The 112,089-nt window shown below is 66.6% G+C and carries 111 protein-coding genes (1 of these 111 cut by a window edge); 48 read left to right on the top strand and 63 right to left on the bottom strand.

Going from position 1 to position 112,089, the window contains the following annotated elements; translation table 11 throughout:
* Positions 1–3 precede the first annotated feature (3 nt).
* Positions 4–762 carry an HAD family hydrolase gene (locus LOC60_RS12355; protein WP_230025539.1) on the bottom strand — a complete coding sequence of 253 codons (759 nt, stop codon included), beginning with the start codon at positions 760–762 and terminating at the stop codon, positions 4–6.
* A 2-nt stretch (positions 763–764) separates the two neighbouring features.
* A complete protein-coding gene (locus LOC60_RS12350) occupies positions 765–2,288 on the bottom strand; it encodes a mannitol dehydrogenase family protein (protein WP_230025537.1) in 1,524 nt (507 codons plus the stop codon).
* Between the two features lie 253 nt (positions 2,289–2,541).
* On the opposite strand from LOC60_RS12350, the gene LOC60_RS12345 reads away from it, so the two are divergent.
* The 6 genes from LOC60_RS12345 to LOC60_RS12320 all read left to right on the top strand — a co-directional run bounded on the left by LOC60_RS12345 (position 2,542) and on the right by LOC60_RS12320 (position 9,275).
* Complete coding sequence (locus tag LOC60_RS12345) at positions 2,542–3,162, top strand: (2Fe-2S)-binding protein (protein ID WP_230025535.1); 621 nt, start codon at positions 2,542–2,544, stop codon at positions 3,160–3,162.
* Positions 3,159–4,229 carry an FAD binding domain-containing protein gene (locus tag LOC60_RS12340; protein WP_230025533.1) on the top strand — a complete coding sequence of 357 codons (1,071 nt, stop codon included), beginning with the start codon at positions 3,159–3,161 and terminating at the stop codon, positions 4,227–4,229. The genes LOC60_RS12345 and LOC60_RS12340 overlap by 4 nt, the downstream gene beginning before the upstream one ends.
* A gap of 2 nt (positions 4,230–4,231) precedes the next feature.
* Entirely contained in the window at positions 4,232–6,316 is a 2,085-nt protein-coding gene (locus LOC60_RS12335) for a xanthine dehydrogenase family protein molybdopterin-binding subunit (protein WP_230025531.1), read from the top strand.
* Between the two features lie 178 nt (positions 6,317–6,494).
* The gene (locus LOC60_RS12330; protein ID WP_230025529.1) at positions 6,495–7,367 is read left to right on the top strand and encodes a hypothetical protein; all 873 of its coding nucleotides are present in this window, start codon (positions 6,495–6,497) and stop codon (positions 7,365–7,367) included.
* A gap of 24 nt (positions 7,368–7,391) precedes the next feature.
* A complete protein-coding gene (locus LOC60_RS12325; RefSeq protein WP_230025527.1) occupies positions 7,392–7,997 on the top strand; it encodes a DUF3592 domain-containing protein in 606 nt (201 codons plus the stop codon).
* Positions 7,998–8,117: 120 nt separating this feature from the next.
* Positions 8,118–9,275, top strand: a complete 1,158-nt coding sequence (locus LOC60_RS12320; RefSeq protein WP_230025526.1) for an alpha-hydroxy-acid oxidizing protein — start codon at positions 8,118–8,120, stop codon at positions 9,273–9,275.
* A gap of 38 nt (positions 9,276–9,313) precedes the next feature.
* On the opposite strand, the gene LOC60_RS12315 is transcribed toward LOC60_RS12320, so the two are convergent.
* Positions 9,314–9,940 (bottom strand): TetR/AcrR family transcriptional regulator, encoded by a 627-nt coding sequence (locus LOC60_RS12315; RefSeq protein WP_230025524.1) that lies wholly within the window; start codon positions 9,938–9,940, stop codon positions 9,314–9,316.
* Between the two features lie 314 nt (positions 9,941–10,254).
* Positions 10,255–11,070, bottom strand: coding sequence for a DUF1295 domain-containing protein (locus LOC60_RS12310; protein ID WP_230025522.1), 816 nt, complete (start codon positions 11,068–11,070; stop codon positions 10,255–10,257).
* 255 nt (positions 11,071–11,325) lie between these two features.
* Here LOC60_RS12310 and LOC60_RS12305 point away from each other — a divergent pair, with 255 nt between their 5' ends.
* On the top strand, positions 11,326–11,856 hold the full coding sequence (locus tag LOC60_RS12305) for a GNAT family N-acetyltransferase (protein WP_230025520.1): 531 nt from the start codon (positions 11,326–11,328) through the stop codon (positions 11,854–11,856).
* 12 nt (positions 11,857–11,868) lie between these two features.
* On the opposite strand, the gene LOC60_RS12300 is transcribed toward LOC60_RS12305, so the two are convergent.
* Both LOC60_RS12300 and LOC60_RS12295 read right to left on the bottom strand, forming a co-directional pair.
* Positions 11,869–13,347, bottom strand: a complete 1,479-nt coding sequence (locus LOC60_RS12300; protein ID WP_230025518.1) for a sensor histidine kinase — start codon at positions 13,345–13,347, stop codon at positions 11,869–11,871.
* A 59-nt stretch (positions 13,348–13,406) separates the two neighbouring features.
* Entirely contained in the window at positions 13,407–14,156 is a 750-nt protein-coding gene (locus LOC60_RS12295) for a response regulator transcription factor (RefSeq protein ID WP_230025517.1), read from the bottom strand.
* 191 nt (positions 14,157–14,347) lie between these two features.
* Here LOC60_RS12295 and LOC60_RS12290 point away from each other — a divergent pair, with 191 nt between their 5' ends.
* From LOC60_RS12290 to LOC60_RS12275, 5 genes are all read left to right on the top strand, one after another.
* Entirely contained in the window at positions 14,348–15,187 is an 840-nt protein-coding gene (locus LOC60_RS12290; protein ID WP_230025515.1) for a formate/nitrite transporter family protein, read from the top strand.
* A gap of 291 nt (positions 15,188–15,478) precedes the next feature.
* The gene (locus LOC60_RS12285) at positions 15,479–15,985 is read left to right on the top strand and encodes a CarD family transcriptional regulator (RefSeq protein ID WP_230025513.1); all 507 of its coding nucleotides are present in this window, start codon (positions 15,479–15,481) and stop codon (positions 15,983–15,985) included.
* A 248-nt stretch (positions 15,986–16,233) separates the two neighbouring features.
* The gene (locus LOC60_RS16215) at positions 16,234–16,356 is read left to right on the top strand and encodes a hypothetical protein (protein WP_269440198.1); all 123 of its coding nucleotides are present in this window, start codon (positions 16,234–16,236) and stop codon (positions 16,354–16,356) included.
* A gap of 188 nt (positions 16,357–16,544) precedes the next feature.
* The gene (locus LOC60_RS12280) at positions 16,545–17,906 is read left to right on the top strand and encodes a hemolysin family protein (protein WP_230025511.1); all 1,362 of its coding nucleotides are present in this window, start codon (positions 16,545–16,547) and stop codon (positions 17,904–17,906) included.
* Entirely contained in the window at positions 17,899–18,939 is a 1,041-nt protein-coding gene (locus tag LOC60_RS12275) for a hemolysin family protein (RefSeq protein ID WP_230025509.1), read from the top strand. The genes LOC60_RS12280 and LOC60_RS12275 overlap by 8 nt, the downstream gene beginning before the upstream one ends.
* A 17-nt stretch (positions 18,940–18,956) precedes the next feature.
* On the opposite strand, the gene LOC60_RS12270 is transcribed toward LOC60_RS12275, so the two are convergent.
* The 4 genes from LOC60_RS12270 to LOC60_RS12255 all read right to left on the bottom strand — a co-directional run bounded on the left by LOC60_RS12270 (position 18,957) and on the right by LOC60_RS12255 (position 22,959).
* The gene (locus LOC60_RS12270) at positions 18,957–19,550 is read right to left on the bottom strand and encodes a J-domain-containing protein (protein ID WP_230025507.1); all 594 of its coding nucleotides are present in this window, start codon (positions 19,548–19,550) and stop codon (positions 18,957–18,959) included.
* Between the two features lie 74 nt (positions 19,551–19,624).
* On the bottom strand, positions 19,625–20,200 hold the full coding sequence (locus tag LOC60_RS12265) for a hypothetical protein (protein ID WP_230025505.1): 576 nt from the start codon (positions 20,198–20,200) through the stop codon (positions 19,625–19,627).
* Between the two features lie 16 nt (positions 20,201–20,216).
* Entirely contained in the window at positions 20,217–21,362 is a 1,146-nt protein-coding gene (locus LOC60_RS12260; RefSeq protein ID WP_230025503.1) for a zinc-dependent alcohol dehydrogenase, read from the bottom strand.
* A gap of 61 nt (positions 21,363–21,423) precedes the next feature.
* Positions 21,424–22,959 carry an ATP-binding protein gene (locus LOC60_RS12255; RefSeq protein WP_230025501.1) on the bottom strand — a complete coding sequence of 512 codons (1,536 nt, stop codon included), beginning with the start codon at positions 22,957–22,959 and terminating at the stop codon, positions 21,424–21,426.
* Positions 22,960–23,336: 377 nt separating this feature from the next.
* Between LOC60_RS12255 and LOC60_RS12250 the strand changes: the two genes are divergently transcribed.
* Both LOC60_RS12250 and LOC60_RS12245 read left to right on the top strand, forming a co-directional pair.
* A complete protein-coding gene (locus tag LOC60_RS12250; protein WP_230025499.1) occupies positions 23,337–24,287 on the top strand; it encodes a lantibiotic dehydratase C-terminal domain-containing protein in 951 nt (316 codons plus the stop codon).
* A 64-nt stretch (positions 24,288–24,351) separates the two neighbouring features.
* Positions 24,352–25,083: a GAF and ANTAR domain-containing protein gene (locus tag LOC60_RS12245; RefSeq protein ID WP_230025497.1), complete on the top strand. Its 732-nt coding sequence runs from the start codon at positions 24,352–24,354 to the stop codon at positions 25,081–25,083.
* A 21-nt stretch (positions 25,084–25,104) separates the two neighbouring features.
* Here LOC60_RS12245 and LOC60_RS12240 read toward each other — a convergent pair whose 3' ends face one another.
* The 3 genes from LOC60_RS12240 to pstS form a co-directional block, all read right to left on the bottom strand.
* Positions 25,105–26,583, bottom strand: coding sequence for a mannitol dehydrogenase family protein (locus LOC60_RS12240; RefSeq protein WP_230025495.1), 1,479 nt, complete (start codon positions 26,581–26,583; stop codon positions 25,105–25,107).
* A gap of 87 nt (positions 26,584–26,670) precedes the next feature.
* Positions 26,671–26,871, bottom strand: coding sequence for a hypothetical protein (locus tag LOC60_RS12235; RefSeq protein ID WP_230025493.1), 201 nt, complete (start codon positions 26,869–26,871; stop codon positions 26,671–26,673).
* A 126-nt stretch (positions 26,872–26,997) separates the two neighbouring features.
* The gene (pstS, locus tag LOC60_RS12230; RefSeq protein WP_230025491.1) at positions 26,998–28,113 is read right to left on the bottom strand and encodes a phosphate ABC transporter substrate-binding protein PstS; all 1,116 of its coding nucleotides are present in this window, start codon (positions 28,111–28,113) and stop codon (positions 26,998–27,000) included.
* A gap of 227 nt (positions 28,114–28,340) precedes the next feature.
* Between pstS and LOC60_RS12225 the strand changes: the two genes are divergently transcribed.
* A complete protein-coding gene (locus LOC60_RS12225; RefSeq protein WP_230025489.1) occupies positions 28,341–28,721 on the top strand; it encodes a DUF1304 domain-containing protein in 381 nt (126 codons plus the stop codon).
* Between the two features lie 15 nt (positions 28,722–28,736).
* Here LOC60_RS12225 and LOC60_RS12220 read toward each other — a convergent pair whose 3' ends face one another.
* From LOC60_RS12220 to LOC60_RS12205, 4 genes are read right to left on the bottom strand one after another with little or no spacing between them, the layout of a single operon-like run.
* On the bottom strand, positions 28,737–29,639 hold the full coding sequence (locus tag LOC60_RS12220) for a DNA-3-methyladenine glycosylase family protein (protein ID WP_230025486.1): 903 nt from the start codon (positions 29,637–29,639) through the stop codon (positions 28,737–28,739).
* Positions 29,636–30,319 carry an alpha-ketoglutarate-dependent dioxygenase AlkB family protein gene (locus LOC60_RS12215; protein WP_230025484.1) on the bottom strand — a complete coding sequence of 228 codons (684 nt, stop codon included), beginning with the start codon at positions 30,317–30,319 and terminating at the stop codon, positions 29,636–29,638. The genes LOC60_RS12220 and LOC60_RS12215 overlap by 4 nt, the downstream gene beginning before the upstream one ends.
* Positions 30,316–30,963: a methylated-DNA--[protein]-cysteine S-methyltransferase gene (locus LOC60_RS12210; RefSeq protein WP_230025482.1), complete on the bottom strand. Its 648-nt coding sequence runs from the start codon at positions 30,961–30,963 to the stop codon at positions 30,316–30,318. Before LOC60_RS12210 ends, LOC60_RS12215 begins: the two co-directional genes overlap by 4 nt.
* The gene (locus tag LOC60_RS12205) at positions 30,950–31,429 is read right to left on the bottom strand and encodes an RNA polymerase sigma factor (RefSeq protein WP_442860412.1); all 480 of its coding nucleotides are present in this window, start codon (positions 31,427–31,429) and stop codon (positions 30,950–30,952) included. The genes LOC60_RS12210 and LOC60_RS12205 overlap by 14 nt, the downstream gene beginning before the upstream one ends.
* 115 nt (positions 31,430–31,544) lie before the next feature.
* On the opposite strand from LOC60_RS12205, the gene LOC60_RS12200 reads away from it, so the two are divergent.
* Positions 31,545–33,086 (top strand): long-chain-fatty-acid--CoA ligase, encoded by a 1,542-nt coding sequence (locus tag LOC60_RS12200; RefSeq protein ID WP_230025478.1) that lies wholly within the window; start codon positions 31,545–31,547, stop codon positions 33,084–33,086.
* A gap of 158 nt (positions 33,087–33,244) precedes the next feature.
* Here the strand turns inward: LOC60_RS12200 and LOC60_RS12195 are convergent, their stop codons facing one another.
* A complete protein-coding gene (locus LOC60_RS12195) occupies positions 33,245–34,219 on the bottom strand; it encodes an EamA family transporter (RefSeq protein ID WP_230025477.1) in 975 nt (324 codons plus the stop codon).
* A 324-nt stretch (positions 34,220–34,543) separates the two neighbouring features.
* On the opposite strand from LOC60_RS12195, the gene LOC60_RS12190 reads away from it, so the two are divergent.
* The 5 genes from LOC60_RS12190 (at position 34,544) to LOC60_RS12170 (ending at position 38,635) form a co-directional block, all read left to right on the top strand.
* The gene (locus tag LOC60_RS12190; protein ID WP_230025475.1) at positions 34,544–35,908 is read left to right on the top strand and encodes an LPXTG cell wall anchor domain-containing protein; all 1,365 of its coding nucleotides are present in this window, start codon (positions 34,544–34,546) and stop codon (positions 35,906–35,908) included.
* A gap of 117 nt (positions 35,909–36,025) precedes the next feature.
* Positions 36,026–36,244 carry a hypothetical protein gene (locus LOC60_RS12185; protein ID WP_230025473.1) on the top strand — a complete coding sequence of 73 codons (219 nt, stop codon included), beginning with the start codon at positions 36,026–36,028 and terminating at the stop codon, positions 36,242–36,244.
* Between the two features lie 52 nt (positions 36,245–36,296).
* Positions 36,297–36,626: a hypothetical protein gene (locus tag LOC60_RS12180; RefSeq protein ID WP_230025471.1), complete on the top strand. Its 330-nt coding sequence runs from the start codon at positions 36,297–36,299 to the stop codon at positions 36,624–36,626.
* A 102-nt stretch (positions 36,627–36,728) separates the two neighbouring features.
* Positions 36,729–37,526 carry a sigma-70 family RNA polymerase sigma factor gene (locus LOC60_RS12175; protein ID WP_230025469.1) on the top strand — a complete coding sequence of 266 codons (798 nt, stop codon included), beginning with the start codon at positions 36,729–36,731 and terminating at the stop codon, positions 37,524–37,526.
* 65 nt (positions 37,527–37,591) lie between these two features.
* Positions 37,592–38,635 (top strand): S66 family peptidase, encoded by a 1,044-nt coding sequence (locus LOC60_RS12170; protein ID WP_230025466.1) that lies wholly within the window; start codon positions 37,592–37,594, stop codon positions 38,633–38,635.
* Here LOC60_RS12170 and LOC60_RS12165 read toward each other — a convergent pair.
* On the bottom strand, positions 38,632–39,570 hold the full coding sequence (locus LOC60_RS12165; protein ID WP_230025464.1) for a glycosyltransferase family 9 protein: 939 nt from the start codon (positions 39,568–39,570) through the stop codon (positions 38,632–38,634). The genes LOC60_RS12170 and LOC60_RS12165 overlap by 4 nt on opposite strands.
* Before the next feature lie 138 nt (positions 39,571–39,708).
* Between LOC60_RS12165 and LOC60_RS12160 the strand changes: the two genes are divergently transcribed.
* The 7 genes from LOC60_RS12160 to LOC60_RS12130 are packed head-to-tail and all read left to right on the top strand — an operon-like array spanning position 39,709 to position 46,409.
* Entirely contained in the window at positions 39,709–40,242 is a 534-nt protein-coding gene (locus tag LOC60_RS12160) for a D-glycero-alpha-D-manno-heptose-1,7-bisphosphate 7-phosphatase (RefSeq protein ID WP_230025462.1), read from the top strand.
* On the top strand, positions 40,239–41,300 hold the full coding sequence (locus LOC60_RS12155) for a glycosyltransferase family 9 protein (protein ID WP_230025460.1): 1,062 nt from the start codon (positions 40,239–40,241) through the stop codon (positions 41,298–41,300). The genes LOC60_RS12160 and LOC60_RS12155 overlap by 4 nt, the downstream gene beginning before the upstream one ends.
* Positions 41,297–42,325, top strand: coding sequence for a glycosyltransferase (locus LOC60_RS12150; protein ID WP_230025458.1), 1,029 nt, complete (start codon positions 41,297–41,299; stop codon positions 42,323–42,325). Before LOC60_RS12155 ends, LOC60_RS12150 begins: the two co-directional genes overlap by 4 nt.
* Positions 42,322–43,578, top strand: a complete 1,257-nt coding sequence (locus tag LOC60_RS12145) for a glycosyltransferase (RefSeq protein ID WP_230025456.1) — start codon at positions 42,322–42,324, stop codon at positions 43,576–43,578. The genes LOC60_RS12150 and LOC60_RS12145 overlap by 4 nt, the downstream gene beginning before the upstream one ends.
* Positions 43,575–44,201 (top strand): D-sedoheptulose-7-phosphate isomerase, encoded by a 627-nt coding sequence (locus tag LOC60_RS12140; protein ID WP_230025454.1) that lies wholly within the window; start codon positions 43,575–43,577, stop codon positions 44,199–44,201. The genes LOC60_RS12145 and LOC60_RS12140 overlap by 4 nt, the downstream gene beginning before the upstream one ends.
* Positions 44,198–45,562, top strand: coding sequence for a D-glycero-beta-D-manno-heptose 1-phosphate adenylyltransferase (gene rfaE2, locus LOC60_RS12135; RefSeq protein WP_230025452.1), 1,365 nt, complete (start codon positions 44,198–44,200; stop codon positions 45,560–45,562). Before LOC60_RS12140 ends, rfaE2 (LOC60_RS12135) begins: the two co-directional genes overlap by 4 nt.
* A 55-nt stretch (positions 45,563–45,617) precedes the next feature.
* Positions 45,618–46,409: an SDR family oxidoreductase gene (locus LOC60_RS12130; RefSeq protein ID WP_230025450.1), complete on the top strand. Its 792-nt coding sequence runs from the start codon at positions 45,618–45,620 to the stop codon at positions 46,407–46,409.
* Positions 46,410–46,447: 38 nt separating this feature from the next.
* On the opposite strand, the gene LOC60_RS12125 is transcribed toward LOC60_RS12130, so the two are convergent.
* The 4 genes from LOC60_RS12125 to gap form a co-directional block, all read right to left on the bottom strand.
* Positions 46,448–46,741 carry a helix-turn-helix domain-containing protein gene (locus LOC60_RS12125; protein ID WP_230025448.1) on the bottom strand — a complete coding sequence of 98 codons (294 nt, stop codon included), beginning with the start codon at positions 46,739–46,741 and terminating at the stop codon, positions 46,448–46,450.
* On the bottom strand, positions 46,741–47,232 hold the full coding sequence (locus LOC60_RS12120; RefSeq protein ID WP_230025446.1) for a DUF2975 domain-containing protein: 492 nt from the start codon (positions 47,230–47,232) through the stop codon (positions 46,741–46,743). Before LOC60_RS12120 ends, LOC60_RS12125 begins: the two co-directional genes overlap by 1 nt.
* Before the next feature lie 95 nt (positions 47,233–47,327).
* Positions 47,328–47,537, bottom strand: coding sequence for a hypothetical protein (locus tag LOC60_RS12115; protein WP_230025444.1), 210 nt, complete (start codon positions 47,535–47,537; stop codon positions 47,328–47,330).
* A gap of 95 nt (positions 47,538–47,632) precedes the next feature.
* Positions 47,633–48,640, bottom strand: coding sequence for a type I glyceraldehyde-3-phosphate dehydrogenase (gap, locus tag LOC60_RS12110; protein ID WP_230025442.1), 1,008 nt, complete (start codon positions 48,638–48,640; stop codon positions 47,633–47,635).
* 96 nt (positions 48,641–48,736) lie between these two features.
* On the opposite strand from gap, the gene LOC60_RS12105 reads away from it, so the two are divergent.
* Positions 48,737–49,942, top strand: a complete 1,206-nt coding sequence (locus LOC60_RS12105; RefSeq protein ID WP_230025440.1) for an ROK family protein — start codon at positions 48,737–48,739, stop codon at positions 49,940–49,942.
* A gap of 2 nt (positions 49,943–49,944) precedes the next feature.
* On the opposite strand, the gene LOC60_RS12100 is transcribed toward LOC60_RS12105, so the two are convergent.
* The 3 genes from LOC60_RS12100 to LOC60_RS12090 form a co-directional block, all read right to left on the bottom strand.
* Positions 49,945–50,355 carry a VOC family protein gene (locus tag LOC60_RS12100; RefSeq protein ID WP_230025438.1) on the bottom strand — a complete coding sequence of 137 codons (411 nt, stop codon included), beginning with the start codon at positions 50,353–50,355 and terminating at the stop codon, positions 49,945–49,947.
* Positions 50,356–50,360: 5 nt separating this feature from the next.
* On the bottom strand, positions 50,361–50,843 hold the full coding sequence (locus LOC60_RS12095; protein WP_230025436.1) for a helix-turn-helix transcriptional regulator: 483 nt from the start codon (positions 50,841–50,843) through the stop codon (positions 50,361–50,363).
* 156 nt (positions 50,844–50,999) lie between these two features.
* Positions 51,000–51,569: a hypothetical protein gene (locus LOC60_RS12090; protein ID WP_230025435.1), complete on the bottom strand. Its 570-nt coding sequence runs from the start codon at positions 51,567–51,569 to the stop codon at positions 51,000–51,002.
* Between the two features lie 265 nt (positions 51,570–51,834).
* Between LOC60_RS12090 and LOC60_RS12085 the strand changes: the two genes are divergently transcribed.
* A complete protein-coding gene (locus LOC60_RS12085) occupies positions 51,835–53,340 on the top strand; it encodes an acyl-CoA synthetase (protein WP_230025433.1) in 1,506 nt (501 codons plus the stop codon).
* A gap of 52 nt (positions 53,341–53,392) precedes the next feature.
* The gene (locus tag LOC60_RS12080) at positions 53,393–54,730 is read left to right on the top strand and encodes an MFS transporter (protein ID WP_230025431.1); all 1,338 of its coding nucleotides are present in this window, start codon (positions 53,393–53,395) and stop codon (positions 54,728–54,730) included.
* A 72-nt stretch (positions 54,731–54,802) separates the two neighbouring features.
* Here LOC60_RS12080 and LOC60_RS12075 read toward each other — a convergent pair whose 3' ends face one another.
* On the bottom strand, positions 54,803–55,261 hold the full coding sequence (locus tag LOC60_RS12075; protein ID WP_230025429.1) for a MarR family winged helix-turn-helix transcriptional regulator: 459 nt from the start codon (positions 55,259–55,261) through the stop codon (positions 54,803–54,805).
* A 181-nt stretch (positions 55,262–55,442) separates the two neighbouring features.
* On the opposite strand from LOC60_RS12075, the gene LOC60_RS12070 reads away from it, so the two are divergent.
* Genes LOC60_RS12070 through LOC60_RS12055 form a run of 4 tightly spaced genes read left to right on the top strand, consistent with a single transcriptional unit; the run spans position 55,443 to position 59,041 of the window.
* Positions 55,443–56,387, top strand: a complete 945-nt coding sequence (locus LOC60_RS12070; RefSeq protein WP_230025427.1) for an SDR family NAD(P)-dependent oxidoreductase — start codon at positions 55,443–55,445, stop codon at positions 56,385–56,387.
* Between the two features lie 14 nt (positions 56,388–56,401).
* Positions 56,402–57,331, top strand: coding sequence for an amidohydrolase family protein (locus tag LOC60_RS12065; RefSeq protein ID WP_230025425.1), 930 nt, complete (start codon positions 56,402–56,404; stop codon positions 57,329–57,331).
* The gene (locus LOC60_RS12060) at positions 57,328–58,524 is read left to right on the top strand and encodes an acyl-CoA dehydrogenase family protein (RefSeq protein ID WP_230025423.1); all 1,197 of its coding nucleotides are present in this window, start codon (positions 57,328–57,330) and stop codon (positions 58,522–58,524) included. Before LOC60_RS12065 ends, LOC60_RS12060 begins: the two co-directional genes overlap by 4 nt.
* Positions 58,525–58,564: 40 nt before the next feature.
* Positions 58,565–59,041: a MaoC family dehydratase gene (locus LOC60_RS12055; RefSeq protein ID WP_230025421.1), complete on the top strand. Its 477-nt coding sequence runs from the start codon at positions 58,565–58,567 to the stop codon at positions 59,039–59,041.
* A gap of 47 nt (positions 59,042–59,088) precedes the next feature.
* Here the strand turns inward: LOC60_RS12055 and LOC60_RS12050 are convergent, their stop codons facing one another.
* The 6 genes from LOC60_RS12050 to LOC60_RS12025 form a co-directional block, all read right to left on the bottom strand.
* The gene (locus LOC60_RS12050; protein ID WP_230025419.1) at positions 59,089–59,316 is read right to left on the bottom strand and encodes a hexameric tyrosine-coordinated heme protein; all 228 of its coding nucleotides are present in this window, start codon (positions 59,314–59,316) and stop codon (positions 59,089–59,091) included.
* A 153-nt stretch (positions 59,317–59,469) separates the two neighbouring features.
* A complete protein-coding gene (locus LOC60_RS12045; protein ID WP_230025417.1) occupies positions 59,470–60,252 on the bottom strand; it encodes an ABC transporter permease in 783 nt (260 codons plus the stop codon).
* Positions 60,252–61,073, bottom strand: coding sequence for an ABC transporter permease (locus LOC60_RS12040; protein ID WP_230025415.1), 822 nt, complete (start codon positions 61,071–61,073; stop codon positions 60,252–60,254). The genes LOC60_RS12045 and LOC60_RS12040 overlap by 1 nt, the downstream gene beginning before the upstream one ends.
* On the bottom strand, positions 61,070–61,921 hold the full coding sequence (locus LOC60_RS12035) for an ABC transporter ATP-binding protein (protein ID WP_230025413.1): 852 nt from the start codon (positions 61,919–61,921) through the stop codon (positions 61,070–61,072). The genes LOC60_RS12040 and LOC60_RS12035 overlap by 4 nt, the downstream gene beginning before the upstream one ends.
* Positions 61,922–62,983 carry an ABC transporter substrate-binding protein gene (locus LOC60_RS12030; RefSeq protein WP_230025411.1) on the bottom strand — a complete coding sequence of 354 codons (1,062 nt, stop codon included), beginning with the start codon at positions 62,981–62,983 and terminating at the stop codon, positions 61,922–61,924. It abuts the gene before it with no gap.
* A gap of 150 nt (positions 62,984–63,133) precedes the next feature.
* Positions 63,134–64,288, bottom strand: coding sequence for a glycosyltransferase family 9 protein (locus tag LOC60_RS12025; RefSeq protein WP_230025409.1), 1,155 nt, complete (start codon positions 64,286–64,288; stop codon positions 63,134–63,136).
* A 289-nt stretch (positions 64,289–64,577) separates the two neighbouring features.
* Here LOC60_RS12025 and LOC60_RS12020 point away from each other — a divergent pair, with 289 nt between their 5' ends.
* From LOC60_RS12020 to LOC60_RS12005, 4 genes are read left to right on the top strand one after another with little or no spacing between them, the layout of a single operon-like run.
* Positions 64,578–66,041, top strand: a complete 1,464-nt coding sequence (locus tag LOC60_RS12020; RefSeq protein WP_230025407.1) for an aldehyde dehydrogenase family protein — start codon at positions 64,578–64,580, stop codon at positions 66,039–66,041.
* Complete coding sequence (gene rfaE2, locus LOC60_RS12015; protein ID WP_230025405.1) at positions 66,038–67,618, top strand: D-glycero-beta-D-manno-heptose 1-phosphate adenylyltransferase; 1,581 nt, start codon at positions 66,038–66,040, stop codon at positions 67,616–67,618. Before LOC60_RS12020 ends, rfaE2 (LOC60_RS12015) begins: the two co-directional genes overlap by 4 nt.
* Entirely contained in the window at positions 67,615–68,529 is a 915-nt protein-coding gene (locus LOC60_RS12010; RefSeq protein ID WP_230025404.1) for a glycosyltransferase, read from the top strand. Before rfaE2 (LOC60_RS12015) ends, LOC60_RS12010 begins: the two co-directional genes overlap by 4 nt.
* A complete protein-coding gene (locus tag LOC60_RS12005) occupies positions 68,522–68,713 on the top strand; it encodes a DUF2795 domain-containing protein (RefSeq protein WP_230025402.1) in 192 nt (63 codons plus the stop codon). Before LOC60_RS12010 ends, LOC60_RS12005 begins: the two co-directional genes overlap by 8 nt.
* Before the next feature lie 7 nt (positions 68,714–68,720).
* Here the strand turns inward: LOC60_RS12005 and LOC60_RS12000 are convergent, their stop codons facing one another.
* The 5 genes from LOC60_RS12000 to LOC60_RS11980 form a co-directional block, all read right to left on the bottom strand.
* Complete coding sequence (locus LOC60_RS12000; protein WP_230025400.1) at positions 68,721–69,086, bottom strand: hypothetical protein; 366 nt, start codon at positions 69,084–69,086, stop codon at positions 68,721–68,723.
* 76 nt (positions 69,087–69,162) lie between these two features.
* Positions 69,163–69,717 carry a hypothetical protein gene (locus LOC60_RS11995; RefSeq protein WP_230025399.1) on the bottom strand — a complete coding sequence of 185 codons (555 nt, stop codon included), beginning with the start codon at positions 69,715–69,717 and terminating at the stop codon, positions 69,163–69,165.
* A gap of 60 nt (positions 69,718–69,777) precedes the next feature.
* Positions 69,778–71,136 carry an MATE family efflux transporter gene (locus LOC60_RS11990; RefSeq protein WP_230025398.1) on the bottom strand — a complete coding sequence of 453 codons (1,359 nt, stop codon included), beginning with the start codon at positions 71,134–71,136 and terminating at the stop codon, positions 69,778–69,780.
* A gap of 106 nt (positions 71,137–71,242) precedes the next feature.
* On the bottom strand, positions 71,243–72,520 hold the full coding sequence (locus tag LOC60_RS11985; protein ID WP_230025397.1) for an MFS transporter: 1,278 nt from the start codon (positions 72,518–72,520) through the stop codon (positions 71,243–71,245).
* Positions 72,517–73,422 carry a DUF4031 domain-containing protein gene (locus LOC60_RS11980; protein ID WP_230025619.1) on the bottom strand — a complete coding sequence of 302 codons (906 nt, stop codon included), beginning with the start codon at positions 73,420–73,422 and terminating at the stop codon, positions 72,517–72,519. The genes LOC60_RS11985 and LOC60_RS11980 overlap by 4 nt, the downstream gene beginning before the upstream one ends.
* Before the next feature lie 176 nt (positions 73,423–73,598).
* Between LOC60_RS11980 and LOC60_RS11975 the strand changes: the two genes are divergently transcribed.
* Both LOC60_RS11975 and LOC60_RS11970 read left to right on the top strand, forming a co-directional pair.
* Positions 73,599–74,711 (top strand): WD40/YVTN/BNR-like repeat-containing protein, encoded by a 1,113-nt coding sequence (locus LOC60_RS11975; protein WP_230025618.1) that lies wholly within the window; start codon positions 73,599–73,601, stop codon positions 74,709–74,711.
* Positions 74,689–75,039 (top strand): MoaD/ThiS family protein, encoded by a 351-nt coding sequence (locus tag LOC60_RS11970; RefSeq protein WP_230025396.1) that lies wholly within the window; start codon positions 74,689–74,691, stop codon positions 75,037–75,039. The genes LOC60_RS11975 and LOC60_RS11970 overlap by 23 nt, the downstream gene beginning before the upstream one ends.
* Positions 75,040–75,180: 141 nt before the next feature.
* Here LOC60_RS11970 and LOC60_RS11965 read toward each other — a convergent pair whose 3' ends face one another.
* Entirely contained in the window at positions 75,181–75,975 is a 795-nt protein-coding gene (locus LOC60_RS11965) for a LysM peptidoglycan-binding domain-containing protein (protein ID WP_230025395.1), read from the bottom strand.
* Between the two features lie 671 nt (positions 75,976–76,646).
* Here LOC60_RS11965 and LOC60_RS11960 point away from each other — a divergent pair.
* Entirely contained in the window at positions 76,647–78,644 is a 1,998-nt protein-coding gene (locus LOC60_RS11960; protein ID WP_230025393.1) for an APC family permease, read from the top strand.
* 27 nt (positions 78,645–78,671) lie between these two features.
* On the opposite strand, the gene LOC60_RS11955 is transcribed toward LOC60_RS11960, so the two are convergent.
* From LOC60_RS11955 to LOC60_RS11890, 14 genes are all read right to left on the bottom strand, one after another.
* Complete coding sequence (locus tag LOC60_RS11955) at positions 78,672–79,292, bottom strand: cell division protein CrgA (protein WP_230025392.1); 621 nt, start codon at positions 79,290–79,292, stop codon at positions 78,672–78,674.
* Positions 79,293–79,367: 75 nt separating this feature from the next.
* Positions 79,368–80,750 carry a replicative DNA helicase gene (dnaB, locus tag LOC60_RS11950; protein ID WP_229951200.1) on the bottom strand — a complete coding sequence of 461 codons (1,383 nt, stop codon included), beginning with the start codon at positions 80,748–80,750 and terminating at the stop codon, positions 79,368–79,370.
* A gap of 573 nt (positions 80,751–81,323) precedes the next feature.
* Entirely contained in the window at positions 81,324–81,773 is a 450-nt protein-coding gene (gene rplI, locus LOC60_RS11945; protein ID WP_230025391.1) for a 50S ribosomal protein L9, read from the bottom strand.
* Positions 81,774–81,791: 18 nt separating this feature from the next.
* A complete protein-coding gene (rpsR, locus tag LOC60_RS11940; RefSeq protein WP_005273147.1) occupies positions 81,792–82,031 on the bottom strand; it encodes a 30S ribosomal protein S18 in 240 nt (79 codons plus the stop codon).
* 149 nt (positions 82,032–82,180) lie between these two features.
* Positions 82,181–82,747 carry a single-stranded DNA-binding protein gene (locus LOC60_RS11935; RefSeq protein ID WP_230025390.1) on the bottom strand — a complete coding sequence of 189 codons (567 nt, stop codon included), beginning with the start codon at positions 82,745–82,747 and terminating at the stop codon, positions 82,181–82,183.
* 34 nt (positions 82,748–82,781) lie between these two features.
* Positions 82,782–83,132 (bottom strand): 30S ribosomal protein S6, encoded by a 351-nt coding sequence (rpsF, locus tag LOC60_RS11930; RefSeq protein WP_227920298.1) that lies wholly within the window; start codon positions 83,130–83,132, stop codon positions 82,782–82,784.
* Positions 83,133–83,365: 233 nt separating this feature from the next.
* Positions 83,366–84,646 carry a M18 family aminopeptidase gene (locus LOC60_RS11925; protein ID WP_230025389.1) on the bottom strand — a complete coding sequence of 427 codons (1,281 nt, stop codon included), beginning with the start codon at positions 84,644–84,646 and terminating at the stop codon, positions 83,366–83,368.
* A gap of 168 nt (positions 84,647–84,814) precedes the next feature.
* Positions 84,815–85,819, bottom strand: a complete 1,005-nt coding sequence (locus tag LOC60_RS11920; RefSeq protein WP_230025388.1) for an ABC transporter permease subunit — start codon at positions 85,817–85,819, stop codon at positions 84,815–84,817.
* A 4-nt stretch (positions 85,820–85,823) separates the two neighbouring features.
* The gene (locus LOC60_RS11915; RefSeq protein ID WP_230025386.1) at positions 85,824–86,777 is read right to left on the bottom strand and encodes an ABC transporter ATP-binding protein; all 954 of its coding nucleotides are present in this window, start codon (positions 86,775–86,777) and stop codon (positions 85,824–85,826) included.
* A gap of 103 nt (positions 86,778–86,880) precedes the next feature.
* A complete protein-coding gene (locus LOC60_RS11910; protein ID WP_230025385.1) occupies positions 86,881–87,822 on the bottom strand; it encodes an ABC transporter ATP-binding protein in 942 nt (313 codons plus the stop codon).
* Positions 87,823–87,844: 22 nt separating this feature from the next.
* Positions 87,845–88,687 carry an ABC transporter permease gene (locus LOC60_RS11905; RefSeq protein ID WP_230025384.1) on the bottom strand — a complete coding sequence of 281 codons (843 nt, stop codon included), beginning with the start codon at positions 88,685–88,687 and terminating at the stop codon, positions 87,845–87,847.
* Positions 88,684–89,691: an ATP-binding cassette domain-containing protein gene (locus tag LOC60_RS11900; protein WP_230025383.1), complete on the bottom strand. Its 1,008-nt coding sequence runs from the start codon at positions 89,689–89,691 to the stop codon at positions 88,684–88,686. The genes LOC60_RS11905 and LOC60_RS11900 overlap by 4 nt, the downstream gene beginning before the upstream one ends.
* Before the next feature lie 66 nt (positions 89,692–89,757).
* Positions 89,758–90,948 (bottom strand): MFS transporter, encoded by a 1,191-nt coding sequence (locus LOC60_RS11895; protein WP_230025382.1) that lies wholly within the window; start codon positions 90,946–90,948, stop codon positions 89,758–89,760.
* Between the two features lie 14 nt (positions 90,949–90,962).
* The gene (locus LOC60_RS11890; protein WP_230025381.1) at positions 90,963–92,645 is read right to left on the bottom strand and encodes an ABC-F family ATP-binding cassette domain-containing protein; all 1,683 of its coding nucleotides are present in this window, start codon (positions 92,643–92,645) and stop codon (positions 90,963–90,965) included.
* Positions 92,646–92,746: 101 nt separating this feature from the next.
* On the opposite strand from LOC60_RS11890, the gene LOC60_RS11885 reads away from it, so the two are divergent.
* Entirely contained in the window at positions 92,747–93,067 is a 321-nt protein-coding gene (locus tag LOC60_RS11885) for a putative quinol monooxygenase (protein ID WP_230025617.1), read from the top strand.
* Between the two features lie 84 nt (positions 93,068–93,151).
* Here LOC60_RS11885 and LOC60_RS11880 read toward each other — a convergent pair whose 3' ends face one another.
* The 5 genes from LOC60_RS11880 to LOC60_RS11860 all read right to left on the bottom strand — a co-directional run bounded on the left by LOC60_RS11880 (position 93,152) and on the right by LOC60_RS11860 (position 99,781).
* Positions 93,152–94,348 (bottom strand): hypothetical protein, encoded by a 1,197-nt coding sequence (locus LOC60_RS11880; protein ID WP_230025379.1) that lies wholly within the window; start codon positions 94,346–94,348, stop codon positions 93,152–93,154.
* A 116-nt stretch (positions 94,349–94,464) separates the two neighbouring features.
* Positions 94,465–95,622, bottom strand: a complete 1,158-nt coding sequence (locus LOC60_RS11875) for a hypothetical protein (RefSeq protein ID WP_230025378.1) — start codon at positions 95,620–95,622, stop codon at positions 94,465–94,467.
* A 156-nt stretch (positions 95,623–95,778) separates the two neighbouring features.
* Positions 95,779–97,233: a phytoene desaturase family protein gene (locus LOC60_RS11870; RefSeq protein ID WP_230025377.1), complete on the bottom strand. Its 1,455-nt coding sequence runs from the start codon at positions 97,231–97,233 to the stop codon at positions 95,779–95,781.
* The gene (locus LOC60_RS11865) at positions 97,233–98,324 is read right to left on the bottom strand and encodes a lipid II:glycine glycyltransferase FemX (protein ID WP_230025376.1); all 1,092 of its coding nucleotides are present in this window, start codon (positions 98,322–98,324) and stop codon (positions 97,233–97,235) included. Before LOC60_RS11865 ends, LOC60_RS11870 begins: the two co-directional genes overlap by 1 nt.
* Positions 98,321–99,781, bottom strand: coding sequence for a glycosyltransferase family 87 protein (locus LOC60_RS11860; RefSeq protein WP_230025375.1), 1,461 nt, complete (start codon positions 99,779–99,781; stop codon positions 98,321–98,323). The genes LOC60_RS11865 and LOC60_RS11860 overlap by 4 nt, the downstream gene beginning before the upstream one ends.
* A gap of 176 nt (positions 99,782–99,957) precedes the next feature.
* On the opposite strand from LOC60_RS11860, the gene LOC60_RS11855 reads away from it, so the two are divergent.
* Complete coding sequence (locus LOC60_RS11855) at positions 99,958–101,043, top strand: inositol-3-phosphate synthase (RefSeq protein ID WP_230025373.1); 1,086 nt, start codon at positions 99,958–99,960, stop codon at positions 101,041–101,043.
* 69 nt (positions 101,044–101,112) lie between these two features.
* Here the strand turns inward: LOC60_RS11855 and LOC60_RS11850 are convergent, their stop codons facing one another.
* The 5 genes from LOC60_RS11850 to LOC60_RS11835 all read right to left on the bottom strand — a co-directional run bounded on the left by LOC60_RS11850 (position 101,113) and on the right by LOC60_RS11835 (position 107,458).
* The gene (locus LOC60_RS11850) at positions 101,113–102,798 is read right to left on the bottom strand and encodes a formate--tetrahydrofolate ligase (protein ID WP_230025372.1); all 1,686 of its coding nucleotides are present in this window, start codon (positions 102,796–102,798) and stop codon (positions 101,113–101,115) included.
* 115 nt (positions 102,799–102,913) lie between these two features.
* Positions 102,914–104,158 carry a D-inositol-3-phosphate glycosyltransferase gene (mshA, locus tag LOC60_RS11845; protein ID WP_230025371.1) on the bottom strand — a complete coding sequence of 415 codons (1,245 nt, stop codon included), beginning with the start codon at positions 104,156–104,158 and terminating at the stop codon, positions 102,914–102,916.
* A gap of 173 nt (positions 104,159–104,331) precedes the next feature.
* Positions 104,332–104,454 carry a hypothetical protein gene (locus LOC60_RS16210; RefSeq protein WP_269440197.1) on the bottom strand — a complete coding sequence of 41 codons (123 nt, stop codon included), beginning with the start codon at positions 104,452–104,454 and terminating at the stop codon, positions 104,332–104,334.
* Positions 104,455–105,278: 824 nt separating this feature from the next.
* A complete protein-coding gene (locus LOC60_RS11840) occupies positions 105,279–105,935 on the bottom strand; it encodes a histidine phosphatase family protein (RefSeq protein WP_230025370.1) in 657 nt (218 codons plus the stop codon).
* Entirely contained in the window at positions 105,932–107,458 is a 1,527-nt protein-coding gene (locus tag LOC60_RS11835; RefSeq protein ID WP_230025369.1) for a CCA tRNA nucleotidyltransferase, read from the bottom strand. Before LOC60_RS11835 ends, LOC60_RS11840 begins: the two co-directional genes overlap by 4 nt.
* Before the next feature lie 143 nt (positions 107,459–107,601).
* Here LOC60_RS11835 and LOC60_RS11830 point away from each other — a divergent pair, with 143 nt between their 5' ends.
* From LOC60_RS11830 to trxB, 4 genes are all read left to right on the top strand, one after another.
* Positions 107,602–108,132, top strand: a complete 531-nt coding sequence (locus LOC60_RS11830; RefSeq protein WP_230025368.1) for an NUDIX hydrolase — start codon at positions 107,602–107,604, stop codon at positions 108,130–108,132.
* 60 nt (positions 108,133–108,192) lie between these two features.
* Positions 108,193–109,854 (top strand): murein biosynthesis integral membrane protein MurJ, encoded by a 1,662-nt coding sequence (gene murJ, locus LOC60_RS11825; RefSeq protein WP_269440196.1) that lies wholly within the window; start codon positions 108,193–108,195, stop codon positions 109,852–109,854.
* 165 nt (positions 109,855–110,019) lie between these two features.
* On the top strand, positions 110,020–111,531 hold the full coding sequence (locus tag LOC60_RS11820; protein WP_230025365.1) for an ABC transporter substrate-binding protein: 1,512 nt from the start codon (positions 110,020–110,022) through the stop codon (positions 111,529–111,531).
* 178 nt (positions 111,532–111,709) lie between these two features.
* Positions 111,710–112,089 carry the start of a thioredoxin-disulfide reductase gene (gene trxB, locus LOC60_RS11815; protein ID WP_230025364.1) on the top strand. 664 nt of this gene lie beyond the right edge of the window, so only the first 380 of its 1,044 coding nucleotides appear in the window; its start codon is at positions 111,710–111,712; its stop codon lies off the right edge, out of view.

Raw genomic sequence — 112,089 nt, 5'->3', positions numbered from 1 at the left:
CCCTTAGCCGCGCAGCAGCGGAAGCAGTTCGGGCCAGGAGCTGATGACGGCGACGACGCCGGCCTCCTCCAGTTCACGGCGACGCTGTTCGCGTTCGGCCGGCGCCACAAAGCGGAGGTTTCCAATGACCTGGCAGCCGGCAGCAACCGCGGACTGGGCACCGGGCAGCGAGTCCTCGATGGCCAGGGTTTCCCCGGCGGTAAGTCCCAGTTCCTTGATGGCCTGCAGGTACACGGCGGGATCCGGCTTACTCACCGGCGTCGGGAGGGAGTCCTCGGCACTGAAGACCCGCTCCGGCGCGAAGAACTGTTCCAGATCCGTTGCCTCAAAGCACTTCTGCAGCCGCGACAGGGCGCTGGAGGAGACTACTGCCAGTCCGTAACTCTCGGCCAGCGAGCCCAGGACCTGGACGACGTCGGTGTCCGGTTCCAGCCGCTTGTTCAGGTAGTCACTGACCACCCGCTTCTCCTCGGCAATCCATCGCTCGAGGTCCTCCTGGCTGAGCTCGTGCTGCGGCTTGGCCCACTGGCCGGTTCCCGCGGAGAGTTCCTTCGCCAGCGTGCGGAAGTTCTTTCCCGTGGTGGCCAGGCGCAGCTGCTCGGAGTCGAAGCGCTCGTCGATGCCCAGCTCGGCGGCGAGCTCATTGGTAACCCCCACGGAGGCTTCGAAGGCTATCTCCTCGGACGGAAACAGGTTTCCGTCCGCGTCGCACAGGATGGTGGTCACTGCTGCGGGATTAAAGGTCTTGGTCTGTTCGGACATGCTTAGTTCCTTTCGGCTTTCAGGCTCTGTTCAATCATCTCGCGCGGTCCGCGGGCACGTAGTCCGTCCAGGGCCTCCTGCAGTTCGGCAACAAACTCCGGGTTGCCGCCCAGATCGCCGAAGATCGCTTCATCCGCAACGAACGCAGTGACGTCCTTGTTGGCAGCCAGGGGGCGCAGGTCCGCCAGGAGCGCGTCCTGGACATCGATCGGATCTCCGTTGAGGTCCTCGCCGCCGAGGAACTCGATCCAGCCGGCAACGGTGAGGACCAGCAGGCGGTGTTCGCGGCCGGCGGCAAGGGCTTCCCGCAGGGAGGGCAGGACGTAGGAGGGCATCTTGGTGGAGCTGCGGCGGGCCAGCCGTTCCAGCTGGTCACTGATCTCGGGGTTGGAGAAACGGCTGATGAGCGTCTCCCGGTAGTCCGCCAGGTCCATTCCGGGCACATCCGGCAGGAGCGGGATGATTTCACCCATCAGCCCGCGGACGTACGCACGGACGTCGTCGTCGCGCATTGCTTCGTCACTGCTGCTGTGGCCCAGCAGCGAGCCGAAGTAGCCCAGGCCGCAGTGGCTGCCGTTCAGGAGCCGGGTCTTCATCAGCTCGAAGGGTTCGACGTCCTGCACCAGTTGGGCGCCGACCTGGTCCAGCGGAGGACGCTCGTTGCAGAACTTATCTTCGATGATCCACTGCCGGAACGGTTCGGTCAGAACGGGCCAGCCGTCCTCGACGCCGAACTCCTCCGCGATGTCGTCCCGGTCCTCGGGGGACGTGGCCGGGGTGATGCGGTCCACCATGCTGGAGGGGAAGCTGACGTTTTCCTCGATCCAATCCGCCAGGTCCGGTTCCTGCAGCCGCGCGAAGGACACCACGGCGGTGCGGGTGGTCCTGCCGTTCTCCTGGACGTTGTCGCAGGACAGGATGGTGAACGGTTTGATGCCGGCCGCGCGGCGCCGCCGCAGCCCTTCCACGAGGTAGCCGAAGACGGTTTCGGGCGGCCCGTCGCCCTGCAGGTCGCGGGCGATTTCCTCGTCCTCAGCCAGGAACTCCCCGGTGTGCGCGTCAACGTGGTAGCTCGTGCCGGTGACGGTGAGCGTCACCAGGCGGGTGCTCTCGGCAGCAAGCGCGGTGAGTACGGCTTCCGGATCTTCGGGTGCGTACAGGTACTCAACAATGGAACCGACAATCCTGGCGTGGTGGTGGTCTTCGCCCCGCTCTACGACGGTGTAGAGGTTGTCCTGGTTTGCAAGCACTTCCTTCATCTCGCGGCGGTGCAGGCCGACGCCGATGATCCCCCAGTCCTGGCTGAGCCCCTTGGCTGCAATCTGGTCGAAGTAGACGGCCTGGTGGGCGCGGTGGAATCCGCCGACACCGAAGTGGACGACGCCGGCGCGCAGCTTTTCGGGGTCATACGACGGCACCTCCACTGCGTCGCTTTGCAGCGGCAAGGTTGCCACGGCCAGCGGCAACCCACCGGTGGCCGGACCGTTTGCGGATTCGTTGGGCGTTTCCCGTGTTGCGTCAGTCATTCTTCTTTTCCTTGATCGTCACGTCCGTCATATGGACCGGATTCCCCCTGCAGAAGACGCAGAAAAAGGACCCAAAAGCGGTGGAACTGGGTGCTTCCAACCAGGATCTTGCCTACGGCCCGCTTCTGAACCCGTCCTTCTAAATTATAAGGGTGCTGATAATCGCAAATTGGCCGCAGCGTTGGTTGTCTTCACCACATCTCCTCCGGTAAGTTGCCAGAACAAACCGCGAGGGAGAGGTGGTCCACATCTCATGGAGGCCCGAATAACCCTGCAGGTGGACGGCGAACCACGCAGCCTGACGGTGGATACCCGCACCACGGTCCTGGACGCACTGCGGGACCAGTTGGGCGTCACGAGCCCCAAGAAGGGCTGCGACCACGGCCAATGCGGCGCCTGCACGGTCCTCCTGGACGGGCGCCGCGCGAATTCCTGCCTCGCCCTTGCCGTGGCCCACGACGGCGCCGAGGTCATTACGTCCGAGGGCCTGGCCGGCGGCACGCCCGACGGCGAACTGCACCCGGTCCAGCGCGCGTTCCTGGAACAGGACGGGTTCCAATGCGGTTACTGCACCCCCGGACAGGTCTGTTCCGCCGCCGGCATCATCGAGGAAGCCGCCGCCGGGCACCCATCCACGGCCACGGAGGATCTGCAGGCCGAAGGCGGCATAGACCTCACCGATGCTGAAATCCGCGAGCGCATGAGTGGAAACCTGTGCCGCTGCGGGGCGTATGTGAACATTGTTGCCGCCGTCCGGCAGGCCGCCGAAACAGCCGCGGCACGGCGGGACGGAGCAGCCAACCCGGAGGTTCCGGTAGTGACGGACTCGCCCACCGCTGAATCGATGCCCGAGCACCCGGAGGAACGCGCATGATTCCGTTCGACTATCACCGCGCCGAGGACGCCGCGTCGGCCGTCGCCTTGGTGAGCGGCACCCCTGGGGCCGCCTTCCTGGCCGGGGGCACCAACCTGGTGGACCGGATGAAGCTCGGCGTCGCCCAACCCACCCTGCTGGTGGACATCTCCCGGCTGCCGCTGGACACAGTGGACGTACAGGAGGACGGGCGGGTTCGGATCGGTACGAATGTGCGCAACGCGGACCTGGCAGCCAACACGGTCATCCGCAGCCGCTACCCTGCACTGTCCCAGGCACTGCTGGCCGGAGCCTCCGGCCAGTTGCGGAACCTGGCCACCACCGGCGGAAACCTGCTCCAGCGCACCCGCTGCGTGTACTTCCAGAACCCCACCACGCCCTGTAACAAGCGGGAGCCCGGTACCGGCTGCTCGGCGGTGGAGGGCTACACCCGGTACCACGCCATCCTCGGTGCCTCCGAGGACTGCGTCGCCACCCATCCGTCGGATATGGCGGTGGCGCTGGCCGCCCTGGATGCCGCCGTCGTCGTCATGGGTCCCGCAGGCGAACGCGTACTCCCCGTGTCAGATTTGCACCGGCTGCCCGGCAACGAACCGCAGAAGGACACGGTGCTTGACCACGGTGAGCTGATCACCGCCGTTGAACTCCCGCCGGCACCGGCCCGTTCCGCGTACCGCAAGGTCCGCGACCGTGCGGCCTACGCCTTCGCCCTGGTTTCCGTGGCCGCGGCACTCGAACTGGACGACGACGACGCCGCCGTCCCGGTGATCCGGGACGTACGGATAGCGCTGGGGGGAGTGGCGCACAAGCCCTGGCGGGCCCTCCAAGCCGAAGCGGTGCTCCGCGGGGCTGCAGCCACAGAGGACAATTTTCGGTCCGCCGCGGATGCCGAGCTAAGGCACGCCGAGACGCTCAACGGGAATGGCTTCAAAGTGCCCATGGTCCGGAACACCCTGGCCGCAGTGCTGCGGGATCTGACCGGCACCGCCGGGCCGGACGCCAGTGCACCGGGGACGGACCATCCGGAAGGGCCGTCAGGACCGGATGACGCAGGCTGGGAGAAGTGACCATGAGCAAGCTGATGCCCGCTTCCGCCATCGGTACTCCGTTTGAACGTCTCGACGGTGAACTGAAGGTCCGGGGCACCGCCCCGTATGCCTACGAACAGCCGGTGGAGAACCCCGTCCACCTCTACCCCGTACTTTCCACCATTGCCCGCGGCCGGGTGGAGCGGGTGGAAACCGCAGAAGCGGAGGCCCTCGACGGGGTCCTGACCATCCTTACGGCGGAGACCACTCCGCGGCTGGCAGACAGCTCGGACCGGGAATTGGCGGTCCTGCAGGACACCAGCGTGGGCTACCGGGGGCAAATAGTGGCCGCAGTACTGGCCGAGACTCCGGAAACCGCCCGGGAGGCAGCCGCTGCGGTGCAGGTGACTTACACGGAGGAACCGTTCACCGCCCAGCTGCACGGAGACGATCCTGCGCTGTACGCCCCCGAGGAGCTGAATGCAGGCACCCCGACGGACAGCAGCCAGGGCGATTTTGACGGCGCCTTTGACACGGCCGCGCTGCGGATCGACGCGACGTATTCCACTCCGCCCGAACACAACAACCCGCTGGAGCCGCACGTCACGGTGGCGCAGTGGGACGGGACTGTCATGACCCTCTGGGACTCCACGCAGGGCGTCCACGCCGTCAGGGGCACGCTGGCGCAGGTGCTGGGTCTTGAAGAGGAGCAGGTCCGCGTCATCGCCCCGCACGTGGGCGGCGGCTTCGGCTCCAAAGGTATGCCGCACGTTCAGGTGGTGATGGCTGCCCTGGCCGCTCAGGTCACGGACGGCCGGCCGGTGAAGTTCCCGGTCAGCCGGCAGCAGATGTACACCCTGACCAGCCACCGAACCCCCACCATCCAGCATGTCCGGCTGGGTGCGGCCGACGACGGACGGCTCACCGCCATGTCGCTGGACATCCTGGAACACACCTCCCGGATCAAGGAGTTCGCCGAGCAGACCCCGGCACCGTTCCGGATGATGTACGCCTCCCCCAACCGGCGGACCACCACGCGGCTGACACCGCTGGACATTCCAGTGCCGTCCTGGATGCGGGCCCCCGGCGAATGCCCGGGCATGTTCGGACCCGAGGTGGCCATGGATGAGCTGGCGGCGGCGGCCGGCCTGGATCCGATCGAGCTGCGCCGGCGCAACGAACCGGAGGTGGACCCGGAAACCGGCAATCCGTTCTCCAGCCGGCATTTGCTGGAATGCTTCGACCTCGGCGCAGAGCGCTTTGGCTGGGAGAACCGGGTGGCCCGCCCACGCTCCGTTCAGGAGGACGGCTGGCTGGTGGGGATGGGAACCGCCAGCGCCGTGTATCCCTTTATGCGCCAGCCCGCGAACACGGCGCGGATCCGGTACGAGCAGGACGGCGTCTACTCGGTGCAGATCGGTGCCTCTGACATCGGCACCGGCAGCTGGACCGCCCTGACGCAGATCGCCGCCGATGCCCTGCGGGTGCCGGTGGACCGGATCCGGCTGGGCATCGGTGACACCCGGTTCCCGACCGCCAGTGTGGCCGGCGGGTCCTCGGGGACGGCCAGCTGGGGCGGCACCATCATTGCCGCCGCCCGCGCCTTCCGGGAGGATCACGGCGAGCATCCCTCCCCCGGGGCCCAGACGGAAGCGCAGCCACCGGAAGACCCGGAGGCTGCGGACCTTGCCCTGTATTCCTTCGGTGCGCATTTCGCCGAGGTCCGGATCCACGCGGATACCGGGGAGATCCGGGTCCCCCGGATGCTAGGGGTGTTTTCGGCCGGCCGCATCATCAACCCGCGCACGGCCCGGTCCCAGTTCCTCGGCGCCATGACCATGGGCCTGGGCATGGCGCTGCACGAGCAGGGGGTTCTGGATCCCCGGTTCGGGATCTTCGTGAACTCCGACCTTGCGGAATACCACATCCCCACCAACGCGGACGTGCTGGACATGGAGGCGCTGTGGATCGAGGACCGTGACGAGCATGCCGGCCCGCTGGGCGCCCGCGGCATCGGAGAAATAGGGATCGTGGGCAGCCCTGCGGCCATTGCCAATGCCGCCTACAACGCCTCCGGCACCCGAATCCGGGACCTGCCGCTGACGCCGGACAAGTTCCTCACCTGACACGGCTCCCCTCCTAACAAACTGACCCCTGTAACTAGACCCTTATCTACTGTTATGTCATCCCCGGCAAACACGCCGGGACACCCGGCGGTTTAGGTCCCGGCCGGTATTCCCGGCCTATACTGGCGCTTCCGCGCCGGGGACCGGTGTGGTGTTCCGATTGGGGGGAATCGTGATCATGGGTATTTCAACCGGCCCGCGCCCGGCTTTTGCGGCGGCAGGTTTGGCTTTACTGGTAACCGTCCTTTCCGGCTGCGGAAACGGCCCGGCCGACACCGGTGCCGGCAGCTCCACCCCCTCCAGCTCGCCGTCGGCGTCCCCCGCCGGGAAACCTGCGGAGAAGCCTTCCCCCAAGGCGAAGACCACCGCGTCGCCAACACCAACGAAGAGCCCAACAACGACGTCGTCCGCTTCCGCTGCGAAGGGGCTGGCCGTCAAGGGCACCGTAGAGACGGCACACGGAACCTACCTGCAGATCTCGCTTGCCGATGACGATCCTGCGTGGACCCTCGATCCGGCCGCGGTGGAACCGAAGCTGTTCTCCCTCTACTCCCAGGCGCAAATCGAGGAAGCCCACCGGAACAACCTCGCGTTTATGGTCGAGGAAGGGCTCGACTCCCCGCTTAACGGGGGTGCGTGGGCACCCCAGGAGTGGTGGGACGCCAACGGGCATCGGATTGCCCCGGAACTCCAAGGCATGGCCCGGAACAGCTTGGAAGACGGGGCGCCCTTTGGCGGAATTGTCCTGCAGAGCACCTTCCACCAGGAGCGTTACGGCGATTCCTACCGGTACATCTACGAACCGGACCGGTCACGCTTCACGGTGCTGGAGGTCGAAGTCCTCGATGTCTGGCTGGCCGACGACGGCAAGAGCATCGTGACCGAGATTTCCGTGGATGCTGAAATGGAAGTGGCGCCCGGGGCGGGCGAACCGGGCACCGATACACAGATTGTCTCTGCGTCCATGACGCTTTGTTCCAGGCCCGGCGAAAGCGCGGGCGAATGGCTGATCACGGACTGGCGCAACCAGTTCCAGGTCACCGCGGGTTAAGCCGCGGCAAACGGGGGAATAACCATGAAAATCACTACGGGTTCCGGTGTAAAAGAAAAACTTCCCGGTGAGGGATGCAACAAGTGTTCCGGGCCTTGTTCCCACAAAGCAACAAAGCCTGTGGCAGGTGCCGGAAGCGTAATAGCCGTTTGGATTTTTGGAATCGCACTTCTGAGCCTTGGCCTCATAGGAGGAGTATTAGGGTTCGCCGAAGCGCATGGACATCAACGTTTGCTGTCAAAGGGTACCCAAACGGTTGCTACCGTGACGGATGCATACTTCGGTTCGTGTAGAAAGCGTAAAACATGTGCCTTTCCGGAGCTCACCTACACGTCTGAAAGTGGCGAGAAATACACTATTCAAGGGCCGCCGAAGAGATATCGGGTAAAATCCGACGGCCCCGAGGCCGCTTTTGCCGAAAACATGTACGGCACCGAGTTCACAGTGTTTTATGATCCTTCCGATCCAACTAGGGCAGTTGTAGAGGGACAAGAAAGTGGATACGGGGTATTACTCTTCACATTACTTCCCATCGGCTTTGGCGGATTTATCATCTATGTCATGGCCAATGTGGCGATTCAAAAGCGCAGGCTCGCAAGACGCCAAGAAATAGATTCTGCCCGGCCGTAAATGCGGAACCGGTGGATCCGGGCTGCCGCGGGTCGGCAGGATGTCCCGCCCCAGCAGGGGTAGCATCCGGGGCAAAGCGGAAATCCGGCAAAGCGGCCGGAAAGAAAAGGCGGAGCTTCCATGAGCACGAACTACGGCGATTATCAGCTTGGTATCTACCTGAACGGCGCACGCGGAGCCCTGCCGGAGCTGCCCATGAGCTTCGCCGCCATGGAGGAACTGGCCCGCAGCCGGATGGATCCGCGGATCCTGGGTTACGTGGCAGGCGGTGCGGGAAATGAGCACACCCAACGCGCCAACGTGGCCGCGTTCGAGCGGCTGGGCATCATGCCGCGCATGCTGGTGGGTGCTGCCCAGCGCAACATGGGTATTGATCTGCTCGGGCACCGGGTGCCTTCTCCCCTGTTCTTCGCGCCCGTCGGAGTGCTGGGCGCAGTGGCCGACGACGGCGACCTGGCCACTGCTGCCGCTTCCGCGGAGCTGGGCATCCCCATGGTGGCGTCCACCCTCTCGCAGGCCCCGCTTGAACAGGTGCGGACGGCAGCCGGGGACACCCCGGGCTTCTTCCAGCTCTATCCTCCGACGGACCGGGAACTGGCTGAGTCCCTGGTGCACCGCGCCGAAGCAGCCGGCTACTCGGGCATCGTCATCACCTTGGATACATGGGTGAACGGCTGGCGGCCCCGGGATCTCAGCGCCGCCTACCTGCCGATGCTGTCGGGTCAGTGCCTGGCCAACTACCTGACCGATGACCGGTTCCGCAAGCTCCTGGCTGAGCAGGGATCAACCGATCCTGCGGCCGCAGTAATGCTGTGGGCCTCGCTGTTCGGCAACCCCACCATGACCTGGGACGATCTGGCCTGGTTCCGCTCCCTGACCTCCCTGCCCATCATGCTCAAGGGCATCTGCTCCCCCGAGGACACCCGGCGCGCGCTCGACGGCGGCATGGACGGAATCTACTGCTCCAACCACGGCGGACGGCAGGCCAACGGCGGCATCCCGGCAATCGACTGCCTGCCCGGCGTCGTCGAGGCCGCCGACGGCGCCCCCGTGCTCTTCGACTCCGGCGTACGGTCCGGCGTGGACGCCCTCCGCGCGCTGGCCCTGGGCGCGACGGCGGTGGGCATCGGCCGGCCTTATGTCTACGGCCTCGCGGCGGGCGGGCAGGCCGGGATCACCCACGTCATGCGCAGCCTGCTCGCGGAAGCGGACCTGACCATGGCGGTCAACGGCTATCCGGATCTGGAGTCGCTGCGGGGGTCCCTGCACCGGCTCTAGGCCTGCGGACCGGCGGGAAGAACTCCGCGGGCGGCGCCTTAGGCCTCCGGCAAGCCGTCCCTCGGCCACCAGCACGGGAGCAGGTAACGCAGCGAGGCCAGCCGGGCCTCGACGTCGTCGTCGTCGCTGACCACCCACTGTTCGAACCAGTAGGCATAGGCGCCGCCCAGGAAAGCGGCGGTAGCGTCCAGGTCCAGGGCCGGCGGCACGTTGTGGGCCTGCCAGACATGCAGTGCCAGGAGAATCCGCACGTTCAGCTGGTCGGCGAGGATCCCGAGGAAGGTCTCGGTGTGGAACAGCGCCCGGTAGACCCGCTGCTCGGCCTTGGTGTGCTGCAGGATCTGCCGGATGGACTCGACGTACAGGTCACCAATCTCCGCGACCGTTCGACCGGTGCCGCGTTGATCCAGCTCCACCGTGCCCAGCCGGTCCACGACGCCGGCGTACACCGACCCTGCGAAGTCGAAAATGTTGCGGTGGTGGCCGTAGAAGGTGGTGCGGTGCACTCCGGCCTGCCGGCAGAGCGCAGCCACGCTGATCTCCGCCAGTTCGTGGTCCCGAAGCAGCTCCCACAGGCCTGCCTCGAGCGCGTCCCGGGTGCGCGTTATCCGCGGCTCGTCCGACGGTGAGTGCCGTTGCGGCTTGGGGCGGTGCAGTCCGGGCATGGGACTTATCTTCTCAGATACACGGAAGGGCCCCGCCGAAGCGAAGCCCTTCCGTGCCGCGGCGCTGGGGGACGCCGCAAGCTTTTTGGATATAGCCGGCCCAGTGGTTCGCCAGGAACGCCGGTTCGTTTCTATCCTGCCCTATTCAACACCTGTAGAAGAGCTTCCCATTCCCGAAACCGTCGAATGTGACCGAGGTGACAGCTGCCGGCGCGGATCGGTGTCCGGCGACTCGCTCCGCCGCACAGGATCCCACCCTTTGGTGCTCCTGTGACTGCTGGGACAGGAGGCAGCTTCCTCCCCTGCCTTCCCGCCTAGCGGGCGTGCTTTGACCCCAGCCGCGGGGGAAGCGGAATGATGGCTGAGGTTCGACGCCGATACCTGGCGTACTCGGGATAGCGTGCCTGGGAAATGCTCTCAGTGAAGGCGGTGGACCCGGCGAAGAGCAGGGTCAACAGGACCGGTCCGGCGAGGGTCCAGTGCAGCCAGGCACCCGAGGCAATGACCGCGAACCCATAGAAGAGCCACCACTGAAGCTGTTCAAAGAAGAAGTTCGGATGGCGCGAGTACCGGAACAGTCCCGTCCGGAGAAAGTTCGCCGACGGAATTCGTCCAGCGGTCCGCAGGGCCTTTTTCCATTGCTGGAAGTTCCACTGCTGCTGGTCCGCCAGTGTTTCCCCGGCCAATGCGGCCAGGAAGAGGATGGCCAGGAGCCAGTCCCACCCGGTGGGCGGTGCGGGGTGTTGGTAGGCGGTCAGCACCGGCAGGGTAATCATCCAGATAACGAAGTTCTGGTAGCCGCTGATGAACAGCAGGTTGAAGGCCTGGAACTGCCAAGGCTTCAACCGACGCTTCAGGATGCCCCAGCGGTAGTCCTCGCCGCCGGGGGCGTACCCGCCCTTGCGTGCGAAGTTGAACGTCAGCCGGACACCCCACAGCGTGACCAGGACAGCCATCAGCGTTACCCGGGGGTCGCCGTTGGACGCGGCTGCGAAGACCCACAGGTAGGCCACAGGCAGCAGGGACCAGACGCGGTCCGTCCACGAGTATTCCCGGGTGAGCAGGGACAGCACCCAGGTTCCGACGCAGGCAACGACGAATATCTCCAAACACACGCGAACCGGGTCCATCCTCGGAGGATACGGTCCGTTTCCTGTCTGCGGGAGTCTGCTTAGCCCAGCAGGCGGTGCTCATACGCGAAGGCCACCATCGAAGGCGCCCCAGGTACGCGTGTAATTCAGGAATTGAGTCATGGCCCCGAAGCTATCCCGCCCCCCAACGACTTTTAGATGAAACGGCAGTCTTTCATCCCCGGGGCTGGTAATCCTGCCCATTTGGTTGAATCCCTATAAACCCACCAAACTGAACAGCCTTAGAATTCCCCCATGGCAACCCTGATTACCCCTGATGTCCGTTTCCGGAACAGCTGGCTGGCCGCGGCCGAAGAATTCAACGGCGAATGGATGGACGGTTCCGGTGTCTACGGGGACACCTCGAAAGAGCGCATTGACACGGAAATTGCCGGGGAGTTCCCCGGTTTCGTCGATGGTCTGGTTCAGCAGCGGCTCCCGGATACACCGCGACAGGAGGGCTTCGTTCCCTGCACCTATCTCTGGCTCGTGGACGGTGATGAATTCCTGGGTTCGCTTGCCATCCGGCACACCCTGAATGATTTCCTGTTCGAGCAGGGTGGCCACATTGGTTACAGCGTCCGGCCTTCCGCACGCCGGCGGGGGCATGCCACGCGTGCGCTTCAGAACGCCCTGCCGGTTGCCCGTGGGCTAGGCATTGCACGGGTGCTGATCACCTGTGCCGAGGACAACGCCGGCTCCCGCGCCGTGATCGAGAAAAACGGCGGTGTCTTTGAGGACAGCAGGGACGGGAAGCGGCGGTACTGGATCGAGCCGGCCCAATAACTACGCGGGGGTTCAGACCGCCACCGCACCAGCCAGCGGCAGTACCACAGTGAAACGGGTGCGGCCGGGTTTACTCTCGACCTCAATCGTTCCGCCGTTGACCGTAACCAGGGCGGAAACAATGGCCAGGCCGAGTCCGGTGCTGCCCGTGTTGCCGGTACGGGCCGAATCGGCTTTGCTGAACCGCGAGAACAGTGAATCGATGAAGTCCGGGTCGATCCCCTGGCCGTCATCCGTCACGGTCAGGGTAGTCCAGGCCGCCCCCGCCTGCAGCCCGATCTCCACCCGTGTAGCCGGTGCAGTGTGCTTGTGGGCGTTGGAAAGCAGATTGATGAGCACCTGCCGCAGCTCGGACTCGACGGCCGAGACAACCACCGGTTCATCAGGCAGCATCAGCGTCCACCCGTACTCCGGTGCGGAGACCTGCGCGTCACTGACTGCCTCCACGATCAGCTCCGTGAGGTCGACGTCGGCCCGCTCGCCGCGCTGCCCCTCGTCCAGCCGTGCCAGCAGCAGCAGGTCTTCAACCAGCGCCGACATCCGCTTGGACTCGCTGTCCACCCGCTCCAGCGCGGAGCGGCCCGGCGGGCTGACCTGTTCGCTGAGCAGGACCAGTTCGGCATAGCCGCGGATTGAAGTCAGCGGCGTACGCAGCTCATGGCTGGCATCGGCCACGAACTGCCGAACCTTCATTTCGCTTGCCTGCCGGGCCCGGAGTGCGTTGGTGACGTGATCGATCATGCCGTTCAGGGCCAGCCCCACTGTCCCGACTTCGGACCCGGGCCGCGCTGCCGCAGCCGGCACGCGAACGGGAATTTCCACTTCCCCGGAGGCCAGCGGAAGCTTCGACACCGAGGTTGCGACGGCGGCGAGTTGGTCCAGCGGGCGCAGGGAACGTCGGATGATGACCGTACCCGCGACCCCGGTGACGAGCAGGCCCGCGAGGGACAGGACGACCATGGTGAGATCCAGCGAGGCCAGGGTACTGTCCCGCTGCGCCGTTGAAAGCCCAGTCACCAGCACCCCGTCCGCCGGGCCGGCAGGCGACACAAACGCGTCCACGCGGTAGCGGCCGCCGGACAAATCGATGTGCTCGGGCCCGCGGTCCGGGTCCACCTCGGCCAGCAATTCCAGATCCGGCCCGCTTACGGGCACTGCAATGCCGTCTTCAAGCACCAGCGTGGATCTGCGGAGCGAACCGTCTTCAAAATGGGCAGTGAGGGAGCCGGGACGCTGACCGTACTCGCTGCCGTTCCCGCGCGGCCCGGCCCCGTTGTCCGTACCGGCGCGGCCCGGGGCCGGCTGGCCTTCGCCCTGGTTGTCCCCCGCAGCGGCACCGGGCCGGAACCCGGCCCTCCCGGCGGCACGCTCCAGGCCGTCGTCGAGCACTCCCGTGAGATACCGGCTCATGGCGACATGGCTGAAAAGGCCGAGGGCCGCGCAGGTGGCAGTGAGGAGGGCGAGGGTGGCGAGAATAAGCTTGGTGCGCAAAGGATGGCTGCGCAGTCCGGGTTGTCCCGCAGAGGCTCCTGCGCGCGTTTCTGCTCCGCTCACGGGGCCACCGGTTTGAGCACGTAGCCGGCGCCCCGGACCGTGTGGATCATGGGTGCGCGGCCGACGTCAATCTTCTTCCGAAGATAGGAAATGTACAGTTCGACAATGTTTGCCTGGCCGCCGAAATCGTAATTCCAGACGTTGATCAGGATCTGGGCTTTGCTCAACACCCGCTTGGGATTCTCCATGAGATACCGCAGCAGCTCCCACTGGGTATTGGTGAGGGCAATTTCCTCCCCGCCCCTGGTGACATCACGGGTTTCAAGGTTCATTACGAGGTCGCCAACCACCAGTTCCGCGGAGCCGGGCGCCGCGGCGCCGGACCGCTGCACGAGCCGGTGCAGGCGGAGCAGCAGTTCCTCCATGCTGAACGGCTTGGTGACGTAGTCATCCCCGCCGGCGGCAAGCCCCGAGATGCGGTCCTGCAATGCGTCCTTGGCGGTCAGGAACAAGGCAGGGACCTGCGGTGAAAAGGACCGGATCTTCCGCAGGGATTCCAGCCCGTCGACCCCGGGCATCATCACGTCGAGTACAAGGACGTCGGGCCGGAATTCGCGGGCAGCGGCAATCGCGCCGAGCCCGTCACCCGCCGTAACGACGTTCCAGCCCAGCATCCGCAGGCCCATGCTCACCAGCTCCGCGAGGCTCCTCTCGTCATCCACCACCAATGCCCGGATGGGGCTGCCGTCCGGGTGCGCGAGGCGCGGAAGATCCCCGCTGGGGAACTGGGACGAAGCGTCTGCCATGGATGCGTCCTTTGGCTCTGGTGCCGGTGGCTGGCTCAAGCGTAAGCGTAAAGCGCCATTTTGCACCCCGGCATTTTCCCCTGCTGTCCCCGGTCCGTGCGGCAGCTTTGCGGATTCGGGACCTGTTCCGGCCCGCGGCCGATCTATGGTTTAAGTCCCGCCCGGAACACCCGGCAGTACGGAAGGACGCCATGAGCGAGGAACGCCGCAGCGAAATCGGAGAAACCGACGCACCGGTCGAGGACGAGCTTCAGGAATCGTTCGACAACACGGTAACCGAAGGCGCAGAACGGCTGCACCGCACCTTCCGGAACATCCTGGTGACCGGGGTGTTCGGCGGCATGGAGGTTGGCCTGGGGGTGATGGCCTATCTGGCCGTGATGCACGAAACCGGAGACCATCTACTGGCGGGCCTGGCGTTCAGCGTCGGCCTGATTGCCCTTTTCCTGGCCCACAGTGAGTTGTTCACGGAGAACTTCCTGATGCCTGTTGCCGCCGTCGCTGCCAAAGAAGGCAGCATCAAATCTCTGGCGAAGCTCTGGGGCGGAACCCTGCTCGCCAATCTGGCCGGCGGCTGGATCTTTATGTGGATTGTGATGGTGGCGTTTCCGCAGTGGGCCCCAACGGTCGCAACCTCGGCATCGCACTTTACCGAGGCGCCCTTTTCGCTCCAGACCGTCGCGCTGGCGGTCCTGGGCGGCAGCACCATCACCCTGATGAGCCGCATGCAGCAGGGGACAGATTCGGACCCGGCGAAGATCGTGGCGACCGTGATCGGCGGTTTCCTCCTCGCGGGGCTGCAGCTTTTCCACTCGATCCTGGATTCGCTGCTGATCTTCGGCGCCATCCTTTCCGGGGCGGACATCACGTACCTCGAATGGCTGGGCTGGTTCGGCTACACCCTGCTCTTTAACATGCTCGGCGGGCTGGTGCTTGTTACGGCACTGAGGCTGGTGCGCACCAAGGAGCTCGTGGCGCGGCGGCGCAGGGAGGCGCCCGACGACCCCGACGCCGCCCGGAAGGACTCCTGAAGCGGGCCGGTGCGGTGGGATTGGCCACTGCCGGGCGGTGGCAAGAGGGGGCACTTGCGCAGGGAGGATAAGCTGGCCTGACAGCGTGGGGACCGTGGACCGGACAGTGATTGGCTAATCCGTCAACCTCCCAAGCAGTATCTGCACCCCTCGCCTGGAAATTGACTCCTTCTCTATTGCCCGCCCGCCCGGCCGTCACCCTTCGTTAGTGACCGGCATGGTCAGGTCCAAGCGGTCTCGGGAGCCCGCTTCCGAAGCATGCTCGGAACCAATGAACAGAGGGACGTCATTTTGAATTTCACCGTCGGACAGACCTTGGTGTACCCGCACCACGGCGCCGTTACCGTGACCGATATTTCACCCATGACCGTCAAGGGGGTGGAGCGGGAAACCCTGACCTTCCGCGTCCACGCAACTGAGTTGACGATCAAGCTCCCGGCGGACAACGCCGAAGACGTAGGGGTACGCGCCGTCATTGACGACGACGGCGTGCAGGCCGTCTTTGCGGTGCTGCGCGGGCCGGTGGGGATGGAACCGGACAACTGGTCCCGCCGGTTCAAGGCCAACGAAGGCAAGATGGCCACCGGTGAGCTGCGCCTGATCGCCGAAGTGGTCCGCGACCTGTGGTGCCGGGAACAGACCCATCCGCTGTCCACCGGAGAGAAGCGGATGCTGCTGAAGGCCCGGCAGCTGCTGGTCTCGGAACTTGCCCTCGCCCGTTCCTCGTCCGCAGAGGACGCCGGCGAGCTGCTCGATTCCGTCCTGATGGAAACCGTGAAGGAGCTGGCCACCAGCTAGTTGCGGCCTCCGCCCCCCGCTTCCCCGCCTCCCCGCTTCCCGTGCCCCACAATGGGGGCCGGAAGGGCGGGGAGGCTCCGGAGCCGCCCGTTTTGGATCAGGGCGGGGAGGCGTTGTATCAAGGAAAGTAGGACGGTTTTTGCCTCCCGCGAGGCCATCCGCTGCGGATTAAGAGAACTTCGAGGGCCTTGATGCATGGGCCCGGAAAGGCGCCCGTGAACTTTCCCTGCACTTGTTTCTGCCAGCCCGTGCCAGGCACCGGCCGGCTGGGGATTGAAATCTATGACCCGTTCTGTCTGGTGCGCCAGCACCGGGTGGCGGCCTCCACCAACCATGAGCCGACGTATGGCTACGACCAGGGCAGCTGGTAGCCGACTCGATGCGGATACCGGCTGCTTCCTGAGACAAACCTTGGAATGGCCAACGGATGAATCCTGTATTATTTCTTGGACTATGGATGACCCTCCCTCACATAAACCCATGCCCCTCCCCGTCCTGACCGACCTGCAGACTGTGTTTACCCCGGCTGCATCGGCTATCGCGAGAGAGGGGCAGCCCCATGTATGAATGGCTCATGGTCGGCGTGGGTTTACTCCTTACCGTCGGCACCGGACTGTTTGTCGCCTCCGAATTCGCGCTCGTCAATCTGGACCGTGCGGACCTTGAGGCCCGCCGCGACAAGGGCGAGAAACGCCTCAATCCCACCATCAACGCGCTGAAGATCACTTCCACGCATCTTTCCAGCGCCCAGCTCGGCATTACCCTGACCACCCTGCTGACCGGGTACACCTTTGAGCCGGCAATCAGTTCCCTGATGCGTTCCCCGCTGACCGCCCTGGGCCTTCCCGAGGGGCTCGTGCCGGGGATCGGCGCCGTCGTCGGTATTTTCCTCGCCACCGTCTTCTCGATGATCATCGGCGAGCTGGTTCCCAAGAACTTTGCCATGGCCCTCCCGCTGGCAACCGCGAAGCTGGTAGTACCCTTCCAGAGCCTCTTCACCACGGTGTTCAAGCCCGTGATCCTGATGTTCAACAACACGGCCAACGCCATCATCCGGTCCTTCGGCATCGAACCCAAGGAAGAACTATCGGGCGCCCGCAGCGCCGAAGAACTCAGCTCGCTGGTCCGACGCTCGGCACTCGAAGGAGTGCTGGACCTGGACCATGCAGTATTGCTGAACCGGACGCTGCGCTTTGCCGAGCATTCCGCGGCAGACGTTATGACTCCCCGCGTGCGTATGCGGACCGTCCACGAGTCCGACAGTGCCGAACAGGTGGTCGCGGTTGCCACGGCAACCGGCTATTCCCGTTTCCCCGTGATCGGGCGCGATTCGGACGACGTTCTGGGCGTGCTGCACCTCAAGCAGGCCTTCGCCGTTCCGCTGGCTGCCCGGGGAACGGTTACCGCCGCCGAGCTGATGGTGGAACCGCTGCACGTGCCCGAGTCCATGGGCGTGGACACCCTGCTCGGACTGCTGCGGGCCCAGGGCCTGCAGGTGGCGATTGTGTCCGACGAGCACGGCGGCACCGCCGGCATCGTCACCCTCGAAGACCTCGTGGAGGAAATCGTCGGCGAACTTGAGGATGAACACGACCGCGCACGCGTCGGCGTCGTCCGCACCGGCCGCGCCATCACGTTCGACGCCGCGCTGCGGCCCGATGAGCTCCTGGACCGCACCGGGGTCGAGGTTCCGGACGGCGAGGAATACGACACCATCGCCGGTTTTGTCACGGACGTGCTGGACCGCCTGCCGGAACTGGGCGACGAAGTGGACATCGAGGGCGGCACGCTCCGCGTGGAGCGGGTGGTCCGAAACCACATCGAACGGCTGCGCTTCACCCCCTCGGGCTCATTGGAGACCCCGGTAAGCGCCCATGACCGCATTGTTGACTCGCTGACCAAGGAACTGACCCATGAGTGAATACCTGCCCGGAATCATCTGGCTCGTAGTTCTGCTGGCGGTCAACGCATTCTTCGTCGGCGCCGAATTCGCGGTTATCTCCGCCCGCCGGTCGCAGATCGAGCCGAAGGCCGAAGCCGGAAGCAAGGCCGCGAAAACCACCCTGTGGGCCATGGAGCACGCCACTCTGATGCTGGCCACCAGCCAGCTCGGCATCACCGTCTGCTCCCTGGTCATCCTGAATGTCTCGGAACCGGCCATCCACCATCTGCTGGAGATCCCGCTGGGCCTGACGCCGTTGTCCGCAGACGCCATCGGGATTATCGCGTTTGTTGTTGCACTGCTCCTGGTGACGTTCCTGCACGTGGTGGTGGGCGAAATGGTGCCGAAGAACATTTCCTTCTCCGTGCCCACCCGCGCGGCGCTGCTGCTCGCTCCGCCGCTGGTGATGGTGTCCCGCATTGTCCGCCCGGTCATCTGGACCCTGAACGGCATTGCGAACGGTGTCCTGCGCCTGTTCCGGGTGGAACCGAAGGACGAAGCCACCAGCGCCTACACCCTGGACGAGGTCGCGAACATCGTGGAGCAGTCCACGCGCGACGGGGTGCTCTCCGACCGCAGCGGCACCCTGACTGCTGCGTTCGAATTCACGGAGAAGACCGTGGCCGACGTCGAGGTTCCGATCAGCCAGATGGTGCTGCTGCCCGAGACCGCGACCCCCGCGGACCTGCAGCAGGCCGTGGACGTCCACGGTTACTCGCGCTACATCCTCACCAACGACGACGGCGACCCGGATGGCTATCTTCACCTGAAGGACGTTATGGACCTCACCACGCCGGACGAGTTCGCCGCACCGGTGCCGGCCAAGCGGATCCGCCGCCTGGCGTCCGCCTACCGGGGCAGCGAGCTGGAGGATGCCCTGGACACCATGCGCCGCACCGGTGCCCATGTGGCGCGGGTCTTCGATGCCAAGGGCAACACCACGGGTGTGCTGTTCCTCGAGGACATCATCGAAGAGCTCGTGGGCGAGGTCCACGACGCCACCACCGTCTGAGGCTTAGCGCCTAGCGCCTAGCGAAGGCGTTTCCACCACGGCCGCCGCTGCTCCGGTTCCGGAGCGGCGGCGGCTTCTTTTTCGGCAGCGGCTGTCTTCCGTTCCCGCCAACGCTGTACTTCCTGCTCGGCGTCGCGGGTACGGGTCACCACGGGCGGACCGCCCTCCAGCTGGCGGCGCGCATCAATGACGCGTGCGTTGAAGTCCTCAACGATTTCGCGGACCTGTTTTTCGGTCCACCGCGTGTCCAGCCGCGCGTCCAGTTCGTCGTCCTCGGTGCGGAGCAGGATGGCCTTGGGACCCAGCCCGGTGACGTTCTCGCGCTGCATCAGCCCCTTGACCCACCAGTCCGGGTCATGGCCGTCGCCTAGGTTCGGAATAGGTTTCCCCGCGTATTTCAGGTTGTCGAAGTCTCCCCGTGCCATCGCGTCGCGGACCAGGTAATCGGCCTTGGCGGCGTCGTCGACCTTCCAGCGCTTGTGCTGCAGCTCGTCCTCCGCTGCCGCCCGTTCCACGTCTTCCCCGTCGAGGCCGCCGCCGGCAGCTGCGGCCCGCAGCTGCGCAGCCCGTTCCATCCTGCGCCGGTACTGTTCCACACCCCTGCCGTCCATGGTCTGCTCCCGCCTCGGTTTTGCCGTCTTGGATTCCAACCGGTCCGGACCCGCCCAGTATTCCTGGGAAACGGCTACTTCCGCAGCCTGCGCACCACTGCCCCCACGGCAGTGGCCGCCCCGGCGCCCGCCAGCAGCCAGGGACCGCCGACCAGGATCGGATCGATCCACTGATGGTTGACGTCCGCCCGCTTCCGGCCCACCCGGGAGGAGTACCCGTGGCGGGAGAACTCGCTCAGCACACCGGTTTCCGTGACCGGATTGTCCGGGTGCAGGGTCACGAAGGAGGCCAGATGGCTCTCCACGGCGTCCACCCGGTCCGCGGCGAGCAGGATCAGCCAGTGCGCGGCACGGGCCTCGCTGAACCGGCGGTAGGCGTACCTGCGCATCACCCCGGACAGTCCCTTGGGCGGGCAGGAGGTGCCGAACACGGGCGTAAGGAACTTGTGCTCGATGGACCGCTCCCGCGGATACTTTTCCTCCTGGCGCTCCGGGAATTCCCAGTGGGCACCGCTGAGGGTCTGGTCAAACTGCAGCTTGGGCACCGCGGGACGGTCCCGGGGATCCAGGTCGGCACCCCAGCCCGGGATCCGTGCACGCAGTTCCTCGCTCGTGGGAGTCAGGGCCGGCTTTTGGGGCGTATAGGCCATTGCGGGGTCCCTCCTTTCAGGATCCGGGGATGATGACGGGCTTGATGCAGTTATCCAGCTTCGCGGAGAACATGTGATAGCCCTCGGCAATGTGTTCCAGCGGAATCCGGTGCGTGATGATCTCGTGGGGCTTGAGGTAACCGGCCTTGATGTGCTCGAACAGGCGCGGCCACTGCCGCTTCATCGGAGTCTGGTTCATATTCAGTGTCAGGCCCTTGTTCATGGCGTCACCGAACTTCACGGCGCTGAATACCGGCCCATAGGCACCCATCACGGAAACGGTGGCGGCCTTGCGCACCGAGTCGATGGCCCAGTTCAGCGCCACCGGAGAACCGCCCTGCAGTTTGAACTTGGTCGCCGTAACGTGCTGCAGGAAGCTTCCGTCTGCCTCTGCCCCCACCGCATCAATGGCGACGTCGGCACCGAGGTGATCGGTGATTTTCTTCATCTGGACCACGATGTCGTCATACTCGGTGAAGTTGTAGGTCTCGGCGTGGGCGAAGGTCCTCGCCTTGTCCAGCCGGTAATCCAGGTGGTCAATCACAATGACCCGACCGGCGCCCATCAGCCAGGCGGACTTTGCGGCGTACAGCCCCACCGGGCCGGCACCGAAGACAATCACGGTATCGCCCTCCACGATGTCCCCCAGCTGGGCACCGAAGTATCCCGTGGCCAGGGCATCGGTGCACATCAGCGCGTCTTCTTCATCCATCCACTCCGGGATCAGGGACGGTCCGACGTCGGCGAACGGGACCCGCACGAATTCCGCCTGGCCGCCGTCGTACCCCCCGGTCGTGTGCGAATAGCCGTACAGGCTGCCGACGGCGGTGGCGTTCGGGTTTACGTTGTGGCAGTTCGAATACAACCCCCGGGCGCAGTAAAAACAGGACCCGCAGTAGATGTTGGCCGGGACCATCACCCGGTCGCCGACCTTGAGGTTCCGCACCGAAGGCCCAACCTCTTCGACCACACCGATGAACTCATGGCCGAAGGTGTGCCCGACCCGGGTGTCGGGCATCAGTCCGTGGTACAGGTGCAGGTCGGAGCCGCAGATTGCCGCCAGGGTGACCCGGATGATGGCATCGTTGGGATGTTCTATGGGCGGAATGTCCTTCTCTTCCACCCTGACCTTGTACGGTCCTCGGTACACCATCGCTCGCACTGGGCTGCCTCCTCGCCTGGAGTTGAATCTGGCCCCTTAACGATAAGCAAACTTAGTAGGTTTACAAGCCCGGCCCTGCCAGCGGAAGCGTCACGGTGAAGATCGTCCCCTGCCCGGCTTCGCTGCGGAAACTGATGCTTCCCCCGTGTTCTTCCACGATCCTGCGCGTGATCGCCAGCCCCAGCCCTGCTCCGGGTATGGCCGCAGTGAGCGCCTGCCCGGACCGGAAGAACCGGGTGAAGACCTGGTCCTGCTCCTCCGGGGTCATGCCGATCCCGTTATCCGCCACCTCAATCACCACGGAATCTTCCTGCCGCCGGGCCCGCACCTGCACCTTGCCGCCGTCGGGTGAGTACTTGACCGCATTGGACACGAGGTTTTCCAGCACCTCCCGGATCCGCCCGGCGTCCACCACCGCCCGCAGGTCCGCGGGCACCTCGACGTCGAACTCCACGCCGTTAATCCGGGCGCGGGGACCGAAGGAGTCGACGGCGGCGACTGCCATGGGCGCAAGGGACACCTCCCGCAGTTCCAAAGCTGCATTGCCGGACGCCACGGACAGCAGGTCCGTCACCAGCTGCAGCAGCCGTTCTGCGTTCCGGACCGCGATCTGCAGGGCCGTCTCGACGGCGTTGGGCAGCTCCACCTCCGCCTCGAGGGCCATATCCAGGTAGCCGAGGATGGACGTGAGGGGCGTCCGCAGCTCGTGGGAGACGTTTCCGACGAACTCTCCCTGCGCCGACTGTGCGCGCACCAGTTGCGTGACGTCGTTGAACGCCAGGACCGATCCCTTGAAGTCACCGCCATCCGGCACCCTGCGTGCACATACGCTGACTGCCATCTGCCCCCGTCCGGTGCCTATCCAGACGATCTGCTCCGAGAAGGACTCACCGGAAATTGCCCGGCGGATGGGACGCTGTTCGTCCGGCAGCGGCGTCTTCCGATCCGGGCCGTAGACGGGCCACGTGCCGCCGCCGAAGGTGTGGGATGTGCCTGACGGAATCAGCGGCCTGCTGCTTTCCATCCGTGCGTTGGCGAGGATTTCCCGGCCCTCGTCATCCACGACCAGTACACCGACGTCCACGGTGTCCAGGATGGTCTTCAGAAGGGACTCCCTCTGCTGTGCCCGAAGTTCGGCTGCGCCGCGCGCGGTTTCTGCAGTTTCTGCCTGCTGGCGGGCGTCGACCAGGTCGCGTTCGTAGCTGTGCCCGCCGGGCACCGGGAACACGTTAATGAGGTCCACGGTGCCGCCGCGGCGTGCGATGCGGGCCGCGGAAATGAAGGCAGGCAGCCGGGTACCGTCGGTACCCGTGAAATCAACGTCCAGGCTCGCCGTCGGGGTGGCCGTCAGGGCGGCGCTCCAGCGCTGGTACTCCGGCAGGTCCCCGGGCGAAAGGAGATCGGTGAAAGCGGTCCCGGCCAATATGCTCCTGTTCCTGCCGGTCCATGCTGCAAAAGCAGCGTTTGATTCCAGGATGACGCCGCGCCCGGAGACCAGGACATACCCGGACGGGGAACGGTGGAAAAGGGTGGACCAGTCTGAAATAGACGTCCGAACCCCGCCGATGCGCGGAAAGCGGCGGAAAAACTGGAGCATGCCGGACCTTTTGGAAGAACAAGTTATTCAGGACTTTTCCGGGCACACGCATTCGTTAATACCGATTGCGCCCGGCAAATGAATTTATCAGCCTGCTTCTATTACGCGGAAATGTGACGGGCTTCCCCATGCCCCTCCCCGCCGCCCTCGGCGGCGCGCCCTGCAGCTAGCCCGCGGGGTGGGTTCAGGGTGCGCGCACCGGCAGGAGATATTACTCCTAATCCAGCACTTCGGGACGGGTTGCGGCAGTCTTCGCGGGGAGGAACTTTCGGTGGTGGACACGGCCGCTCGATTGGGAAAGACTTCCATCCCGGGACCCGCTGCAAACGGTGTTCCAGGTGGGGTGGCCCAGCAGCAACAGCAGCGAAAGGATGGCCATGACCCAGCCAGCCGCACTCCGCACACCCGCCCGCCCTTCCTCCCACCTCGTGTGGTGGAACCTCACCGTTGATGCCGGTCGTTTCGAACTGGCGGACCGGATCATCGGTGAACTGGTGACACCCCTTGTTGCACAGGCGAGACTGTGCGGAACCAAACGGTGGTTTTATACCCGGCGAATGCAGCCGTCCAATGCGCAGGTCCGGCTTCGAATACTTGCCCCGGCCGAAACCCTGGACCGGCTCAAGTCCCTGCTGGGGGCGTTGCAGGAACAGTCCGGGGATCCCGTGCGCAGCCTCGCGGTGGAGCATGAATTCATTGATCCGGTGATGGACCGGACGGTTGGTACGGAAGCATTGCTGCCCTCGGTCGAGGCTGATCTGGCCCGCTACGGCGGTGTTGACGGACTGGCCCTGGCGGAGGAAGTCTTCGAGCTTTCATCCGATCTCTGTCTCTGGGCAACGGCACGCTTTGCAAAGGCGCAGAACCGCTCCGCTCTCGCTTCGCTCCTGCTTTTCGATTCGGCCTACGCAATGATGAAGGGGCCCCGGGCGTCCACCTGGCCGGACCGCCGCAGGGTCTCCTGGGAGTATTACTGGGACAGCCATCTCCACAGCTGCACGGCTTCCGATCCTCGGGCCGCCGGGGTGCAGAAGGCCACGGGTGCGCAGGCGCAGGCGCAGTTGATGCCCGTCCACCGCCTGATGATGGCCACAGCCTCCGAACCCGCGGTCACGAACTGGCGCCGACGCTGGCTGCGGGCCATCGATACCTACCTTTACCGGGCGGACAAGGCCGGAGCCAGCCGCAGTGCGCAGCACCTCACGGTGTACCAGGCGCACGGCCTGCTGAACCGGCTGGGGTTCACGCTTCGCCAGGAGGCACTGATCGGGGTTTATGCGCGGACGTGGAGCAGGGAGAAGGAAGTCGAGCTGGCGGAGGCCACCTAAACCCAGGGGTCCGCGGCGGGACCGCGATGCGGGAATACAACACCGGCGACGATAAACTCGGCGTATGAACTTGACCCCGGAGCGGTACTCCCTAGCCGCCGAATTGCAGCAGCTTATTCTGCAGACCGAATCGGTGGAGTTGTTCCTGGAGGGCTTTGCCCTCCATGCCGCGCAGCTTTTCAGCGGCGATGCCGAGGTCCTGGCCGGGGTCACCCTGCTTCGGGACCGGCAGGGCACCACCGTGGCCAGCAGCAGCGAGGCAGCGAAGGCCCTGGATGAAGTCCAGTACGGGTTCGGGGACGGGCCGTGCATGCGGGCGTCCCGGACGGGGAAAACCGTTCTGGTGGAAGATGTCCGCACCGACCCGCGGTGGCCGGACTACACGGACGCCATTCGTGACCGTGGCTTCTATTCCATCCTCGGGGTTCCGCTCATGCTGGGCAATGACGGGGGTGCGGGGCTGAACCTCTATGCCCGGGACCCAGGCCACTTCACGCCGGAGGTAACCCGGAAAGCCGAAGCCTTCGCCGCCGAAGCGGCGATTACCCTGCAGCTGGCCGTCCAGATCGCCCGGCACAGGAGCACTTCCGAGCATCTCCGTGCAGCCATGCAGGCCAGAACCACCATCGACATTGCCATCGGCATCGTTATGGCGCAGAACAAGTGCGGCCAGGAGGAGGCGTTCGAGATCCTGCGCGACGCCTCCAGCAACCGGAACGTCAAACTCCGGGACCTCGCCGAAGGCGTCGTGAAGTCGGTGACTTCGCAGACGGTGCAGACCCACTTCGCCGAGTAGGGTGCCGGGGGCTGTACCGAATCAGGCGCCGTCCAGAAGCCCTGCGACGGCGGCCTTCGCGCCGCCGTCGTGCAGGGTTCCGAGGGCGGACAGATATGCCTCGGTAAACCGTACGTCCTGGGACAGGTTGGCGAAGAAGTAAGGCTGGGAAACAAATGCCAGCGGGTCCTCCCTGTTCCTGGCCGCGGCCGCCATCACTTCGTCGCGCCGGTTGTCGACGACCCGGATCGGTTCACCTGCCTCGTCCACACCTTCGGCGTAGCGCGCCCAGGCGGCAATGATGGCCGCGGACCGGGAAATTTCCCCTCCTGCAGCAACATTCTCGCGGACCACGGGGACCAGCCATTTCGGGATCCGGTCGGAGCTTTCGGCGCACAGGCGGGCGAGGGTGTCCCGGACGTGCTCATTGCCGAAGCGCTGCAGCAGCCTCAGCTTGTAGGCGCCCAGATCGACACCCGGAACGGGGAGCAGGGTGGGGGTTGCTTCCCGGTCCATGTAGTCCAGCAGGAACTGGGCGAGCTGCGGGTCCCGCACGGCCTCGTGCACGTAGCGGTAGCCCGAGAGATAGCCCAGATAGGCCAGTCCCTGGTGACCGCAGTTCAGCAGGCGCAGTTTCATGTGTTCGTACGGTTCCACGTCCGCCGCCATGGTCACACCGGCGTCTTCCCAGGCCGGCCGGCCCTGGGGAAATGCGTCCTCCAGCGCCCACTGCTCGAAGTCCTCGGCTACAACCGGCCAGGCGTCCTCGATGCCGAATTCCTCGGCCAGCATGGTGCGGTCGTCATCGGTTGTGGCCGGCGTGATCCGGTCCACCATGGAGGAGGGGAAAGACACGGATTCCCGCACCCACTCCCCCAGCTCCGGATCCAGCAGCCGCGCAAACTCCGCGAAGGCCCGGCGGGCCACTTCTCCGTTGCCGGGAACGTTATCGCAGGACATCACGGTGAACGGTGCCAGCCGCCGTTCGCGCCGGCGGCGCAGGGCCTCAATGACCAGGCCGAAGACGGTCGCGGGAACCGCGCCTGGCTGGAGGTCCGCCGCGACGTCGGCATTGGAGGCATCGAACTCACCCGTGGTGTCGCTGATGTTGTAGCCACCCTCGGTGATGGTCAGGGACACAATCCGGGTGCCGGGCGCTGCCATTTTTTCAATGACCGCCTCGGGATCCTCCGGGGCATACAGGTACTCGGCAATCGAACCGATCACGCGGGCTTCACGGGCGCCGTCGGGATGCTTCAGGACCAGGCTATAGAGGCAGTCCTGGCTATCCATCACGGTTTTCATGGCTGCGTCCCGGGGCAGGACGCCGACACCGCAGATGGCCCAGTCCAGGGCTTTGCCTTCATTCATCAAGCGGTCCAGGTACATTGCCTGGTGCGCCCGGTGGAATCCGCCTACACCGAAATGGACAATTCCGGTGGTCAGCCGGGAGCGGTCATAACGGGGCCGGGCTACGGACGCCGGTAACCGGGAAAGGGACTCTTCGCTGAGTTTGGTCATAACGCCGCCTTAGGCCAAGGGTTCGGAAAATCTGCCAGTCTGCACCTAAGGCGCCTCACGGAAAGCAGGCCTTCAATGCCGGTCTAATCACTCTACGGCTTGGGCATCCAGTTCAATAAAGGCCCAGTCCGGCTCGGCGAGAATGGGGTCCATGACGGGTCCGCCGGCCTCGGCAATCCGGTCCTGCACCTTGGACGGCAGGCCGTCCTGGCGGAGATTGTGCCTCAACCAGTCCTTGGCCGCACCGTCCAGGTACGGCCACCAGCGTTCGATTCGGATAGGTTCCACAGCAGCCCCCTTCAGCGTTGCGTAAATCCACGGTGACACCGGCACTGAGGGGGCGCAAGAGGGCACCGAAAGAGCAGCAGTGCAGGCAGCGGTGCTACCGGCAGGTAGCACCGCAGCTGCGAAAAGCTAGTCCCGGACGGTGATGGATTCCAGGGCCTCGCGGGCCTCTTCGGCCAGGGACTCGGGAATGGGCGCGCTCTTTGCCGCGTCCGCGGAGGTCTGCTGTCCCTCCTCGCTGACCACATACTGACCGAAGGCCCGCACGCGGTCGACGAGGTCGGCGTCGGTGTAGGAGCTGCAGTAGATCTGGTAGGACACCAGCACCAGCGGGTAGGCCCCGGGGGCGGTGGTGCGGCGGTCCAGCTGCAGCGCAATGTCGTGCTCCCCCCGTCCGGCAACCCGGGTGGACTGTTCGACGGCGGTGCTGGCCGCTTCGGCGCTGATCGGCACGAATTCGGTCCCGACCAGCAGGTTGGCGGTGCCCATGGAGTCGTCGATCACCGAGTCATCCGCGTAGGTGAGGGCTCCCTCCGTGCGCGTCACAGTGCTGACGACGCCGGAGCTGCCCTGGGCATTTTCGCCCTGCAGCCCTCCCGGCCAGGTTCCGGACGGTTCGTCCGGCCACTCCCCGGGCGCCACTTCGTGCAGGTATTCGGTGAAGTTCTCCGTAGTGCCCGAGTCATCCGCGCGGCTGACCGGAGTGATCCGGGTCGCCGGCAGCTCTACCCCCGGGTTGAGTGCTGCGATGGCCGGATCGTTCCAGGCCTCGATCCCGCCGCGGAACATTCGGGCGATGGTCGCCGCGTCCAGGTTCAGCGAGTCGATACCGGGGAGGTTGAACGCAACGGCAATCGGGGAAATGTAGGCCGGAATGTCCAGGGCTCCGTCCGGGCCGCAGACGGCCTTGGCGTCTGCCAGTTCCTCTTCCTGCAGATAGGCGTCGGAACCGGCAAAGTTCACCGCTCCAGCCAGCAGGGCACTGCGCCCGGCACCGGAGCCGTCCGGGGAGTACTGGAGCTGGACCTTGGGATGCAGCGTCCCGAAACCGGCAATCCAGGAGTCCATTGCCGGTCCCTGGGCACTTGACCCGGCACCGGAGAGCACTCCGGTGAGCTTGGAGTTGCTGTTCTCGGCTGCCTCGCGCTGCGCGTCGCCGAGGGGATAGTCGGATCCGCAGGCGGTCAGGGCAAGCGTTGCCAGCACCACCGTGGCCAGGGAACGGGCGGGGCGGATTGGGCGCAATGGATGTCCTTCCAAGAAGCGGCTACGGCGTCCAACGCCGGTGGAGCATTTGCCTAAAAGGCTGCTTTTCCAAGGCTAGCTGGCTTTCCCCTCCACCTGCCAACCGATACCCGCGTTCCCCCTTGAGGAGCGGCAGGGCTGCTGCCAGCATTGACGGCACTGCGGAAGTTCCAGGTACGGCGCGCCGGCGCCGGGCAGCTCCGCATGCGCAAAGCCGAGGAGCATCCGTGCTGATTGCCGCAGCCATCCTTGCCGTAGTAGCCGCTGCCGTGGCGCTCTACTTATTTATGCTCCAATCCCTGCGCTGGGCCGAGCCGGAAACCGCGGCGATTTTCCAGCTGCCCGGAACGAGCATCGCCGCCACTTCACAGCTGGCCTACAACCTGGGGTTCTACAACCTGTTCCTCGCGGTGGGGGCAGGGCTGGGCGTGGTCCTGCTCTTCGCAGGAAACGCCGTCGCAGGGCTGACGCTGATGACCTTCACCACTGCCTGCATGCTGCTGGCTTCGGTGGTGCTGGTGCTCAGCGACCGGAGGATGGGCGGACTGTCACTGGTCCAGGGCGGTCCGGCGGCGTTTTCCCTCGTCTTTTCGCTGCTTGGGACCTAACCACGGCACGCTGCGTTAGCTCACCGCGGCGGCCGGCACCGCGTAGGCCGCGGAGGTCCAGAGGTGGAACAGGGCGTAGGACCGCCACGGGCGCCACGGCTGGGAAAGCAGGGCAGCCTCCCGCCCGGTGCCCACCCCCAAAGCCCGCTTCAACACCAGGTCATCGGCCGGGTAGGCATCACGGTCCCCCAGCACCCGCACGGCCAGGTAGTCCGCCGTCCACGGTCCGATCCCGGGGAGGGCCAGCAGACCGGCGCGCACGGCTCCCGGCTCCGCCCCCGGGCGCAGCTGCAGGCCTCCGGCCACGGCTTCTGCCAGCGCAGACAGAGTTCGGGCGCGGGCATGCGTAATCCGGACCGCAGATTGGATGTCCGCTGCCGGCACCGCGGCCAGCCGTTCCGCCGTCGGGAAAGCGAATAACCCGGCGGGACCGGGTTCCCCGAAGGCCTCGACCAGCCGGGAGCCGAACGTCCGGGCCGCCGCGAGGGATACCTGCTGCCCGAGGACGGTCTGGGCGCCGGTTTCAAAGCCGTCAGTGGAGCCCGGCACCCGCAGGCCGGGGTGCCGGGTGACCAAAGGGTCCAGCAGCTCGAACCGGGAGAGGAACTGATCCACCACGTCCGGATCGGCGTCCAGGTCCAGCCAGGCCCGGACCGTCGATATCAGCGCGGCTTCCTCCGCTTCGGGCAGCGCAGGCAGGTCGAGGACCACTCCGGCGGCTCCCAGGGACACGGTCACGGCGACAGGTGCCGCAGCTCCCCGGAGCAGCCGTTCCACCGTGGCGCCGTCGTCGGTCCGGGTGACCCGCTCCAGCCCGGGCACGGCGTGCGCCTGCAGCGCACTGGCCAGCGGCGCCCAGGCGAAGGGGCCCCGGTGCTGCAGCGGATGCCGGCGAATGTCCGCCGGAGCTTCGGTCATGACAGTCCGGTCATGCGCAGGGTGATGTTGATCCGCCCCGAGGCCAGGCCGGACGCAGGGTCCGCCGTGCCTGCCAGGGTCCGCGGGACGCCGTGGTAGGCGAAACGGGAGGGACCGCCGAACACAAACAGGTCCCCGGATTCGAGCTCCAGGTCCGTGTAGGGACGGGTCCGTGTTTCGGTATTCCCGAACCGGAAAACGCAGGTGTCTCCGATGCTGATGGATACCACCGGGGCGCTGGATTTCTCGTCCTTGTCCTGGTGCATCCCCATGTGGGCGCCCTCGGCGTAGTAGTTGATGAGCGCCGTGTCCGGAGTGTAGTTCTCCGGCCGGAAGTCCTCCCGTGCGTAGCTGCCGTCGGGTTGCCGGTAGGCCTCGCGGAGGGCGTCACGGCCCAGCTCCACCAGCCAGTCCGGCAGCTCCGCGACCCGGCCCCCGCCGACGTCGTCGGCCGTCCGCGTGTATTTGTAAGGCTGCCAGTGCCAGCCCAGGCACACCGTCTGCACGGACATGGTGTGCCCTCCCGGCAGGACGGCGGCACGCATGGGCACCGGCCCGATGGCCCACTGCCGGCATGCCTCAACGATGCGCAGCTGTTTCTCCAGCGGCAGCCAGCCCGGCACGTGGACGGCGCCGACTGCGGGTTCGGATCGTTCACGCGGAAAGAGGGAGTTACTCATGCGGCAGCTTCCAGGTCGAGGAGGATTTTCTTGGCGGCGGGTCCGCCGCGGTAGCCGCCCGTGGTCCCGTCGGAGCGCAGGACCCGGTGGCAGGGAATGACCAGGGGCAGCGGATTGCGGCCGCACGCGGTGCCGACGGCCCGGACGGCGCTGGGATTTCCGGTCAGTGCGGCAATGCCTGCGTAAGTGGAGGTGTGCCCGTACCCGATCTGCTGCAGCGTCTGGACCACGGTCCGGCGGTACCCGGCGGTGAGCCGCAGGTCCAGGTCCAGGTCGAAGCTGCGCCGGGTGCCGTCGAAGTATTCACGGAGCTGGGCGGCGGGACGGGCCAGGCGCCCCGGAGCCTCGAGGATCCGCGGGCTGATCCGGGTACCGAGGTCCTGCAGCACGGTGTCCACCCCTTCACATTCGAACGCCACCCGGACCAGGCCGGCGTCCGTGGCCGCGAGGATGAGCTTGCCGACGGGGCTGTCGATGACGGTGTAGGCAACATCCAGCAGGCCTGCCGCCTCAGCCTCGGCGGCCAGGCGGGTGTGCAGTGCGGCCAGGACCGCTGCCTCGCGGGGATCGGGGGCGGCGGGGCCGGCAGTGGCGGGGCCGGCGCCGGCTCCGGTTCCGGCTCCGGCGAGATCAAAGGATGCCATTGCGGTCCTCCTTGTACAGGGTGCGTAGTTTCTTGATGCCGTCTGCCGCGGACCGCCGGCAGGCTGCTTCGCTGCCGCCGAGCAGCAGTGCCACCTCGGCATACGGGAGTCCGGCGAGATGGTGGTAGGCCAGCGCCTCGCGCTGGCGGACCGGCAGGGTTTTCAGGGCCGTCCACAAGCCGTCGGTATCCTCCGGGGCAGCCGTCGACGGTTCGGGGAGGTCATCCACCGGAACCGGGTTCCGGGCGGCGGAACGGTGCTGGTCCACGGCCTTCCGCTTGGCGATGGTTACCAGCCAGGCCTGGACATTCGCGCCGTCGGGCAGGTCCGGATAGGCGCTGAGGGCGGCGAGGAATGTTTCCGACCAGGCGTCTTCGGCCTCGTCCGGTCCTACGACGGCACGGCAGATACGCAGCACGGCCGGACCGTGCTCGCGGACAATCTGCTCAAAGGATTTCACTTCCACATACGGTAGACGTTTTCAGCCGACGGTTTGTGAGCCGCCGCGGCAAAAAATTTCTCCCGTTCGACGGCGGTGGCTAGACTTCCCTCTACGTCGCATAGATCAAAGGAGATCACCCATGCACAATCTCGCCGGCATCCTGACCGACACAGTGGCACGCTTTCCGGACCGGACAGCCCTGAAACTAGATGAAACGGTAGTCTCCTACGCTGCCCTCGACGCCATGAGCGCCAAGGTTGCCGGCCTCCTCGCCGGCCGGGGAGTTGAGCCCGGAGACCGCGTTGCGCTGGTGATGCCGAACATCCCGCAGATGGCGTTCCTGTACTTCGGCGCCCTGCGGTACGGCGCCGTCGTCGTCCCCATGAACCCGCTGCTGAAGGCCCGCGAGGTGGCCTACCACCTGCAGGACTCGGGCGCCCGGATTGTCTTCGCGTGGGAGGGCGTGGCCGCCGAAGTCTCTGCGGGGGCCGAAGACGCCGGCGGCATGGAGGTGGTTTCCGTGGATTCCGCGGCCTTTATGCAGCTGCTGGCCGGAACGGACAGCCGTACGGAAGTGGCCGAGGTGGAGGACGAGGACACCGCGGTGATCCTCTACACCTCGGGAACCACCGGGCGGCCCAAGGGTGCCGCACTCACGCACCGGAACCTGCTCACCAACGCCTATGTGGCCCAGTCCCTGCTGAAGACCGTGGAGACGGATGTCCACTTCGGCGGCCTGCCCTTCTTCCACGTGTTCGGCCAGACCGCTGCCCTGAACTCGTCCGTCCTTTCCGGGGCGTCCATCAGCCTGCTGCCGCGGTTCGATGCGGGCAAGGCGCTGGAGATCATCGAGCGCGACGGCGTGACCATCTTCGAGGGCGTTCCCACCATGTATGTGGGCATGCTGCGTCACCCGGCGGTGCAGAGCACCGATCTGTCGTCCCTGCGCGGAGCCATCACCGGCGGTTCCGCCATGCCGCTGGAAATCCTGCACGAGTTCGAGGAGGTTTTCGGCATTGAGCTCCTGGAGGGTTACGGCCTTTCGGAGACTTCCCCGATTGTTTCCTTCAACGTGCCCGGCGGGGACCGGCGGGCAGGATCCATCGGCAAGCCCGTGGCCGGAACCGAGGTCCGGATGCTCGATCCGGACGGCAATGATGTGCCGACGGGTGAGGTTGGGGAGCTCTCCGTCCGCGGCGACGGCGTGATGAAGGGCTACTGGAAGAACGACGACGCCACTGCCGCAGCCATTCCGGACGGCTGGTTCCGGACGGGGGACCTGGCCCGGTTCGACGAGGACGGCAACATCTACATTGTGGACCGCAAGAAGGACATCATCCTGCGCGGCGGCTACAACGTTTATCCCCGCGAGATCGAAGAGGTGCTTTACGAGCACCCGGCCGTGGCGGAAGCTGCAGTCATCGGCATTCCGGACCCGCTGCACGGCGAGGAAATCGCGGCGGTTGTGGGGCTCCGGGAAGAAGCCGTGCCTGCTGACGATGCTGCCCGGGACGCGCTGATAGCGGACATCCAGCAGTTCACCAAGGACCGGTTGGCCGCCTACAAGTATCCCCGGCTGATCGAGCTGACGGATGCCCTGCCCAAGGGCCCCACGGGCAAAATCCTGAAGCGGGAAATCAAGGTTTCGGCACCGCTGGCGGCCGAAGCGCCCGGCGCATAGGTTCGCCGGGTTCCTGACCCGGCAGGGCCTTTGGAGGTTCCGCGGGTGCATCGAGTCTGCAGGAATTACCGTTCCCTGCATCGAGTCTGCAAGATTTACTGATTTTCGACCGAAAAACGGTAACTGTTGCAGACTCGATCTCCTAGCGAATGTGTTCGCTAGGCGTAGGGCTCGACGTCGGCCGCAGCCTCCCCGGGCAGCCCGGCCTGTTCATCGGAACGGACCAGCACTACGCCGGCAACGATCAGGCCCCCGCCCACCAACTGGATGGGGCGTGGCAGCTCCGAAAGCAGCAGCCACGCCCACAGGACCGCGAACAGCACCTCGGTCAGGGACACGAACGAGGCCACGCGCGAGCCAAGGGACCGCGCCGCGATGATGCCGGTGACGTAGGCCAGCACCGTGGAAAACAGCACCAGGCCAATCAGCGGGACCCACCATGCCGTCCGCCAGCCTGCCAGGTCCACATCCGTGGTGCTGAAATCCAGGGACAGGATCCCGGCGAGGCCCAGCGCCGCAATGGCGGCACCGCCCACGAACATGCCTCCCGTGGCCAGCACCAGCGGCGGGAGGGAATCGTTCTGCTTGGCGGTGATGAAGAAATAGCTTGCCAGGCACACCGCGGCGGCCAGCCCCCAGAGCACCCCCACCGGGTCAATGCGCGTACTGCCGCCCAGGTCCAGAACCAGCACCAGCCCCGCGACGGCAGCCACCGTGCCGAGAACCGTGCGGAGGCCGGGCCGATGTCGTGTCCTCACCCAAATCCAAAGCACCATCAGTACCGGGGCAAGGAATTCCAGCAGCAGGGCGACGCCAACGGACAGGCGCTCCACCGCGTTGAAATAAAAGAACTGGCACCCGGCCACCCCGATAAAGCCGAACAGTACGATGGTGCGCCAGTTGCTCCGCACCTGGCTCCAGCGTCCGCGCAGGACAAGTGCGGTGGGAAGCGCGAGGACGAGCGCTGCTCCAAGCATCCGGACGGCAACGGCGCCTGAGGCGCTCCAGCCGGTTTCCAGCAGCGACTTTGCGAAGGATCCGGACAATCCGAACACCGCTGACGACGCCAGCGCCACGAGAATCCCGGCCGCGCCCGGCCGCAGTTCCGCGTGGCTGCCTTTTGTCTGCTCCATGTAGCTCCCTGAAGGTTTGCGACAGCCCGGGACACGAAGTCCGGGGATTACGACGGCGACGCTACCGGGCGCGGGAAACCGTTTCAATGAGCCTTTTGTACAAATGGGTTGAATCCTTGCTATCTCAAGAACCGCACGCTATTCTCGGCGATATCTGTGGCATAGGTCTCATTTGTTGCAGTTATTACTTATTGACGGCGCCGATTACCGGGCGCTCTTCAACTACTCATTTAGCAGTTTCAGTCTCGTTCCCTCCGCATTCTCCAGCTGCCGCGAAAGCCAGCACGGAACGCTGGAGGTCGACGTTTTATGGGGGAAAATTTCATGCAGGAAAATACACGGACTATTTCGGCACGGGTCGGCGCCGTTAGCGCCGTAGCCCTTTTGGCCGTCAGCGGGGCATTTATTGCCAGCCCCGCGATGGCCATGGCCCCGCAAGAGGATGGTACGGGGTCGGCGGCAGTCGAGTCCCCGGCACCCGTGGCTACGGAAACCAATGCAAACGACACGGCCACTGATGCTCCCGTGCAGCCTGCAACCGACGGAACCGCAACACTTCCTGCGCCGGCTCCGGCTCCGGCGCCGGCTCCGGCGCAGGAAGCAACACCGGCGGCGGTGCCCGGAGACATCCCGCTGACCCCGACCATCACGCATGACCCTACGAACATCGTTATGACGGACCAACTTTACTTCGGTACCGCCCCCGGGGCCACGCAGATCGTGCTGACCTTGAATGGTGAGGTCTCCACGACCACTCCCATCAATGACACCGATAGGTTCAGCTTCAGGACGCCCGCGCAGATCCCCGCAGGAGGCAAGCTCACCGTCACTGTCCAGGGCGTTAACGGAGATGCCAAGTCGGCTATTGCAACCTACGAATTCACCGTCAAAAGCGGCTATGCTCCGCAGCCGGGCTTCACCACGCCCAGGGACATGGAGGGTCCGCTGAGCGTCGTAACCGGCACCGGCGTAGCCGGTGCCACGGTGACAGTCGGCGTTATGCGTGATGCAGTGGAAACGAACGAAGAATTCCATACTGCCCTTGTCGGCGCGGACGGCGTCTGGACGCTGAAGCTCGAAGAGCCGCTGGATTATGGCACGCATCTCTTGTCGGCGATTCAGGACAGCGCGACCCTCAAGGCGGCTGCCGTGCCGATCTATTTGAGGGTCAGTGTCTACCCTGAGGCGCCCGTAGTGGTCTCGCCCGGCAACGGCTCCGAGATCCCCGTGAATAAACTCCCGGCTGAGATCACCGGTACCGCTGTCCCCGGAGCCACTATCCACCTGGTTATCGCAGCTGTCGACGAAAATGGGGAACTCGATCCGTCACTGGACTATGAAGATCCGGCAAACTATGAAGAGCTGGAGACACAGGCGGGTCCCGACGGCAGCTGGGCTGTCCCGATGAGGGAAAGGGGCATGGGTTCCTATCTGATCTTCGCCGTTCAGAATTCCGGGGGAGTAACCTCCGATCCCGCCATTGTGAACTTTAGGATCACCGCAGCAGTCGCTGATCCGCCGGTTACCGTCAACCCCGTTCCGGTCGGCAACCCGGCCCCAGCAACGGCCACGCTGCCCGAAACCGGTGCAGCGGACCTGGGCCTGCTGGCCGGAGGCGGAGCAGCCCTGCTCGCCGCCGGTGGCGCAGCCCTGCTGTTCAACCGCCGCCGCCTGGTTCCGGAGTCCTAGGAATCCCTAGGCAAGTAAGCGAGGCGGGCTCCGGCGGATAGCCGGGGCCTGCCTTGTTTTAAGCCATTTTCAGCAAACTCCGGCGGCGTTGGTTCTAGTAACAAACGTCCACAGGAGGTGCAGCTGCACTGGCTGGGCACCAGCGGGCGCACCGGAACCATCACGGTCCGGGTACCCGCGGATCAGGTCGCCGCGCTGCAGGCAGCAGCCGACGATCAGGCACCGGCCGGAAAAGTATCCGTAATTGTGGAGGAATCCGAGGGAATGGCAACCCCGCTCTCCACAAACCAGGGTCAAGCTCCGCAAAACCGGCGATGGAGCCGCCTGCGGGCCTAGGGTTGATGGGTCAAGCAGGCGGCGCTTCCTCCTATCTGCCTGGATCTCTGCCATGGAGCAAAAGCTGCTCACCCTGCTTAGCCGCCGCACCGCCTGGATTCTCCTCGCCGCCTGTGCGGCATTCTGGCTGGTTTTGGCCATCGGATTCCTGGAGGCTCCGCTCGGCACCCCGCCCACCCTGATGTTCCTGTGGATGTACTGCAGCATCATGATCGCCTTGGGAAGCGCCCCGGTGGCAGCGGCCGCCGTCGCCGCGTTGGTGCTGCACCGCTCCGAAGGCGGCAGGGGCGCTCCCGCCGAAACGCGGCCTGACGCTCCAGCGGACACGGGCCGTTCGCGGCGCTTATACCTTCTGCTCCGCCAAGAGCTCAAGAAGCAGTAACAAACAAGTGGTCCGGACTATTGATAACCCGTAAGCGCTCTGGTGTCCTGATCAGGCGGTCCAGTAGCGGGCCGAACCTGCTGCTGAAAACACCTGCCGCTCATGAGCGCTTTCTCCAGTGTTCCGTCCTCCCTGCTTCCGTTTGAAAAGGCCCGCCAGGCACGCGGCGACCTGCAGCAGGCGCTGCACAACGAACTCGTCCTCCGGTACCGCGAAATCGCGGAAACGGCTGCCGCCTCCTACGCGGGAAGAGGGCGCGAGCTGGCCGACCTGCGGCAGGTCGCCTATCTGGGACTTATCAAGGCGGTTCGACGTTTTGACCCGGCTGTCGGCCCGCATTTTCCCGCCTTCGCGGTTCCCACCGTCCAGGGAGAGCTCAAGCGGTACCTCCGGGATCACTCATGGGTAATCCGGCCGCCCCGGCAGCTCCAGGATCTGCGGACCTCCATTGCCAGGCTTCAGCCGGAACTCCTGCAGACGCTGGGACGCGAGCCAACACTCCGGGAATTGTCCGAGGCCCTGGGGGTTCCCACGAAAGCCGTGTCGGAAGCCTTGAACTGCCAGAGCAGCCTTCGCCCCGAGTCCCTGGAAGCACTCGAGGACACCGGCGCGGAACAGTGGGCCGTAGCCGACGGACGGCTGGAGCGGGCCGAGAACCTTGCCATGCTCCGCCGCGCTGTCCGCGGCCTGAGCGCCCAGGACAAGGAATTACTGTTCCTTAGGTATTTCCACGAGGAATCCCAGCAGGCTATCGGAGAGCGGCTGGGCATGACCCAGATGCAGGTTTCCCGTGGCCTGGCCAGGATCCTGGTGCGGCTGCAACATGAGTTGCTGGACGCTTCAGCCACCCCGGCGGCCCGGACGTCAGGCCCTGCGGCCAGCGGCGCCGCAACCGCTTGAACCGGCGAATCCCCGCCGGACCGCTCCTGCCCGGATACCGCCCGCTGCCTTGCTATCGTTCCACCATGGATTCTGCCCCCGCTCCGGACAATGCTCCGGACAATACTCCGGACAATACAGTCCCCTCGATCACCGTCCCGCCGAAACTGGCCAAGGGCGACCTGCTGCGCGTCATTGCCCCTGCGGCCAGCCGCGCCATGGTCGCCGAACACGACCACAGCGCACTCATCGAGCGCCGTTTCGCCGACCTGGGCCTGCGGCTTTCCTACGGACGCCATGTGGATGAGCGCGACATCTTCGACTCCACCTCGGTCGCCTCCCGCGTCGCGGACCTGCATGACGCGTTTGCCGATCCGGCGGTCAAAGGGATTCTCACCGTCATCGGCGGCTTCAACAGCAACGAACTGCTCCCCTACCTGGACTGGGACCTGATTGCGGCCAATCCGAAGATCCTGTGCGGATATTCCGACATTACGGCGCTGCAGAACGCGATTTTCGCCCGCACCGGCCTGGTCACCTACTCCGGTCCGCATTGGTCCACCTTCGGCATGCGGGACCACCTTGAGCTAACACAGCAGTGGTTTGTGGACGCCTTGGTTGACGGCTATCGGATGGAGCTGGCCCCCTCCCCCGAGTGGACCGACGATGCCTGGTTCCTGGATCAGGACAACCGCAGTCCCCAGCCGGGGGAAGGATGGTGGCCCCTGCAGCAGGGGAACGCGTCCGGCCGTATTATCGGCGGCAACCTGTGCACACTGAACCTCCTGCAGGGCACTGCGCAGATGCCTCCGCTGGCCGGCAGCGTACTGATGCTGGAAGACGATGCCTCCACCGATCCCAGCACCTTCGCCCGTGACCTCACGTCCCTGCTCCAGCTGCCCGACGCGGAAGATATACAGGGCCTGGTCATCGGCAGGTTCCAGCGTTCAAGCGGCATCACCCGGGCGCACCTGCAGGAAATCGCGGCCCAGCCTGCCCTGGCCGGGCTGCCGGTCCTGGCCAACGTGGATTTCGGACACACCCAGCCGCAGCTGACCCTGCCCATCGGCGGCCGGGTGGAACTGGCGGTGGATGAATCCGGCGCCAGGCTGCGCCTTAGCGACAGCTAAAGCGCGTCCAGCTTCCCGACGGCGGCCAGGACGTCCTCCACCGTGACCGCCAGCAGCGCGGGGTCAGGGTCCGGAGCGAAGGTGTCACCCCGGCGCCGGCTCCCGTCGGTCAGCGCGATGTGCGGGCCCGGAGGAGGGCCCCATTCGCTGACCGGCGCCGGGCCGAACAGGACCACCGACGGCCGGGCGTAGGCTGACGCGAGATGCGCGGCACCCGTATCGGCGGAGATCACCAGCCGGGCCCGGGAAATTACCGCGGCAAACGCGTCCAGGCGCTGCTCGCCTGCCACGACGCACTCCGCACCCAGCCCGGCGGCGTCGGCCACGGCGAGCGCCCGCGGGCGTTCACCTCCGCTGCCGGTGAAGAGAACCGGAGCGCCGACGGCGGCCAGTTCACGGGCGACGTCGGCAAACCGGTCTGCGGGCCACAACCGGCTGCCGTACGCCGCGCCCACATGGATCACCACCGTTTCCGGGGTATTTGCCGCCGCCGGCGGCGGGTCCAGGCGGTAATCCAGCGGATCGGCGGGGATCCCGTGCCAGGACAGTAGTCCCGCCCACCGCTCACGTTCGTGCACGCCGTCCTTCCATGGCGGACCGTCCCACCCGGGTCCGGCGTGTCCGATAAGACGGGAGGGCTGCAGCACCTCCAGCCGGCCGCAGCTCTCCGGACCGCGGCCGTGCAGGTTTACCGCAATGTCGATCTGTCCGGGCTCCAGGGGGATGGGCACATCGAGGCCGTGCAGGGGAAGCAGATCATCCACCGCGCCGGTAAGCGGCAGGATGGGGCGCAGCCACTCCTGCGCCGCATACCGGATGCGGTGCCCGGGAAACCGGCGCCGCAGGGCCTTCAGCGCCGGAACCGCAACCAGGAGATCCCCCAGTTTCAGGGCACGCAGCACCAACAGCTCGGGACGACTGGCCATTTGCGGCATGGGCGGCTTCCTTTCGGTCGGGTGCATATCCTGCCAGAACCCTGCGCGCCTTCGATACAGGTGGGGCGGCAGTGCAGGCCGGCCAAGAAGTGACCGGCGGGATGTTTAGCTTCCCGCCGGGCGGGGAACAGATGCGGTATGGAATTTTTGCCGTCGCCGCCGCGTGCCGTCCTGTTCGACCGGGACGGCACGCTGATTGTTGACGTGCCCTACAACGCGGATCCGACGAAGGTGCGGCCCATGCCCGGTGCAGCCGAGGTGCTGGCCGGGCTCCGGCGTTCAGGCATTCCCGTAGGCGTAGTCACCAACCAGTCCGGCATCGGCCGCGGAATCCTGTCCGCCGAAGAGGTGGCGAAGGTCAATGCGGCGGTCGAAGACCTGCTGGGCCCGTTCGATATCTGGGAAATTTGTCCGCATGCTCCCGGCTACGGCTGCGTTTGCCGCAAGCCGATGCCCGGCCTGGTGCTGCGGGCCAGCCGCCGCCTGGGGCTCGATCCCGTGGAAGTAGCCGTCATCGGCGACATTGGTGCCGATGTGAAAGCCGCAGCCGCCGCGGGGTCACGCGGGGTGTTGGTGCCCACCGCCGCCACCCGCCCCGCTGAAACCGCCGCGGCCCCGCTCGTGGCGCGCGATCTGGCGGGGGCCGTGGACCTGCTGTGGGGCAGCAGATGAGCCGCCGGATACTGGTGGCCCGGCTCGACGGCGCCGGGGACGTCCTGCTGGCGGGACCAGCCGTCCGGGCAATGGCGGCGGCCCGGGGTGTGGAAGTGGTCCTGTTGTGCGGTCCGCAGGGTGCGGCCGCCGGACGGCTGCTTCCCGGTGTCTCGCAGGTGCTGGAGTGGTCCTGTCCCTGGATCCTGAACCCGGCCCCGGAACCTTCCCGCGGCCTGCTTGCTGCACTGCTGGGAATGGTCCGGTCCGCCCGGACCGAGGAAGCGGTAATCCTCACGTCCTACCACCAGTCCCCGCTGCCGCTGGCACTGCTGCTCCGGGAAGCCGGGATCCGCACCATCACCGCGGCATCCACGGATTACGCCGGTGCCCTGCTGACCCACCGGCTGAAGCCCGGGGAGGACTTCCCCGAAGACCAGCCCGAGGCCGAACGTGCGCTGCGGATCGCGGCTGCCGCAGGTTTTGCGCTTCCTGCCGGCGACGACGGCCGGCTGCAGCTGGGTCCGCTGCCCGATGTCTCCCATCTGGTGGGCACCGACCCCTACGTCGTGGTGCATCCGGGCGCTGCCGTGTCGGCACGGGCGTGGCCCGCCCTGCACCATGCCGCCGCCGTCGAGCTGCTCACCGCAGCCGGTTTCCGCGTGGTGGTCACCGGCGGGCCGGGTGAGAAGGAGCTGACCGCCACCGTAGCGGCCGTGGCCGGCCTGGACCTTGGCGGACGGACCGATCTGGCGGCTTTGGCGGCCGTCCTGGCCGGGGCGGACGCGGTGGTTGTCGGCAATACCGGACCGGCCCATCTCGCAGCCGCGGTTGGCACCCCGGTAGTGAGCCTTTTCGCTCCCGTGGTGCCCGCCATCCGCTGGGCACCCTATCGCGTTCCGCTGGAGCTGCTGGGCGACCAGCACGCCGCCTGCGGCGGAACCCGCGCCAGGACCTGCCCGGTCCCCGGGCATCCCTGCCTGTCCGGCGTCTCGCCCGAACAGGTGGTGGAGGCGGTCCAACGCCTGGTCACCGGCGTGCCGTCACTGCAGACGCACCGTGAAATGAGGAGCCGATGAGGATTTTGCTGTGGCACGTGCACGGCGGCTGGATGGAGGCGTTTGTCCGGGGGGCCCACCGGTATCTGCTGCCGGCCACCCCTGCCCGGGACGGCTGGGGGCTGGGACGCGGCGGGCGGAGGTGGCCGGAAGCCGCCGTGGAAGTCGCGGTGGAAGATCTGCGCGCCCAGCAGATCGACGCCGTCGTGCTGCAGCGGCCCGAAGAGATTGAGGCCTGCGTCCGCCTGCTCGGGCGCCGGCCGGGCCGCGATCTTCCCGCGGTGTACCTGGAACACAACACTCCACGCGGCAGCGTGCCGGAAACCCGGCATCCGCTGGCCGACCAGTCCGATATTCCGATTGTGCATGTCACGCACTTCAACCGCCTGTTCTGGGACAACGGCAAGGCACCGGTACGCGTGATCGAACACGGCATTCCCGATCCGGGCTACCTCTACACCGGGGAGCGTCCGCATCTGGGGGTGGTGGTGAACGAGCCGGTCCGCCGCGGGCGGGTCGCAGGCACCGACCTGCTGCCGGCATTCGCCCGGACGGCACCGCTGGAAGTATTCGGCCTCGGCACCGACCAGCTGCCCGGAGTGCCGGGCGGGGACGGGCTGCTGATCCACGGGGACCTGCCCGTGGCCCGGCTGCACCGGGAACTGGCCGGCTGTCGGGCGTACCTGCACCCCATGCGTTGGACCTCGCTGGGCCTGTCCCTGCTCGAAGCCATGCACCTGGGCCTGCCGGTGGTGGCCCTTGCCACCACTGAGGCCGCACGGGCGGTCCCGCCGGAGGCTGGAGTGCTCAGCAATGATCCCGAGGAACTGCTCCGGGCCGCGCGGATGTTCCTCGCGGAACCGGAGCAGGCACGCACCTGCGGCCGGGCCGCCCGCGGGGCAGCGCTGGCCCGGTACGGGCTGGGCCGGTTCCTGGCCGATTGGGACGAACTCTTTGCGGAACTGCTGACAGAGACGGTTTCCGCCCCGCCGCTGCCTGCGGCGGCGGAACCCGCACCGGCATCAACAGGAGGGGGACAGCTGTGAAAATCTCAATGGTGTCCGAACACGCAAGTCCGCTGGCCGCACTGGGCGGAGTGGATGCCGGCGGCCAGAACGTGCATGTGGCCGCGCTCTCCGTGGCGCTGGCGGCCCGTGGCCACACCGTTCAGGTGTACACGAGGCGGGACGATCCCGGCCTGCCGGACCGGGTGCAGGTCCAGGACGGCCTGGAGGTGGTGCATGTAACCGCCGGGCCCGCCCTGCCGCTGCCCAAGGATGACCTGCTGCCGTACATGGGGCAGCTGGCCGACGGCGTCCTTGCCGACTGGGGAGCCGAACCGCCCGACGTCGTGCACTCCCACTTCTGGATGTCCGGCCTGGCCGCACTGGAGGCCGCCCGCAGCGCAGGGGAAGAGGGCGTGCCGGTGGTCCACACCTTCCACGCACTGGGCACCGTAAAGAAGCGGCATCAAGGCGCCGAGGACACGTCCCCGCCGGAACGGGAATGGCTGGAGCCCTCCGTGGGCCGGCGGGCGGACCGGGTGCTGGCCACCTGTTCGGATGAAGTCTTTGAACTCAAGGCCATCGGGGTGCCCGGCAGCCGGATTTCCATTGCCCCCTGCGGGGTGGACCTGTCCCTCTTCTCCTCCGAGGGGCCGGCGGAACCGCGCGGACGGCGGCACCGGATTGCCGCCGTCGGACGCCTGGTGCCGCGCAAGGGTGTGGATCTGGCCATCCGCGCCCTCGCCCTGCTGCGGGACGAGGGCCTGGACGATGTGGAACTGCTGATCGTCGGCGGTTCCAGCGACAGCGCCGGCCTGGAAACGGACCCCGAGGCCCGGCGGCTGCTGGCCCTCGCCCGCTCGCTGGGCGTAGCGGACCGGGTGCTGCTGCGCGGACAGGTGCCGCGCGAACAAATGCCCGCCGTGCTGCGCAGCGCCGACGCGGTGGTGTGCGCGCCCTGGTACGAGCCCTTCGGCATCGTTCCGCTGGAAGCGATGGCGTGTGCCGTGCCGGTGGTGGCCTCGGCGGTGGGCGGACTGATTGACACGGTGGTCCACGGCAAGACCGGGCTGCATGTGCCGCCCCGGGATTCGACTGCGCTGGCCTCGGCGCTCTCGGAACTACTGCAGAATCCCCGCTACGCCCGGCGGCTGGGCACGGCGGGGAAGCAGCGCGCCTCCGCGCGTTACTCGTGGGACCGGGTGGCGCTGGACACGGAGAAGGCGTATCAGCTCGCCCTGGGGGTCACGGCCCGGCCGTCCCGGCTGCAGCCGCTGGGAGGAAAGGCACTGTGAGCATCGAATCACCGGTAACCGCGCCCGTCTCCGGACCGGAGCAGGCAGTGCTGGACCATCTCGCCCATGCGCAGCCCGCCCTGCTCTCCGTCCAGCGGCAGGCCGGACACCTGACGCAGTGGGGCATCGAGCTGGCGGTCCGCCTGCTGGCCGGGCACCGGCTGCTGACCGCGGGAAACGGCGGGTCCGCCGCCGAAGCCCAGCATCTGAGCGCCGAACTTGTGGGACGGTTCGATGGCGAGCGCCGGCCGTTTTCCGCCATCGCCCTGCATGCGGAGACCTCAGCGGTGACCGCAATCGCCAACGATTACGGCTTCGAGCAGCTCTACGCCCGGCAGGTGCAGGGCCACGGCAGGCCCGGGGACGTCCTGATCCTCTTCTCCACCAGCGGCGCCAGCCCCAACCTGCTCGCCGCCGTGCAGGCCGCGCACGGGGCGGGGCTGCGCACCTGGGCCTTGACCGGCCGGGCACCGAACCCCCTCGCGGCGGCGTGCGAGGACTTCATCGCCATTGACGCGCCGGCAGCCAATGCACAGGAGGCCCATCTGGTGGCCCTGCATGCGCTCTGCCGGTCCTTCGACGCCGAGGTCGCGCGGCGCACCGATGCAGGAGGAACACCGTGAAGAGAATAGTCGTGGTCGGCGATGTCCTGCTGGATACGGACATTTCCGGTTCCGCCCAGCGCCTCTCCCCCGACGCGCCGGTGCCCGTGGTGGAGGTGGACGACGTCGGCCGCCGGGCCGGCGGGGCGGGCCTGGTGGCGCGGATGCTGGAGCGGGACGGCCGGCAGGTCCACCTGGTGACGGTGCTCTCCGACGACGACGCTTCCGGACTGCTGCGGGCCGCGCTGGCCGGCATCCCCCTGACCAGCGGCCCGTCCGATGCCCCCACCCCGGTGAAAACCCGGATCCGGGCCGGCACCCACGCCGTGGTCCGCTTCGATTCCGGCTGCTCCCCCGCGCCGGTTCCTGCGGTCACCGCCCAGATGCTCTCCGTCGTCGCGGGCGCGGACGCGGTGGTGGTCGCCGACTACGGGCGCGGGCTGACCGCCAATCCGGCCCTCCGGACGCTGCTGGAGACTCTGGCCCAACGCATTCCCGTGGTCTGGGACCCGCATCCGGCCGGGTCCGATCCGGTGCCCGGCGTCGCCGCCGTCACTCCGAACCTGGCCGAGGCCCTGTCCGCTGCCGACGAGGCGACGGGCGGGGTTCCGGCGGCACTGCGCGCGGCCGAACGGCTGCTGACCCGCTGGCAAAGCCGGTCCGTGGTGCTCACCATGGGGGCGCAGGGCGCGTTGGCCCTCCCCGCGGCGGGCCTTGCGCAGGTTCTTCCCGCCCCGAAGATTTCCGTCGACGACACCTGCGGTGCCGGTGACCGGTTTGCCGCGTCCCTCACCGTCCGGCTGCTCGACGGCGACGGGCTCCAAGCTGCTGCCGAAGGCGCGGTGCAGGCGGCGGCCGCCTTCCTGGCCGGCGGCGGCGTATCCGGTCTGGAGGCGGAAGAACCGCTGCGGCTGCCGGGCGGCGAGCCGCCGGACGCCCTGGCGGCGGTGGCACGGGTCCGGGAGCGCGGCGGAACCGTGGTGGCCACCGGCGGCTGCTTCGATCTGCTGCACGCCGGACACGCCCGCACCCTGCTGGCCGCCCGCGGGCTGGGCGACTGTTTGATTGTCTGCCTCAATTCCGATGACTCGGTCCGCCGGCTCAAGGGCGAGCAGCGCCCGATCATCGGCGCCGAAGACCGGGCGGAACTGCTGCAGTCCCTGGAATGCGTGGACGGGGTGCTGGTCTTCGAGGAGGACACCCCGGCGGCGGTGCTGGAGCGGCTGCGGCCGGACATCTGGGTCAAGGGCGGCGACTACCGCGAAGACCAACTCCCGGAGGCCGCGCTGATCCGCTCCTGGGGCGGGGAAACCGTCACGGTCCCGTTCCATCCGGCCCGTTCCACCACGGCTTTGGCCTCGGCGCTGGCGAAGGTCGGCTGAGCGGCCCCATGCCCTGTCTCCACCGCCCCTACCCGTTCCATCGAAAGGACTTCCCATGAGCCTGTCCCCCGCGGTCCCCGTGCCGGCCTCCCTCCCGGATCCTGTGCCCGGTCCTCTCCCCATCCCGGACCCCCTCCTCCCAACGCTCCCCCTTCCCGCGGTGTTCACCGGCCGGGTCCTGGTGACCGGCGGCAATTCCGGGCTGGGTGCCGCCGTCGTCTCCGCCGTCACCGCTGCGGGCGGCATCGCCGTCGTCCTGGACCGGGATATCAGCAACGTGGCCGGGGTGAAGGCCTTCCAGGCGGATGTGGCCGACCGGGCCGCCGTCGAAGCGGCGGTGGAACAGGCCGCGGCGGACCTCGGCGGACTGGATGCCGTGGTGACCGCGGCCGGGATCGACCGCTGCGGCCGGCTGGAGGACGTGGCGGCGGAGGAATGGGAGAAAGTCATCGGCGTGAACCTGATGGGCACCGTCTCCGTGGTCCGCGCGGCGCTGCCGCATCTGCAGCGCAGCCACGGCCGGGTGGTCACGGTGGCGTCCTCGCTGGGCATCAAGGCGGTTTCGGATGCAACGGCGTACTGCGCCTCGAAGTTCGGCGTGGTCGGGTTCAGCCGTGCACTGGCGGCCGAAACCCGCGGCCGGATAGGCGTCACCACCATGATTCCGGCCGGGATGAAGACCCGGTTCTTCGACGACCGCACCGAGCAGTACCGGCCGCAGGACGATTCGCGGCTGAACGATCCGGAAAACGTGGCTGCCGCGATCCTGTTTGTACTGGGCCAGCCGAGGGGCTGCGAGGTCCGGGAGATGGTCATCTGCCACGAGGAGGAGGACTCCTGGCCGTGACCGAGACCAGCCACGAGCGGCACCGTGACCCCTGGCAGCTACTCCCGGGCGCGGATATCCGCCGCAGCGGAGTCCCGGGAACCCGAGTGCGGCAGGACGCCGCCGTCCAGCGCGTCCCCGTCCCCTTCCTCCGGCTCCCACCGGAGGAGTTCACCGGGCTGGCAGTCCAGCGCCTCGCAAAGGGCGGCCAGGGTGGTGAAGCGGACCGCCTTGGCGCGGCCGTTTTTCAGGACCGCAAGGTTTGCGGGGGTGATGCCGATCCGTTCGGCCAGGGTGCCCACGGGCATTTTCCGCTTGGCGAGCATCACGTCAATGTCCACGATGATCGGCATCAGATGACACCGCCCAGTTCGGTGCGCAGACGGGCGGCTTCGGCAGCCGTGGCGACGGCGGAGGCCAGCAGTGCGCGCATCACCAGGACGAGCAGGGCGCCGGCCGCAACGGTAATCCCCATGCCGCCGATCAGCAGGACAATGCCCGGCGCCACTTCCTCGCCCGGGGCCAGCACCGTGCCCAGCGCGAACAGCAGCAGGGCTGCGGCAGTGATCGCACCAATGATCACATCCACGTAGCGGAAGGCGGCGGAGGAGAAGACCGGTCCCCGGCGCACCATGGTCAGCAGCCGCCAGACGCAGACCAGGCAGACCTGGAACGCGAGGATGCCCAGCACCACGATAAGGAGCACTGGCACCCGGACCGCTTCCGCACCGGCTTCGGCCAGGTCGATACCGAACAAGGGCACCATCACCGCCTGGACAAACAGGGTGCCGACGAGCACCAGAGCCAGGACTATCCGCAACACCAGGATGGTGGTTCTTCCCATCACGCGCTCCCTGCCGCACCTATCGAACTGATTCGATTGAAGGACAACCAATAATTATCGATAAACGACAGATTACACAAGAGGTTTCGGCAAACCTACGGTGCTGAATCCACTACGGAGGTAGTGACGGCAGTCCAGGCCGTTGCCGTTCCGGCAGGAATGCCGCGCAGGACCTCGCGCTCACCAATGGGCTGGCCGGTGGCAGGGTCGATGATGATCTCCTGCCGGACATCATAACTGCTGGTCTTCATCCCCAGGGCGGGCCGCGGTGAATCGTCATGGAACCGGCCGCCCGGAGCCCGCATGGGCTGCTCTTGGAACGGCACCGCAACGTTAAACGACGACGGCGCCGCCCGGACCCTCAGGGAGCCCGGCGCGGCGCCGTCGTGCTTGGTGCTGATTAGAGCTTGGAAGCAACCAGTCCGGTCAGGTCGACCAGGCGGTTGGAGTAGCCCCACTCGTTGTCGTACCAGCCGACGATCTTGACCTGGTTGCCCATAACGCGGGTCAGACCGGAGTCGAAGATGCAGGAGGACGGATCGCCCACGATGTCGGAGGAAACAATCGGATCCTCGGTGTAGGTGAGGATGCCGGCCCAGCGCGGATCCTGTGCTGCCTTGGCGTAGGCGGCGTTGATCTCTTCGACCGTGGCTTCCTTCTCCAGCGTGACGGTCAGGTCCGTGACGGAGCCGGTGGGGACCGGAACGCGGATGGCGAAGCCGTCCAGCTTGCCCTTCAGCTCCGGCAGGACCAGGCCGATGGCCTTGGCGGCACCGGTGGAGGTCGGAACCATGTTCAGGGCTGCGGCGCGGGCGCGGCGCAGGTCCTTGTGCGGGCCGTCCTGCAGATTCTGGTCCGCCGTGTAGGCGTGCACGGTGGTCATGAGGCCCTTTTCGATGCCGAAGGCGTCGTTGAGGACCTTGGCCAGCGGGCCCAGGCAGTTGGTGGTGCAGGAAGCGTTCGAGATGACGTCGTGCTTCTCGGCGTCGTAGTCGCCGTCGTTCACGCCCATGACCACGGTGAACGCGTCACCCTTGGCCGGTGCGGAAACCAGGACCTTCTTGGCACCGGCGGAGATGTGCTTGCGCGCATCGTCGGCGTTGGTGAAGAAGCCGGTGGATTCGATGACGATGTCCACGTTGAGGTCGGCCCAGGGCAGGTTGCCCGGATCGCGCTCAGCGAAGACCTTGATGGTGTGGCCGCCGACCACGAGGTTGCCGTCTTCGACGGTGACCTTCTCGGCCAGGCGTCCGGCTACCGAGTCGTACTTGAGCAGGTGGGCCAGCTGCGCGGGGTCGCCGAGGTCGTTGACTGCGACAACCTCAAACCCTTCGCCGTGCTGCAGGGCTGCCCGCAGGTAATTGCGGCCAATCCGACCAAAACCGTTGATTCCGACGCGTACCGTCACTGGTGCCTCCTTGATGCTGAAACTAAATTTAGGAACTAAATTTATTGTCTCCTATAATTATGCTGTTATTACCGCCACACGTCAAAGGCCACTTACATGGATGCCTCCGCAAACACTCCGCAGCTGCTGCGCCGCACCAACCTGCGGGCAGTGCTGGAGGTGCTCCGTGCTGCCCCGTCCGTCACGGGTACCGACCTGATCCAGGCCACGGGCCTGACGCGCGCAACGGTTATTGCCGTGTGCGATGACCTGATTGCCCGGGGCTGGGCCCGGGAAACGATGTCCCCGCGGATCGACCGGCAAAAAGGCCGGCCGGCCCGGCGCTTCGAATTCAACGAGAACGCCGGCTACGTCCTGGGGCTCGACGTCGGCATCGCCACCGTCCGGGTGCTGGCCGCGGACCTTTCGGGCGCCGTCGTCGGCGAATCCGAGGCCCGCTTCCCCCGCCACGGCGGGGAGCCGGACCAACGACGCCGGGTGGTCACCGAGGCCGTCGACGCCGCCCTGGCCGATGCCGGGATTTCCTCGGCAGCGGTGCTGTGCGCCGGAATGGGCATCGCCGCCCAGGTCAACGGCGCCGGCGCCGTTGTCCCCGGCCAGGAGGTGGCGCCGATGTTCGACCTCGGGCTGAGCTCCACCTTCAGCGACTCCCGGGGCTGGCCGCTGCTGGTGGAAAACGATGCCAAGCTCGCGGCGCTGGCCGAGCGCTGGCGCGGGGTGGGGGCAGGCGAAGAGAATCTGGCCGTCATCCTGGCCGGCGAGCGCCTGGGCAGCGGCATCATCGAGTCGGGACGGCTGCTGCACGGTGCATCCGGCGGCACCGGAGCCATGGGCGCGCTGGAGTTGGTGGAAGGAGTGGGCAACGAGGACGGCATTGCCAAGCTCGCGCGGCTCTGGGGCAGCGCCGCGTTGAAGGCAGGGCACAACGGACGGATCCGGGAACTCGTGGGGCCGGATACCAACCGTGCCTCAGCCCGGCTGGTCTTCGAGGCAGCCGAGGCGGGGGATCCGGTTGCCGAAGAAATCCTGGACCGGATTGCCCGGCGGATGGCCCGGGTGCTGGCACTGGTGTCCTCGTTCTTTGATCCGCGGCTGATCGTGGTCGGCGGTGCAGTGGCGGCGTCGGCGACTGCGCTCCTGCCCGCCATGACGCGTGAGCTGGACCGGTACGTAGTGAAGCCGCCCCGGGTTGCCGTCTCAAACCTGGGGACGATGCTGGTGCCCACCGGCGCGGTCCGCCTGGCCCTGGACTATGTGGAGACCCACCTCCTGGATCTGGTGCCCGAGCCGCGCCGGGAATAGAGCTACCGCAGTTCCTGGATCCGCAGCTGGTTGCCGGCCGGGTCCCGCAGGGCGCAGTCGCGGGCGCCCCAGTCCTGGTCCATGGGCTCCTGGATGACTTCTGCTCCCCCGGCGACGGCGCGGTCGAACGTCGCATCCAGATCGGCAGTTGCCAGCAGCATTCCGGCATAGGTGCCCTTGGCCATCATTTCTTCAATGGTCCGGCGCTCGGCGTCGGTAACGCCGGGATCCGCCGCGGGCGGTTCCAGCACAATGGACGTCCCGGGCTGGTCCGGCGGCCCCACCGTGATCCACCGCATGTCGCCGTAGCCGACGTCGTTGCGGACTTCGAAGCCTAGAACGTCGCGGTAGAACGCCAGCGAGGCATCCGGGTCCGTCTGGGGAAGAAAAGCAGCATTGATGGAAATGCCCATCGAACTCACCCTCTCCGGGGCGGCCCAAACCGCCCTGCTTGTTTTCTGATCGGTCTTTGCACCTGGCGCCCGACGCATCCGGGCAGGCTGGGCTCCCGCCGCGCAGCCGCCCGCCGGTAAGCTGCCTGCGGGACACCCACAAGCTCGGTGAAGCGGGTACTGAAGGTTCCCGGTGAGGAGCACCCGACGGCGAAGCAGACGTCCGTGACACTCAGAAGGGTGCAGCGCAGCAGGGTCATAGCCCGTTCGATGCGCCGGGTCATGAGGTACGAGTACGGCGATTCCCCGTACGCCAGCCGGAACTGGCGGCTGAGGTGGCCGGCGGACATGAAAATTCCGCGGGCGAGTGCTTCGACGTCCAGCGGTTGGCCATACTCGCGGTCGATCCGGTCCCGTACCCGCCGCAGCCGGGTGAGGTCGGCGAGCCGGCGGGAGTTGCGTGCGGGCCGTGCGAGACGGCTGCCGTCCTCCACGAATGCGCTGCCCATGGCCTCTATCCCTTGCCGGCTGTCCTGCATCTATAACTGTCCTGCGGAGATATCCACCACGCTACCCGGGGCCGGCAGCGCCCGCTTCTTGAGCCCGGATCTATGCCACCACGGGGGCCGGGTGCCTATGCACCCGGCCCCCGTTTGCTGCGGCTGCTACGCCTGGTCGGATTCGCTGTCGGATTCGCTGTCGGCTTCCCGGTCCTCCGGTCCGCCGTCGTCATGGCCGTGGCCGCCGTCAGGGCCGTGGCCGTGCCGTCCGTCGGGTCCGTTGTCCTGGTCCCGGGCATCCTGGTCCTCGGCATCCTGGTCCCGGGCATCCTGGTCCCGGGCATCCTGGTCCTCGGCGTCCTGGTCCCGGGCATCCTGGTCCTCGGCATCCTTCGCCCTCGGACCGTCGCCATCGCGGTCATGGTCATCGTCGCGGTCATGGTGGCCGTCGCGGCCGTCGCCGTCGACGTCCCGGTTCTGCTCATCCTGGGCGTCGGTGTCCTGGCCGTCCTCGGTGTCCTGGGCCTCGGTGCCCTCCCCGTCCTGGCCCTCGAACAGATCCCGACCCTCGGTTTCCCCGGCGTCCTGCTCCTGGGTCGTGGTGCTGGCCTGCTCAACTTCCGCGTTGTCCCCTACAGCGGTACCCGCAAAGAAACTGGCAACCAGCAGGCCGACACCGGCCAGGGCGCCGCCGCCCCAGACGATGGCTTTCCGAGCTCCGCTCCCCATAGCCATGTTGGTGTTTCACCTCCGAATAAGTGGTGTTCGCTTACGGTTCCATCCTCGAACTTGTTCCTTTGAGAATTCTTAAAAGCCACTGAAGGCCGGCGGTACGCACACCGGGAGATAGCGCCGGCCGCCCGCCCCTGCGCCGCCGTAGCTGCCTGCTGCCCTGCCTGCTGCCCGCCCGGGGGACCCGCCTCAACAATCATTGACTTTATCAATAGATTGCTGTTCCAATGGTTTTAGATGTGAACTAGCTCACGACAAAGGAGTCACGGTGAATCTGGGAATCGGTTCCTGGCCGGCACGGCGCGCAAAGGTACGCCCGAACGATCCGGCGATCGTGTTCGAAGGCCGCGAGTGGACCTACTCGGACGTGGACCGCCGCGTCCGCCGGCTGGCCAATGCCCTGCTCAACGCCGGGATCCGCCGCGGAGACCGCGTGGCCTATGTCGGCTTCAACCATCCGGCCCTGCTGGAAACCTTCTTTGCCGCCGGCCTGATCGGTGCCGCCTACGTCCTGGTCAATCCGCGCCTGCGGCAGGCCGAGGTGGACTACATCCTGCGGGACTGCGGCGCCAGGGCCGTGGTCTACACCGACGAGCAGCGGCAGAACATCGAACAGCTGGCCACGGAGCTCGACGTCGACCGGTGGCTGAGCGTCGACGGCGGCGGGCCGGGAACCGGGTTCGAAGACTTCCTCACCGCCGGCAGCGAGGACCCGGTGCCGGACGGCGTCGAGATGGAGGATCTCGCCCTGATTATGTACACCTCCGGCACCACCGGCCGGCCGAAGGGTGCGATGCTTTCGCACCAGAACCTGTTCTACCAGTACGTCAACGCGCTGATCGGCGTCGATCTGCGGCAGGACGAGGTGCACCTGGCCGTGGCGCCGCTGTTCCATATTGCCGGGTTGAACATGATGACCCTGCCCGCCTTCACCCTGGGCGGCCGGATTATCATCCACCGCTCCTTCAAGGCGGACGCCGTACTGCGCGAAATCGCCGCTTCCCGGGTCACCTCCTCCTTCATGGTTCCGGCCATGCTCGATGCACTCAGTGAGAACCCCGGGTTTGCCGAGGCGGATTTGTCCTCGGTTCGTGGATTCATGGTGGGAGGATCACCGGTTCCCGAACGGATGATCCGCACCTGGGCGGACAAGGGGGCCGCTATTATGCAGGGCTTCGGCATGACGGAGACTGCTCCCGGGGTGTGCATGCTCGAGGCACGCGACGGCGTGACGAAAGCCGGCTCAGCGGGCCGGCCGCACTTCTTTACGGAGCACCAGGTGGTGGATTTCGACGGTAAGCCCGTGCCGCCGGGAGTGCCCGGAGAAGTAATCGTCCGGGGCCCCAACGTGATGTCCGGTTACTGGAACAAGCCGGAAGAAACCGCCAAGGCGCTGGAAGGCGGCTGGTACCACTCCGGTGACATCGCCGTCGTGGACGAGGACGGGTACATGTACATCAAGGACCGGATCAAGGACATGTACATTTCCGGCGGCGAGAACGTTTATCCGGCCGAAGTGGAAAACGCGCTGCTAAACATCCCCGGGGTCCGGGATGCGGCGGTCGTCGGCATCCCCGACTCGAAGTGGGGCGAAACCGGGCTGGCCTTTATTGTCCTGGCCGACGGCGACTCCCGCACCAGCGAGGACATCCGCGCCGAGCTGCGCCAGCGGCTGGCCACCTACAAGCTGCCAAGCCAGATCAAGGTAGTCACCGAGCTTCCCCGCACCGCGACCGGCAAGATCCAAAAACACGTCCTGCGGGCCGGTGCCTGAGCAGGTCCCGGCCCGCAGCCCCCGCTACCCATCACCCCCTTCGAAGGAAACCATGACATCCGCTCCTGACGTTCCGGCAGCCCCGGCGCTGCGCACCGGAAAGAACGAGGCCCGCCGGGTCATTCTCTCCAGCTACCTCGGCTCCACCATCGAGTTCTACGACTTCCTGCTCTACGCCTCCGCCTCGGCACTGGTGTTCCCGCATGTCTTCTTCACCAACCTGGATCCGCTGGCCGGCACCATCGCCTCCTACGGCACCTTCGCCGCCGGCTATCTTGCCCGGCCCCTGGGCGGCGCCGTGTTCGGGCACTTCGGCGACCGGCTGGGCCGCAAGAAAATGCTCATTCTGTCGATGCTGATCATGGGCATTGCCTCCACCCTGATCGGCCTGATCCCCAGCGCCAACACCATTGGTTCCTGGGGCGCCGTGATCCTGATCCTGCTGCGCGTATGCCAGGGCATTGCCGTAGGCGGGGAATGGGGCGGAGCCGCCCTCATGGCGCTGGAGCACGCGGACAAGGGAAAACGCGGATTCGCCGCTTCCTTCACCAATGCCGGTGCCCCCACCGGTGCGGCCCTCGGCACGTTCATCCTGGGCCTCTTCGCCTCCATGCCGGAGGACCAGTTCCTGTCCTGGGGCTGGCGGGTTCCGTTCCTGCTCTCGGCGCTGCTCCTTGTGGTGGGACTCTTTGTACGTTCACGCGTTTCCGAAAGCCCCATTTTCAAGGCAGCGGTGGAGAAGGAAGCAGCCGATCGGACCTACGCCAAGCCCAAGCTGCCGATCATGCAGGTGCTGCGCCGGCCCCGCGCACTGATCTTCACCATGCTCGGCGGAGCCTCGGGCTTTGCCCTGCAGGTATTCCTGGCCACCTTCGCCGTGAGCTACGCCGTAGAACACGGAGCCGACCGCCAGTCGGTCCTCTACGTCTTCGCCGCCGCTTCGATCCTCAGCGTCGCGTTCGTGGTGGGTATGGGCCGACTCTCGGACCGGCTGGGCCGCCGTCCGGTCATGGTCGCCGGGCTGGTGCTGTTCATCGCCATGATCTTCCCGATGTTCTCCTGGCTGTCGACCGGCAACGTCTGGCTGATCTTCGCCGTCTTTATGCTGGGGCTGCTTTTCCACGCCGCGATTTACGGACCGCTCGCCGCGTTCATCTCCGAACAGTTCGGCACTACCGCCCGGTATACCGGTGCGTCCCTGGGCTACCAGTTCGCAACCCTGCTCGGCGCCGGCTTCACACCCGGCATCCTGTCCTCAATCTATGCCTCCAGCGGCCGGGACACCGGACCCGTGGTCTGGTACCTGGCCGGCATGGCGCTTGTCAGTGCCGTCTTCATCCTGCTGACCCGCGAGTCCAAGGACTATGACCTGGAGACGCACGAGCACTGACCCCGCCGCAGAACAGTGCCGCATCCTCCGTTTTCAGGAGGATGCGGCACTGCGGCGTCCGGCCGGCGGCAGCTAGAAGGCGACCCGCTGCAGCAGCCGGCGGAGTTCGCACTGCTCGGCGGCGGAGAGCTGCGCCAAGGAGGTCTCGGTGGCGCCGCCCACCAGGTCCCTTGCCTGTGCATACAGGACGTCCCCGTCCTTCGTGGGCACAATGACCTTGGACCGGCGGTCCCGGGGGTCGGTCTGACGCTCAACGGCGCCGCGGCGCTCCAGTTCGTCGATGATGGCAACGATCTGGCTGGGATCCAGCACCAGGAACTGGCTCAACTCACGCTGCGTAGGCGCCGTTCCGCTGCAGGCCAGCGACAACACCGAGTAGTGGCGCACCTTCAGGCCGAGGTCGGCCAGCCGGCGGTTTGCCTCCGCCGATCCCATGGACGCGGCACGCGCCATCAGGAACACGGGTTCGGTACCAAGCTCGGTGGCCGCGAAGCGGGCGGCATCAGCAACGCCGTCAGGGAAGGTGCTCATCGAGTGTTTTATCCTTCGGCAGGGGCACGGTAGGACCCCATCGTAGAAGATGGGCGCATCCACCGATAAGTGAGAATACTAACTGTTGACTTTTTCAACGATATACCGTGGAATGGTTCCAATGCCGCAACGTGGCCGCAGTCACATCAGCTGCTGGCCGGCCCAAGCAAAGGAGCTTCCCATGACCAACGATTCCACTGGTGCACTTGCCGGAAAGGTCGCCGTCGTCACCGGCTCCGGCCAGGGCCTCGGACTGGCCTACGCCTCCGAACTCGCCCGCCAGGGCGCCGCCGTCGTTATCAATGACGTGGTCCAGGAAACAGCGGACCGCGCCGTCGAAACCATCACCTCGGCCGGCGGCCGGGCCACCGCCGTCGTGGTACCCGTGGGCATCACCGAAGCCGCCACCGCCCTGGTGGACGGCGCCGTGGCCGCGTTCGGCCGGCTCGACATCCTGGTTACCAATGCCGGCGTGCTGCGCGACAAGTCGCTCCTGAAGATGACCGACGAGGACTTTGACCTGGTGGTCCAGGTCCACCTGCGCGGCACGTTCACCTGCGCCCGCGAGGCATTCCGGTACTTCAAGGAAAACAACGTGGCAGGCCGGATCATCGCCATCGGCTCCCCCACCGGCCAGTACGGCAACTTCGGGCAGACCAACTACGCCGCCGCGAAGGCCGGCATTGTGGGTATGGTCCGCACCTGGGCGCTGGAAATGCGCAAGGCCGGCGTCACCGCCAACGCCGTTATCCCGGTTGCCGCCACCGCCATGACGGAGACTGTCCCCTACTTCCGCAGCGCCGTGGACGCAGACCGCCGCGGTGAGCCGATGCCGGACTTCTTCCGCAAGGACCTCGGCTTCGGCACCTCCGCCGACGTCGCCGGGCTGGTCGCATACCTGGCCTCCGACGACGCCGCGGGGATCACCGGACAGGCCATCGGCGCGGGCGGGGACCGCCTGCAGATCTTCTCCCACCCCGTCCCCGTGGTCACCGAATACCGCGAGGGCGGCTGGACGTTTGAGGCCCTGCGCGAGCAGTTCCCGGCCCTCATCCAGGGCAACCTGCAGCCGGTCGGCGAGAAGATGCCTCCGCTGCCCGAAGAACTTGAACCGCAGGCACTGTAGGGACGGAGACCGATATGCGCTACGAATACGGCCTGGACCTCGGGTCGCTGGACGCCATCGACATGCACGTGCACATCGAGTGCTCGGACCACGGCCACGCGTCACTGCCGGCGGCCCTCACCGAGGCGTCAGCGAAGTACTTTAAATCGGAGGACCGCAGTCCCTCCCTGGACACCATCGCCGAGCGGTACCGAGAATGGCGCATGGCCGCCGTCGTTTTCACCGTGGATGCCACCACCGCGCTGGGGCACGAACCGAACTCCATCGAGGAAATCGCCGAAGGCGCGGCACGCAACAATGATGTGCTGATCCCCTTCGGCTCCGTGGATCCGCTGCAGGGCAGCCGCGCCGTGGACAGGGCTCGGATGCTGGTGGAGGACTACGGCGTCAAGGGCTTTAAATTCCATCCCTCGCTGCAGGGCTTCGACCCCTCGGACCAGCAGTTCTATCCGATCTACGAGGCCATTTCCGCCCTGGGCGTCCCGGCCCTGTTCCACACCGGGCAGAACGGCATGGGGGCCGGGCTGCCCGGGGGCTACGGCATCAAGCTTGCGTACTCGAACCCGATGCTGCTCGACGCCGTCGCCGCGGATTTCCCGGAACTTCAGGTCATCATGGCCCACCCGTCCGTGCCGTGGCAGGACGAGGCCAACTCCATCGCGACGCACAAGGCCAACGTCTGGATCGACCTGTCCGGCTGGTCGCCGAAGTACTTCCCGGAATCCCTGGTGCGGGCCTCGAACTCCATGCTGGCCGACAAGGTCCTGTTCGGCACCGACTATCCGCTGATCTCCCCGCAGAAGTGGCTGGGTGCCTTTGAGCAGCAGAGCTTCAAGGATGAAGTGCGCCCGAAGATCCTGAAGGACAACGCGGTACGCCTGCTCGGGCTGGACCGGGCCCCCGGCGTCGTCGCCGCCCCCGCAACGGCCGGGGAAAACGCATGACCGGGGTGCTGACGGAGCCGCGCCTGTACCCCGACTGCGATCCGTTCAACGTCGAGGGGCGGTTGACCGAGGCAGAGAAGGCCCCGCTGCGGCGCCTGCGGCGGGTCCTGGAGGACTCCGCGCGGCCGCTGCTGGCGGAGTACTGGGAGGCCGGGGAGTTCCCGCACCAGTTGGACGGCCCCCTGCGGGAGCTGAACCTGATGGTTCCGCAGGAGCTTACTGCCGGCGGCGCGGAGCCTCGGGGGCTCTACCACGGCTTCCGGATCTTCGAACTGGCCCGCACCGATGCCTCGCTTGCCACCTACTACACCGCGCAGGCCGGGCTGTTCCGCACTGCCTGCCGGGTCGGCGGAACGCCGGAGCAGTTCGCGCAGTGGGATCCGTTGATTACCTCCTTTGAGATGACCGGCGTTTTCTGCCTGACCGAGCCTGAACACGGTTCGGACATTGCCGGCGGGTTGGCGACGTCGGCACGCCGCGACGGCGATGAGTGGATCCTGGACGGGGCCAAGAGGTGGATCGGCGGGGCGTTCACTGCCGACTATCTGGCGGTCTTCGCCCGGGACGGCGCCGATGGACAGGTCAAGGGGTTCCTCGTGGACCGCGAAGCGCCCGGGGTGCGGCTCGAAAAGATCCGCGGCAAAACGTCCCTGCGGATGATGCAGAACGCCGATATCCACCTCGACGGCGTCCGCGTTCCGGAATCCCGGCGGCTCGGCAACGTGAACTCCTTCAGGGATGTTGCGGCGATGCTGCGGGTAATGCGGTCCGACGTGGCCTGGATTGCCACCGGCATCCAGGCCGGGGCGTATGAAGCGGCCCTGCGCTATGTGCGCAGCCGGGAGCAGTTCGGCCGGTCGCTGGGCAGTTTCCAGTTGGTCCAGGAAAAACTCGCCCGGATGCTGGGCAACGTCACTGCGTCCCTGAACCTGGTGGCCGGGCTGGCGGAGCGCCAGCAGGAGGGGATTTTCCGGGACGAGGATTCCGCCCTGGCGAAGATGTGGATCAGCCTGCATATGCGCGAAACCGTTGCCCTGGCCCGCGAAGTGGTCGGCGGCAACGGAATCACCCTGGCCACCGACGTCGCCCGTTTCCACGCCGACGCCGAGGCTGTCTATTCCTACGAGGGAACCCACGAAATCAATGCGCTGGTCGTAGGCCGCGCAGTCACCGGCAAGAGCGCCTTCGCCTGACACGTTCCGCCGGACCATCCCAACAACCCAGGAGTTTTCCATGACTGAAGCACCCGCCGCCGCCCAGACCGTCGTCGCCTTCGACGAGGTGAAGGACCTCATCGGCAAGAACCTCGGCACCTCGGCGTACCGCGAGGTTACGCAGGCCCAGGTGGACACGTTCGCCGACGCCACCGATGACCATCAGTGGATCCACGTGGATCCCGAACGGGCCAAGGACGGCCCCTTCGGCGGTCCGATTGCACACGGCTTCCTGACCCTGTCCCTGCTGATCCCCATGTGGGGTGAGCTGCTGGACGTCACGGGCGCCGGGACGAAGGTCAACTACGGACTGGACAAGGTCCGCTTCACCTCGCCGGTGAAGGTCGGTTCCCGGGTCCGCATGACGGGCACTATCGCCGATGTCCAGGAGGTCAAGGGCAACGGCCTGCACGTGGTCGCGGACCTCACCATCGAAATCGAGGGCGAAGAGCGTCCGGCCGTCATCGCCCGGTTCCTCAGCCGGCTGTACGCCTAGCCGTTTCGGGGCGGGCCCGGGCCGGGCCTGCCCCCCCCGCGGGAGGGCTAGCGCCAGTAGTTGTTCGCGGCCGCAACGGTCGCGAACTCCGTGGCCACCACGTGTGAGGCAGCGATGATGCTGTCCGGGTTGTTGGCATAGGCATCGCGGATGATGTGCTCCACCTGGTCATCCGGCTGGATGGCGAAAGCGGTCTGCAGTGCCAGGTTGACCGCCAGCTGCCGACCTTCCTCCGGCGTTGCGCATTTAAGCGAATTGTTCGGCACAAGCTCCATGGGGTCCGTCCTGTCTTTTCAAAGTCCGCCGGCCTGCCGGTTCGGCGCACGCGGGCGGATACACCCGACGCCAACAGTCTCGCGCCCCGCTGCCCGGTGCTCAACCGTTTCCGCCGCTTTGCCCTCCCCCGAAGCCAGGACGGCGGGTGCAGGCTACGTCCCTGCGCGGTGCTTCAGGGCCGCCTCCACTGCGGCAACCACCGCGTACAGCAGGATCGAGGCCAGGGTCACGGCGACGACGGCGGCCCACACCTGGTCATACCGTGCCCGGGACACCGCGGAGACAATCCCGTAGCCGATCCCCTGCCCCGTGGCGAGCCACTCCGCGAGCAACGCCCCGGTCAGTGCCCCGGGAATGGAAACCCGCAGCGCGGTGAACAGGGCCGGCACTGCGGTCGGCAGCGCCACCTTCCGGAAGGCATCGAACCGGCTGCCCCCGTACACCTGCACCACTTCGAGCATGGCCGGTGAGGCGGAGCGCAGGCCAAACACGATGGTCACGAGCGCAGGGAACACCACCACGATGCCGCCCATCGCGGCCACCGCCGCTTCCTGCCGGCCGAAGACCAGGATGATCATCGGCGCGAGTGCCACCAGCGGCACCGAGCGCAGGAGCATGGCCAGCGGCATCAGTGCGTGCTCCACCCCCCGGAACAGGGTGAAGACACAGGCCGCGGCGAGCGCGGCCAGCATGCCGGCGGCGAACCCCATGCCGGCGTCGAGCAGTGTCTGTCCCAGCTGCCCGCCCACCAGGGCGCGGTTCTCCGCCGCCTCCGGGTCAAGGACCAGGAAGGTCCAGACCTCCCACGGCCCCTTGCCGATATAGGCGGACACATCGAAGACCTTCAGCAGCCCGATCCAGAGCGCACCAACCACGGCCAGTGAGACGGCCAGGCCCAGCAGCATCCGGCCGACGGACCGGACCAGCGCGCCCATCACAGGCCGTCCACCCGGACACCCGGCCCGCCGGAGGCCCACGGAACAACAAATCGGGACAGGAGCCCCAGCACCGCATAGGCGGAACCGGCCAGGGCGGCACAGGCACCCGCCACCCCCCATACCCGCGCCACTTCCAGGGTCTGCTGCGCGTTGACCATCGCGGGCCCCAGTCCGCGGTCCACTCCCCCCACGTACTCACCGAGGATGGCACCAAGCAACGCGGCCGGTGCGGCAATTTTCAACGCCGCCAGGATCGAGGGCAGGGCGGCAATAATGCGGACCTTGAGCAGCTGATGGATCCTGCGGCCGCCGAAAACGGTGACGATGTCCAGGCAGGCGCGGTCCGCCGCTTTCAAGCCGGCCAGGGCGCTGACCATCGTGGTGAAAAACACCGACAGTGCAGCCAGTGCCACCGCCGTCCCGGAGGACTCTCCGGACCGCGGCGGGCCCAGGACAATAAAGATCACGGGGCCGACGGCTACCACCGGCAGGCAGTAGCTGACGACGGCCAGCTGGGTGGCGAGCTGCTCGAGCCGCGGGACCAACAGCACCAGGAACGCCAGCAGCAGGGCCAGGGCGTTGCCCCACAGATAACCGGCACCGGCTTCGGCCAGGGTCACGGCGGCGTTGCGCCAGTAGAAGCCCCATCCGTCGGCGCCCATCTGGGCCAGGACCTGCCACGGGGTCGGGATGGCTCCGGGGCCGCCGTCGCCCGCTGCACCGATGCCGCTGAGGAAGGTGGCCGCACCCACCCACCAGAGGGCCAGTACGGCAGCCGCACCGGTGGCCCCCACGGCCCACGGCGGCACGCGGGTCATGATGCCTCCGCGGAGGACGGTCCGCCGAAAAGCAGCTCGGAGGCGTGGTCGTGGAGGGCGTGGAATTCGGGGGTCCGCATCATTTGCGGGGTGCGCGGCCGCGGGAGGTCCACGGTGATGACCTCCTTGACGCGGCCGGGACGCGGACTCATCACCGCCACCGTGTCCGAAAGGAAGATGGCCTCGGAAATACCATGGGTGACCATCAGCGTCGTGGCGGGTTTCTCGGTCCAGATCCGCAGCAGTTCAAGGTTCAGGCGTTGGCGGGTCATGTCGTCCAGGGCCCCGAAGGGTTCGTCCAGCAGCAGTACCGACGGTTTCAGAACCAGCGCCCGCGCAATCGAGACGCGTTGCCGCATGCCGCCGGAGAGCTGCGCGGGCCGGGCCTTTTCGAATCCCTCCAGTCCCACCAAATTGATCAACTCCCGGATATACGCGTCATCCGCTGCATGGCCGGCAACCTCCAGCGGCAACCGGATATTCGTGTACACGCTCCGCCACGGCAGCAGCGCCGAGTCCTGGAAGGCGATGCCCAGTTCGTGGCCGCGCCGGAGATCCTGAGGCGACTTTCCGTCTACAAGGACTTCCCCGGTGGTCGGTGTTTCCAGCCCGGCCAGGATCCGCAGCACGGTGGATTTTCCGCAGCCGGAGGGGCCCAGCAGGGAAAGGAAGGATCCGCGGTCGGTGGCGAGGTTGGTTTCCGTCAGGGCTGTCACCTCTTTCCGCCCCGATCCGAACGTCTTGCCGAGGTTCGTTAGCCGGATTCCCGTACCGCTGCCCGGCCCGGCAGCCTCCCCGGGTGCTGCTGTGCCCGGGGAAGCCGCGGCCAGGCCGTGTTCGGACTGCATCTACTTCAGCTCCGGGTTTTCCTCGTACACCTCGGCCAGGAGGCTCATGTCGAACACCTGCTCGGCGGTGAGGTCATATCCGGCCAGTTTCAGGATTTCCAGGTTCTCCTCAATCAGAGAGTCCGAGATGGTGAACAATCCGTTGGCCTCGGTGTCCGCCGATACAACAAGCTTGGTGTTCTGTTCCTCGGCCTGCCGGGTTTCCTTGGCCATGTCCAGGTTCAGGTCCGTGCCGTATACCTCGACGGCCAGCCGTGCGGACTCCTCGGGGTCGGCGACGGCGTCCTTCCATCCCTGCGCGGTCGCCTTCAGGAATGCCTTGAGTTCCTCCCGGCGGGTTTCAATGGCTTCGTCGGTGGTCACGAAACTCTCCGCGATGAACGGGAGGCCGTTGTCGGCGAAGGGCAGTACGGCGGTTTGGTGCCCGGCCTGCTCCAGTGTCAGCACTTCATTGGTGAGGTAGCCGAAGAATCCGTCCACATCGCCGTTGACCAGCGGCTGCGGGTCGTACTGCACCGGGACCTTTTCCACGGAACCGGGATCGATCCCGTTGACCTCCAGCAGGGCGTCAAACAGTGTTTCGTTGACGCCGGCCTGCACTCCGATCCGTTTGCCTGCAAGGTCCTCCGGCGTGGTGATGGGCAGGGAATCCAGGGAGATGATGACGAACGGGTTCTTCTGATAGGTGGTGCCGATGATTTTCAGCGGTGCGTCCTGCTCCGCGATGACAGGGGCCACCCCCATGGGGCTGGAGGTTCCCACCAGGGCGCCGCCGGAGAGGACCATGGTTTCCGTCGAGGTGCCGCCGGGACCGCCTGCTATGAGGTTCACCTCGGAGAAGCCTGCATCGGCGTAATAGCCCTTCTCCTCGGCGAAGTACTCACCGGCGAATTCGGCGTTCTTGATCCAGGACAGGTTCACGTCCAGGGTGTCGTACTCCGCGTCCCCCGGTTCGGCGGACCCGCCGCAGGCGGTGACCATCAGAAGGCTGGACGCGGCAAGTGTGCCGAGCAGGATTCGTGCGTTCGCAGCGCGGATGCGCAGCCGGGGCAGGACGTTCATGGGTACCGCTTTCAGTAGGTGCGGGGTGATGAATCCCGAGCCTAGGAACGCTTTGTTTCTGCGGCGGACACCCCCTGTTACGGTGCGGTATCGGTCCGTTACGGTGCCGTAAACTCCCGCTCCTCCGCTGGCGCCAAGGGAATCCCGGCGCTACCCCAGCAGCTCGTCGACGTCGGCCCACACGTCGGATGCCCGGACCTCGGCCACGAACGAGTCGTCGTGTTCGCACCGTTCCGCCGTCCAGCCCACCTGCGTGACGTCGGCCTTGCAGACGGGGCAGGCGGACACCCAGGACATGTGCACCCGGTGCCGGGTGCGGCCGAACGCCCCGGCGTTGACGACGTTGCCGAACCAGTAGATCCCCACCGTGGCGGCCCCGACCGCCTGGGCAAGGTGCCGCGGCCCGCTGTCATTGCCCACCATCACCGAGCTGGCCTGCAGCAGGGCTGCGAGCGTGCCGATGCCCAGGTCGCCGGCCAGTGAGCGGACGGGTGCATCCGGCCCGGCGCCGGCAAGCGCAAGGTCCGCAACCTGCCGGGCCAGGCACCGGTCGGCGTCGTCTCCCACCACCACAACCTGGCAGCCCCGGGCGACGGCATGCACCGCCACCTCCGCGAAGCACGACGCCGGCCACCGGCGCCGCGGGTCGGTGGCCCCCGGGTGCAGGGTCACCAGTTTCCGGTCCGGCAATAGCAGGGCCCGTGCCGCAGCCGACTCCGTGGCCAGGACCGGCAGCTGCGCGTCCAGGCTGACGGGAGCGGCACCGGCCAGCCCGGCCACCTCCAGGGCGCGGAACACCTCGTGCTGGTAGTAGATGTAGGGGATGCTCCGCTCCAGGGCAGCGGCATCGGGTGTACGTGTCCCCACGCTGTGCCGGGCGCCCAGGCCGAGCAGGAAGGGATTGGAATTCCGTCCGCCCCCGTGCACCTGGACCGCCAGGTCAAACCGTTCCTGCCGCATCCGGGCCAGGAACGCGTCCACGGCCTGCGGGTCCCCGGACCCGGCGGCAATCCCGGGGGCAGCGGGCAGTACCTCCACCCGGTGCACGGGACCCGGCCGGTCCGCCAGCAGGGCGGCATGCAGGGCCGTTCCCAGCAGCGTGATGGACGCGGCCGGATACGCGGCCGCGAGTGCCTCGACCGCGGGCAGGGCGAACATCAGGTCCCCCAGCCCCCCGCCGCGCAGCACGGCGATCTTCCGCACGTCGGAAAAGGGTGCGGCCAGGGGGCCGACACCGCGGGCGAGTCCCGGCCGGTCCCCCCGGGAGTACAGCGGCCCGCGCCGGTCCGTGGTCTTCTGCTTCATCGGGCTTCCTTTCGCCGAGAACCCGCGTGCCGCGCCGGTCTGCCCTGTGGGCACTCACCATAGGTGCTGGCGCGGCCGGGCCCAAGGGAGGTGTCTACTCCAGTTGGCGGCGGCCGATTGCCGTCCGGCGGACCAGCCGGCTCCCGCAACATATGCCGCTAACGGCATAAGTCCGTCAGGGCGGCCGGAACCCGTGGCGCCGCCTGCAGCCCCGCACCTGCTTTCCGTGCCTGTCTAAACCCGCCGGAAACGGGGTATGGGAGCTATACAACGCGCGACAAGGAGCAGCATGTCCACCACCATTCAACCGCCGGTCTCCCCGCCGCTTTCCGGGCCGGATCAACCGGCTTCCCGTCCGGACGCGGCGGGCTCCCCGGACCTGATCACCATCCTCGACCCGCGGGACGGCGCCCTCGTTGGCCGGCTGGAGCCTACCGGCCGCGCGGAGATCCGGGCCGCCGTGGCGGCGGCCCGCGGCGCCCTCCCCGGGTGGGCAGGCACCGACCCCGCCGAGCGGGGACGCCTGCTGCGCAAGGCTGCCGCTGCCCTGGCGCTGCGGGCGGCAGAAGTTGCGGCGGAGAATACCCGCGAGACCGGACGGCCCGGGGCCGAGGCCCTCGCCGGAGTGCGGGCCGGTGTGGCCACGCTGGAGCAATACGCCGAACTCGGGCCGGTGCACCGGGGGCACAGCCTCCGCGGGGCGGCACTTGCTGCCGACTACACCGTGGCCGTTCCGCGCGGCGTCGCCGTGGTGCTCACCCCATGGAACGATCCGGTGGCGGTTTCCGCCGGACTGATCGGTGCGGCGCTGGCCACCGGCAACACGGTGGTCGCCAAACCCAGCGAGCGCGCTCCCCACACCGGAAAACTGCTCGGGGAGATCCTGGCACCGGTGTTCCCGGCCGGCGTGCTTGCCACCGTCACCGGGGGCGCCGATGTGGGTGCCCAGCTGAGCATGGAGACAGGGGTGGACGTTCTGGCACACGTGGGTTCCAGCGCTACCGGCGCGCGGATTGCCCGGGCGGCCGCGCTCACGGGCGCCCACGTGATTCTCGAAAACGGCGGCAACGATCCGCTGCTGGTGGACGCAGACGTGGATCCGCGCTGGGCAGCCGGACAGGCAGCCGTCGGGGCATTCAGCAACAGCGGCCAGATCTGCACGTCGGTGGAGCGCATCTACGTTCACCGCAACATCGCGGACGCGTTCTGCGCTGAGCTCATCGCCGAGGCGCGGCAACGCAACCGGGACCGTGCCATGGCGCCGCTGGTGGATACCCGGCTGCGCGAGACCGTTCACCGGCACGTAGTCCAGGCCCTGCTCCGCGGCGCCACGGTTGCAGAGGGCGGAGCGCTGCCGGAAGGCCCGGGCGCCCATTACCCTGCAACCGTCCTGCTGAACTGTTCGGCGGGGATGGAGGTCTTCGACACCGAGACGTTCGGCCCCGTGGCTCCCGTGCAGGTGGTGGACAGCTTCGAGGAAGGTCTCGCCCTGGCCGCTGCGGGGTCCTACGGGCTGGCGGCCACGGTACTGACCGGCAGCATTGCGCACGCGCAGCAGTCGGTCGCTGCCCTGGACGTGGGCACGGTGAAGATCAACGCCGTCTTCGGCGGCGGACCGGGCGGTTCCGCACAGCCGCGGCGCCGGAGCGGCCGGGGATTTGGCTACGGCCCGGAGCTTCTTGACGAATTTTCCCTGGTGAAGGTGGTCCATGTCGCGCCGCCCGGACCCGCGGCACCGGGGATCCCCGCGTGAGGGACTTCCGGAACCCCGGGGAGGTTCGCAGCCTCGCTCCGGGACTGCCGGGCCGGCTCGCGGCGGCTTCCCTGCGTATCGCCGTCATCGGCGATGTAATCCTGGACGGCTGGTGGTCCGGGGTCACCGAGCGGTTCTGCCGGGAGGCCCCGGCACCCGTGGTGGATGTGCAGCGGAAGAACTACGCACCGGGCGGCGCGGGGAACACCGCCATGAACCTGCAGGCCCTCGGAGCGCGGGTGCGGCTCGGCGGGCTGACCGGCAGCGACGACGCCGGCGACCGGCTGCGTTTCATCCTGGCCGAAGCGGGAGTGGACCTGCGCGGACTGGTGCAGCACCCGCACGCCCAGACGGCCACGAAGGACCGGATACTCGCCGGCGAACAGGTGCTGTTCCGGCTCGACGACGGCGGGCGGTTCCCGGCCGAGGCGGAGGAACTGCTGGCCACCTCGGTCCCTGCACTGCTGCAGGACGCCGATGCCCTGGTGGTCTGCGACTACGGCACCGGCCTGCTGCACGGGCCGGTGCGGGACGCCCTGGTGGCCCTGCGCGGCGGCCGGCTCACCGTGGTGGACGCCCACGACGCCGCGGCCTGGGCGGATCTGGCCCCGGACCTGGTCACGCCGAATGCCGCCGAAGCCGCGCTGCTGCTGGGCGGACCGAAGGCCCTCGGCCCGGACCGCGCCGCGGGGGTGCGTACGGCTGCACCGGACCTGCTGGCCGCTGCCGGTGCCGCAGCGGCGGCCGTCACCCTGGACCGGGACGGCGCGGCAGTGATCAGTGCAGGCGGCGGGTTCCACCGCACCTGGGCACGCCCGGCCGCCGAAAAACAGGCGTCGGGAGCAGGAGATACCTTCGTTGCCTGCCTGACGCTGGCCCGGGCCGCAGGGCTGCCGTTGTCCACCGCGGCGGACCTGGCGCAGAACGCCGCCGATGTTGTGGTCCAGCGGCCCGGCACCTCCGTCTGCAGCACCGCCGACCTGGAAAAGCACCTGGACAGTTTTGCCGACGCGGCGCTCAGCCGGGCCGACCTCCTGGCCCGGACCGCCGTCGAACGGGCGGCCGGGCACAGGATTGTCCTGACCAACGGCTGTTTCGACGTCCTGCACCGCGGGCACACCCGATACCTGAACCAGGCCAAACAGCTGGGTGACATCCTGGTGGTCGCCCTGAACAGCGACGCGTCCGCCCGCCGGCTGAAAGGACCGGGCCGGCCGATCAACCCCGTCCACGACCGGGCCGGGATCATTGCCGCGCTCAGCTGCGTGGACTACGTGACCGTGTTCGACACGGACACCGCGATTCCGCTTATCCGGGAACTGCGGCCGGATATCTACGCCAAGGGCGGGGACTATTCCGCGCAGATGCTCGCTGAAACCCCGGTGGTGGAGGAGTGCGGCGGCCGGGTGCTGATCCTGGACTACGTCTCCGACCATTCCACCACTGCCCTGGTATCCCGGATCCGGTCGGCCGGCACAGGGAACGGTCCCGGGGAAACCGGCGGAACCCCCGCGGTCGGCCGTGGCTCGGAGGCTATCGCCGACGACGCCGGGAACGGTCCCGGGGACCCGCCGTGACGCGGCGCTGGTCCGGGGACTGGGCCCGGCCGTCCGCTTCCGGCAGCCCGGCCGAGGTGGACGTGCTGATTCCCACCCGCAACCGGCCGGCCGAACTGGCCGTCACCCTGGCCGGGCTGGCTGCGCAGGACGGGCCGGACTTCGCCGTCGTCATCAGCGATCAAAGCACCGATGTTCCCTCGTGGAACCATCCCGCCGCCGAGGCCATGGTCCGGGTCCTGCAGGCGCAGGGCCGGTCGGTCCGGCTGCTGAGGCACCTGCCGGCCCGGGGGCTGGCAGAACAGCGGCACTTCCTGCTCGGCCAGGCCGGAGCTCCGCGGGTCCTGTTCCTGGACGACGACGTCTGGCTGGAACCGGACATGCTGGCAAGGCTGACGGCCGCGCTGGCAGCGTCCGGGGGCGGCTTTGTAGGGGCGGCCGTGCAGGGACTGTCCTATCTCGCCGACCGGCGGCCCGAGGAACAGCAGCCGTTCGAGACCTGGGAAAACGGACAGGTGCAGCCCGAGCGGATCCGCCGCGGCCAGCCGGGTTTCTCCCGCTGGACGCTGCACAATGCGGCGAATCTGGCGCACGTGGCTTCCGGTCTCGGGATCCCGCCCGGAGAATGGCAGCTGTACCGGATTGCCTGGGTGGGGGCCTGCGTCCTCTACGACCGCCGGGCCCTGCTCGCGTGCGGCGGCTTCGGGTTCTGGGACCAGCTGCCGCCCGGGCACGCCGGGGAGGACGTGGCGGCCCAGTGGCGGGTGATGGAAAGGTTCGGCGGCGCCGGGATGATCCCCTCCGGGGCAGTGCACCTGGAGTCGCCGACCACCGTCACCGACCGGTCCGCCGACGCTGCCGAGCTCCTTCTGGGGACCGGCGACTACGGCCCGTCCATCAGCAACCCACCACAAAGGAGAACACATGGCTGACAAGCCCAGCCCGATTGACGTGCAGAAAACCCTCGGAGGCCTGGACTACCCGGCGTCGAAGGAGGACATCGTGAAGAAGGCCGAAGGGGCCGGCGCCGAGGGGACCGTCCTGGAGGCGCTAAAGAACCTGCCGGAGCGCCAATACGACGCACCGACGGACATCAGCAAGGAGATCTTCGACTAGACCGCGCTCAGGCGGTGGGATCCGTGGGCCGGGGAGAGTCGTCCGTGGTGTCCGGAGTGGACGACGCCGGCTTGCCCACGTTTCCCGCCCCGCCGGGGATCTTTGCGGAGCTGCGGTGGATGCCCGAACCCTGGCTTAGGTGCTCGGGGTTCGGCTTCTCCGTCATCAGCAACAGCGAGGAGACCAGCAGCGAGGCAATAAACGCAATGCCGACGGCGATGAGTCCGAGGTCGAACCGCAGTTCCTGTTCCGCTCCGCCGGTGGCAAAAATCATGGTGGCAATGCCGGCAATCAGCGCCAGCACGGCTGAGAAAATCAGCGGCGCCTTTACGGAGTTCCGCCTCTGCGGCCCGCCGGTTGAGCTGTTTGCCACTATCTTTGCCTCCTGCTGCGTTGGGGTGGCGCGGATCGGTGCGTAAATGCACCACGCGCGTTACCTAGTTTACGGCCTACGCCTGCGTTGCGGCCGCGGTGCGGGAATCATGCCGGGCGCCCAGCGCGGATATCGCCACGATGACGGCGGTGATGATGGCGGCACCGCCGGTCACGCCGAGCAGCGCACGGACGCCCAGGTCATAGAAGAGCGGCACCAGGACACCGGCAGCCAGTGCGGCGGCACCGGTGATCAGCCAGTCACGGGCCGGCAGGAAGTCCGCGCGGTGCCGGACCCACAGGAAGATCTCCAGGGCTCCGCCGAGAATGAGGGCGGCGGCACCCGCTGCGCGGAACGCCTCGGCCGATGCAAAGGCCAGCGTGGCTGCACCGGCAAGAACGTAGGCTGCGGCTTCAACCAGCAGGACAGGCCGCACGTTGCCGTGTCCCCGGGCCGCCGTCAGCATGGGCCAGAGCGCAACGCCGGTGAGCAGCAGATAGGCACCGCCGGCAAACACGAGGACCGGCTCGGTGGGATCCTGCCAGAAGACGGTCAGCACGCCGTAGACGGCGGCCACCATTGAACGGACCAGCATGGGTCCCCAAGGTGCTCCGGGGTTGGATGCGCCCACTGCAGAGCCTCCGCTTTCACTTGTGCCGTCAGGGTTGGTGGCCGGTTGGCCACGTCAAGCTTAGTCGCTCGCGGCTCCGGACGCGGCACCGGTAACCATCCAGGCATCCCGCCGGGTCCGCCAGGACAGGGTGATTCCGCGCGCGCTCATATAGCCCAGGGCGAATGCCGCCCACAGCCAGGCGATCCCGCCGCCTCCGGACAGGCCCGCTGAATGCACCCAGAGCAGCAGCGGCAGGTAGGCGGCCAGGTTCAGCAGGCCGGTGAGGGCCAGATACTTCGCATCCCCCGCCCCGATCAGCACTCCGTCCAGCACAAACACCAGCCCGCAGATGGGTTGGGAGACGGCGAGGACCCAGAGCCCGGCGGTCATGGCCTGCTGCACCCCGGCGTCGTTGGTGAAGAGCACACCGGCCACCGGGGCCACCAGGGCCAGCAGCGCCCCCGTAATGACGCCGAACCCCACGCCCCAAATGATCATCCGCCGGGTCAGCGCACGGGCCAGCACGGTGTCCCCGGCCCCCAGTTCCTTGCCGATCATTGCCTGGGCCGCGATCGCCAGGGCATCCAGGGCGAACGCCAGGAAGGTAAAGACGGTCATAACCAGCTGATGTGCGGCCAGGGATTCGGGCCCCTGCGCGGTGGCAACCAGCACTGTGGCAAGCACCGCGGCACGCAGGCTCAGCGTGCGCAGCATCAGCCATGAACCCACGTGCGCCGTCGCCCTGATGCCCGACACCGCGGGCCGCAGGGGAACCCCCTGCGAACGGGCCATCCGTGCCACCGCAATCAGGTAGAACACCGCCATGCCCCACTGGGCGATGCTGGTACCCAGCGCCGATCCCGCCACGGACAGGGAGAACCCGTAGACCAACAGGTAGTTCAGTCCGATGTTCGCGGCAAAGCCGGCCGTGGCCACCACCAGCGGGGTGCGGGTGTCCTGCAGGCCGCGCAGCACGCCCGTGGCGGCCAGGACCACCAGCATCGCCGTCAGGCCCGGCATGGAAAAGCGCAGGTAGTCCACGGCATACCGGTGCACCTCGCCGGTGGCACCCATGGCGCTGCACAGCTGCGGAGCGAACAGGTATCCCGCAGTGGAAAGCACTCCACCCAGCAGGACGGCCAGCGCAATGCCGTCCCGTCCCGCGGCGAGCGCCTCGGGCTGCCGGTTGCCGCCGAGGTAGCGTGCCACCGTGCCCGTAGTGGAATAGGCCAGGAAAACCATCAGCCCGACGGCGGTCTGCAGCACCGTGGACGCCAGCCCGACGCCGGCCAGCTGGGCTACCCCGAGGTGGCCGACAATGGCGGAGTCGGCCAGCAGGAACAGCGGTTCGGCGATTAACGCGCCCAGCGCCGGCAGGGCCAGGGCCAGAATGCGGCGGCTGAGCCGCCGGGAGGAGAGGTCGGCGTCGGTCTTCACGTCTTCCAGCCTACGTTTTCGGCACCTCAGGAATCGAAAGTGCAGCACTTACGGGTTTTCGCCTGAAAACCCGTAACTACTGCACTGTCGATGTCGCCAACGGTAACTACTGCACTTTCGATGGTTTCGGCTCTACGTCACCGGTGCGCAGGACCAGGACGGCTACCAGCGCAGCCGCCAGCAGCAGCCCGCCCACAAACAGCACCAGCGACGGCCACCCGCCCTGCTGGAAGCAGTAGCCGCCGGCCCAGCCCAGCAGGCTGGACCCGGTGTAATAGAAGAGGTTGTACAGCGAGGAGGCCTGCGCCCGTCCCTCCCGGGCCAGCAAAGGAGTCCAGCCGGACGCGATTGAGTGCGCTGCGAAGAAACCGGCAGTGAAGACCAGCAGGCCGGCCACAACGGCAGGCAGGTTTTCGGCCAGGGTCAGGACCAGGCCGGCGGCCATCGCGGCGATGGACAGCAGCAGCACCGGCTTCCGTCCGCCGCGAAGCCGGGCCGCCAGCGTCCCGGCCGCCCGGGAGGACCAGGTGCCGGCCAGATACGCGAGGAACAACGCGCTGGCGACGCCCTGGGGCAGGCCGAAGGGCGCAGCGCCCAGCCGGAAGCCCAGGTAGTTATAGACCGCCACGAAGCCGCCCATCAACAGGAAGCCCTGCAGATACAGTGCCAGCAGCCGCGGGCTGCGGAGATTGGACGCCAGCCGGGCAGCCAGGCCGTGTCCCGGAGCGGCCCGGCGCACGGGCGCGAAACCGTGCTGGCGGGGTGCGGTGAGCATAAAAACGACAGCGGCACCGGCGGCCAGGAGGCTCACTGCGGCCACGCCCACCCGCCAGTTCACCAGTTCACCCAGCGGTGCCGCCAGGATCCGGCCGGCGAGGCCGCCGACGGTGGTGCCCGAAACGTAGGTTCCGGCAGCAACGGCGGCATGCAGCCGGCTGACCTCCTCGCTGAGGTAGGCCAGGGCCACGGCCGGGATTCCGCCCAGTGCCGCACCCTCGAGGAAGCGCAGGCCCAGCAGCACCGGCAGGCTCGGACTCAGGGGAACGGCAAGGCCCAGCACCACCGCGGCGAGGATCGCCAGCCGCATGACCGGCAGCCGCCCGAACCGGTCCGCTGCGGCGGACCACGGAATCACGGTGACGGCGAGCCCCAGGGTGGCTGCGGAAACCGTCAGCGCGGCCGAGGAGGCGGAAATCCCCAGGTCGGCGGCAAGTTCCGGCAGGACGCCCTGCAGGGAATACAGCTGGGCGAAGGTCGCCACGCCGGCGGCAGCCAGCCCCACCAGGACACCGCGGTAACCGCTGCTGCCGCGCCGATGCCCGGCGAATTGCCCGGACTGCCCGGAGTGCCCGCTGACCCCCGGTGCCGGGTTGGGCACGCTCATTGCCCCTCCGCTGCCGTGGATGTCTCCTCCGCCGGCGCCCCCGCGAGCTCGGCGGCCAGGTTGCGGCGGGCCTGTTCCTCCCAGAGCCGCCGTCCGGCAGGCGTTCGATAGAGCGGGTCGGCGGCGGCAAGCTGCTGGACCACGCGCCGTCGTCCGGCCTTGAACTCTTCGGTCGAAAGGTGCGCGTACTCGGCGCGTACCGCCTGCAGATAGTCGGCATAACCGGCTGGCGGGCGGGCCAGCACGGCCAGGTCCGCGTCCGTGAGCAGCGCCCCGGGAATGTCCTCCGCGGCAGGATCGTGGGCGGCGGTCAGGCGGACCAGCCGTGCACACTCCGCGGCCACCGCGGCAGCCACGCCGGCGCCCGGCAGCAGCTGCTCGGCGAGCCGGGCCGAGGCTTCCTCGTCCGCACCGGGCCGGCCGGTGTACACCGCGTCGTGGAACCACGCGGCAAGGGCTACGGGGCGGGGGATGTCGCCGCCGGTAAGCAGGTCCAGTGCCTCAAGGACCTGCAGCAGGTGCCTGCGGTCGTGGTAGCGGCGGTGCGGCTCGTTCCAGTGCTCCAGGAGGCGGTCACCCAGCTCGGGAGTGCCGGGCAGCAGCCGGTTCCACCGGTGGCGGAGCGGAGCAGCGAGCGCAGAAGGGCGTTCCCGTGCCGGAATCCGCAGCCCGCTGGAAATCAGGATGCGGACCAGGTCCCCGCAGCTGACCGGCACCGCACCGCGGGCCACGAGCGCGTCGTAGCGTTCCTGCGGCACGTCGTAGTGGTCGCCGTCGAAGGCCCGGTCCGAGATACCGGCGGCCCGGGTGAACGCGTGCAGCTCGTCCAGGCCCTCGTTGGACACCAGGTGCGAGAAGAGGGTGTTGTGCGCCGGCCACATCGGCGGATCGATGTAGATCATGGACGCCGGACTTCCGGCCGCAGCAGCAGCATCTTTTATGTCTATCGCACCCGGGACCGGAATTTCCATGCGGCGGCCGCATCCGCCGCGCCGCGGGGCGGCCGGTCTTTGCGGAAACCCTTGTCCAGGCGGCCCCCCGGTGCTGGAATAACCGCATGGATGCCGTGCCCAAGGCCATGCCCGCTGCCGAACCTGCCGCCGGACGCCACGGCGTCGCCACCGTCCTCGCCATCGGAACCCGCAAGGGGCTGTGGCTGGCAACGAGCTCCGACCGCCGCAACTGGGAGCTGCGCGGACCCGAATTCCCCATGACCGAGGTCCCGTCCCTGGCGTTCGATGCCCGCAGCGGGACGCCGCGCCTGCTGGCCGGGGTGCGGTCCGAATGGTGGGGCACCAATGTGGCAATCTCGGATGATCTGGGACGGACCTGGCAGGAACCCGAGCAGGCGGCCATCGCCTTCCCCGAGGACACCGGGGCCTCGCTGGAGCGTATCTGGCAGCTGGCGCCGGACAGCACGGACCGGCCGGGCGTTGTCTGGGCAGGCTGCGAGCCGATCTCCGTGTTCCGGTCCGAAGACGGCGGCAAGCACTTCGAACTGGTGCGGGGACTGTGGGACCATCCGCACCGCACCCAGTGGGGCGCCGGCTACGGCGGCCCGGCTGCGCACACAGTCCTGCCGAGCCCGAGCGACGACTCCGTCCACGTGGCGATCAGCAGCGGCGGGGTTTACCGCTCGGATGACCGCGGCGGCACCTGGGATGCCTTCAACTCCGGCATCATCGCGGATTTCATGCCGGAGAAATACCCGGAATTCGGGCAATGCGTGCACAAGGTGGCCAGGGACGCCGGCAACCCGCAGCGGCTGTACGCCCAGAACCACGGCGGGGTGTACCGCAGCGACGACGGCGGCGGGCAGTGGCTGTCGATTGCGGACGGCCTGCCGGCGGATTTCGGCTTTGTGATGCTTGCCCATCCCACCCGACCGGACATGATCTGGACCATTCCGCTCGGTTCGGCCGGGGAACGCAATCCGCCGCAGGGCCGCCCTGCGGTCTACCGCAGCGTCGACGCCGGCGGCAGCTGGGAACGGTTTGACGCCGGCTTGCCGGCCTACGACTTCAATGCCGTGCTCCGTGACGCGGCCGATGTGGACGACGCCGATCCCGCCGGTATCTACTTCGGCACCCGCGGGGGCGAGGTCTACGCCAGCGCCGACGAGGGCGAATCCTTCACCCTGGTGGCCGCCAATCTTCCGGATGTGCTCTGTGTCCGCGCAGTTGCGGCCTGACGCTCCCGGGCGCACCGACGTCGAACTGCTGCTGCCCGCGGCACTGGCCGACGTCGTCGACGGCCGGCGCCTGTTGTCGCTTCGTCCCGGTGCCGAACCCGGCCGCAGGGACGCCGGGGCCGCGGAGAGCACTGTCGCCGACGTCCTGGCGCTCCTGCAGGCGGACTACCCGGGCGTGTACCGCCGGGTCTGCGACGAGACCGGCAATCTCCGCCGCTATGTGAACCTTTATCTGGACGGCGAGGACATCCGGGACCTGGACGGGATGTCCACCGTCCTGCCGGACCGTGCGGAGCTCCTGGTACTCCAGTCGATCGCCGGCGGTTGAGGGGCGCGGAGGCGATTAAACGGGGGCCCGGCATGGGCTTAAACAACAGCATGGGCTTAAACGCGGACGGGCGCTTCCACCCTCGGTGGAAACGCCCGTTCTGCTTGATATCCGCGGAAAAGCGGAGTCAGCGTGCCGTGATTAGGCCGGCAGCTGCAGGGACTGACCGGCGAAGATCAGGTCCGGGTTGGAAACGGTGTCCAGGTTGGCGTTGTACAGCGCCTGCCAGCCACCCTGGATGCCCAGCTTCTCGGCGATGCCGGACAGGGTGTCGCCAGGCTGGATCAGGTAGGTCTCGCCGGACAGGGCCGGGGCCGGAGTCTGAACCGGAGCCACGGTCTCAACGGGGATGCTCGTCGGAGCAACCTCGACCGGAGCCGGCGCAACGTAGGTCTGGACCGGAGCCTGCTCAACAACCGGAGCCGGCTCAACAACCGGAGCCGGCTCAACAACCGGGGCGGGCTCAACAACCGGAGCCTGCTCAACCACCGGGGCGGGCTCAACAACCGGAGCCTGCTCAACCACCGGGGCGGGCTCAGCAACCGGAGCAGCCTGGGCGGCCTGGGGGTTGGCGGTGGCGCCGGTCAGGCCCAGCTTGGCGGTGCAGGCAGGCCAGGCGCCGGGGCCCTGCTCGGCCAGGACACGCTCGGCTACGGCAATCTGCTGCTCACGGGTGGCATCGGCAGCATTGGCTGCGTACTCGGTGCCGCCGAAGCCGGCCCAGGTGCTCGGCTGGAACTGCAGCCCGCCGGAGAAGCCGTTGCCGGTGTTGATAGCCCAGTTTCCACCGCTTTCGCACTGTGCCAGCGCGTCCCAGTCCATGGAGGCGGCGTTGGCCGGGGCGGCCATGCCGACGAGGCCGGCAGCACCAGCACCGGTGATGGCGGCGGTAGCCAGGCCGCGGCGTACGATACGACGGATCTTCTGGTTCTTCATAAGTCTTTTGCTCCCACGGGTTCCACCTGCGCTCGTCCCGTCCCCGGGCGTCTGCACGCCGTCGCCTTCCCCAAGTTGATAGAGGTCTTCGTCAATGCCACGCAGCGGCGACGCACAGTGGACGCGTGACATCATGATTTTCTGGTTTGAGGCCGCACCAGAATTGGTGCCGGCCGCCGCCGACTTCGATTCAGTCAGCGGTCCAGCCCTCGACCGGGGCCTTAATCAAGGTAGGGGAGCTCTTTGTCGAGATCAAATCGATATCAAGTCTGCATGAATCGTTATCCATCCCGGATCCGCGCCAGCAAGCGCGAGAAGTACAATCCAATGCCGTTTTTGTAGACTTCGTCACAGGGTGGTTTTAGGGGGGTCCGGCCCGCTTTTTTATGCCCCGGATCACCTTTTATGCGTGATGAGAGTCACATAAAGCAGGATCAGGCGCCCTAAAAGGGGTACCGGTATTCGATTAGTCTCCATTTCGGCAATATGCAGTGGCGAAGGACACCCGGAAACCGGCCCCGCGGTGGCATCTCCGACGATTGTGCCCACCGACACGACAGTGCCCCCGATACCCGCCGCAGACAGCCGCTGCCGGCGGCGGCTGTCGGGCCGGAGCAGGCGTAATTTCCGGTTCTGGACAGTGGCGCTGGCCGGGTCTAACGTTGGACCTCGTGCTCACATTCATCAATGCGCTCAAGCGCATTCTGGTCGGGCGTCCTTACGGCAACGAACGGCTCTCGCACACACTCCTTCCCAAGCGGATCGCGCTCCCGGTTTTCGCCTCGGACGCCCTCTCGTCTGCCGCCTACGCACCCGACGAGATCCTCCTTACCCTGGCCCTGGCCGGCGTTGCCGCCGTGACCCTCTCACCCTGGGTAGGGCTGGCCGTAATTGTCGTGCTGCTCACCGTGGTGGCCTCCTACCGGCAGAACGTACACGCTTATCCGTCCGGCGGCGGAGATTATGAAATTGCGAGCACCAATCTGGGCAAGCCGGCCGGGCTGACCGTCGCCTCCGCACTGCTGGTGGACTACGTGCTCACCGTGGCCGTATCCATGTCCTCGGCGGCGTCCTATCTGGTAACGGCCATTCCCGCACTGCACGGGACCCAGGCCACCATCGGCGTGATCGGCGTGGCCGTGCTGGTTCTGGTGAACCTCCGCGGCATCCGGGAAGCCGGCGCCCTGTTCGCGGTACCCACCTACATCTTCATGGCGTCCGTGCTGGGCATGTGCCTCACCGGCTTCATCCAATTCCTGACCGGAACCCTGCGGCAGGCACCGTCGGCCTCCTTTGAACTGGTGCGGGAATCCGGTTTCGACGAGGGGCTCGTCGGACTTGCCGGCGTGCTCCTGCTGCTGCGCGCCTTCTCCTCCGGCGCCGCCGCACTCACGGGTGTCGAAGCCATCAGCAACGGCGTACCGACATTCCGCAAACCCAAAAGCGCCAACGCAGCCACCACCCTGCTGCTTCTGGGCCTCATTTCCGCGGCCATGATCGGCGGCATCATCGCCATGGCCAACCTCACCAAGGTCCACGTAGCGCAGGACCCGGCCACCCAACTGACGGCCAACGGTTCCCCCGTCGGTGACGCCTACGTGCAGCATCCGGTGATCAGCCAGCTGGCGGAAACCATCTTCGGCGGCGGCAGCATCGCCTTCTACCTTGTGGTCGCCGCTACCGGCCTGATCCTGGTTTTTGCCTCCAACACCGCATTCAACGGTTTCCCTGTGCTCGCCTCGATCCTGGCCAAGGACGGGTTCCTTCCGCGCCAGATGCGCACGCGCGGAGACCGTCTGGCCTTCAGCAACGGCATCATTTCCCTGGGCCTGGGCGCCCTGGTGCTCATTGTGGCCTTCGACGCGGATGTCACGAAGCTGATCCAGCTCTACATTGTCGGGGTCTTCGTCTCCTTCACCGCCAGCCAGCTGGGCATGATCCGGCACTGGACGGGCAAGCTGCGCACCGAGCGGGACAAGGACGTACGACGGCGGATGCAGCGGTCCCGGGCGATCAACTCCATCGGTTTCGGGATGACGGCCCTGGTGCTGGTCATCGTCATCATCACCAAATTCACCCACGGCGCCTATATTGCCCTGCTGGCCATGGCCGCGCTGTACGTCATCATGTACAGCATCCGCGTCCACTACGACACGGTTGCCCGCGAGCTGGCGCTCAGCGAAGACGATAACGGGTTGGCCCTGCCGTCCCGGGTCAACGCGGTGATCCTGATTTCCCAGGTCCACAAACCGGCACTGCGCGCGATTGCCTATGCGCGGGCCTCCCGCCCCTCGAGCCTGAACGCGATCATCGTGGATCTCGATCCGGAGGACACCCGCCGCACGCTGGCCGACTGGGAGCGGCTGCAGATTCCGGTGCCCCTGACCGTCCTCTCGTCGCCGTACCGGGAGACCATCTCCCCCGTGCTGGCCTACCTGCGCGATGCCCGGCGCAACGCGCCGCGGGAACTGTTCGTGGTCTATATTCCGGAATACGTGGTGGGCCGCTGGTGGGAGCAGCTGGTGCACAACCAGACGGCCCTGCGCATCAAGGCCCGGCTGCACTTCGAACCGGCAATCATGGTCGCATCCGTGCCGTGGCAGCTGGCCTCCAGCCATGATGCGCACGGGGAGCCGGCCGGCGGCCCGGGTGCCTCAAGCCGGGGCTAAAACCCTCCGGCGGCGCCGCTGCCGCGGTTACTGTCCGCCGCGCCCGGCCAGGATTGACCGGTAGGCGTACTCGGTCAGCCGGCCGTCCTGCACGGCCTGCTCCACGGCCGCAAAGGAGCGCGGGCCGGCGTCGTTGCTGTACGGGAAGTGGATGAGCTCTGCAATGAGCTCCCATTCCTCGGTGATGGAGTCGATGAGATCACCGGGGGTCTCATCAGCGGACGGGCCCCCGCCCAGGACCGTCCACGCGTCGTCGGGCACCCGGTAGGCCTGCAGCCGGTCCAGGTCCGCCTCGAGTGCTTCAAGCGAGTCGTACTCGGTCTGCGCCACGACCGGAACGGAACCGTCCGGTGTCGCCAGCTGGCTGACGAAGGTGCTCTCCGAGGACGGATAGATGGAAGTCGGTACCGGCTCGCCTTCCTCCAGGTAGGCGGGCAGCTGGGAAGGCATCCAGTACCAGGCGTCGCCCTGGTCCGGTCCGCCGGGCTGGTCCCGCTCACTGATCCAGCCGCGCGCGCTCAGCAGCGCCTCCGCCTCATCGCTGAAGTAGGCGGTTTCGCCGCGCAGCAGGGCATTGACTTCATGCTCCGCGCGGCGGGCCTGCTTCTTTTTGGAGACGGCCTTCTTGCGGGGCTTGGACTTGGGCATGGCGGATCTCCTGCGGCGGTGGGGGGAAGCGGTGGGCGGTAAGCGGTGTAGGCGGGGACGAGGGCCGGACGGCGGCTAGAAGCCGCTGCCGCCCTCAACCGCCATGTTCGAGAAGCGGGAGTAGTGGCCCTGGAACCCCACCACGATGGTTTTGGTGGGGCCGTTACGGTGCTTGGCCACAATGACGTCGGCCTCGCCGGCGCGCGGCGATTCCTTGTCGTAGATGTCCTCGCGGTGCAGCAGGATGACCATATCCGCATCCTGCTCGATGGAGCCCGATTCACGAAGGTCGGAGACCATCGGTTTCTTGTCGGTACGCTGCTCCGAACCACGGTTCAGCTGCGACAACGCGATCACGGGTACTTCCAGTTCCTTGGCCAGTAGCTTCAGCGCACGTGAGAACTCGGAAACTTCCTGCTGGCGGGATTCAACGCGCTTGCCCGAGGACATCAGCTGCAGGTAGTCCAGCACCACGAGCTTGAGGTCATGGCGCTGCTTCAGGCGACGGCACTTGGCCCGGATTTCCATCAGGGACATGTTCGGGCTGTCGTCAATAAACAGCGGCGCGTCATTCATCCGGCCCATTGTGGTGGCGATCTTGCCCCACTGCTCGTCCTTGATGGTGCCCTTGCGCAGGTCCTGGAGGCCGATGGTCGCTTCCGCAGAGAGCAGGCGCATGGCGATCTCGTTGCGGCCCATTTCCAGCGAGAAGAAAACGGTGGTCATGTTGTTCTTGATGGCCGCGGAGCGGGCGAAGTCCAGTGCGAAGGTGGACTTGCCGACGGCGGGGCGGGCGGCGATGACGATCATCTGGCCCGGGTGCAGGCCCTGCGTGAGCTCGTCGAGCTCGTAGAAGCCTGTGGGGACGCCGGTCATGCCCTCGCCGCGGTGCCCGGCCGATTCAATCTCGTCCACCGTGCCCTCGATGATGTCCTTCAGGGGCACGTAGTCTTCCGCGGTGCGGCGCTCGGCCACCGCGTAGATCTCGGCCTGGGCGGCGTTGACAATGTCATCCACCTCCATGCCCTCGTTGGAGTAGCCCAGCTGGACAATCTTGGTGCCGGCGCCGACGAGGCGGCGGAGAACGGCCCGCTCGCGCACGATTTCGGCATAGAAGCCGGCGTTGGCTGCGGTGGGAACGGACTGGATCAGCTCGTGCAGGTAGGCCGGGCCGCCGATGCGGCCAATCTCGCCGCGCTTGGTGAGTTCATCCGAAACGGTGACGGCGTCCGCCGGTTCCCCACGGCCGTAGAGATCGATGATGGCTTCATAGATGGCCTCATGCGCCGGACGGTAGAAGTCGAGGCCGCGCAGGACCTCCACGCAGTCTGCAATGGCGTCCTTGGAGAGCATCATGCCGCCAAGCACCGATTGTTCGGCGACAAGATCCTGGGGCGGTGTCCTCGCGAAGTCCGGACTTGATGTTGAGGCCGGGGAGTCCGTATGCGTGAGCGACACTGTGACCCTTTCCATAAAGGCTAAGACGTTTCGATCCCTGCCCTGCCGGAGGGCTTGTCTATCTCTATCAGCCCGCACTGTCTTTCGGCCGGAACGGCGGCGTCAGTGCTGGCGGATCCTCCGGCGGGCATGCGTCTGAAGAAGGGATTCACCGCAACCGTATGCCCCCTAAGCCCTGCCGACAAACGAGTTATCCACAGGTCCTGTGGACAGTCTGTGTATAACGCGGCGTGTCTTGTGCACAGGCTGGGTATAAGCATGTGGATAAATCTGGATTATTTCCACAAATGTGGCTCTGACTAGGGCAAACGCTTGTCCACACCTGTGTAAACAAACTATTTTTCCGCCACGCCCGGCAGTTAAGCCCATGTTGACAGGAGCTTCAATCACGCCTATGCGTGCCCAAATCCACAACTATCCCCCGTGATATCCACAACTGCGGGACCCGGCCTGTGGATTTCCCGGCACGACGGATCCGGCGGGCCTCACAGGTGCCCTCCACAGCGGCTCCGGGACGCAAAAACACCCCCCGGCCCGAAGGCCGAGGGGTGTTCCGTGCGTCTGCGTCAGACGTTAGCCTGCAACGACCTCGAGGTCGATGACGGCTGCAACATCGTTGTGCAGGCGGACGTTGGCCTGGAAGGAACCAACCGACTTGATGTGCGTCGGGAGTTCAACCTTGCGCTTGTCGATGGCGCCGAGACCGGCGGCTTCGACAGCGGCGGCAACGTCGCCGGGCTTGACGGTACCGAAGAGGCGTCCGGACTCGCCGGCCTTGACAGTCAGCTTGACCGGCTTGGCGGAGAGGGCAGCAGCCTGCTTCTGAGCATCTTCCAGGGAAGCGTGCTCGCGGGCAGCGCGGGCAGCCTTGATGGACTCAACCTGCTTCTCGCCACCCTTCGTCCAGGTCAGAGCGAAGCCGCGGGGCAGGAGGTAGTTACGTGCGTAACCGTCCTTAACCTCGAGGACGTCGCCGGCAGCGCCGAGACCGGTTACTTCGTGGGTCAGAATGATCTTTGCCATGAGTTAGGTTCCTTTCCTTTAGCCGCGGCCAGCGCCGGAGTAAGGCAGGAGAGCAACTTCGCGGGCATTCTTGATTGCCTGGGCGATCTTGCGCTGTTCCTGCACGGTGACGCCAGTTACGCGACGAGCGCGGATCTTTCCGCGGTCGGAAATGAACTTGCGCAGCAATGCTACGTCCTTGTAGTCGATGACGGTGACGTCAGCGGCCTTCAAGGGATTGGACTTTGGTTTGGGCTTGCGAAGTTCAGCCTTAGCCATCGTGGAGCTCCTTATGTCTAGTGGAGCCCGTGGATACATTTCCACGGGATGGGCTCGACGGCGGTTGCCGTCTGAGGATGGCGCCCGAAGGCGCCGGGTGAAGGGCCGCTTCTCCCGAAAGGGGGTTGCCGCTCTTCGGATGAAGAGGTTTAGAAGGGCGGATCGTTCGAATCCGGACCGCTGCCCCATCCACCGGAGTTGCCGCCCGCAGGGGCGCCCCAGGGATCGTCAGCCGGTGCGGACTGCGCGGGCTGCTGCTGGCCGCCGCCCCAACCGGAGTTGGAGTTGCCGCCGAAGCCGCCACCGCTGCCGCCGTTGTTGCCGCCGAAGCCGCCGCCGCCACCGCCGGAGCGCTGGGTGCGGGTGACCTTGGCAGAGGCATAACGCAGCGAGGGGCCGATTTCGTCGACCTCAAGCTCCATCACGGTGCGCTTTTCGCCCTCTTTGGTTTCGTACGAACGCGACTTCAGGCGGCCCTGGCAAACTACGCGGGTTCCCTTGGTGAGGGACTCGGCGACGTTTTCAGCAGCTTCACGCCAGACAGACGCGCGGAGGAACAGCGTTTCGCCGTCCTTCCACTCGTTGGACTGACGGTCGAAGGTCCGCGGGGTCGAGGCAATGGTGAAGTTCGCCACTGCCGAACCGGACGGAGTGAACCGCAGTTCCGGGTCGTTGGTTAGGTTACCGACGACGGTGATTGTTGTCTCGCCTGCCATGAAAGCCTCCTGATATCAGTACGGGTTGCCGAAATTATTCTGCGGAAACCTTTGCAGCGTCCTTAGCGGCCTTCTTGGCATCCTTCTTCGAGATCTTCTGCTCTTCCGGGCGGATGATCTTGGTGCGCATGATGGTCTCGTTAAGGCTCAGCTGGCGATCAAGCTCGGCTGCTGCTGCAGGCGTACCGGTGAAGTTAACCACCGCGTAGATGCCTTCAGTCTTTTTCTGGATTTCGTAGGCCAGTCGACGACGGCCCCAGATGTCTACCTTGTCGATGGTTCCACCATCGTTGCGGACAACATTGAGGAACTTGTCGAGCGAAGGCTCGACGGTACGCTCTTCGACCTCGGGGTCGATGATTACCATCAGTTCATAAGCACGCATTTGTGAACCCACCTCCTTTGGGCTATACGGTCACGGCATTTCCGTAACAGGAGGTTCTTTTGCGTTGTCTCCCCCTCGGCATGCAGCTGATCCGCAGCGGGGGGAATCTGCCGACCTAAGCCGACAGCACAGACTTTCTTATCCTATCCGATTTCCCGGACCGGGATTGACACGCCGGGACCTGCCGGTGCTTTGCGGATGCTTGGCGGATGCCTAGCCGGTGCCTTGCCGGGTCAAGCCGCCCCGCCCGCGAAAAACAGCTGCGCCACTGCTGCCAGGCGCCGGGGATCCTCCACACCCGCCATTTCCCGGGCCGAGTGCATCGACAGAACGGGGATTCCGACGTCGACGGTCCGGATCCCGAGCCGGGTTGCGGTCAGGGGACCGATGGTGGACCCGCAGGGGACGGAGTTGTGGGAGACGAACTCCTGGAACGGCACACCGGCGGCGGCGCAGAGACCCGCCCAACGGGCCGTACCGGGCGCATCGGTGCTGTATCGCTGGTTGGCGTTGATCTTCAGCAGCGGTCCGCCGTTGAGCACCGGATGGTTGGCCGGATCGTGGCGTTCCGCGTAGTTGGGGTGGACGGCGTGCCCAACATCCGCGGAAATGCAGAAGGAGGCGGCCAGCCCCCGCGCGCGGTCCGCCGTCGTCGCGCCCAGCCCGTCGCTGATCCGCAGCAGGATGTCTTCGAGGAACGGCCCGGCTGCTCCCGACCGGCTCCCGCTGCCCACCTCTTCATGGTCGAAGGCAGCGAGCACGGCAACGGGCGCGGTGGGCGCGACGTCGGCCGCGATCAGGGCGACGACGCCGGCGTGGACGGAGGAGAGGTTGTCCAGCCGTCCCGAGGCGAAGAACTCGCCCTCGGCGCCGAAGACCTGCGGGGCCTGGGTGTCGGCGGCAACAATGTCGTAACCGCCGATCTCCTCCGGCGCCAGGCCGGCCTTCTCTGCCAGCAGCGCCACGAGGTCGGAGGTGGACGGGTCGCCCAGTCCCCATACCGGGTTCATGTGCTGCTGCTTGTCCAGTTTCAGGCCTTCATTCACGGCCCGGTCCAGGTGGATCGCCAGCTGGGGGAAGCGCATCAGCGGTCCGGTCTCCACGAGCCGCTCCTCACCATCCAGGGTGACCATGCGCCCGGCAAGCTGCAGCTCGCGGTCCAGCCAGGAGTTCAGCAGCGGGCCGCCGTACACTTCGACGCCGGCCTGCAGCCAGCCGAGCCGACCGGTGGTGGGGCGGGGCTTGAGCTTGAAGGACGGGGAATCGGTGTGGGTGCCCAGGATCGAAAAACCGGTGGCAGGGCCGGCGGCTTCGGGAGTGACCCAGGCGATGAACGCGCCGTCGCGCACCACGAAGAACTTTCCGGCCGAGCGGGGGAAGTCCCCGGTCTCGAGTACTTCGGTGAATCCCGCTTCCGTTAGGCGGCGCGCACCCTCGCGCGCGGCGTGGAAGCTGGAGGGTGAGGCGCTGACAAACGCGCCGAGGTCATTTACGTGGGCCAATGCGTTGGACATGCTCCGATTCAACCAGAGCGGCCGGTTCCCGCGTAACCGCGGCCGGTTCCGGGCGTAAAGAACCCCCGGGGCAGCAGACACCGGGGGTTGTGGAGGATTTGTTGTTGAGTCCGGTGAGGGCGGCGGCGGCCGTTCTTCCGCCGTCGCCCTCACCGAAGTATCGGTGCCCTACACGTCCCGCTTCTTGGTGACAACGATGGAGGTGATCAGCAGTACCGCGGCCCATGCCCCGAGGACCAGGCCGCCCTGCAGCTGGGTGAGGTCCCCTTCCGCTGTGGTTCCGGCCATTACCAGCTGTGCTCCGGCGTTGCTCGGCAGGAAACGTGCGGCGTCCGAAATCCAGTCCCCCAGGTTCTGCAGGATGGTCGCCACCAGGGGCAGGACGAAGATGACACCGATGGCGGTCACCACGCCGCCCGCAGTATTGCGGAGCAGCGTTCCGATACCCATGGAGAACACGGCCAGCAGCGCCAGGAACGTGCCGGTGTTAAGGATGCTGGCCAGCACGCCGTCGTCGCCCAGCGACAGGCTGAGATCTGCGCTGCCGAGGATCGGCCGGGCCACCAGGAACGAAATGAAGGCGGCACCGGCGCCGACGATGAAGGAAACGACGGCGATGATGAGGTTCTTGGCCAGCAGCGCCGGGGTCCGCTTCGGGACGGCGCTGAAGGTCGAGCGGATCATTCCGGTCCCCCATTCGGAAGCAACCAGCACCACGGCGAGGGATGCAATCAGCAACTGGCCGAACAAAACGCCGCTCGACGGCACTTCCCGGACCAGGCTGCTGGCCGCAGGAGGTCCGCCAGGAGAATCGTCGGCAGAATCGCCCGCCGCCCCGTCGGTCGGTACGCCGGCACCCTCCGTCGGGACGGCCGTCGGGACGGCGGCACCCGGGACCGCCGTCGGCGCCGCCTCGGCCGTGGCACCGGCGGACGGTGCGCTTTGGGTGGCGCGGTCCGCGGCTTCATTGGCCAGTTGAACGGTGCCCCAGGCGGCCCCTGCGGCAAGCCCCACCATCACCAGCACGGTGACGGCAAGCAGGATCACGGTGGAGGGCACCGTGGTGACCTTGATCCATTCGGATTTCAGGACGCGCAGGAAGCTCACGCCGGAACCCGTGGGGTCCGCCGGTGCCGACTCCGGCGGATTCTTGGATGTTGTAGCGGTACTCACGGTTCTACTTCCCCTTCCCGGAGGCAGTTCCCGCAGCGGCAAGCTCCTGCGGCCGGTCCTGGGACCGGTATTCAACGTCGTCCCGGGTCAGCTCCATGTACGCGTCCTCGAGGGACACCTGCAGGGGCGTCAGTTCGTACACAAGGATCTGCCGGTCCAATGCGGCCTCGGCGATTCTGCGCGGTTGGGCACCGGTGATTTCCAGGAGCCCGGTTTCCTTCTCGACGCCGGTGACTCCCGGTCCAGCCAGCGCCTCCAGCAGATCCCGCGGGCTGTCCGTGCGGACAAGGACCCGGACCTTTTTCTGGCCGGCAATGATTTCGGCGATCGGTGCATCGGCAATAATCCGTCCGCGGCCAATCACGATCAGGTGGTCCGCCGTCTGCGCCATTTCGCTCATGAGGTGCGAGGAAAGGAAAACGGTGCGGCCTTCCGCGGCAAGTTCCCGGGCCATATGGCGGACCCAGAGCACGCCTTCCGGGTCCAGCCCGTTAACCGGCTCGTCCAGGATGACGGTGGAGGGATCTCCCAGCAGGGCCGATGCAATTCCCAGCCGCTGCCCCATCCCCAGGGAGAAGCCGCCTACCCGCTTCTTCGCCACGGAGGTCAGGCCAGTAAGGTCAATGACCTCGTTCACCCGGTTGGCGGAAATGCCGTGGGTGGCTGCCATGGCCCGCAGGTGGTTATAGGCACTGCGCTTGGTGTGCACGGCCTTCGCGTCAAGCAGCGCCCCGACCTCACGGAGCGGGGCCTTGTGCCGGGCATAGGGTTTGCCGTTGACCAGCACCCGGCCGGAGGTCGGCCGGTCCAGGCCGACGATCATACGCATGGTGGTGGATTTGCCGGCTCCGTTGGGGCCGAGGAATCCGGTCACCTTGCCTGGCTGGACGGTAAAGGAAACGTCGTCGACGGCGGTTTTGTCGCCGTAGCGCTTCGAGAGGCCAACTGCCTCGATCATGGGTGGTCCTCACGTTGGGAAGCAAAATCCTGGGGGTCTACCTCCACCATAGGTGGCCTGAGCCGCCGCGGAACCGGTCCAAGGGATGAATCAGGGGTCACCCTTACGGATGATTAGGGGTTTCCTTACCGCCCTGCTCGATGCCCTGGGACTCGTACTCGACCTCACCGTGGGTCAGCTCCATGTACGCGTCCTCCAGGGACGTTGTCTGCGGGGTCAGTTCCGTGACCAGGATCCGCCGGGAGAGGGCGGCTTCGGCAATGCCGCGAGCGGAGAGCCCCAGGACTACGAGCTGGTCCGGTGCCAGCCGGCGCACTTCCACACCGTCTGAACCGATGGCAGCTGCCAGGGCGGCGGCGTCGTCGGACCGCACCAGGGAACGTTCCCGGCCGCCGCCGGCAATGACCTGTTCCATCGGGGCATCCGCCAGGATCCTGCCGCGGCCGATCACGATCAGGTGGTCGGCCGTGACGGCCATCTCGCTCATCAGGTGCGAGGAGATAAACACCGTTCGGCCCTCCGCGGCGAGGCCCCGGGCCAGGTGCCGGACCCACTGCACACCCTCGGGATCCAAACCGTTGACCGGTTCATCAAAAATCAATGTCCGGGGATCCCCCAGCAGTGCCACGGCAATGCCGAGCCGCTGGCCCATGCCCATGGAGAAACTGCCGACGCGTTTCTTCGCCACCGGGCCGAGGCCGGTCTGTTCAATGACCTGGTTGATGCGTTTCTTCCCAATGCCGTGCGTGGCGGCGAGCGCCCGAAGGTGGTTGTAAGCCGTCCGGCGGGGATGGACTGCCCTCGCCTCCAGCAGGGCCCCCACTTCCCGCAGGGGAGCCTTGTGGCTGGCATAAGGTGCCCCGTTAACCCTCACGCTGCCGGCCGTGGGCCGGTCCAGCCCCACGATCATGCGCATGGTGGTGGATTTGCCGGCGCCGTTCGGGCCCAGAAAGCCGGTGACCTTGCCCGGCTGGACGCTGAAGGTGATGCCGTCAACGGCGGTCTTGTCACCGAAACGTTTTGCCAGGCCGTGAGCTTCAATCATGGTGTGTCCTCAAGTTGCCCCGCTACCGGGAGCTGATCGACTCGAACTTCCGCACCGCCAGCGGAACGAAGACCACAAGCATCACGGCCGAGCCGATCAGCACGGTGGCAACGGCGTTCTGCATGGGCCACGTGTCCGGCACGGGAGCGCTGCCGAGGTTGCCGAACAACTCGCGTACGGCCTGCACCAGCGCCGAGACCGGGTTCCAGTCCGCGAAAGTCTGCAGCGGTCCGGGGAGGTTGGAGCTCTGCACGAACGCATTGGAAATGAAGGTGATGGGGAACAGGATCATGAAGGAGGCATTGTTGATCGTCTCCGGTGAGCGCACCGTCATCCCGAGCAGGGCCATCACCCAGCTGAAGGCGTAGGAGAACAGCAGCAGCAGCGCAAGGGCTGCCAGGAACCGTCCCGGCGTGGAGTTCACCCGCCAGCCCACCAGCAGGCCCGTGCCCATCATGATGAGCATGGAAATCCCGTTGAGTGCCAGGTCGGCGTTGGTTCTGCCGATCAGCACCGCGGACGGACTCATCGGCAGGGTCCGGAACCGGTCAATGATCCCCTCCTTCAGATCCTGTGCCATGGCGGAGCCGGAGAACGTGGACCCGAACACCACGGTCTGGGCAAAGATGCCCGCCATCAGGAACTGGGTGTAGTCGGTACCCGCCACGGCAATGGACCCGCCGTAGACCTGGCTGAACAAAAGCACGAACATAATCGGCTGCAGCACGGCGAAGATGATCATGTCCGGAGAACGCTTGATCTTGATCAGGTTCCGCTTGGTGACCGTCCAGCCGTCGCCGGCCCACCGTGCCGGCAGGCTTGGGGTGCCGGTCCGGATGCCGGTTGCTGATACTGCGGCACTCATCGGTGTGCCTCCTCTTTCTCCGTTTCGCTGTCCTCTTCGGCCGGCTTGCCGGTGAGCTGCAGGAAGACGTCGTCCAGGGTGGGGCGGCGGATGCCGGCGTCGTGCAGTTCGATGCTGCCCGCCTCCAGCTCGGACAGGATGCGCTGGAGCGCGGCGGGGCCGTCGACGACGGCGACTTCCAGCGTCCGGCCGTCGCCGGAAACGTGCGGGTCACCGGAACCGTGCCGGCCCAGGATGGACAGTGCCTCGTCAGCGTCCTCCTGGCGGTGCAGGGCCACCGCCACGCGGTGCCCGCCGATCTGCGCCTTCAGGTCATCCGAGGTGCCCTCGGCAATAACCTTCCCTTCGTCGATCACGGCCACCTTGTCCGCCAGCTGATCCGCTTCCTCCAGGTACTGGGTAGTCAGCAGCAGGGTGGTCCCCCGTGCCACGAGGTCGGTGATGACGCCCCACAGTGCGATCCGGGACCGCGGGTCAAGCCCCGTGGTCGGTTCATCCAGGAACAGGACCCGGGGTTGGTTCACCAGCGCGCCGGCGAGGTCCAGGCGGCGGCGCATACCGCCGGAATAGCCCTTGACCGGACGGTTGCCGGCATCGGACAGCTCGAACATGTCGATGAGTTCGATGGCCCGTTCCTTCGCGCGCCGGGCCGGCAAGTGGTACAGATGCCCCACCATGTCGAGGTTTTCTATCCCGGTGAGGTTTTCATCCACGGCGGAGTACTGGCCGGACACGCCAATGACGCGGCGTACTGCTTTGGGGTCGGTGAGAACGTTTATGCCGTCGATGACGGCTGTGCCCGAATCGGGCCGGATCAGGGTGGTGAGGACCTTGACGGCGGTCGTTTTCCCGGCCCCGTTGGGGCCCAGCAAAGCGGTCACCGTGCCTTCAGGGACAGCGATATCCAGTCCGTCCAGGGCATGCACTGGACCGGATTTCGAGGAGTAGACCTTGGTCAGCCCCTCGGCGGAAATCAACGGCGCGGACTGTGGTGAAAAGGACATGCGTCGAGGGTAGGACCGTGCGGGGTTCCCGCGCCCGCCTATTGCGGACAGGATCGGTCCGCAGCATTAAGCTGTTTCCGACACGGCCTTCCGCTCCCCCGCGGCCGGGGCGAAAACAATGGAAACCAGCATGGCCGCGCCCACCACCAGCAGCGCGTTGCGCACTCCCCAGTGCTCGCCCAGGAAACCAAGCACCGGCGGGCCGACGAAGAAGGCCATGTAACCGATGGTGGACACCACCGATACCCGGCCCGCAGCATGGACCGGATCTTCCCCGGCGGCGGACATGCCCATGGGGAAGCCCAGGGCCGCGCCGATCCCCCACAGCACGGCACCGAGCGCGGCCAGCGCCAGGTTCGGGGCGAACACGAAGAGCAGCAGGCCGGCGAGGGAGGCGCTCATGCACACCCGCAGCGCCGGGACGCGGCCCATCCGGTCGATCAGCCGGGCACCGAACCAGCGGGTCAGGGTCATGGCTGCCACGAAAATACCGAACATCACCGCCCCGGCGGACTCACTGGTGCCCAGTCCGTCCACGGTCGCCTTGGCCACCCAGTCATTTGCCGCACCTTCGGTGAGTGCGGCGCCCAGGACAACGACGCCGATCAGCAGCGTCCGCCCCTCCCGCCAGGCACCGAACCGGGACGGCTTAGCGGCCTCGTCGGCTCCGTGGGCTGCGGGGGCGTGCGGCAGCTGGAGGAAGTTCCGCGGCACTATCAGCACCGCCACGCAGACCACCGTCAGGATTCCCAGCAGATGCAGGGACAGCGAGATTCCCGCCCAGGAGAGCACCGCACCGATCATGGCGCCCACGAATGCCCCGCCGCTGAACGCGCCGTGGAACTTGGGCATGATCGTCCGGCCCACCCGGCGTTCGACGTCGGCCCCCTCCAGGTTCATGGCGACATCCCAGCCGGCGATGCCCACGCCGAACACCAGCAGCCCCGCGGCGGTCACGGGAATCGACCCCAGGTTCAGGCCGGCGGCGATGGCCAGGGACGCTGCCGACGTCGTAACTCCGCCGGCCCGCACCGTGCCGGCGGTGCCGATCCGCTGCGCCACCGAACCGGCCAGCGGCAGTGCCGCCACGGAGCCGATGGCGGAAAACAGCAGGAGCAGGCCGACCCCTGCGGCACCGATACCCAGGTCCTCCGCGGCGGCCGGAATGCGGGCAGCCCAGCTGGCGAACACCAGGCCGTTCAGGCCGAAAATCACGAAGACGGCAACGAGTGCTTTGTTCAAGGCTGTTTCGTTCACGCCAGTATTGTCCCCTACCGGACCCGTTCCACGCGTTTTTCGTCCCAGACGGGCGTCTCGGATTCGTAGACCCTGCCGTCGGAGCCGAAGACCAGGAAACGGTCGAAGCTGCGGGCAAACCAGCGGTCGTGGGTGACCGCCAGGACCGTTCCTTCAAAGGCGTCAATGGCCTTTTCCAGGGCCTCGGCGGAGTGCAGGTCCAGGTTGTCGGTGGGTTCGTCCAGCAGCAGCAGGGTGGCCCCGGAGAGTTCCAGGAGCAGGATCTGCATCCGTGCCTGCTGGCCGCCGGAGAGGGACTCGAACTTCTGTTCCGAAGACGAGGCCAGTCCGTAGCGGTCGAGGGCTCCGGCGGCTGCTTCACGGCCCAGCCCGGACCGGTGTTCGTCGCCGCGGTGCAGGATGTCCAGCAGGGTGCGTTCGGCCAGGTCCGGGCGCATCATGGTCTGCGCGAAGAATCCCGGCCGGATGCGCGCACCCAGCTTCACCGAGCCGGCATGAGGCACCGGGGCGATCTCCACTTCCGACACCGGCTCGTGCTCCCGGTCCGGGTCGCTGCCGCCCAGTGCCAGCAGGCGCAGGAAGTGGGATTTTCCGGAACCGTTGGAGCCGAGCACCCCCACCCGGTCGCCGAACCAGATTTCCGTACTGAACGGTTTCATCAGTCCGGTCAGTTCCAGCTTCTCGGCGACGACGGCGCGCTTGGCCGTGCGGCCGCCGCGCAGCCGCATCTTGACGTTCTGTTCAACGGGAAGGGCTTCCGGCGGACCGGCTTCCAGGAATTTGGCCAGCCGGGTCTGGGCCGCGTGGTACCGGTTGGCCATGTCGGAGCGGAACGCGGCCTTGTTCTTGTACATGTTGACGAGTTCCTTGAGCTTGAGGTGCTCCTCGTCCCAGCGCCGGCGCAGTTCCTCGAACCGGGCGTTGCGGTCTTCCCGGGCTTTGACGTAGCTGCCGAACGCGCCGCCGTGGATCCAGGCGGAGGCGCCGTTGATGCCCGGTTCCAGGGTCACGATGCGGGTGGCGGCGTTGTCCAGCAGTTCGCGGTCGTGGCTGACGAACAGCACGGACTTCTTGGAGGCGGCAAGTTTTCCTTCGAGCCAGCGCTTGCCGGGCACGTCAAGGTAGTTGTCCGGCTCGTCGAGGAGCAGGAGCTCGTCGGAGCCGGCGAAAAGTGCTTCCAGGACCAGCCGCTTCTGCTCGCCGCCGGAAAGGGTTGCCGCCTTGCGGTACTGCGCCCGGTCGAAGGGCAGCCCGAGCGCGGCCATGGTCACCTCGTCCCAAACGGTTTCCTGCTCGTAACCGCCGACGTCGCCCCATTCGGTGATGGCGGTGGCGTACCGCATCTGGGTGGGCTCGTCGTCGTGCTCCATCATGGCCAGCTCCGCCGCATCCACTTCGCGGGCCGCCGCAGCGAGCGCCGGCGGCGCGGCCGAGACGAGCAGGTCACGGACCGTGCTGTCATCACGGACCTGGCCGACGAACTGGCGCATGATGCCCATGTTTCCGGACCGTGAAACCGTGCCCTCGTCCGGCACCAGGTCACCGGCGATAATCCGCAGCAGGGTGGTTTTCCCGGTGCCGTTGGGGCCGATCAGGGCAGTCTTCTGCCCGTCGCCGACCTTGAAGCTGACGCCGTTGAGGAGCTGCCGTCCGTCGGAGAGGAAATAGTCAATGTTGGATACGTCGAGATGTGCCACGTATTCATCCTCCCATTCCCGGCGCCCGTCTCCCGGTGGCCCGGTGCCGCCGGAGAGGGCATACGATGAAAACCCCCGAAATCTCGCGAAAGCAGGACAAAATGATCTTCATTACCGTCAAGTTCCTCGTTAAGCCCGAGTGGACCGAGCGCTGGCCCGAGCTGACGTCCGGGTTCACCGCTGCCACCCGTGCAGAGCCGGGCAACCTGTGGTTTGACTGGTCCCGCAGCCTGGAAAACCCGAACGAGTTTGTCCTCGTGGAGGCGTTCAAGGACGACGCCGCGGCCGCCCATGTCCAGAGCGACCACTTCCAGCAGGCCATGAAGGACATGGTCCCGGCGCTGGTGGAAACGCCGAAGATCATCAACACCGTCATTGACGGCGAAGAGTGGTCCCGGATGGGCGAACTGACGGTCGAGTAGCCGGCTTCCTGTCGGCTCACCGCCGGCGGGCCGGGGAGTTTCCGCCGCCGGCGGGCGTCAGCGCCCGCGGCGGCGGACCTATTGTCAGTCGGCGAAGGTGAGGGACAGTTCCTCGCCGTTGATCTCCACGTCGGCGTACATCCAGTAGAGCGGCGCCTTCTGCTGCTCCGGTTCCCACGAGCCGTCCCGCAGCACTTCGTACTCCAGGACCATTTCCCCGTTGACGGCCTTCACGAAAAACGGTCCGGACGGACCGGTTGGTTCAAGTTCGACTGGTTCGAGGGTGGGCGGAGTCGGCATGCTCCAGGAGATGTTCCGGTAATTGTCCGGATCCTCGACCCTCCACTTGTTCGGGCAGCCCTTCGGCATCAGTTCCGTCGATTTCATGCAGTCTTCGAGGTGCGCCGTTATCCCGGCCTGGATTTCGCCGCGGCCGGCATCCGTAACCTCCGCCCTCAATACGATGGACCGCTCCTGCGCCGTCGCGGTGCCGTCCTGGTTCAACCGCACGCTCACCAACTGGTCGGGATAACCGGCGTAGGGGGTGCCGGTAGAGGCACTCAGGGTGTAGTCGCCGGGCAGGAAATTAAAACTCCGGGCGATGGTCTCCGACACCTCCGTGTCCTGGCCGGGAATCTCCACACCGTTAACGACCACGGCAGTGGCGTCCCCCTGAGGTAGGTAGGGCACCGAGGCGGTCGACAGACCGATATTGAGCTTCCATTCGTGAAAGAACAACGCTTCCGTGCCGTCGGTACGCAGGTCCAGGGTCACGGCTGTGGTGTCGCTGCCCTGCTCGATGTCCACACTCACGTCGGCCTTGCCGCCGGTGACCACCACCTCGGTCACCTCGAAGCCGGTGATCTTGTTTTCGGCCTTGGCGTAAGCCTCATTGGTCATCAGGGAGAAGTCCTCGAAATTGTGGTCGGGACTCATGCCGATGGCCTTCTCCACATCACCGTCAACGATTGCCGAAAGGTATTCTTCCGCCAGCACCTGCGGGCTGTACACGTTCTCTTTCAGGTGCTTGAAGCCGAGGCAGCCTCCGACGATCAGGGCCACCAGCACCGCAGCGGCAACTCCGCCGGCGATCATCAGGGTTTTACGCTGCTTCGGGTCGGCTTTGGGCGGCGCCTGCCCTTGCCTGGCATTCTGTCCGGGCGTCGGCGGCCACTGCTGTTTTGGCCACTGCTGCTGGTTTTCGCTGCCGGCACCGGGCGGCGGTGCGGCCGGGTATACCCCGGCCCCCGGCCCGTAGTAATCCACCTTTTTATCGCCCATGACTTGCTCCCCCGGTTCAAGTACCTAAGCCGTGCGGCCGGTACCCGATAACTTATCGGCTTTTATGACGGAGGTAACAGTTGCGGCCCCGCCGGATCCGGCGGGGCCGCCTGCTGCTATTCGGCGAAGAGGATAGTCAGTTCCTCGCCCAGGATGTAGACCTCGGCCGGAAGCGAATAGAGCTCCACGGTGCCCTTTTGCCGTTCCCAGGAGTCGCCCTGCTTCATCTCGCAGTCCAGGGCAAATTCCCCGTCGACGGATTCCACCCGGAACGGCCCGGCCGGATCCCCCTCAATAGTGTCGTAGCGGGGAGCCTTGGTCATGGTCCACTTGATGTTGCGGAAGTTCTTCGGATCCTGGTCATCCATCTGGTTCGGGCAGCCCTTGGGAATCAGTTCCGTGGACGCAACACATTTCTCGATGTGCGCGGCGGTTTGTGCCTTGATCTCCTCACGCGCCGCGTCCGTGATCTCCGGGGTGAATCCGACCCCCATCAATGCTTCCTGGCCGTTCAGGCGGACGGACATTTTCTCGTCCTCGCCGTAGCTGACGAACTTCGTTCCGGTAGGTGCATTAAAGGTGTATTCCCCCGGCAGCACGGCCAGCTTCCTGCCGTCCCCGGGCACCTCGATGCCTACGCCGTTTACGGCGGGTTCGGAGGCGTCCGGGTCCAGGGTGTAGTTCAGCGACCAGCTGCCCAGCGGGGCGTCCATCTTCCACTTCTTGAAAAGCACGGCCTCCGTGCCGTTCTCTGACAGCTTCAGCTGCATGGACTCGGTATCGTCCCCCTGCTTGACGTCGACACTCACGTCGGCTGTGCCGTCGTCGTTGACCTCCACATTGGTCACTTCGAATCCGGAGATCCGGTCGGTGGCCTTGGAGTAGATCTCATTGGTCATGAGCGAGTAGTCCAGCTCGTCCTTTTCGTCGCCCGCCGGAGCCATTTCCATGGCGCGTTCAACGTCCCCGTCGACGAGTGCCTGGAGGTATTCCTCCGCCTGCACCCGGGGGCTGTAAGTCGTTTCGCTGAGGTGCTTGTAGCCGAAGAAACCGCCGACGCCGAGAATCACCAGCAGTCCGGCGGCAACGCTGCCGGCAATGATCAGGCGCTTGCGCTTCTTCGGGTCCGGCTGCTTCGATGCCCGTGGGCGTGTGCCGTCTCCCCCCGGCGGCGGAGGAACCGCCTGGGGCCACTGCCCCTGGACGTCGGGACCGGGCGGCGGCGGCGCCCCCTGGTACCCCTGTGCGTCGGCAACCGGGCCGTGGCTATCCATTTGTCTGTTCCCCCATGACTTGTTCCCCCAGTTCAAGTACCCGGCTGCGGTGCCGGTACCCGATAACATACAAGGTTTTATGGCATGGATCACAATTGGCGCCGGGGGTTGATTCAGCGGTTTCCAGGGAAGCCGCCAATGCCCGTTGAGGCACCCCTAGCGGGCTCCCTGCGCGGGTGCCAGCGGGGGCACCGGCAATCCGAATACGTCCTTCAGTGCCAGCTTTGCCGCATGCAGGCCGCCCATGCCGTGCACGCCCGGGCCGGGCGGAGTGGACGCCGAGCTGAGGTAGACGCCGGGAACCGCCGTGCGCCACGGTTTCGGGGACAGGACCGGACGGATCAGCATCTGGGCCAGCGTCACGGCCCCGCCGCCGAAGTCCCCGCCCACGTAATTGGCGTTGTACTGCGCCAGATCCGCCGCCGTCGTCGCCCGCGAATCCACGATGACGTCGCGGAATCCGGGCGCGAACCGCTCGATCTGCGCCGTTACCGCTTCGGTCATGTCCACCGTGGATCCGGCGGGTACATGGCAGTAGGACCAGAGCACATGACGGCCCGCGGGGGCACGGGTGGGATCAAAGCCGCTGGGCTGGGACATCAGCACGTAGGGCCGGGCCGGGTGCCGGCCGGCGGCGACGTCGGCCTCTGCCGCAGCCAGTTCCGCCCGGGTACCGCCCAGATGGGCGGTGCCGGTGCGCGCCACCTCCGGATTGGCCCACGGGACCGGGCCGGAAAGGATGAAGTCCACCTTGCAGGCCGCATTGCCGTAGCGGAACCGCTGCAGTGCCCGGGCGTAGCGTGCCGGGAGCCGGTCCCCGCCCAGTTCCAGCATCACCGACGGGGACACGTCCAGGATGACGGCACGGGAGTCCGCCACCTCGTCCAGCGAGGTGATCCGGTGGCCGGTGGAGATTCTGCCGCCGTGCGCGCGCAGGTCGTCGGCCAGCGCCTCGGCGATGGCCTGCGAGCCGCCTACCGGGATAGGCCACCCGACGGAATGTCCCAGGGTGCCGAGCATCAGGCCGGCGCCGGCCGAAGGCAGCGACGGCAGCTTTCCCACCGGGTGCGCAGCAACCCCGGAGAGCAGGGCGGGTGCGGCGTCTTCCACGAACCGCCGGTTCCACAGGGGTGTGCCCTGGTCCAGGGCGGCCAGGCCGAAGCCGGCCAGCGCAATCGGATCCCGGGGAACGCTTAGCAGGGAGCCCATCAGCAGTTCGGTGACTGCTTCGCTGCGCCGGACCAGCGGCTCCATCAGCCGCCGGTAGGCGGCACCGTCCCTTCCGAGTCCCTCCACCGTCCGGTCCAGGTCCCGGTACGCCAGCGCGGCGCGTCCGCCGTCGAGCGGTGAGGCATAGGAAATCTCCGGCACCACCAGGTGAATCCGCCGGTCCAGGCCAAAGCTGCGGAAGAACGGGGAGGCCAGGGCCATGGGGTGCACTGCGGAGCAGATGTCGTGCAGGTGGCCGGGTTCCATCAGTTCCATGGTGCGGCTGCCGCCGCCCACCGTGGACCGGGTTTCGAAGACCTCGACCTCGAGGCCGGCGCGGGCCATGATGACCGCCGCCGCGAGTCCGTTGGGACCGGCCCCGACTACACTGACATCGCTCACTAGGCTCCCTTTTCGCCCTTCCGTCCGGTGATCCGGCCCGCAAGCCCCTTCGCCGAGGCCGGGAGGCTCCGAATTTTCCCGGGAGTCTCGCGCCGCAGTTTCAGGGCGTTTGCCACCAGAGCGTAGCGCAGCGGATGCAGGGGGATGTCATAGGTGGTGGGAATGGTGACCACGGTCTTGGAGAAGTTGCGCTTGAACGTGGTGACGTTGATCAGGCCCGGGTAGTTGTCGCTGACGATGCCGGTCAGGCCGCACGCGGTATTGCCTGCTTCCTTGAGGACCTTGAAGGCCTCCCAGAGCAGCAGGTAGGGGGCGTTGGTCTTGCGGGCGCTGTGCGAGCTGGCCGCGAAGTAGTAAACGGAGTAACCGCGGTACTCGGTGGTGATCAGCCAGGACACGGCCTGTCCGTCCATGTACGCCACCATGAGGCGCAGGTGGTCACCGAGTTCGGTGAGCAGGGTTTCGTAGAAAGAGGACTCGAAACTCGAGAAGCCGTCCCGCGAAGCGGTTTCCTGCATGATCGGGAACAGCTCCGTGCGGAACACCTCTGCCCAGCGCTCACGCTCGATGGTCTGGACCTTGACGCCCAGTTTTTCGGCCTTGCGGATCAGGTTCCGCGCGTTGGAGCGGAAAGACGCAAAGATTTCGTCCGTATCCGGGGTCAGGTCGACGACGATTTCGCGTTCGTACCAGCCGTGTTCCAGCGGCCCGGTGACAGGCGGCTGCGGATGCGCAATCTGCATGCGGATATACAGCGGGTCCACGGCGGGATCGGCCCGGAACTGTTCCTGGACGGTGGACACCAGCCGGGCTTCGGCGTTGTGCGTGCGCGTGGTGAACCAGGTGGGACCGTTGACGACCACCAGGGACGGGCGCAGCCGCCGTTCGGAGCGAAGGTAGCTGGCAACGGCAACCAGGGTGCCGCCGTCGTAATAGGCCCAGGTGCCGTACGGGCTGCGGCCGAGTTTCCGCTCAAAATCCGCCCAGTAGGGGGTCTGCTCCAGCGGGATCACCACATCGGGGTGCGCGGCGGCGAGCGCCTCGAACTCCTCGTGGCTGAGCTGCTCGGAACGGTATGGAACGGGGGTCACTGTGCTTCTTTCGCCGGGGCCGCATGCGCTTCCAAGGATACCGGCCTTCGCCGTCGCAGGACCCAGCGGTCGGGGGCACCGTCGAACGGTCCGCCCTGCGGATCGTCGACCCCGCCGCGGCGCACCGGGTCGCCGTCGGGCACCAGGATGTCGGAGACCACCCGGTACATCAGATAGACCGTGGCGAGTACGTGGCCCAGGACGGCCAGCACGTAATAGGGGGAATCGAGGTTGTTCTCCGCCGCGCCGCCGGAGGTTTCCTTCGCGAGGTACAGCCAGATGGCCCACCAGTGCAGCGCCTCGAAAAACTGCCAGATCAGGAAGTCGAGCCACCTTGGCCGCGCCAGGGCAACCAGCGGAATCAGCCAGAGGACAAACTGCGGGGAGTACACCTTGTTGGTGAGGATGAACGCCGCCACAATCAGGAACGCCAGCTGGGCAATCCGCGGCCTACGCCCGGCGCGCAGCGCCAGCAAGGCGATCCCGAGGCACGCCAGCGCAAAAAGGAGGTAGGCCCAGACGTTGATGAATTCGGGCCCGACGCCGGTTCCGCCGGCCCGCTCAACGGTGAGGTTCCAAGCGAACCAGACGGATGAGTAGCCGGCCGGCCGGTCCCCGGTGAAGGTCAGGAAGAAGCGCCAGGACTCGTAGTCGCGCAGCATAAAAGGGAGGTTCACCGCCAGCCAGGTGAGCGCCGCGGCAGCGAAAGCCAGCAGCGCGGGACGCAGGCGCATTGTCCGCAGCGCAAGCACCAGCACGGCGCCGAGGATCAGCACCGGGTAGAGCTTCAACGCGGTTCCCAGCCCGATCAGCACCCCTGCGGCCACCGGGCGGTTCCGGGCGAAAGCCAGCATGCCCAGCGTGGCAAGCATCACGGCGAAAATGTCCCAGTTGATGAACATCGACAGGATTGCCGCCGGGGCCACGGCCATCATGGCTGCATCCCAGGGCCGGCGGCCGGCCAGCCGCATGGTGGCTATTACGGTGGCGATCCACGCGGCTGTGGCCAGGACCGCGTTGACGTCAAAGTACTGCAGGGACCTCAGCGCCGTGCCGCCGTCGCCGGGTACCGCCAGGGTGGTAACCCCGGCCAGGAGTCCCAGGAGGACCGGATACTCGAAAAGTGCCCCCTCCGTCAGGAACGGGAAGACCCCCTCCCCCAGTCCCCGGGTACGGAAGAGTTCCGGCCAGTCCGAGTAGCAGGCGGAGTAGAAGTGGTCCGGGGTGTTCCACCCGCCTGTCCGGCACGGCATTTTGACCAGCACCGCCAGCAGGGCAGCGGCAGTGGTGAGCAGGATCAGTACCCGTTCCACGGTGAAGAATCCGGGTGAGACGATGCCCGGGGCGGTGTGGCGGCCAAGCGGGCCGCCGATACCTTCCGTGAACTTCCGCAGGAACGGATCGTTGCGGGACGGCACCACGATGCGCTGCGGGCCGCGCCGGGAATTGGGCTGCATGGGTCCAGTATCCATCAGGTGACCGCAGCTTCCGGCAGGCTGTGCCGGATGGAAACCAGACACCGGGAACCATCCGCCGGGGCATCCACGCCGAAGATGTGACGGCTAGCACGTAGACTGTGGAGGTTGTCTGCGCCGGGGGCGCAGCGTTCAACATTTTTCTTCAAAGGAGAACCGTGTCCGAGAACCCCATCCGGGTGGCAATTGTCGGTGTTGGAAACTGCGCAGCTTCGCTGGTGCAGGGTGTCCAGTACTACCGCAGCGCCGATCCCAACGAAACTGTCCCTGGCCTGATGCACGTAAAGTTCGGCGAATACCACGTCAATGATGTGCAGTTCGTTGCCGCTTTCGACGTCGACAGCAAGAAGGTCGGCCTCGACCTGGCTGACGCGATCGGCGCAAGCGAAAACAACACCATCAAGATTGCCGACGTTCCGCAGACCGGCATCACGGTGCAGCGCGGCCACACCCTTGACGGGCTCGGCAAGTACTACCGCGAGACCATCACCGAATCCGACGCTTCGCCCGTGGACATTGTCGCCGCCCTGCGGGACAACGAAGTGGACGTTATGGTCTGCTACCTGCCCGTCGGCTCCGAACAGGCCGCGAAGTTCTACGCACAGTGCGCCATTGACGCCGGCGTCGGCTTCGTTAACGCGCTGCCGGTCTTCATTGCCGGCACCAAGGAGTGGGCGGACAAGTTCACGGCCGCCGGCGTACCGATTGTCGGCGACGACATCAAGAGCCAGATCGGCGCCACCATCACCCACCGTGTGATGGCCAAGCTGTTCGAGGACCGCGGCGTGATCCTGGACCGCACGTACCAGCTGAACGTCGGCGGCAACATGGACTTCAAGAACATGCTCGAGCGCGAGCGCCTGGAATCCAAGAAGATCTCCAAGACGCAGGCTGTCACCTCCAATACCTCCGCGGACCTGAAGGCCGACGACGTCCACATCGGCCCGTCGGACTACGTCGCCTGGCTCGATGACCGCAAATGGGCCTTCGTCCGGCTCGAGGGACGCAACTTCGGCGACGCTCCGGTGTCCCTGGAATACAAGCTGGAAGTCTGGGACTCCCCCAACTCCGCCGGCGTCATCATCGATGCAGTGCGTGCTGCCAAGATCGCCCTGGACCGCGGCGTCGGCGGACCCATCCTCTCGGCGTCGAGCTACTTCATGAAGTCGCCGCCGGAGCAGTACAACGATGACATTGCCAAGGAAAAGGTCGAACAGTTCATCCGCGGCGAGGTTGAGCGCTAAAACCTCCGCAGGCGAAATGCCCCTGGTTCCGGAACGCTCCGGGACCGGGGGCATTGCTGTTTCGCTTTCTCAGATAAGTCCGCTGGGTGTTCCGTCCGCGGCCACGTCCATGCGCAGCGCTGCCGGGTTCCGGGGCAGCCCGGGCATGGTCATGACCGCTCCCGTCAAGGCCACCACGAAGCCCGCACCGGTCTTGATGGCCAGGTCCCGCACGTGGAGCGTGAAGCCGGAAGGCGCCCCCATGACCGCGGGATCGTCCGAGAAGGAGTACGGTGTCTTCGCCATGCAGACCGGCAGGTGCTCCAGGCCCCGCTCTTCGATCTCCAGCAGCCGGCGCCGGGCGGGCGGGGCAAATTCGACGTCGGCGGCACCGTAGATTTCCCGTGCCACGGTCCGGATTTTCTGTTCCACCGGCAGCTCGTCCGGATACAGGAACCGGAAATCCGAGGGGGCCTCCAGCACCCGGAGTACTGCCTTCGCCAGGGCGTCGCCGCCCGGCCCGCCGCCGCCCTGGGCCCACACGTCGGCCACCGCGGCAGTTACGCCTTCTTCGGCGCACCAGTCCACCAGCCAGCGCAGTTCCGCATCGGTATCGGTGCTGAAGTGGTTCACCGCAACCACCGGGTTGATCCCGAACCGGCGGATGTTTTCCAGGTGCCGGTGCAGATTCGCCGTACCGGCCCGGAGCGCCGGAAGGTTCTCCGCCGCAAGGTCGGTCTTCGGGACGCCGCCGTGCATCTTCAGGGCACGGACGGTGGCCACCACCACGACGGCGTCCGGAGCGACATCCGCCACCCTGGACTTGATATCCAGGTACTTTTCCGCGCCGAGGTCGGCGCCGAAACCGGCTTCCGTGACGACAATGCCGGCAAGGCTGCGGGCGGTGGACGTGGCAATGACCGAATTGCAGCCGTGGGCGATATTGGCGAACGGGCCGCCATGGACGAGTGCCGGCGTCCCGGCCAGGGTCTGCACCAGGTTCGGCTTCAGGGCTTCACGCAGCAGCAGCGTCATGGCGCCCTGGGCACCGAGATCGGCAACGGTGACCGGCCGGCGGTCATAGGTGTAGCCCACGGTGATCCGGGACAGGCGGTCGGACAGGTCAGAGAGATTCCGTGCAAGGCAGAAGACGGCCATTACCTCCGACGCCACGGTGATATCGAAGCCGTCCTGCCGCGGGACGCCCTGGGCCGGACCGCCGAGGCCGATCACGATGTCCCGCAGGGCACGGTCGTTCATGTCCATGACCCGCTTGATGGTGATGCGCCGCGGATCCAGCCCCAGCTGGTTGCCTTGGAAAATGTGGTTATCCAACAGTGCGGCCAGGGCGTTGTTGGCTGCGGTAATGGCATGGAAGTCGCCGGTAAAGTGCAGGTTGATTTCCTCCATGGGCACCACCTGGGAGTAGCCGCCGCCCGTGGCGCCTCCCTTCATCCCCAGGACCGGGCCCAGGGACGGCTCGCGCAGCGCGATCATCACGTTTTCGCCTGCCCGCTGGAGGGCATCGGCCAGTCCCACCGTCACGGTGGATTTGCCTTCGCCGGCGGGCGTCGGACTCATGGCCGTAACCAAAACCACCCGGCCGCGCGCCGGCCCCTCGGGCAGGAGGGCCGGGTCGACCTTCGCCTTGTAGCGCCCGTAGGGTTCCAGCGCGGCGTCGGGAATGGACGCACGGCGGGCTATCTCGGTGACGGGCAGCAGGCGTGCCGCCCGGGAAATCTCGAGGTCCGAGAGCATATCGGCACCGACAGTCATCTTCTGCCCTTCCGCTGTGCCGTCAACAAAAACCATCGGCGGCCGCTGGTCGTATGGATGGAAGACAAGCTACCAGCCGGGCAGGGGCGGCAGCAGCCTGTGGAGCTGCCTAGGGCTACTTGCGCACGGAGCGGCTGGCGAACTGCTCGGCCGCCTCGCGGTAGCTTTCCGCCGTCAGCATGGCCGTCCGGCGCCAGCCAAACGCCTGCGCGTGGGCGGCTGCCCCTTCACCGAGCGTACGACGTCGGTCGGTGCCGTCGTAGAGTGCCTCGAGTTCGGCGGCCCACAGGCCCGGGGCATGGCCGTCAACCAGGACGCCGCTGCTGCCGTTGCGCACGGCCTTAGGCAGTCCACCCACATTGGCAGCGAGGACGGGAGTGCCGCAGGCCTGGGCCTCGAGGGCAACCAACCCGAACGATTCACTGAAGGACGGCACGGCCACGACGTCGGCGGCACGGAACCAGGCAGCGAGCTGGTGCGGCTGGACCGGCGGGCGCAGGGACACTGTGTCCTGGAGTCCCAGACGGCGGACCAGCGGTGCCAGGTCAAGCACGGATGACCCGCTGCCGGCGCCGAGGATGCTGACGCGCAGGGGAATATCCGGGCGGCGGCGGCGCAGCTCGGCGGCCGCATCCACCAGGATCTGGGGGCCCTTCATACGCTGGATGCGGCCGGCGAAAACCACGTGGAAAACCCCGGGGAGGAAACCCAGCCCGGCCTGCACACCGGGCCTGCCCCGCGGTGAAAACACGTTCAGGTCCACGCCCGGCGCCACCACATCCACGGACTCGGGGTCGGCTCCGTAGAGCGTCTGGAGTTCGGCTGCCTCGGTGCTGGTATTGGCTATCAACCGGGTCGCACCGCGGACTATCTGCTCCTCGCCGTCGATCCGGATCTGCGGCTCGAGTGCTTCGCCGGGCTGCCCCTGCAGGTTCTTGACCCGGGCCATGGTGTGCATGGTGTGGACCAGCGGGAGGTCCCACTGCTGCGCCACGGAAAGCCCTGCAGTGCCTGAAACCCAATAGTGGGAGTGGACAACGTCGAAGCCGCCTTCAAGGAGGAACGGCTGTGCTTCAGCCACCGCGTCGGCCAGGTCGAGGTAGGGCAACTCCTCCTTGGGAACCTTGCACACCGGCCCCGCAACTACGTGGCGGACCTTCACCCCGGGGGCCAGGTCAACGTCTGCCCTCTGCAGCGGATCCGTGGCACGGGTGAAAATCTCCACCTCGGTGCCGGCGCGGGCGAGTTCAAGGGCAACGGAGCGGACGTACACGTTCATGCCGCCGGCGTCACCGGACCCGGGCTGTTCAAGCGGGGAGGTATGGAGGGAGAGCATGGCCACACGCTTGACCTGGGGCACTTCGCTCCCTTCCTTACCGATATCTTCTCTATCGACTTTATAACGCCGCGGGCCCGGGCTTTGTTTCCTGTCAGCCAGAACACGTCCCCCTCCCGGCACCCGGAGGCCCGGCACGTCACTGCCCGGCACCTCGCGGAGAGGTGCCGGGCAGTGACAGTTGAACCGGTCCGGGATTACTTGACCGAATTGAAGTAGTGCATCAGCAGGTGACCCTGTTCACCCTTCAGGGCTGCGTCCAGCCGGGCGTGATGGACGGCACTGGAACGGAGGTAGGAACTCCGCAGGCGTTTGAGCATTGTGTACACCCCCTTGGCTGCGCGTCGCAGGGCATAAACGGGTTGCCCCGGAGGCCGCGCAAGGGGTAGCAACTGCTCGTCGTTGCGGGCAGCATCCTTGAGCAGTCGGCCCTCGGATCCGGAGCGGGGACCGGGTTGGCTGGTTTTGGGCAGAGTTGTATTGGGCAAGGGGAATTCAGGCATTGGAATCTCCAACGGAAGGCCCCGAAAAGGGCGCAAAAACAATACGAGGGTAAGGGGCGTCGAAACGACGCTAGAAACCACTAAAAGACACTACAAAGAATGCCAAGGCGATTTGCGGGAAATACCCGACCATGACGCGGCAATGTCTTTCAAAGGGGAATGCCGGCTACTGCACCGCGCTCAATCCGATCCCCGGTCTCCGCCAGGCTGCCCCCGGAAGGAGGGATGCCGAATGGCGGTGTGGCGTCGAATGGGAGTGCGGTGGTGCTGCGGTGGCCGTACGGCGGCCGTGCCGAGAAGGCAGCGTTTACGCCGTAAAGGCTGACCAGACGGCAGTCGCGGTAAACCGGGAAGCGGCATCGGGCCGGCCGGCGAAGACCGAAGACGGTGCCGGGGTCATCCGCACGAATGGCCGGAGATTGCCGCCGGTTTTGCCACCGGTAACTACGATGTGAATTCCATTAGTGTTCATCAATCTCCACCTCCTGTTCGCGGTACCCGGGCTAATGTCCGTCTAATGCGGGCGAAGAATGCGCCCGCAAAAGAAAGGTACAACAGACATCACGGCCCTGCCAAGCACTTTCCCCAAATTCCCTAAAAAAACTTTATTCCGGGTCCGCGGGCAGAGCCGTCTCGCGGTACTAGAGGTTCCAGCCGACGACGGCGGGCGTGCGCTTGTCCCAGCCGAGGGTGCAGACCGCGGCGGTGCTGAGCGCGAAATGCCTGCCCATCTCAGGTGGAAGGCCCAGCCAGCGGGCCGCCAGGATACGCAGGAAATGGCCGTGGGCCACGAGCAGGACCTTCTCCACCGGCGTCGCCCCGGGGTCGCGGTCCATTGCGGTGCCGGAGCCGGCCTGCACTGACGAGATGATGAGGTCGGCCCGCTGAGCAACCTGCGCCAGGGTCTCGCCGTTGGGCACGCCGTCCTTCCAGATCAGGTACCCGGGATTCTCGGCGCGGACCTGCCTGCTGTTGCGGCCCTCGTTATCGCCGTAATCCCACTCGTGTGCGTGGGGAACCACTTCGGCGTCGGGATAGCCCACCAGTTCCGCGGTGCGGCGGGCACGGACCAGCGGGGAGGTCAGTACCCGGTCGAACTTCACGGGACCGATCTTTTCGCGCGCTCCCCTGGCCTGGGCTTCGCCCTCTGCGGTCAGCGGAATGTCCGTCAGGCCGGTGTAATTGCCCTCGCGGGACCACTCCGTTTCCCCGTGGCGCAGCAGCCAGAGCCGGGGCAGCCGGGTTCCGGACGGAGTCAGGTCCGGGACTGCCGGTCCGAAGTTTTCCCCGTTGCTCATTTTTCGCTGTCCTTCACATTCTTGCCTGATGCTTCCGGTTCCCGCCGGGGTTCCGTTTCCGTTGTATCAGGTGCTGCGCCGGCGGCGGCAATCGGATTTTCGGGTTGGGACGCCCACCACGCACGCAGCAGCTCTGCTGATTCTTCTTCACTGCGCGGCCCGTTTTCCATCCGTTCCTCCAGCAGGAACCGGTACGCGCGGCCCACCACCGGCCCGGGACGGATCTGCAGCAGGGCCATGATCTGTTCGCCGTCCAGGTCCGGACGGATCGCGGCCAGCTCTTCCTGCTCAGCGAGGGCGGCAATCCGCTGCTCCAGATCGTCATAGGCGAAGGCCAGACGCTCGGCCTTGCGGCGGTTGCGGGTGGTGACGTCGGAGCGCGTGAGGCGGTGCAGCCGCTGCAGCAGCGGTCCGGCGTCGTTCACGTAGCGGCGCACCGCCGAATCCGTCCACCCGGCGTCACCGTAGCCGTAGAAGCGCATATGCAGTTCCACCAGGCGGGCCACGGCCTTGATGGTGTCATTGTCGAACCGCAGGGCCTTCATCCGCTTCGCGGTCAGCTTGGCACCGACGGCGTCGTGGTGCAGGAAGCTCACGGACCCCGTTGATTCGAAGCGGCGCGTGGAGGGCTTTCCGACGTCGTGCATCAGGGCCGCGAAGCGCAGCACGAAGTCCGGTGCCGGCACCGGTCCCTCGCTGTCGGTTTCCAGTTCACACGCCTGGCGCAGGACCGTCAGGGAGTGCTGGTACACGTCCTTGTGCCGGTGGTGCTCGTCGATTTCCAGCCGGAGCGCCGAAACCTCGGGCAGCACGTGGTCGGCCAGGCCGCTCTCCACCAGCAGGTCCACGCCGGTCCACGGTGCCTTCCCGCAGATCAGCTTGGCCAGTTCGTCCCGGACCCTTTCGGCGGAGATGATCCCGATCCGCCCGGCCATGTCCCGCATTGCTTCGAAAACGTCCGGCGCCACCTCCACTCCCAGCTGGGAGGCGAAGCGGGCGGCACGCATCATGCGCAGCGGATCGTCGGAGAACGACGTCGAGGGCGCGCCGGGGGTGCGCACCATGCCCGCGTGCAGGTCCCGGGCTCCCCCGAAGGGATCCACCAGTTCCATCGACGGCAGCCGCAGCGCCATCGCGTTCATGGTGAAGTCGCGGCGGAACAAGTCGTCTTCGAGTTTGTCGCCGAATGCCACGGCGGGCTTGCGGGAGGCAGGGTCGTAGGCGTCGGCCCGGTAGGTGGTGACCTCCACCTGGAAGCCGTCCTTGCGCATCCCGATGGTGCCGAATTCCCGGCCGATTTCCCAGTAGGTGTCCGCCCAGCCCTTGATGACCCTGATGATGTCGTCCGGGCGAGCATTGGTGGTGAAGTCCAGGTCCGGGGAAACCCTGCCCAGGAACAGGTCCCGGACGGGTCCGCCAACGAGGGAAAGCTCATACCCGGCGTCCTCGAAACGCGCCCCGAGTTCCGGAATGACATCGGGTAACGGGGACTTCAGGGCCGAACTATCAAAAAGGTGCACCATAGTGCTTTAAGCCTGCCAGATAAAACAGCGAAGACCGACAACTGGGCCGAGCCGGAGTGCGGACACGCCGAGGGTTCCCGCTTCCTCTCCGGCAGCCCGCATAACAGTCATCATCGCCGGGCAAAGATCGTTACAGTGGGAGTATGGCCCATCCCGTACCGAGCGCCCCCAAGCGGACCCCGTTGACAGCGTCAATGGGCGGCGCCGGTGCGCATTCGGTACATGCGCCCCTGCCCACGGTGGAGGAGGTTTCCGCCGGCGGAATTGTGGTGGACACCTCTACCGGGCAGCTGCAGGTGGCCATTATTGCCCGCCTGAACCGCGGCGGCCGGCTGGAATGGTGCCTGCCCAAGGGCCATCCCGAAAACGACGAAGACAACCAGGCCGCCGCCATCCGCGAGATCGCTGAGGAAACAGGGATTGACGGCCGCGTCCTGACGGCGCTGGGAAGTATCGACTACTGGTTCACGGTCAGCGGGCACCGGGTGCATAAAACGGTCCACCACTTCCTCCTCGAGGCCTGCGGCGGTCACCTGACCATCGAAAACGATCCCGACCACGAAGCCGTCGACGTCGCCTGGGTACCGCTGGCGGAACTCGGCCGGAAGCTTTCCTTCCCCAATGAGCGCCGCATCGCGGACCTCGCCCGCGAGATCCTCCCCCGCTACCTTTGACCCCGGACACCGTACGCCGTTTGAGGCAATCCGGACGTGAAGTGAGAACATAGGGTCACGATGGCCGAAAAGAATATAGCCCCCAGTACCGCGCGTTCGAGCGCTGTGATGGCATCGGGAACACTGGTTTCCCGTGTCCTAGGACTGGTCCGAACCTCCCTGTTGGCAATTGCCATCGGCGGCACCGGACTGGTCACCGATATCTTCAGCTCCGCAAACGTGCTGCCGAACTTCATCTACCTCATGGTGGCCGGCGGTGTCTTTAACGCAGTGCTGGTCCCCCAGATCATCAAGGCGAGCAAGCAGCCGGACCGGGGGGCGGAATATGTCTCCCGGGTCCTCACGCTCAGTCTCGTGGTGCTGGCCGGCATAGCCGTTGCGGCCACCCTCGCGGCGCCCGTGATCCTGTCCACGGTCCTGTCCCTCAGCCCTGACCAGCTGACGCTGGCAACCACCTTCGCCTACTGGCTCTTTCCGCAGATCTTCTTCTACGGCGCCTACGCGGTGATCGGGCAGATCCTCAACGCCAACGGCCGGTTCGGCGCCTACATGTGGGCTCCCGTGGTGAACAACATCGTCGCCATCGCCGGCCTGCTCGTGTTCATCACCTTCATCGGCAGGGAAGAGACGTCGTCGTTCTCCCCGGAGAACTGGACCCCGCAGGCAACCCTGATCCTGGCCGGCAGCACCACCCTCGGCATTGCGCTGCAGGCGCTCATCCTGGTGGTCCCGCTGCGCCGCCTTGGGCTGGGGCTGCGGCCCTCGTTCGGGCTTCGCGGCGTGGGGCTGCGGGAAACCGGGAAGGTGGCCAAGTGGACCATCATCACCATGCTCGTGGGCAACGGCGCGTACCTTATCTACACAACCGTGGCCACCATCGCTTCCAAGGCCCGGCCCGAATACCGGGCCATGGGCCGCGAGATTGCCGGGCAGATGAACCTGGAAACGGCGTCGATGCTGTACATCATTCCGCACTCGGTCATCACGTTGTCCCTCGCCACCGTGCTCTTCAACAAGATGTCCCACGCCTATACGGAGAAAAACTACGACGGCGTCCGGGAGACCCTCTCGCAGGGGCTCCGCGCCATCGGCGTGGCCACCGTGTTCTGTTCCGCGGTGCTGATTGTCCTTGCCGGACCAATCAGCATCTGGTTCAGCGGCGGATCCAACGTTTCGGCCACCCTGCAGGCCCAGGTGCTGGTGCTCCTGGCGGTCACTGCCCCCTTCCTCAGCGCCACCTTCCTGATGAACCGGGCCTTCTACGCCAACGAAGACGCGAAAACCCCGCTGGTCATGCAGCTGATCCTCTCGGCCTTCGGCATTGCCCTCGCCCTGGGTGCGGCCACCCTGCCGGCGGACCAGATCATTTTCGCCCTTGCAATTGCCTATTCACTGGGCAATATCGCCGCCGTCGTCCTCAGCCACATCTTCCTCCGCCGCAGCCTCGGCGACTACGGCGGTGCCCATGTCTTCGACGTCCACGTCCGGCTCGTGGTTGCCGCCCTGGGTGCCGCAGCCGTCGGCTCGGCAGCGCTGGCCGTGTTGGGCGGGTACTCGACCGACGGCTTTGCCTGGGAATCGGTGCCGTCCGCCACTGTGGTCCTGGTGGTCTGCGGCGGGCTGATGGCCGTGGCGTACTATCTCCTGCTGCGCGTGCTGAAGGTCTCCGAGCTGGACGCCTTCCTGGCTCCCCTCCTTGCCAAACTTCGCCGGACTCCCTAAAGTGCCGCTTCCGGCATTCTCCCGTGTCGCGGGTAGCATGGGAACAAAGCAGGCAGTTCAGGGCTGCGGCGGCCGGCCGCGTTCCGTGTCCGTGAACGAACATCCAAGTACGCAATGTCAGGAATGCCTGACGCAGTCTTATTGCCGTTTTCATGGGAGGAACACGTGCCACAGTCGGTAGACGTCGGTTCAGTATTGGGCGGTCGTTACAAGGTGACAGCCTTGGTGCTCGCCTCAGCTGAGCAGGACATGGTCCTCGACGGGGTGGACCAGGTCCTGAACCGTTCCGTCAGCATCCTGGTAGCCGCTCCCGTGAACGCCAGCCAGGTCTCGGCCAGCGCCCGTGAAATCGCCACCGGGGAACGCCACGGCAATGTCCAGGTGCTCGATTTGGGCGTCAGCGACGGCCGCACCTACCTGATCACGAACACCGCCAACGCAGCCGATCTGCTGGATCTCGTGATTGAGCGGGATGCGCCCTACGTTGAGCCGTTCTTTACCGACACCCTGGGCTCGGAAATCTTCGGCATGCCCCGCTCCCGCGAGCCGGAAACCGTGGAAGAGGACCGCTACGTCGAGCGCGAGGAGCGGGAACCGCGCGAACCGCGCAGGCCGCTGCTCTCCGGCGCGCACAAACCCAAGCTCCCCCGGTTCGGTCGCAACGGTGCTGCTGCCGGCGCCGTAGCCGGAGCCGGTTCCGCCGCGGCCGCACGCGATCTCCAGTTCGGTGAGACCATCGATGCACCGGCCGAAGCTGCCACCGGCGGCGCCAATGTCCCCCCGCCGCCCACCAGCCGGCCCAAGCAGCCTGCCGCCCCGGCCCGGCCTGCCAAGGTCACCAAATGGGAAGACGACGAACCGCAGGCTGCGCCGGTTCCGGAACGGAGTTCCCGCTCGGCGTCGACCTTCCCCAAGTCCGCACTGGCGGCCGGCGGCTATGCCGGCGACGACCATAACGACGGCGGCTATGGCGACGATCCGGACGAGGACTACGAGGATGACAACGCCGAGGACCAGCCGAACCGCAAGTCCGGCCGAGTGCTCATCGGCGCTGTCCTGAGCATTGTGCTCGTCCTCGCCGTGGTCCTGGCAGTTTCCCAGCTGGGCAAAATGGGCGACATGTTCGGATCCAACCCGGAAGCCGGCGCCACTGCCGAACCGACACAGGAGGCCGCACCGGCAGCTCCGGTCCCCGACGCCGCCGCCCCCGCACCGGCGCCCGAGATTGCCGGCATCACCCGCCTGGTTCCGGGGAACCCGCAGCTCGATTCCGGCAGCGACGGCGCCCTGCCGCAGATCATTGACGGCAACCCGTCCTCGTACTGGTCCAGCTACGTGTACGCCAGCGACACCTTCGGCGGGCTCGCCCAGAGCATGGCCATGGTGGTGGATCTGGGGACGGAATCGGCGGTCAACGAGGTCAACATCACCCAGCTGAACGGCACGGGCGGCAGCTTCTCCGTAATGCTCAACGACACCCCGGACCTGGACGGCGCGACCTCGGTGGCCCAGACCGGCTTTACCGGTCCCACTACCAGCATTCCGGTGCCGAAGACGGACGGACAGCCAGCCACGGCCCGCTACGTCATCATCAACTTCACGCAGCTGCCCCGCCTCACCGGGGTCCAGGCTGCGTACCCCTGGGGCCTCAGGATCGCCGAGATCGGCGTGTCCTAACCCCGGGCAGCCGGTCCCGCCGCATGGCGGCGACGAACGTGTCGCCAGCAGGGTCCGCGGAATAAGCTGGACCCGGTATTGGTTGTGCCGGGTGAACAACCAGGAACAGGTTCCCCGGTATCGATCGCCATTTTTTAGTTTCACACTGTAGTTCAACAAGGAAGAGGTTCACCGCCCCGTGAGCACCGAAAACCCCGTAGCCAACGACGGCGCCGCCGCTGCCGGCGACGTCCGCGAGGTCATCATCGTCGGCTCCGGCCCCTCCGGATACACTGCCGCCGTCTACGCGGCGCGCGCCAACCTGAAGCCGCTGCTGATTGCCAGCTCGGTCACGGCCGGCGGCGAGCTGATGAACACCACCGACGTGGAGAACTTCCCCGGCTTCCCCGAAGGCATCATGGGCCCGGACCTGATGGCCAACTTCGAAAAGCAGGCGGCCCGGTTCGGAACCGAGATCCTCTTTGAGGACGTCACCGAGGTAGACCTCGCCGGCGACATCAAAACGGTCACCATCGGCACGGGCGAAACCTTCCGCGCACGCGCAGTCATCATCTCCAC

The sequence above is a fragment of the Arthrobacter sp. zg-Y769 genome (assembly GCF_020907405.1).
In the GTDB taxonomy this organism is placed as follows: Bacteria; Actinomycetota; Actinomycetes; order Actinomycetales; family Micrococcaceae; genus Arthrobacter_B.
The sequence above is the reverse complement of the archived record's forward strand: the minus strand, read 5'-3'. Positions and strand labels throughout refer to the sequence as shown.

Coding starts and splice junctions, on each gene's coding strand:
- LOC60_RS12030 (WP_230025411.1), bottom strand. CDS start 62,983: ATGAACGTCCTGCCCCGGCTGCGCATCCGCGCTGCGAACGCACGAATC.
- LOC60_RS12355 (WP_230025539.1), bottom strand. CDS start 762: ATGTCCGAACAGACCAAGACCTTTAATCCCGCAGCAGTGACCACCATC.
- LOC60_RS12075 (WP_230025429.1), bottom strand. CDS start 55,261: ATGAGCACCTTCCCTGACGGCGTTGCTGATGCCGCCCGCTTCGCGGCC.
- LOC60_RS12095 (WP_230025436.1), bottom strand. CDS start 50,843: ATGGGCAGCGCATTCGTGGAGGACGGCAGCCGTCTCGCACGGCCCGCA.
- LOC60_RS11860 (WP_230025375.1), bottom strand. CDS start 99,781: ATGCAGCCCAATTCCCGGCGCGGCCCGCAGCGCATCGTGGTGCCGTCC.
- LOC60_RS12170 (WP_230025466.1), top strand. CDS start 37,592: ATGGATTCTGCCCCCGCTCCGGACAATGCTCCGGACAATACTCCGGAC.
- LOC60_RS11980 (WP_230025619.1), bottom strand. CDS start 73,422: ATGATCTACATCGATCCGCCGATGTGGCCGGCGCACAACACCCTCTTC.
- rplI (WP_230025391.1), bottom strand. CDS start 81,773: ATGGCAAAGATCATTCTGACCCACGAAGTAACCGGTCTCGGCGCTGCC.
- LOC60_RS12130 (WP_230025450.1), top strand. CDS start 45,618: ATGAGCCTGTCCCCCGCGGTCCCCGTGCCGGCCTCCCTCCCGGATCCT.
- LOC60_RS12180 (WP_230025471.1), top strand. CDS start 36,297: ATGGAGCAAAAGCTGCTCACCCTGCTTAGCCGCCGCACCGCCTGGATT.
- LOC60_RS11935 (WP_230025390.1), bottom strand. CDS start 82,747: ATGGCAGGCGAGACAACAATCACCGTCGTCGGTAACCTAACCAACGAC.
- LOC60_RS12350 (WP_230025537.1), bottom strand. CDS start 2,288: ATGACTGACGCAACACGGGAAACGCCCAACGAATCCGCAAACGGTCCG.
- LOC60_RS12255 (WP_230025501.1), bottom strand. CDS start 22,959: ATGCTCCAGTTTTTCCGCCGCTTTCCGCGCATCGGCGGGGTTCGGACG.
- LOC60_RS12315 (WP_230025524.1), bottom strand. CDS start 9,940: ATGCCCGGACTGCACCGCCCCAAGCCGCAACGGCACTCACCGTCGGAC.
- LOC60_RS12290 (WP_230025515.1), top strand. CDS start 14,348: ATGAGCGAGGAACGCCGCAGCGAAATCGGAGAAACCGACGCACCGGTC.
- LOC60_RS12115 (WP_230025444.1), bottom strand. CDS start 47,537: ATGCGGGCTCCGGGCGGCCGGTTCCATGACGATTCACCGCGGCCCGCC.
- LOC60_RS12250 (WP_230025499.1), top strand. CDS start 23,337: ATGACCCAGCCAGCCGCACTCCGCACACCCGCCCGCCCTTCCTCCCAC.
- LOC60_RS12055 (WP_230025421.1), top strand. CDS start 58,565: ATGACTGAAGCACCCGCCGCCGCCCAGACCGTCGTCGCCTTCGACGAG.
- LOC60_RS11900 (WP_230025383.1), bottom strand. CDS start 89,691: ATGTCCTTTTCACCACAGTCCGCGCCGTTGATTTCCGCCGAGGGGCTG.
- murJ (WP_269440196.1), top strand. CDS start 108,193: ATGGCCGAAAAGAATATAGCCCCCAGTACCGCGCGTTCGAGCGCTGTG.
- LOC60_RS12215 (WP_230025484.1), bottom strand. CDS start 30,319: ATGAGTAACTCCCTCTTTCCGCGTGAACGATCCGAACCCGCAGTCGGC.
- LOC60_RS12320 (WP_230025526.1), top strand. CDS start 8,118: ATGAGCACGAACTACGGCGATTATCAGCTTGGTATCTACCTGAACGGC.
- LOC60_RS12200 (WP_230025478.1), top strand. CDS start 31,545: ATGCACAATCTCGCCGGCATCCTGACCGACACAGTGGCACGCTTTCCG.
- LOC60_RS11965 (WP_230025395.1), bottom strand. CDS start 75,975: ATGAAGAACCAGAAGATCCGTCGTATCGTACGCCGCGGCCTGGCTACC.
- LOC60_RS12165 (WP_230025464.1), bottom strand. CDS start 39,570: ATGCCGCAAATGGCCAGTCGTCCCGAGCTGTTGGTGCTGCGTGCCCTG.
- LOC60_RS12340 (WP_230025533.1), top strand. CDS start 3,159: ATGATTCCGTTCGACTATCACCGCGCCGAGGACGCCGCGTCGGCCGTC.
- LOC60_RS12050 (WP_230025419.1), bottom strand. CDS start 59,316: ATGGAGCTTGTGCCGAACAATTCGCTTAAATGCGCAACGCCGGAGGAA.
- LOC60_RS12280 (WP_230025511.1), top strand. CDS start 16,545: ATGTATGAATGGCTCATGGTCGGCGTGGGTTTACTCCTTACCGTCGGC.
- rpsF (WP_227920298.1), bottom strand. CDS start 83,132: ATGCGTGCTTATGAACTGATGGTAATCATCGACCCCGAGGTCGAAGAG.
- LOC60_RS16210 (WP_269440197.1), bottom strand. CDS start 104,454: ATGCTCAAACGCCTGCGGAGTTCCTACCTCCGTTCCAGTGCCGTCCAT.
- LOC60_RS11875 (WP_230025378.1), bottom strand. CDS start 95,622: ATGGATAGCCACGGCCCGGTTGCCGACGCACAGGGGTACCAGGGGGCG.
- LOC60_RS12270 (WP_230025507.1), bottom strand. CDS start 19,550: ATGGACGGCAGGGGTGTGGAACAGTACCGGCGCAGGATGGAACGGGCT.
- LOC60_RS12240 (WP_230025495.1), bottom strand. CDS start 26,583: ATGACCAAACTCAGCGAAGAGTCCCTTTCCCGGTTACCGGCGTCCGTA.
- LOC60_RS12310 (WP_230025522.1), bottom strand. CDS start 11,070: ATGGACCCGGTTCGCGTGTGTTTGGAGATATTCGTCGTTGCCTGCGTC.
- LOC60_RS12065 (WP_230025425.1), top strand. CDS start 56,402: ATGCGCTACGAATACGGCCTGGACCTCGGGTCGCTGGACGCCATCGAC.
- LOC60_RS12080 (WP_230025431.1), top strand. CDS start 53,393: ATGACATCCGCTCCTGACGTTCCGGCAGCCCCGGCGCTGCGCACCGGA.
- LOC60_RS11910 (WP_230025385.1), bottom strand. CDS start 87,822: ATGATTGAAGCTCACGGCCTGGCAAAACGTTTCGGTGACAAGACCGCC.
- LOC60_RS12160 (WP_230025462.1), top strand. CDS start 39,709: ATGGAATTTTTGCCGTCGCCGCCGCGTGCCGTCCTGTTCGACCGGGAC.
- LOC60_RS12105 (WP_230025440.1), top strand. CDS start 48,737: ATGGATGCCTCCGCAAACACTCCGCAGCTGCTGCGCCGCACCAACCTG.
- LOC60_RS11835 (WP_230025369.1), bottom strand. CDS start 107,458: ATGGTGCACCTTTTTGATAGTTCGGCCCTGAAGTCCCCGTTACCCGAT.
- LOC60_RS12005 (WP_230025402.1), top strand. CDS start 68,522: ATGGCTGACAAGCCCAGCCCGATTGACGTGCAGAAAACCCTCGGAGGC.
- LOC60_RS11905 (WP_230025384.1), bottom strand. CDS start 88,687: ATGAGTGCCGCAGTATCAGCAACCGGCATCCGGACCGGCACCCCAAGC.
- LOC60_RS11885 (WP_230025617.1), top strand. CDS start 92,747: ATGATCTTCATTACCGTCAAGTTCCTCGTTAAGCCCGAGTGGACCGAG.
- LOC60_RS11955 (WP_230025392.1), bottom strand. CDS start 79,292: ATGCCCAAGTCCAAGCCCCGCAAGAAGGCCGTCTCCAAAAAGAAGCAG.
- LOC60_RS11985 (WP_230025397.1), bottom strand. CDS start 72,520: ATGAGCGTGCCCAACCCGGCACCGGGGGTCAGCGGGCACTCCGGGCAG.
- LOC60_RS12040 (WP_230025415.1), bottom strand. CDS start 61,073: ATGACCCGCGTGCCGCCGTGGGCCGTGGGGGCCACCGGTGCGGCTGCC.
- LOC60_RS11915 (WP_230025386.1), bottom strand. CDS start 86,777: ATGATCGAGGCAGTTGGCCTCTCGAAGCGCTACGGCGACAAAACCGCC.
- LOC60_RS12295 (WP_230025517.1), bottom strand. CDS start 14,156: ATGGCAGACGCTTCGTCCCAGTTCCCCAGCGGGGATCTTCCGCGCCTC.
- LOC60_RS12070 (WP_230025427.1), top strand. CDS start 55,443: ATGACCAACGATTCCACTGGTGCACTTGCCGGAAAGGTCGCCGTCGTC.
- LOC60_RS12345 (WP_230025535.1), top strand. CDS start 2,542: ATGGAGGCCCGAATAACCCTGCAGGTGGACGGCGAACCACGCAGCCTG.
- rpsR (WP_005273147.1), bottom strand. CDS start 82,031: ATGGCTAAGGCTGAACTTCGCAAGCCCAAACCAAAGTCCAATCCCTTG.
- LOC60_RS12125 (WP_230025448.1), bottom strand. CDS start 46,741: ATGCCGATCATCGTGGACATTGACGTGATGCTCGCCAAGCGGAAAATG.
- LOC60_RS12045 (WP_230025417.1), bottom strand. CDS start 60,252: ATGGGCGCGCTGGTCCGGTCCGTCGGCCGGATGCTGCTGGGCCTGGCC.
- LOC60_RS12035 (WP_230025413.1), bottom strand. CDS start 61,921: ATGCAGTCCGAACACGGCCTGGCCGCGGCTTCCCCGGGCACAGCAGCA.
- LOC60_RS11830 (WP_230025368.1), top strand. CDS start 107,602: ATGGCCCATCCCGTACCGAGCGCCCCCAAGCGGACCCCGTTGACAGCG.
- LOC60_RS12245 (WP_230025497.1), top strand. CDS start 24,352: ATGAACTTGACCCCGGAGCGGTACTCCCTAGCCGCCGAATTGCAGCAG.
- LOC60_RS12305 (WP_230025520.1), top strand. CDS start 11,326: ATGGCAACCCTGATTACCCCTGATGTCCGTTTCCGGAACAGCTGGCTG.
- LOC60_RS12020 (WP_230025407.1), top strand. CDS start 64,578: ATGTCCACCACCATTCAACCGCCGGTCTCCCCGCCGCTTTCCGGGCCG.
- LOC60_RS12275 (WP_230025509.1), top strand. CDS start 17,899: ATGAGTGAATACCTGCCCGGAATCATCTGGCTCGTAGTTCTGCTGGCG.
- LOC60_RS11840 (WP_230025370.1), bottom strand. CDS start 105,935: ATGAGCAACGGGGAAAACTTCGGACCGGCAGTCCCGGACCTGACTCCG.
- LOC60_RS12175 (WP_230025469.1), top strand. CDS start 36,729: ATGAGCGCTTTCTCCAGTGTTCCGTCCTCCCTGCTTCCGTTTGAAAAG.
- LOC60_RS12325 (WP_230025527.1), top strand. CDS start 7,392: ATGAAAATCACTACGGGTTCCGGTGTAAAAGAAAAACTTCCCGGTGAG.
- LOC60_RS12330 (WP_230025529.1), top strand. CDS start 6,495: ATGGGTATTTCAACCGGCCCGCGCCCGGCTTTTGCGGCGGCAGGTTTG.
- LOC60_RS12335 (WP_230025531.1), top strand. CDS start 4,232: ATGAGCAAGCTGATGCCCGCTTCCGCCATCGGTACTCCGTTTGAACGT.
- LOC60_RS11850 (WP_230025372.1), bottom strand. CDS start 102,798: ATGACTGTCGGTGCCGATATGCTCTCGGACCTCGAGATTTCCCGGGCG.
- LOC60_RS12155 (WP_230025460.1), top strand. CDS start 40,239: ATGAGCCGCCGGATACTGGTGGCCCGGCTCGACGGCGCCGGGGACGTC.
- LOC60_RS12150 (WP_230025458.1), top strand. CDS start 41,297: ATGAGGATTTTGCTGTGGCACGTGCACGGCGGCTGGATGGAGGCGTTT.
- LOC60_RS12220 (WP_230025486.1), bottom strand. CDS start 29,639: ATGACCGAAGCTCCGGCGGACATTCGCCGGCATCCGCTGCAGCACCGG.
- LOC60_RS12265 (WP_230025505.1), bottom strand. CDS start 20,200: ATGGCCTATACGCCCCAAAAGCCGGCCCTGACTCCCACGAGCGAGGAA.
- LOC60_RS11975 (WP_230025618.1), top strand. CDS start 73,599: ATGCCCGCTGCCGAACCTGCCGCCGGACGCCACGGCGTCGCCACCGTC.
- LOC60_RS12060 (WP_230025423.1), top strand. CDS start 57,328: ATGACCGGGGTGCTGACGGAGCCGCGCCTGTACCCCGACTGCGATCCG.
- LOC60_RS12025 (WP_230025409.1), bottom strand. CDS start 64,288: ATGAAGCAGAAGACCACGGACCGGCGCGGGCCGCTGTACTCCCGGGGG.
- LOC60_RS12090 (WP_230025435.1), bottom strand. CDS start 51,569: ATGGCTATGGGGAGCGGAGCTCGGAAAGCCATCGTCTGGGGCGGCGGC.
- LOC60_RS11925 (WP_230025389.1), bottom strand. CDS start 84,646: ATGTCCAACGCATTGGCCCACGTAAATGACCTCGGCGCGTTTGTCAGC.
- LOC60_RS12195 (WP_230025477.1), bottom strand. CDS start 34,219: ATGGAGCAGACAAAAGGCAGCCACGCGGAACTGCGGCCGGGCGCGGCC.
- LOC60_RS12120 (WP_230025446.1), bottom strand. CDS start 47,232: ATGGGAAGAACCACCATCCTGGTGTTGCGGATAGTCCTGGCTCTGGTG.
- LOC60_RS12100 (WP_230025438.1), bottom strand. CDS start 50,355: ATGGGCATTTCCATCAATGCTGCTTTTCTTCCCCAGACGGACCCGGAT.
- LOC60_RS11880 (WP_230025379.1), bottom strand. CDS start 94,348: ATGGGCGATAAAAAGGTGGATTACTACGGGCCGGGGGCCGGGGTATAC.
- LOC60_RS12190 (WP_230025475.1), top strand. CDS start 34,544: ATGCAGGAAAATACACGGACTATTTCGGCACGGGTCGGCGCCGTTAGC.
- LOC60_RS12210 (WP_230025482.1), bottom strand. CDS start 30,963: ATGGCATCCTTTGATCTCGCCGGAGCCGGAACCGGAGCCGGCGCCGGC.